This window comes from Gardnerella sp. DNF01157, from assembly GCF_049244225.1.
Lineage (GTDB): Bacteria > Actinomycetota > Actinomycetes > Actinomycetales > Bifidobacteriaceae > Bifidobacterium > Bifidobacterium leopoldii.
The window spans coordinates 461372-576714 of record NZ_CP058388.1; the positions used below are offsets into that span (position 1 = coordinate 461372).

A 115343-nucleotide genomic window follows, 5' to 3' on the forward strand; every position below is an offset into this window, starting at 1 on the left:
TTCCCTCGCGTCTGCCAAGCATTAGGGTCTACTAGCATGTCTGTTCCGACTTTAATAGAAGTAAATCCAAGTTTTTCTAGTTCTTGACGCGTTTTATCGTGCACAGCATAGAATGCTGGAGACCACGAATTTTGCTCGCATAATTTAATAAATCCTCGAATATCTTGCGAATACTCTTTTTCATCTCCAAAAGGCTCTGTAAGAGTGAGCGCAATACCGTAATTTAGTCTATAGGCGATTGCAGATTGCCCGCTTTGAGAGAACCAATAATGGTTATTTGCCCAAGTCGTCATAAAGCTCATTGTGTTTCCGCCAAGTTCTACTAATGAGCTTGCTTTTTTTCTATCGTTTTCGCTTGTAGAGATGCTGCTGCGGAACCACGTAAAGCAGACAATAAACAATATTGCCCAGAATATCACGCCCACGCTTTGTGCTAGTAAAGAAGATAGAGGTGTTTCAGTGCGAAGCATTGCGTTAGATCTGTTTCCAAATCCCATAGGCATCCAGCGCCCTGGTAAATCTCGCAATAAGTGGTAAACATCAGCAGATGGAGTAAATTCTTCAGGTATCATAAGACCAAAAGCAACATATCCAGCGCCAGTTATGTACAATGCTATAAAAATCGCTATTAGTCCCAAACGTGCCTGTAGTTTGCTCGTATGAACAGAAAAATGCTTTAAATTAATTATCAACAAAATAGTAAGCAATAATGGTGGGAGAGCTGTAAGCATAAAAGCAACAGCAACAGCATTATGTTGATGTTCCAAAATATTTTGTTTTGTGGCAATTAAAGGCAAAACAGTGAAATACATTCCTGCATATAGCACAGTTAGTGCGTTTATAAATATAGAAGTTAATGCAGCTAGTCTACGCCCTCGTAACATTCCCCACGCAATAATCATCAGTGTGATGCTTGGTAATAGAATGCGAATCCATAATCCGCCAATTGCAGCGTGATGTAGACCTGAATGAAGAAAACAATTATTTGTACTGTAATTTGTCATGCATCGCGTAAGCCATGTTTTAGAGCCTAGTTGCGGTGACATAAACAAACCAAGAGTAGTAAGAATTCCTGCGTGAGAGCGCGAAGATAATGCCAACACTGGACCTAATGCAATAATGCTCTGAGCTACTGCAAAAAGCCTGCGAATTTCGTAATCTGTACCTTCCCACCAGTTTACACTTCGTTTAACGCCTTTTGTTTTGCTCATAATATTGCCGATGATGTGCCCTGTAAGGGCTGCAATAATAGTGCAATAATCGCCAGGATTTCCACTATAAAGAAGCATTGCTGAAGTAGTAGCGTATCCAATTACTAAAGTTCTTCTGCGCCACAAAATAGATTCGTAAGATGCAGAAGCCATAAAAGCGCCAATAAACAGTGTGAATGGAGATAGTCGAATAGGAATCTTGGTAATCCAATGCATGTTTCGAATAATGATTGAAAGATTACCTATGATTGTTAATCCTACAATTATGCCAACAAGTGTGCTAAATATTGCAATATAAATAATATTAAGTCTACTTATACGAGTTTCTGCAACGCCAATAAGTACGGCAACAAGTAAACAATTAACCATAAGAGATGGCATATTATTTACGAAAATAAGCGAATGACATACTTTTGTCAGCAGCTCTGTGACGTTTCCGTGCCCGAAGAATAGGCTTGGACCTTTTGAGCGATGATGCCGCATAAACAATTGTGCAAGAGTAGCGCTTGTGCCATAAGTATAAAAATGCATAAGCGTTAATACAACCCAATGTATGCAATTTATAACAATAAAAATGCACGTAAGTGTTAATGCAAAAACTTTATGTTGCATCCAAGCTATGAAATCGTGCATCAATATTTTTGTATGCCGAATTGCTGAATGTTTAGAATCAGAATCATTTTTCTTACAACGTTTATGAAAGAAAGACAGCATCATATTAGTCTCGATTCACCTGCTGGTTGATAAGAATTTGTACATTTTGGTAGGTATTAAGTTTTGGTGCAGTGCTTGAAATACCTGTTTTTTTGCAGAATTGATCAATTGCTATTTTTAATCCAGCTTTTACTGTGTGCCAATCATGACCATTGCCTTGAGAAAGCATGGTTATAACGTTCATTCCAGCGCGATGTGCGCTTAGTGCGATGGTTGCCTGATTCGCTTGAGATTTAGTATCCCATGAGCCCGCAATAGCGTAATAATTTTGTTTCAAAGGAGCATTTTTACGCATTATCACACTAGGTACGTGTCGCTCATATTCTGATGTGTTTCCATTGAAATAATGATTAATTGTTTCTTGGCGATTCTTATACGTTGGTTCTAGTTCCCCTCCGGCAGAAAAAATGTTTCCAAATATATCAGGGTGAGATGGAACTAGTTGCGTTGAGCAAGTGCCTCCTTGTGAGAAGCCGCCCATAAGCCACATTTTAGGATCTTTGCTTACTGGCAAATGTTTGCGTATCCATTTAGGAACATCATTAATTAAATATGTTTCTGCTTTGCCGAACACATGTGTATCCGCACACAGAGAATTATGCGAAGATTCACCATTTTGGTCAGGAGCTACAACAATAGGTGCAAGACCGTAGTGATCTTTCGCGTAATTGTCTAAAGTATTTGCAATATCGCTTGCTGCAAAAAAGTGATTAGGGCTACCAGGTTGTCCTGCGAACATGACCATAACTGGCAGTTTTGGTGGTTTTTTAACAAGTGCAGCAGGTGGCAAGTATACGTTCGCTATTCTAGCATTGAAATGTGAAGCAGTGTTAGGGATATAAACTGAACGAACAATACCTTTTTTAGGAAGTTTTGGCAGTTTTTGTTGTGCTGCTAACTCTCTCCACTGCTTAATACTAGAGGATGCGGATTTTTGCTTATTAACTTCTAGTTTTGGAAAACCGCCCATTCCAAATATTGAACCTATTGTCGTGTATTCCCCATAAATCATGTCTACATGAAGAGCTGTGCTTGCTAACGTCAAGATAATAGCTATTACTGCAACTAGTTTCCTCCATTTGTGTAAGAAAACAAGTGCTGTTGCTGCAAAACCTATAAGCCCGAAGCCGCATGCAATAGAAAAAATAACGAGCCATCCAAGACTTACTCCGAATACAAGAAACACGTCAGAAATAAGCCAAGCAATTATTCCACCGACAAAAAATGTTATGACACCTATTGCAAGCTGTATTAGTAAGTGGAACATTTTCTTGCCGCGTTTTGTTTTCATAAAAAGCAACAAGACTAAAGAAATACCATTTACGCTAAAAAGGCTTATTGGTAGCCATCCTTGCAAAAGACTCACTTTTGCCAATTGCAGCATGTTTGACTCCTATACTTTCTAGTCTAATTTGCGTACCAGTTACCAATCTAAGCGACATATACGCACAGTAATTGCCCAACCTAGTAATGTAATGCTAGTATCTGAAATTTTCCTCAATATTTGTTTTATTTTTATTATTTATTCTATTTAAATAATAAATATCGAAACATATATTGTAATCAGTCCTAAGTATTAAAATCGCTATTTTTCTTGTTTCAATGCATTGTTAAAAAGTTATGACGATAGCAATAAGTAAACTTGCACATTATTAGTAATAATTAGTATGTGTGTAATTTATTGAGGATAGTATGAAGTCATTTTTGCGCTTGAAAGTTCCGTATTGGCTGTATGCATTTCTTTTCTTTGTTATTGACGGCATGTCGGTAATTATTGTGCAAATGGGTGTGCAGCGCGCTGGAAGAGTTGAGATGACTTCTGCAATGTCTGGTGGACGTTGGGGATTAATAACTAAAACTTGGAGAGAACTTAATTTTGTTATTGTTCTTAGTGCGCTCGTTGTTGCGATGATATACGGTTTAATTCTTTTGATTAGTAACCGATTTTGGATATCAAGTGCGATAATTCTAAGTGTTTCATTGCTTATTGCTGTTATTGAATATATGAAAGTAAATGTTCGTTATGAAACTATTCTTCCTGCGGACTTAAACTTTTTAAAAAGTAACACTGGTAATGTCGCTTCATTTTTGCCAGATAATGCTCCTATGGTCATTGGTGTTGCTTTAGGCGTTTTTATTTTGCTTTTAGTTACAACTGTTTGCTTACACATATTTGATACAAATCATGGAAAGATTGTGCAATTTAAAGATTGGCGCTATTCTGCTGGCATTCGTGTTGCAATTGCGTTGATTTTAATAGGGAATTTAAGCTGGTATATTGGCGGCGTTGGCACAGTTGACTCTTCGGCTAATGTTTTTTCTAAAATGCTTGGTGACAGTCCTGCTATGTGGGATTCTGTTTATGACGCTCAACGCAATGGTGCCATTGTGGCATTTTTGCGTAATGTAAATCCTAAAATTATGGATAGGCCGGCTGATTACAGTGAAGAAACTATGAAGGCTGTATACAAGCGTTATAACGATGAAGCTAAACGTATAAATCGTTCTCGTACAACAAATATGAACGATAATACTTTTATTCTTATTTTGTCTGAATCGTTCTCTGATCCTACTCGTGTTCCTGGTTTGAAGTTGAACAAGAATCCAATACCATTTATTAGCAATTTGAAGAAGCATACGGATAGTGGTTTGATGCTTTCTTCTGGTTACGGTGGCGGTACTGCAAACCTAGAGTACATGTCTTTAACTGGTTTGAGCATGGCTAATTTTGATCCTTCAATGACTAGTCCGTATCAGCAGTTGGTTCCTAATGCTCAATGGTCTCCAACTATTAATCAATATTGGGATGATTCTCGTAATTCTATTAAGTCTATAGCTTTCCACCCGTATGAGCCGAGCATGTATTTGCGCGCTACTAATTACAAAAAGTTTGGATTTAGTAAGTTCTACGCATTGCAAGGACCTGATGTTATTGCTCACCGTGATGTGCTAGATAAATCGCCATATGTTTCTGACGCATCAGCATATAAGAGTGCGTTAGAAAAGATTAAAGAACATAAGCAACCTAGGTTCGTACAAATTGTTACTATGCAAAACCACATGCCTTATAGGGATTGGTATGCGAATAATGAATTCGAAGCGTCTTCTAAAGATGGTGCCGCTGATCTTGGTGATGATGAAAAAACTTCTATTGAAACGTATGCTAAGGGTGTGCAGCACACTGATGAGGCGACGCAAGCGTTTTTGAAGAGTTTAGATAAACTGAATAAGCCTATTACTGTTATGTTTTATGGTGACCATTTGCCAGGAATTTACGGTACTGCAAGTTCGGATGAAAAGAATTCATTGTCTTTGCATTTGACTGATTATTTTATTTGGTCAAATAAAGTTGCTTTGGAGCGTAAAGAGCGTAGTGAGAAAAAATCTTCAAACAAAAATGTAGAGCATTCTAATACAAATAAAGATGTAGATCGTACTAATAAGTATTCTTCACCTAACTTCTTTATTTCTCAGGCTGCTTTACATATGAACGCTAAAGTTTCTCCGTATCTTGCTTTCTTAACTCGTCTGCATGAGCATGTGAGTGCTATGGAGCCTCCTGTTGTAAATACTATTCAAGGATGGGATAGAATTCCTGAAGGACAATCAATTTATTTGGATAATGATGGTAATCCGATGATTTTGTCTAAGATGGATAAGAAGTCACGTCAACTTCTTCACGACTATCGCTTAATACAATACGATATTACTGCTGGAAAGCATTATTTGCGTAATACTGATTTTATGAAATTACCGCGCCGCGCTAAAAGCTAGTTTGATCATTAAAATGCCCCTCGTTTGTATTTGATACATAGTATGTTTCAAATAGCGAGGGGCTTATTGATTTGCAGTTTGTTAATGAAAACTATATTTAATTAACAAACTATTTTAAAGCTTTTTCTGCGATATCATGCCTAAAGAACATGTGCGGAAGATTAAGCTTATCTAATATGCTGTAGACGTTGTTTTGAGCGTCTTTTACGTCGTCTCCATGCACTTGTACAAGAGCTACTCTGCCTGAAGAAGTAAGAAGTTTTCCGCTTTCTTCATCGCTTTTTACTCCTGCATAATACACGTGCTGACCTTGGTTTTCGTCAACAGGAATTTGAGGAAGTTGAGTTCCAGTAACTAAAGTGCCAGGGTAGCCTTCGCTAGCAATGATCACGCCGAGCGTAACACCGCCATTTTTCCAAGTAAAAGTCGGATTTTTATGCTGCAAAATATTCCATATAGCTGCACCAAAATCTGAAGTAAGGCGAGGAAGTACAACTTCTGTTTCTGGGTCTCCAAAACGAGCATTAAACTCAATAACTTTAGGACCTGTTGCTGTATCAATTAAGCCAGCATAAAGCACACCAGTAAAAGGCGTACCCTCTTTAGCTAGTCCTTCGACAGTTGGGCGCACAATTTCGTCGATAGCACGCTGAACTGTTTCGTCGCTAATTTGTGGCACAGGGCTATAAGCTCCCATGCCGCCAGTATTTGGTCCTTTGTCGCCGTCGTAAGCACGCTTATGATCTTGAGAAATAGGCATAACCCAAAAATCAGTTCCGCTTACAAAACTCATAAGCGAAAACTCTTGGCCTTGCAAAAATTCTTCAATAACAACTTTTGCTCCGGCTTGACCAAAACGATGATCGACGAAAATATCCTCCAAAGCATCAACTGCTGTTTGCTCATCCATAGCAACAGTAACGCCTTTTCCAGCAGCTAAACCATCCGCTTTAATAACAATTGGAGCACCATGCTCAATAACGTATGCGCGTGCCGGCTCCAAAGCGTCAAATGTTTTGTAGGAGGCAGTTGGAACACTGTGACGAGCCATAAGCTTTTTTGCGAAATCTTTAGAGCCTTCAATTTGAGCTGCGGCTTTGTTTGGACCAAAAGCGGCAATTCCATGCGCTTCAAAATCGTCAACAATGCCATTCATAAGCGGAACTTCAGGACCAATGAACGCAAAATCGTAGTTATTGTCTTTAACGAACTTAATAAGAGCGTCATGATCTGATTGACTTATGTTTGCAGTTTGAATGCCATCTGCTGCAATACCAGGATTTCCAGGAGCAACAGTTACTTCTTCAACGCTTTCTCCTTTAAGTAGCGCGTGTGCAATAGCGTGTTCGCGAGCGCCAGAACCAACTACTAAAACTTTCATTTTAATCCTTTATTGCTTTAAGATTTTGCTGTCTACTGTTTTGCAGCTTTATATTTTGCTGTTTTGTGGATTACAACAATTCGACTGCAGCGTTTTCGCGTTTAGCCATTTTGCCAATAATATAAGCTGTTTCGTCATGCTCGTTTAGTATTCGCATTGCCTCGTCTGCTTTGTTTTCGTCAACTGCCAAAACCATGCCAATACCCATATTAAAAACGTTGAACATTTCAGCGTGAGCAACTTTTCCAGCTTTTTCAATAACTCCAAAAATAGGTGGAACGCTCCAGCTAGTAGTATCAATTTTTGCAGCCAAATCATCTGCGTACATGCGTGGAACATTTTCAATAAATCCGCCGCCTGTAATATGAGCAACTCCCTTAATAAGATGTTCTGCAAAAAGTGGCTTTAAAGCTTTTACGTAGATTCGAGTAGGTTCAAGAAGAACTTCGCCAAGTGTTTTGCCATCAAGCTCATCTAGTTTGGTGTCAACGCTAAAACCTGCTTCTTCAAACAAAGCTTTGCGAACAAGAGAGAATCCGTTTGAATGAACTCCTGAAGAAGGAAGTCCTATAAGCACGTCGCCGGCAGTAATAGTGGAGCCGTCAACAATATTCGAACGTTCTGCAACGCCTACTGCAAAACCTGCAAGATCGTACTCGTCCTCGTCGTACATTCCAGGCATTTCAGCAGTTTCGCCGCCAATTAAACCTGCTTCTGATTGCACGCAACCGTCTGCAACGCCTGAAACTACCTGCTCAAGTATTTCAGGATTGTTTTTTCCGCACGCAATGTAATCGAGGAAGAAAAGCGGCTCGGCACCTTGAGCTGCAATATCGTTTACGCACATTGCAACGCAATCAATGCCAATAGTGTTATGCTTATTCATCATTTTTGCAATCACAAGCTTGGTTCCAACGCCATCTGTGCCAGAAATCAGCACTGGCTCTTTGTAACCAAGAGACGCCAAATCAAATAAGCCGCCAAATCCGCCAATGCCACCTACAACGCCTGGGCGCTTTGTGCGATTTACATGAGATTTAATACGACGTACTACTTCGTATCCTGCTTCTACGCTTACGCCAGCTTCTTCATATGCATGTGGCATATCGGTTCCTTTCGTAACACTGTTATAAGTATTTTCTTAAGTTTTATTTATAAATTGCAATAAACAATTAAATTATTAAGTTATATAAGATTTTCGTGCGAATATTTACTATGTTTCCTTACTTCTTGCAAATGTTCGCGTTCTTCAGGAGTAAGGGAAGCCAAGAATTCTTCGCCGTAATCGTCTAGTGCAGTAGGGTAGTCGCCATTAAAGTAAGCAACGCACAAACCGCCATAAGGAGCAGGCTTTTTTAATCCAATCGACTCGACTAATCCATCTAAAGACAAAAATGCTAAGGAATCAGCATCGATATATTCGCGAATTTCTTCAACTGAATGCTTTGCTGCAATAAGTTCCTTCGTAGTTTGAATATCGATACCGTAGAAGCAAGGATATTTAAGCGGAGGGGAAGAAATACGCATATGCACTTCTTTAGCGCCAGCTTCTCGAAGCAATTGCACAATGCGCTTAGAAGTAGTTCCGCGAACAATCGAATCGTCAATAACAATAACGCGTTTTCCTGCAACCACACCACGAACAGCAGAAAGTTTCATACGAACGCCTTGCTCGCGTAATTCTTGCGTCGGTTGAATAAAAGTGCGTGCAACATACTGGTTTTTAATCAATCCCATTTCGTTTGGAATTCCGCTTGTTTCAGCGTATCCTGCAGCAGCAGAAAGTGAAGAATTAGGTACTCCAATAACCATATCTGCTTCAACAGGAGATTCTTTAGCCAAACGCGCACCCATACGCTTTCGCACAGAATGAACATTAATACCGTAAATATTAGAATCTGGGCGAGCGAAATAAATAAATTCCATTGAGCATACTGCATGCTGTACGTGCTTCGTATATTGCTCAATAGTGTAGCCATCGTCATTAATAACAATGATTTCGCCAGGCTCAATATCGCGAATAAACTCTGCTCGCACAATATCAAGCGCACAAGTTTCAGAAGCGAGCACGTACGCGCCGTTCTTCATACGACCAAGCGAAAGAGGGCGGAAACCATTTGGATCAGTTGCTCCAATTAATGCATCTTGAGTAAGCAATAAGTAAGCAAAACCGCCATGAACAGTTTGTAAAGCTTCTTTTAGACGATCCATAAAAGTTGCTTTACTAGAGTGGCGAATCAAATGCATCAATATTTCAGTATCAGAATTTGAGTGGAATATTGAGCCTTTATCTTCCAAGGAATTACGTAGGCTAGTGCAATTTGTCAAATTTCCGTTATGAGCAAGAGCTACGTCTCCATCGTGGAAACGGAATAGGAAAGGCTGAATGTTATCAACGCTTCCAGAACCTGCAGTAGCATATCGCACGTGACCGATAGCCCGGTTTCCAGTAAGACGATCCATAACTTGTTCATTGCTAAATACTTGAGTTAGCAATCCCAATCCGCGATACCCATGCAGTTTGCCATTGTCGTTAGATACAATGCCGGCACCTTCTTGTCCTCGATGCTGTAGCGCATGAAGTCCAAAATATGTCAGCCTAGCTGCATCTTGATGACCCCACACACCAAATACGCCGCATTCTTCGTGAATATCTTCAAGTTCTGCAGACATTCATACCCCCTAATAATCGATGATTGTAATCGTCGAATTTGTAGTTATTTTGATACAAGTTTTGCAACTGTAAACTAAAGCTTATGCAGTGAAATATTCAACGCCAGCTTCAAACAATGGTTGCTCATGGAAATCAGGAATATTGACATACAAGTCACGACCTGCGCGCTCGCAATGTCCCATTTTTCCAAAAACTCGACCGTCTGGGCTTGTAATACCTTCTACTGACATCATTGAGCCATTAGGATTTACGTTTAAGCTCATACTTGGTACGCCATTGCTGTCAACATATTGTGTAGCTATTTGACCGTTTTTAATAAGCTTTTCCATAACTTCGTTAGTAGCAATAAAGCGACCTTCTCCATGAGAAATTGCAACAGTATGCATGTCTCCAACTTGCGTATTTGCTAACCATGGTGAAAGATTTGAAGCAACTCTAGTGCGAACAATCCTACTTTGGTGTCTGCCAATAGTGTTGTAGGTAAGAGTTGGGCAGTTAGAATCCATAGGAACAATATCTCCAAAAGGAACCAAGCCCAGCTTAATAAGCGCTTGGAAGCCATTGCAAATTCCAAGCATTAAACCGTCACGATTATTAAGCAAGTCACGAACTGCGTCTGTTACTGCTGGATTCCTAAAGAATGCTGTAATGAATTTCGCAGAACCGTCCGGCTCATCGCCTCCGGAGAAGCCTCCCGGAATCATTACAATTTGACTCTTTTTAATCTCTTCAACCAATTTCTCAGCTGATTGTGCAATATCTTTTGCGCTTAAATTATTAATAATAAGCGTATGAGCGTCTGCTCCAGCTTTTTCAAAAGCAGCTTGCGTATCGTATTCGCAATTATTTCCAGGGAAAACCGGGATAATAACGCGAGGATGCGAAAGCGGCTTTAGTTTTCCTATGTGCATGTGATTTGTAGTAGAAACATTAGTTTTGTTATTAATAGTTTCTACAATCTCGCCAGGCTTTTTGTACGGGAAGATTGAGGAAAGTTCGCTTTCCCAAACCTTTTGCAAATCACTTAAATCAATTTCTTCGCTATTTGATGAAGTAATTGCGTAATTTTCAGTTGTTTCGCCAACAATCTCAACGTCAACCAAGCTTGTATTAGCTAAAGATGGAACTTCAGCGTCTTCCTTGAGTTCAACGTAGAAGCTTCCATATGCTGGCTTAAATAAATCATCGTCGCTTAAATTGTTGAATAATTTAAGACCAATATGATTTCCAAGCGTCATTTTGAATAAGCTTTCTGCGCTAGCACCGTAGCCAGGAGTAGATATAGCAAGAGCTTGCTTGTTTTTCGTAATATTTTCTACAATTTCTAGTGCTTTCAGGAAGCTTTCTTTTTCTGGAGTGATTCCGTCGGATTTATACTTTGGAGCAATACGTATAACTTTATGATTTACACCCTTAAATTCAGGTGAAACAGTTAAACGTGCGTTTCCGGTAGAAACAGCAAACGAAATCAAAGTTGGTGGCACATCCAGATTCTCAAAACTGCCGCTCATAGAATCTTTGCCGCCAATAGCACCAACTCCAAAATCAAGCTGTGCACTTAAAGCACCAAGAACTGCTGCAGCTGGCTTTCCCCAACGCTCTGGAATATCGTGAGGCTTGCCAAAATATTCTTGCAAACTCAAGTAAGCACGTTCGCGCGTGAAACCGCTAGCTGCTAGCTTTGCCAATGATTCAACAACAGCAACATAGGCACCAGTGAATTGGTTTTTTTCCATTAAATACGGATTAAAGCCCCAAGCCATTGCGGAAGCTGTGTTTGTTTCGCCAAATACTGGGAATTTAGCAACCATAGCTTGAGCAGGAGTAAGCTGACGGCGACCGCCAAAAGGCATAAGCACAGTAGCAGCGCCAATAGTAGAATCAAATCGTTCAGATAAGCCTTTATTTGAAGCAATATTAATATCCGAAACTAAGTTATGCATGCGCTTTTCTAACGGCAAATTTGACTGATTCTGCCATGGAGTTTCGTAAGATTCTCCACTTTCAATATGCAGTATCTGCTGTTTTGGAGCGCCATTAGAAGCTAAGAATGCTCTGCTTAAGTCAACAATGGTTTTTCCACGCCAAGTCATTCGCATTCGCGCTTCTTCAGTAACAGTCGCTATTATTTCTGCTTCAAGATTTTCTTCACGAGCATACTTCAAAAATTCTTCAGCATCACTTGACGCAACGTCGACAGCCATGCGCTCTTGAGATTCAGAAATAGCAAGCTCAGTGCCATCGAGACCTTCATACTTTTTAGAAACTTTGTCGAGATTAATAGTTAAGCCGTCGGCAATTTCGCCAGTTGCGACAGAAACGCCGCCAGCGCCAAAATCGTTGCAACGCTTAATAAGTTGGCAAGCATCCTTGCGTCGGAAAAGTCGTTGGAGTTTTCGCTCAATAGGAGCATTACCTTTTTGAACTTCAGCTCCGCACTCTTCAATACTTTCAACATCTTGAGCTTTAGAAGCGCCGGTAGCACCACCAATGCCATCTCTGCCAGTGCGTCCACCAAGAAGAATAATCACATCGCCAGGAGCTGGAGTTTCTCTGCGCACATGGTCGGCTGGGGTAGCGGCAACAACCGCACCAACCTCCATACGTTTTGCAACATAACCCGGATGATAAAGTTCATGCACTTCGCCAGTAGCTAAACCAATTTGATTTCCGTAAGAAGAGTATCCTGCGGCGGCAGAAGTTACGATTTTTCGCTGTGGAAGCTTACCGTTTAAAGTCTCGCTAATAGGCGTGCGTGGATCTGCAGCACCAGTTACGCGCATTGCTTGATACACGTAAGAGCGTCCAGAAAGAGGATCGCGGATGCAGCCACCAATGCACGTTGCAGCTCCACCGAAAGGCTCAATCTCTGTAGGATGATTATGTGTTTCGTTTTTAAACAGGAATAGCCAATCTTCGTCGTGACCGTTTACGTCCACTTTAACTTTTACTGTGCAAGCGTTGATTTCTTCTGACTCGTCCAAATTTTTAAGCTCGCCAGTATGCTTTAAGTATTTTGCGCCAATAGTTGCCATATCCATAAGGCAAACAGGCTTATTTTCGCGATTTAGTTCTTTTCGCAAATCAAGATAACGGCTAAATGCTTCTTGAACAGTGTTATCGTCAATAGAAATATCTGTAAGCTCGGTGCCAAAAGTCGTGTGACGGCAGTGGTCGGACCAGTACGTATCAATAACGCGAATTTCTGTAATAGTAGGATTTCTATGTTCTTCACAGAAATACTTCTGGCAGAACTTTGCGTCAGCCAAATCCATTGCCAAACCGCGAGTATTAATAAAGTCTTGTAATCCAGCTTCGTCTAAATCGTTAAATGAGCTAATTACTTCTACATCAGATGGTACAACTGCTTCTCGCTGTAAACTTTTTACCTCATCAAGTGAAGCTTCTCGCGCTTCAACAGGATTAATAACGTAGTGTTTAATATCGTTTAGTGCTTTTTCGTCAAGATCACCTTTTAAAGCGATTACTCTAGCAGTGCGCACTGTTGGACGTTCGCCTTGACTAATAAGTTGAATGCATTCGCTAGCAGATTGCGCACGCTGATCGAATTGACCAGGCAAAAATTCTACAGCAAATACGTGCTCGTCGGTTTCAATAGGCAAGTAATCGTAAGTATTATCAACTGGAGGTTCGCTTAATACTGTTTGCACAGCATTGTCGAATAAATCTTTGCTGATACCTTCAACGTCATAACGGTTAATAATTCTTGCGGAAGTAATCGCGCTTATGCCAAGAATCTCCCTAAGCTCATGTAAAAGCTGTTGCGCTTGAACGTCAAAACCAGTGCGTTTTTCCACATATACGCGAAATACCACGAGAAACCTACCTTGTTGAATGTGCGGTATGAATGCAGTGTTTATTGTTGTATTGGTTTTAAATTATAAATATTAAATTATTCAAAATCACATTAAGAATGCATGTGGCTCGCACCCTTAAAGGTACGAGCCACAACAATCATTATCGTTCTACGCAATCGTCAGGTTTGCGCACAGAAACATCCAAACCTTCGCTTTGAGCTAAAGATGCAAGCCTATCGTGAATTTCTTCATAAGCAGGAATGATGTCGCCTAAATCGCGCCTGAACAAGTCCTTGTCCAAATGACTTACTCCGTTCGTACCAGCATTGCGCTTATCCCAAAGTCTGCAAGTATCAGGAGTTATTTCATCAGCGAGAAGAATATTTCCTTCGGCGTCCACGCCCTCTTCAATCTTGAAGTCGACAAGCTGAACATCAATCTTTGAGAAAATATCCAACAAAGCATTGTTAACAGCATGAGCTTGACGAGTGACTTCTGCTATTTCTTCATCTGTTGCTAATCCAAGAGCCACAACGCCTTCAGGATTAATAAATGGATCACCAAGCTCGTCGGACTTTACGCAGAACTCCAACAATGGCTTCTTTAAAGGTGTTCCTTCTTTAACGTTATAACGTTTTGCAAAAGAACCTGCAGCAGTATTTCGCATAATAATTTCCAGTGGGAACATGCGCATACGCTTTACAAGTTGTTCAGTATCGGAAATTCGTCCGAGGAAGTGGCTTTTTACGCCGCGCGCCTCAAGTAAATGGAATAGTAACGAAGTAATCCGGTTATTTAAACTGCCTTTACCTGCAATCTGAGCTTTCTTCAGACCGTTACCAGCTGTTGCCTGGTTCATGTATTCAACCCATAGCACATTGGTGTCATCGGTAGCATACAGTTTTTTGGCTTTGCCTTCGTACAACTTCTCAAGTTTTTCCATGATATGCCCTCTCTTATGTGCATTCACAGTTGTAGGCGCAAACCAACAATATTTGTAGGTTTACCTGACCTTTGCCAGCACGATTAGCGTAACAATTGTTACCTACAAAATTTCCCTTCGTGCATACTGTAAATTATTATCTTTTTTAACTCCTATGCCTTAATTTTCAATGTATCTAAGCATTTGTTTGTGTAGTTTTTAGCGAAATGGCGACGCGTGTCGCATTTTCTCTAGCTTCTTCTTGCGTTAATCCAGTAGCTAAAGAAACTGCCATGCGTCTGTGACCATGTACAGAAGGCTTAGCAAAAATACGCAAGTTGCATCGATAATTTTCGCCAGATTGCAAAGCTTGAGCAATATTCGTAAAACCAACAGATCCTTCCGCCTTAATAACAATGGCGTGACTTGCTGCAACTTCATTATTTTTCAAAGAAAGCTCAGTATAGTTAGCTGTAACTGGAACTCCCAAAATAGCCAATGCATGCAATGCAAATTCACTGTAATGCTGCGAAATCATAGTTACCATGCCAGTATCGTGTGGGCGAGGTGACAATTCATTAAAAAGCAAAGAGCCATCAGTAAGCACGAATAATTCGACTCCATAAACGCCCCAACCTGCTTCGCCAGCTTCTTGCGCAATATCAGTCAAACCTTCTACAGCGCGCTTTGCAATATCTTTCGCATTAGTGCGGATCGATTCAGGAATATTTGCAGGCTGCCAAGATTCTCTATAGTCTCCGTCTTGCTGACGCTGAGCGATCGGCTCACAAGTAGTAATTCCTGCGCAAGAGCTTATTGTAAGTACTGTAAGCTCATAATCAAGCGGAGCTAAAGCTTCAACAATAACGCGTGAACACTCATTCTCATGACCAGCTGCTGCACGCCTGCCATGCTGAGCTTCATTCCAAGCTGCAAGCAAATTTTCAGAACTACGAACTATTGACTGACCGTGACCAGAAGAGCTCATAACAGGCTTAACTACACAAGGATATCCAACTTTTTTAGCTCCATCCTCTAACTCTTCATAAGATGAAGCGAAACAATACGGTGTAGTAGACAGTCCTAAATCTTCGTGCGCAATTCTACGCAAGCGCTCGCGATCCATTGCAATCGCGGCAATATCTGAGCTAGGAACGACTTGAATATTCTTTTTAGCAGCATCTTTCAAAACTTCAGTAGCAATAGCTTCAACTTCTGGAATAATAATGTCAGGATTCACATTTGAAATAAGTGCTTGCAATTCTTGCGGATTCGACATATCTAGCACGTGGTATTCGTGAGCTATTTGCATTGCAGGAGCGTTTTTGTAGCTATCGGCAGCGCATACTCGCACGCCTAATCGCATAAGCTCAATCGCAATTTCCTTACCAAGCTCGCCAGATCCAAGAAGAAGCGCGGTTGTGTTGTTACTGTTTTCAGTTACGCCAAATATGCGCTGATTTTGGTCAGAAAAACTCATACATCCATTGTTGCATTTGCCATTGTCGAATAATTGATGTTGTTACTACGACGCGCCGAAGTGTGTTGCGCTAGCATAAATCGAGGAAATCGTGTATAGTATCCCTTTGTTGTGTGATTCAATTCGTTTCGCGCACATGGTGGCTATAGCTCAGTCGGTAGAGCATCTGATTGTGGTTCAGAAGGTCGCGCGTTCAAGCCGCGTTAGCCACCCCACTTGAACGGCAGGTAAATATCTGCCGTTTTTTGTTTTTGGATTGCAATATTTTTTGCCTATAACCCGCATATAACCCCGAATTTAGGAATTTTTACGAATATTAGGAAATTTGCAAATTTTACTTGAAATTTTTCATGGGGGGGGGGTATAACAACGTATGTGCTTAGCAGTAGTGCACTACATTATCTTGCGTTTAAGTTTTTGGCGTGAATTAGCCTGCTGATTTTGGGCATGATTATGCTTGCTTGCGTTCGTATCGACGTTTGCTTTGGTGGTTTGTGATATTTCGCGCTCATTTGCTGCTGATAATGCAGTGTGCTGCACCCCGGGCAATGCTTGTTGATTCATAAAACCAACAGGCATGAGTATTCGAGCAGCTTTTAGATTTTAAGAAATCGAGGCGTTAGAATGTTACGGCTTCACGGCTGTTTCTCTAACCTTATACGTATAACTTGTAGTTTTATGAATTGTCATCATGCGCTTGATGATGTTAACGGTTCTGTAACTTTACAAAAATCTAAAAGGTGCACTAAAGGGTGCTCTATTGCTAGCGCTTCTAAGTTGTATTACATTCGTCGCGCGGCTCTTGCGTTGATTGTTGCCGTGGCGACTATTCTTGCTGTTCTCGTTGTGCCAGCTAAGCCTGCAAGCGCTGCGCAGGTTATGTGGTCATATGCTGGCCATGGATATTTTACTGCTAATGGTAATAGTATTGGTAATGCTGTTGAAAATATGGATATTGAGCCAAGTATTACCAAAGACTCTAATGGTACTCATGTGAAGTATGAAATATATTTTAACTATGCTTTTAAGGAGAAGTTAAATCCTCAGCCTAGACAGCGTATTCCAGCGCGACCTACTTTTTATGTAGATCTTCCGAAACAGCTTATTGCGGACACTATTAGAGTGCAAAGAGATAGGCGAAATGTTTACGAGAAAAAGTGGAATGACTGGACAAGTCAGAATGATAAAGGCATCCCAGAAACAATGAAAAATTGGGATAAGTATTGGGGCTGGTCTAGAACAATTTCTCGTTGGCATTATACGTATGGTAATAGCGATTTTAATGATCAGTGGGAAGATACTGTTGGTAATGGTCATTTTGGCTGTGGGTATAATCAGGATACTGATCCTACAGCGCGTGATTTTACGAAGAAATATAGTTTATGCGAGATAAAGAAGTGGCATGACAATGGCGACTTTGGTATAATGCTGCGTTCGTTTGAGAGTGCTAATTCTACGACTTGCTACCGTTGGATTATTACTGCAGATGTGCCAGATGGTACTGATATTCGTTACATGCCTATTATTGCTGGATATCAGGCTACTAATGCTGAGTCTCATGAGCGTGATTATGCAACTTATGGTCCTTATGATCACGATGGTGATGGCGTACCAGATAACGTGGAGTGGGATAATAGTACCGATCCGAATAAGCCTGGTGGATTGCATTTTGAAGAGTCGGAGGATTCACAGCCTCGTGAATCTTCTTCTGTGAGAGCTTATACTGATGATGGTCACTGGCAAGAGAGTTATGATGATTACCACAATAATAAGGGTAGTTTTGTTCCTGATTATGGCAGTGACGGTAAAAGAGGTAAGCTGTACAATCATATTCCTAAGAATCTTACTTATTCTATTGATGGTAACGCTTATTTTGATAACAATAAGGGATCCAATGCTCAAGTTACTTTTGATGATCCTAATAGTCCGAAGCCAGAGCCTTTACAACAAGGTCATGCGTGGATTGACAAGTCTACAGGTAAAGTGTATTTTAACCCAGCAGACTCGCATAAGAATCATACAGTTTATATACCGATTAAGGTAACTTATCCTAATCCAAGTAACTACAACTGTAATCATCCTCAGCCTTTTTCAGAGACGGTTGTCGCTAAATTCAAAGTTTGGCCTATGTCTCATTTTTATAAGCCTGTGTATCCAGATTATGATAAAAAACAGGTGCAAGCTGGAAAATCAATTACGTCGGTTCCAGAAAATAAGGGGATTACTAAAGGCGATTTTCCGAAAGGTACTAGGTTTGAGCTTGGTAAGAGTAATAAATATTCTAAACCAGTGCTTTCTTGGTCAAAAATGACTAATACTAGTACTGGTGAAGTAACTTTTACTCCGAGCAAACCTCAAGATCCTAATAATTACGATACTCCTGTAATTGCTCACTATCCTGATGGCTCAAGTAGTACGGATAATGGGCAGGTTTATGCTCACGTTAAAGTAACGCCACTTACTGTAGGCAATAACGATTTAGGTTTTTCTATTGCTGAGGGTGCAGGTATGCACGATTTCGGTAGTAACTATTCCGACCGTATTACTTATGGTTCGTATCATACGGATCATTACACGAATCTTGATAAAGATAAGCAGATAGATGGTAGTAAGCTTCTTATACCTGACGCGTGGTCTGCTAACAATAAGTCTCCGATTACATTCCGTGCTATTTGCCACGAAGAAAATAAGGATAATTATACGCTTCTTAAATGGGATGAAGCGAAAAACAGGTCTGTCGGTGAGGTTAACGGATTAAAGTTTACAGCTTTTCATCAATGGAAAATCGCTACGGAAGACGAAGAAAACAAGTGCAGGAATAATAAAAACTGTAATCTTAATGATTTTAAGTACTCGTATTTAACTAAAGATGAGTACAACACGAATACTATGGCTCGTTCTCGCGCGATTATTACTGGAACGCCTAGGAAAAGCGGTAAGTACGAGTGTCGCGTGTTTGCTTTTAACAATGCTGTTAGTCTTAAGAATTTCGATGACATAATTGTCAATGATACTGGCGGAAGTGTTGTTTATAAGAAAATGCTCTTTGCTAATTATGGTACTAAGGGCGAGACTAAGGATTCAAAGGGTAAAGATTGGAATGATCAAACTTTAAAGTTTAGTGTTAAAGCTTCTTACGCGCATAGGAATAATCCTAGTTACGTGCCATTGAAAGTGAAGGCTGGTGAATATCATGCAAGCCTTACTAACGGTTATAAGAATGTTACTGATGTGCCTAAGAGTAAGAAAGGTGCTAATAATGCTACTCATCAGGATGATATAGAAGAAGGCGCGCTTCCAGACGGCACTTGGTTTGAGTTTGATGAAAACCAGTATAAGAAAGATAATTCTGGTTGGTATAAGAAGGATAAGGGTCATCCTTATGGAATGTCTTTCTACGATAATGGTCAAGATAATAAGCCTAGCGATGGTGGGAAGACTGGTAAAAACCATGGTACGGGTGATGGTTCTCACTATGGAGTGATGTCTTTTAAGCCGCTTAAGTGGCAGAAGCCTGGCGTGTATAAAATTCCTGTGATCGTACATTATCCGGACGGTTCAAAGTCTACGGATAAAGATGCTGGTAATGGGGATGGCATAAGTAAACCAAATCCAGTGTACGCGCAAGTGACAGTGGATCCTATGGAAGGCGATGATATAAAGCTTCGAGTGCTAAGGTCAGATTCTCCTGACGCGCCTGATATTAGTGATACTGATGGTCAGTTTGGAAGTGGTAGCGGTCTTACCATTATGAGTGGCATGAGTCTTATGTATAGACCGTTTATTGACGCTTGGTCTACAAAAGACGTGTGGAATAGTGGTAATAAAACTGAGAAGAAAATAGGCTTGGAAGTTTTATGCGAAAATGATGACCGTGATTTTGTTTCAAAACTTGCGGGTATGAAAGCAAGTAATCCAATTACATGGAGTCATATTGATACGTACTCCGAGCGTGAGAAATGTAAGAATAATTCTAATTGCAACGCGCAGCATAAATTGTATAGCTATAACGCTAAGGATAATCCGAATAATCCGTTCGATGCTGCTCAACGTACTACTGCTACGCTCGATGGTATTCCAGAAAAAACTGGTGACTATCAGTGCGTTGCTTGGGCTTTGAAACCAGAAGCTAAGAAATCTTTTGATGGTATGAGTAATCATCATGGTGCTAAATATGATTTGTTGAATGAAGTTTACGGTGATCAGTACACCAGGGGTAAAGATTACGAGTTTAAGACTTTCATGATTCACGTTGTGAAACCATTCGCGCTGCCAAAGACCGGCGGATGCGGCTGGAATGCGTCTTTGTGCGTTGTTTCTGCGATGTTGTCTAGTTTGATTGCTGCTGTGTTTGTAATGGATCAAACTAAGCGCGGTCACGAGTTGCTTGGAAGGTGGCGACTCGTATGAAGCTTTTCTACTGGGTGCATGTTTTTGATGCAAAATCTCATGGAATTTTGGAGCGTGATATTGCAACATAATATTCCTAAACTTAAAAAATTTACTCATTTATGAGCAAATTGCGTGAATAATTCGAAATTCGGTTAAAACCGATAAACAATTACATACTTACATCAAAATTTCAAAACTTTTAATTGCTGGAAACAGCATTTATGAAAGGAATGAATATGAACAAATTCACTAAACAATGCGTGGCGGCATTCGCCTCGCTCGCAATGGCTGGCACGCTGTGCGTTGCCGGTGCTGTGGTGGCAAACAACGTAGCATTTGCTACGGATTCGACTGCAGCAGCTGCTGATGCTGATGCACCTTGGAATGCTGCCAATAAAGATAGAAAGGGTTCCATCAAGATTACAAAGTACAAGGATGAAACCGATGAGAAAGGTAATCAGAAGAAAGCAACTCCTGTTAAGGGTGCAAAGTTTAAGGTAACTCCAGTTGTCAAACTAGATGGTACAGCTATTGATCTTAAGAAGTATGATGATTGGCTAAAAGTTGCTGCTAAGGTTACAACTCTTAATACAGATCCTGGCTCTTTGCCATCAACTGATTTAGGCACTGCAATATCAGACAACTCAAATACAGGCAATGATAAGACTCTGTTTACAACAGGCTCTGATGGTAAAGTAACTGTTAGCAATCTTCAAATCGGCTTATACAAGGTTGAAGAAATAAGTGTTCCAGATGGATACGAAAAGCTTCCGCAGCCATTCTTTATGACTATTCCACAAATCACCAGTGGTAAAAAAGGCACAGAATATGATTACAATCCAACTGTCGATCCTAAGAATGCATATACTAAGGATGCTATTAAGAAGACTGTTGATACTACAGGAATGGTTGGTACAAAGGATGATTTGCCATATACCATTTCAACTTCTGTAGTTACAACTAGTGGTACGCCTGTTAAAGATCGTAAGGCTGATGATTATCAGGGCTTTGCTGTGTGGGATGACGCGTTGAAGTCTGCTTATGATTCTAGTAAAGATGTAGTTAAAAGCGTTAAGATTGGCACTACGGAAATTAAGAATTCTACCGGTAAAGAGGATAAGTATAAGGTAGCGGTTGCTGCAACGCCTGATGATAATACTCGTCAGCGTATTACCGTATCGTTTACAGATGCAGGTCTTGGCGAAATTGCTACTGCTCTTAAGACTTCGCCAAATGCAAAGTTAACTGTTGCGCTTAAGTTCACTCTTAAGGCAGATGCTCCAGCTGGCGAACTTATAAACAAGTATGGTTATCAGCCAGGATATAAGAAAGGTACTCCTGACCAGGATAAGCCAAAGCCTGTTAATCCAACTCCAAATCCAGATTCTAAGGTAACTCTTGTCAAATTCCAGATCAAGAAGATAAGCAGTACTGACGGAAAAGCTATTAAGGGCGCTAAGTTTGCTGTGTTTGCAAAGCCAGATGATGCAAACGCATGCGCGGCTGACGCTTCTCGTACTGATGCTAAGTGCAAGAACAAGTCTTCTAAGGGCTTTGCTGATACTGAAACTGCTGATAAGACTGGTTTGACAGCAGCTGGATTTGAAGCAAAAGTTGGACAAAAGTTCTACGTTGTGGAAACTAAAGCTCCAGACAACTATGTTTTGGCTCCAAAGGTTGAAGAAGTTACTATTCCTACGACTTACTTAACAGACGCTAATTATAATAAAGATTCGAAGACGTTTGTTTACTCGTTCAAGGATGTTCCAACGAGCAATAATAGCATTGATCACTGGTTCAAGCTTCCAAAGACCGGTGCTTATGGCGTGTTTATTTTCGCTATCGCTGGCATTGTTTTGATTGCTGCAAGCGTGTTTATTTACACTCGTAACAATCGCAAAGAAGAAGATAAGCAGCGCGCTTAGTATTCTTCTAACGTAAATATATTATAAAAAACTCAGGGGGTTGGGCGGTATTTGCTTAGCCCCCTGTTTTACTTTTTGGAAGTGGATTTATGAGTTTTACTAAATTTGCAAAAGCTTGCCGCAGCAGCTTAGAGAGATTAGTGCGATTAGCAGGCTTACATATTCTTAAATCCACTCCCAATGAATCGTCTGCAAACGAATCTTCTGCAGACTCAGATTCTGCAAATCCCAAAAAATCTGTTTTTAAATGCGTTATTGAACCAATCATTCTGGCGCTAGCTGCAATTCTATGCTTCACCTACCCAGTGGCATCAACACTGTGGAATAATCACGTGTCTAAACAAATTTCCATAGATTACGACAAAGTAACTTATAATCAAGCCGCTAGCGTGCGACAATCTATTCTAAAAAGTGCGCGAAAATACAATGCGCGCAGAAAAAAAATTTTTACAGCCGATCCGTATGATGGTAGTGACAATTACAAAAAAACAGCAGACTATAAGTCATATATCAAACAACTAGACGAACCAATGGGAATTATGGGAATCATAAAAATCCCAAAAATAGGCGTAAAACTACCGATTTATCATGGTGCTTCGCGCGATGTTCTAGCTCGCGGAGCAGGGCACTTGTATGGCACAGATTTGCCAGTGGGCGGTAAAAACAGGCATACTGTTATCACAGCTCATACTGGTTTGCCTACAGCAACCATGTTTGACGGTTTAATCGATATGAAGCGTGGAGACTACTTCTACATTGATGTACAGGGCTATACAATGCGCTATAGGGTGTTTCGCATTAGTGTTGTAGACCCGCATGATATTAGTTTGTTGCAGCGTGAAAAGGGTCGCGATTTAGCGACGTTGCTTACGTGTACGCCGTATGGCGTGAATTCGCATAGATTGCTAGTGACGGGGTATCGTGTGCTGCCGGATCCAGCGCATGCTCCAGAAGATCATCTTCAGTGGCCATTCTGGATGACTATGTTCCTTATAGCATTGATAAGTTGCGCGGTGGTTCTTGCCACAATGATTATTGCTATAGTTCGAAAACGTCGTAATAATAATATTGCGCCGCAAGGAATGCATATTTGTGAAAAATAAATACATGATTGCTTATTGTGAAAGAAAGAAGTGATATATCAACGATTTATCAGTTGATGAAATACTTGAGGAATGTGCATCATATTAGCATTAGAGTAAGCGGCAATCGCTTCATTTAAATAACCTCAGTCTATGGAGTAGACTGGTATGGTTACGCATATGTATGTTGATGATGACATGGCGTACTAAATAGCACATGGTGCAGAAGGAGTATTTATGGCTGGTAAGGCTTCACCTAGTGAACCATTATGGGAGACAATTCTCCTGTTTGTGCCTAGAACTTTAGGAAAGTTAGTGCGCTCGCTTTTTGGTGTTGGAGAATACGATGAGGCATATCGCAGGGACGGTTTGTGCTTCGTTATGCTTGTTCTTGCGATTTTATTCTGCGCATCAGAATGGTTTAGAGTTAGTGGATTTATTGGAGTAGGTCTCCATTTTGTGTCTTCTAGTTTGCTTGGAATTATGAGCGTTGTTCTGCCTGTATGGTTAAGCGTTGTCGCTTTTAGGTTGATGCGTAACAGTGGAGCTGGCTCTGGTAATCCTCGTGTTATTAGCGGATTTATTATTCTATTGTTATCTGTTTGCTCAATTCTTGATATTTCTTCTGCGCCTCGCGGAAAAGCATTTAATTTAGACACTGTGCAGAAGTCAGGTGGGTTATTAGGTTTTGTGCTTGGATCTCCGCTATCGTGGGGTCTTTCTCGTATTTTTGCAATTATTATTTTTGTAGTAGCTGCTATTTTTTCGATATTAATGATTACTCGCCTTCATGTAACTGATATAGCTCAAGGTGTTGCTACTATTTTTGCTAAATATAACAGTAAAAAATCTTCTGAAGATTTAGGAAACTCTGAAGAAGATAATTCTGACAGCAAAACCAATTCTTTGGAATTTGCAGATGGCGTGCCAACTCACAATGAAGAGTCGTCGAAAAATAATAGCGGATCTTCTCAAATGTCTTCTGTGTTGAAACTGTTTAAATCATTCTTTAAGCGTAAAAACAGTAATAATAATGGGGAATTGCTTGACGAATACGCCGGCGATGATGCATTTTCGCATGCTGCTTCTCACGGTAATAGTGTAGATAATCTTGAAAGAGTTGAACCTCGTAAAGCAAGAACTGTGAGCAGCTCTTCCGATAATAATGCTGCAAATAATTCCCAATTTGAAAATGCTGATAATAATTCGAGTCAACTTACACCTAGAAGTGTTTCATCTTCATCAAAGCCTGTTCCTGAAGAAATATTGCCAAAAGCTCCTATGAGTGATTCCTCTTTATCTGCAAGCGATCCATGGTCAAGTATTCCAGCTGAACGTATGGATCAATATCGCAGGGATCAGGAAGATTCAGATAATGAAAATGCTACCGACAGTGAAAATGGTGCTGGCAATAATAATGAGCCTTCTTTTGATTCTTCCTCTGAACCTTACAAGCTCCCTGATTTGAATCTTTTAGCTCATGGCAAGCCTCATGCTGCGAGAACTCCAGCAAACGATAACGTTATTCGTGCGCTAACTTCTACTTTTGAGCAATTTGACGTCGACGCTCACGTTATTGGATTCCTTAGAGGACCATCTGTTACGCAGTACGAGGTTGAGCTTGGTCCTGGTGTAAAAGTTGAAAAAGTTACGAATTTGCAAAAGAATATTGCATACGCTGTAGCTAGCACGGATGTGCGTATTTTGTCGCCAATCCCAGGAAAGTCTGCTATTGGTATTGAAATTCCAAACGTCGACCGCGAAATTGTGCATTTGGGAGATGTTCTGCGCTCGCAAAAAGCTATGAATGACCCTAATCCTATGCTTACAGGCGTTGGAAAAGATGTTGAAGGTCATTTCGTAACTGCAGCTCTCGATAAAATGCCGCATTTGCTTGTTGCTGGTGCTACCGGCTCCGGTAAGTCGAGTTTTATTAATTCAATGCTTACTTCGATTATTATGAGGGCAACTCCTGAACAAGTTCGCATGATTATGGTCGATCCTAAGCGCGTGGAGCTTTCTGCTTATGCTGGTATTCCGCATTTGCTTACTCCGATTATTACGGATCCTAAGAAGGCTGCGCAGGCTCTTGAGTGGGTTGTTAAAGAAATGGATGCTCGCTACGACGACTTACAATTCTTCGGTTTTCGTCATGTTAAAGATTTCAACAAGGCTGTTCGTGAAGGAAAGGTTCACGCACCGGCTGGATCTGAGCGAAAAGTTGCTCCATACCCGTATTTGCTTGTGGTTGTGGACGAGATGGCTGATTTAATGATGGTTGCTAAGAACGATGTTGAAAGTTCTATTCAGCGTATTACTCAGCTTGCTCGAGCTGCAGGAGTGCATTTGGTTCTAGCTACTCAGCGCCCGTCTGTTGACGTTGTAACAGGCTTGATTAAAGCAAATATTCCTTCTCGTTTGGCTTTTGCTACTTCGTCTGCTACTGATTCAAGGGTTATTCTCGATACTGTTGGTGCAGAAACTTTGATTGGTCAAGGCGACGCTTTGTTCCTTCCAATGGGTGCTGCAAAACCTCAACGTGTGCAGGGTTCGTGGGTGAGTGAATCTGAAATCCGCAAGGCTGTGGAGTATGTTCGCACGCAGCGTAAACCAAAGTATCGTGAAGATATTGAACAGATGGCTCAAAAAGCGGATGCTCAAGCTCAAAGCAAGCTTAAAACTAGCGATATTGGCGACGATATGGATGAGTTGCTTCAGGCTGCTGAGCTTGTTGTCAGCTCGCAATTTGGCTCTACTTCAATGCTTCAGCGTAAGTTGCGCGTTGGTTTTGCAAAGGCAGGTCGATTGATGGATTTGCTTGAATCTCGAGGCGTCGTGGGACCTTCTGAAGGTTCTAAAGCTCGCGAAGTTTTGGTTCAACCGGAAGATTTGCCAAAAGTTTTGGCTTTTATTCGTGGCGAGTCAGATTCGTTATAAGATATTGTATTGTTGTGTACAACACCAAGTTGTGTGTGCTAGAAGTTTTTACTTTGCAGTAGAATGAAGGTTATGCGTATGAAGAAAAAAGCTAAGTCATCATTTTTTGCTGGCTGGAATTATGCTCCAAATATTGTGACTTATATCCGTATCGTGCTTTCGCTTGTTTTTATTGTTTTATATTTGAAAGCAGGTACGTGGGGTTTTGATTCAGTTTCGTTGCGTTGGGCTGCGTTTGTGCTGTTTGTCGTAGCTGCTTCTACGGATAAGCTCGACGGGTGGATGGCTCGTAAATATCATAAGGTTACAGAATTAGGTAAGTTACTTGATCCAATTGCGGATAAAATTCTTATTCTAGCTGCGCTTATTATTGCTTCTGTTTTCGGCGAAATTTATTGGTGGATAACCATCTTGTTCATGATTCGCGAAATTGCTATTACTCTTGTGCGAATTTATGTTGTTAATGTTCGTGGAAGAGTAATTGCTGCATCTTCTGCAGGAAAGTATAAGACTCTTACGCAATCGATTGGTATTGCAATGATTATTGCACCGCTTGTTGCAACTCTTCATGCTAATCCATTGCCTTCTTGGATGGTTTCTTACTATGCAGTGGCTTTTGGCTTGCTTGGTATTTCTTTGGGCTTTGCTTTCTATTCTGCAGTTTTGTATGTCTATAGTGCTTTCTTTGAAGGTTCTTCAGATAGCGAATCTCAAGTTGATGATGCAAAAAATGCAGTTCCTTTGCCTCCTGTGAAGTAAATAAAATCAATAAGTAAACTTCTTGTTTGTAGCTTACGGTTTTTCATAGATTATCCCTAAAGGGTTTATGTTGTGGAAAATCGTAAGCTACAATCATATCGAGCGTATTATGAATAATTCTTCAGATTTTAATACAGTTTCTTTAGCCGCGGATCTATTGGAAAAAAGTTTTATTAAAGGAATGCATATTGCTTCAGCAGAGTCGTTAACTGGCGGGCTTTTGGCTGATGCTTTTGTTTCTGTTCCTGGCGCGTCACGAGTTTTTTGTGGCTCTGCTGTCACTTATGATATTCATGCTAAATCCAAAATTCTTGGTGTAAATTCTAATCTTTTACAATCTGAAGGCGCGGTTTACCAGGATGTTGCTTTTCAGATGGCGCTTGGAGCTGCTCAAATATATCGTGGCAGTGGATGGGTGTATGGGGAAGATTATGAGTGTTGTGCAAATTTTCCTATTATTGGCTTGTCTACAACTGGTGTTGCAGGTCCTGGTCCCGATGGCAATAAACCAGCAGGTTTAGTTTATGTTGGAATATTTTTGCCTAAAGTTAATGATGTTATGGATTCTGTGAAAGATGCGGCTCATAAAGAACTTGAAGATGGATGCGTGAGTAACGTCTATGATTATGATTTTGCTCAAATCGAAAGTCAAAGCGTAACTAAAATTGCGCAATCAAGTGTTGCTTTTGTTTTTGAATTGAGATTATCTGGCAGTCGTCAAGAAGTTCGCGAATCTACTGTATTTCAGTTGTTGAGAATAGCTGATGAGTTGATTGCTTATGTCGAAGATTGTAAGTAGTTGGGTTGTAATCAAGACACGCGCTATCGAACAAATGTTCGCATATGTAGTATACTTGTGTTTGTCGAGATGGTTTAAGCTGAGTTAAGCGTTTAAGTGCTTGGATTAAATGTTTTATCCACATTGCACAAAAATGCTTGTACTTGAATCTAGTATGGAACTAAGGTCGTTCGATACATAACGGCATGCGAAAGGAGTAGCATACATGGCGCAAACGAAAAGTAAAGGCAGTATTAATCGCCTTATTGATGCGGATAAAACAGATCCACGTCGCCAAGCAGCGTTAGAAACTGCTTTAGCCAATGTTGAACGACAATATGGAAAAGGTTCTGCAATGCGCTTAGGTGATAGACCTATGCAAGATGTAGAAGTTATTCCTACTGGTTCATTAGCGTTGGACACTGCTTTGGGGATTGGCGGTGTTCCTAGAGGGCGAATAGTTGAAGTCTACGGTCCTGAGTCTTCTGGTAAAACAACTCTTGCTTTGCATATCGTTGCAAATGCTCAAAAAAATGGTGGGGTAGCGGCATTTATTGATGCTGAGCATGCGTTGGATCCTGTCTATGCGCGAAAGCTTGGAGTAGACACGGATGCTCTTATTGTTTCTCAGCCAGATAACGGTGAGCAGGCATTGGAAATTGCTGATATGCTTATTCGTTCTGGTGCGTTAGATGTTATTGTTGTTGATTCTGTAGCGGCATTAGTTCCTAAAGCTGAAATCGATGGCGATATGGGAGATAGTCATGTGGGCTTACAAGCTCGCTTAATGAGTCAGGCGTTGCGTAAGATGACTGGTGCTCTTTCACAAGCTGGCACTACTGCTATTTTTATTAATCAGCTTCGTGAAAAAATTGGCGTATTCTTTGGTAACCCTGAAACTACCACTGGTGGTAAAGCTTTGAAGTTCTATGCGTCTGTGCGTATGGATATTCGCAGAGTTTCTACTATTAAAGAGGGTGAAGAAGCTGTTGGCAACCGAACGAAAGTTAAGATTGTCAAGAATAAAATGGCTCCGCCTTTCAAAACTGCTGAGTTTGATGTTCTTTACGGAGAAGGTATCTCTACTGAAGGTTCTGTTATCGATATGGGGCTGCAAGCTGAAGTTATTAAGAAATCTGGTTCTTGGTTTACTTATGACGGTGAGCAGCTTGGACAAGGTCGTGAAAACGTCCGTAAGTTCTTGAAAGATAATCCAGCTATTACTGAAGAAATTAGCGAAAAAGTCAAAGCTTCGTTAGGTTTAATGCATCCTGAAGATCAATTCGCTGAAGATTCTGAACTAGATCAATTCGCTGATGATTCTGTAGCTAAAAATTCTGCACAAAAGTCATCCGAATCGAAGTAATAATAAGATTACAGTGTAAAGCGAATGCAATATGCCTATTAGTGTAGAGAGTTTTCTTCGCGATCATCCAGTAGAGCGGACTGAAGAAGATGACGAAAGTAATAGCGTAAAGCCACATACTCGCAAAAAAATATCGCATAAATCAGTACTTTTAAGCGCAAAAAATAATACAAAAAACATGCCGTATGTAAAAAACACTAAAGTAAGTGATTTAAGCGACGAACTTTGCAATAGTAGTGAAGATGATTGCAGGGAAGCTGCTTTAAGGCTTTTAGATTATGCTCCTCGCTCTGTGATGGACATGCGCAAAAGGCTTAAAGAAAAAGGCTACACGGAAGTTGCTGTTGACGCGGTTATTCATCGTTTGCTTGAATTGCATCTTCTTGATGACAATCAATACGCTCAAATGGTGATTCGCTCTTGCGCAGTGAGGCTTCTTGGTGCTAGAGCTACTCGAATGGAATTGCAGCGTAAAAATGTTGATCCTGCTGCTATTTCACAAAACGTAGCTTCTGCTCAAAACTCTGGAGTATTCACTGAAGCAGCGTGGGAACTCGGTCGCAAAACGGCTTCGCGCACGAGAAATCTTGAGCCTTTAGTTCGAAGACGAAGATTTTTCGCAGCAGCTGCAAGGAAAGGTCATGATTTAAACGTTATTAACGAAGTGTATGCAGCTTTATTCGAAAGCAATAACGAATGAATAGTAAAAGAGGCTGGCTTATACAAGTAAACCAGCCTCTTTCGCTTAAAACTTTATGATTATTTTGCGAAATTATGCGCTTGAGCTACAACATACTCAGGCATATCTTCAACATTAATAACATCATTAAAGCGTGGAGATTTTTGCTCAAGATTTCTAAGCATGCTTGGAGCTTTAGTTCCTGTAGCTTTACTAAGAGCGTCCATGCATTTGAAATCATCCATATCTTGCACATGCTCAATATTCAAAGCTTCAGCAACAACGCGAGGGAATTTGTATGGGCTTGCAGTGCTTAGCAATACTCTAGGTGTGCTTTCGTCATGTGGAATATTTTGCATAACGAAGAATCCGCAAGCAGTATGTGGATCGATCACATACTTGTACTTGTTCCAACAGTCATAAATAGCTTCGCGAATTTGATCCTCATTCGCCCAACCGCAGCCAAACAGTGAACGGATCTTTGCAAGCACATTTTCTGGAATCTCAAAAGCACCCCACTGAGTCAAATCGTTCATAAGCATTTGTATTAAACGCGTGTCTTTATCGCACATGTAATAAAGCATTCGCTCCAAATTAGAAGAAACCAAAATATCCATAGAAGGAGCAACAGTGTGATGGAATGTGCGCTGACGGTTGTAAGTGCCGCTTACCAAAAAATCAAAAAGCACATTGTTACTATTGCTAGCAACAATGAGATGCTTCACTGGAAGACCAAGCATTTTCGCATAATATCCTGCTAGAATATCGCCAAAATTGCCTGTAGGAACACAAAATTCTACTTCGTCTCCAAGTTTTATAACTTCGCGTTCAATAAGCTGCTTGTATGCTGCAAAATAGTAAACAACTTGTGGCACAAGACGACCAACGTTAATTGAGTTAGCTGAAGACAATACTGTATTCGCATCTTCTTCAATATTTTTGTTGAGCTCATTATTTGTGAAAATCTGTTTAACGCCTGTTTGAGCATCGTCAAAATTACCGCGGACTGCGCAAACTTTCACATTTTCGCCTACCTGAGTAGTCATTTGCAATTCTTGGACGCGGCTAACTTTTCCTTCTGGATAAAAAGTAATCATAGAAGTGCCTGGAACATCAGCAAAACCAGCCAAAGCAGCTTTACCTGTATCACCAGAAGTTGCAGTTAGAATCATAATGCTTTTTTCAATATCAGATTCGTTCTCGTGTTGAGTTTTAGTGCGAGACATTAATTGTGGCAACATTTGCAAAGCAACGTCTTTAAACGCACAAGTAGGACCATGGAAAAGTTCCATCACAAAATCGCTAGTGTTCCCAAGCTGCTGGAGTGGAGTAATAGCGTTATTAGCCCATTGATTGCCGTATGCCAGTTTAATGCAAGAAGAAAGCTCTTCTGAAGTATAATCAGGCAGCAACAGTTGCAAAATATCCTGCGCAATTTCTTGATACGATTTGCCTTGCAATTTAGAAATATCGTAACGCTCGCTACCAAGGCTATCAGCTACAAATAATCCGCCATCTTCAGCAATTCCTTTACGTATTGCCTCTTTTGATGTGCATGTTGGCTTAAGCGAACGAGTGCTATGGAAAATAGTTGTATCTGATGCCATAATAACTCCGTAACCGTCTGTTTATAGAGAATATTTTTTACTTACGTAGATTATTTATGTAAATTATTTACACAACTTATATCAAATTATGGTACCTGAAGCGCTGGGCGAATGGGCGTGTGCTAATCTCATATATATAAATGCTTTTGTTTTACTATTAATTAATTGGCGATTAGGCAAATAATCTATAGGGGGAACGTTGTCTGTTGATGATTTAGTGAATGCTCGTGCTGATTGTGCGCGCAAAGCGTGGCGTAATTTTGCTCATGCAGATACTCGCGCAAAAAATGCGCTTCTCGAAAAAATGGCAGATGCTTTAGAGTTTGCAGCTTCAAATATTGCTGAGGCTAACAAAAAAGATCTTAAAGAAGCTGAAGCTAAGGGAATGGATGCTGGAAAGCTCGATCGGCTTAAATTTGATGAAGAGCGAATCCAAGCTTCTGCAAAAAGCGTGCGAAAAATTGCGCAATTGCAAGATCCTGTAGGTCAAGTAGTTCGCGGATACACTCTTCCTAATGGAATTAAACTTTCGCAAATTAGAGTTCCAATGGGCGTTATGGGAATGATTTACGAAGCTCGTCCAAACGTAACTATTGATGTAGCTGCTTTGTGCATTAAATCTGGAAATGCTGCGATTTTGCGAGGAGGAAGCGCGGCTCTTCATACGAATCAGGCGAGTATTGAAGTTATACAATCGGTTCTTAAAAATTCTAACTTTAGTGCTGATTTGATTCAGGCTGTTGACGATTTAGGAAGAGACGGAGCTACGTCAATGATGCATGCTCACGGTCATATTGATGTGCTTGTGCCTAGAGGTAGTGCAAATCTTATTGCAGCAGTTGTTCAAGAATCTACGGTTCCTGTTATTGAGACTGGAGCTGGAAACGTACATATTTATGTAGATAAAAGCGCTGATATTAAAAAAGCTGTACCTATCATTATTAATGCAAAAACGCAACGAGTGGGCGTGTGCAACGCTGCTGAAAAATTATTAGTGCATAAAGCTGTTGCGCAAGAATTTTTGCCAAAAATCGCTGCTGCTTTAGCTGAGCATAATGTAATTTTGCATGCAGACGATAAATCTTACGATATTTTGCAATCCGCTAATATTCAAGGATTGCAGCTTGAGCGTGCCACTGAGGAAGATTGGAAGCGAGAATATTTGTCGCTGAATATGGGTGTAAAAGTTGTAGATGATTATACTGATGCAGCTTCTCATATTGCGAAATATTCTACTGGCCATACTGAAACCATTATTGCTGAAGATTACTCAACTATTCAAAGTTTTATTGCAAGTGTTGATTCCGCTGTAGTTATGGTAAATGCTTCAACGCGCTTTACAGATGGCGGCGAATTTGGTTTCGGCGCAGAACTTGGTATTTCTACGCAAAAATTACATGCAAGAGGCCCTATGGGTTTGCTTGAAATGACAACAACCAAATGGATCGGCTACGGAGATGGGCAAATACGTTTATAGTTTATTTTTTACATCTCAATGCGCACTACTATTCAGTCGTGTGAATATTCGTGTGGTAGAGATTTGAGATTTTTCGCACTGAACGAAGGCGGACGTCAGAGCCGAAGGCTGCTGACAAGCCGAGTGAAGAAGAAAAATCGAAAAATCTCTGCGATGAGCACGGTTATTAACGATTGACATGTAGAGTTTGGGGGATTTCTTTACGAGCAATAAAAGAGGACTGAGGAAGCAACATTATTTTAAGAACAAAGCAGACAGTAAAATCTTTAACAGCCAGAGCGACGAAGGACGGGAACTTGCGAGGAGAGAAATCTCCCAAAACTCGCGCCACAGTAAGCAAATTAAAAAATAGACGTACTGGTTTTAATAGTTACGTGGCGGTAAGGTAAGAGTATGCCTAATAATGACGTGAATTTGAGTACAGCTGAAGCGCTTGATATTGCTGCTGAACGTTTGTCCATTGTGCGATATGTTTTTTTGGTGCAAATTGAAGATGGTATTGCTTCTGCATCGCAACGTTCATCGCTTGAGTATGCTGACGCAGTGTTAATGGGCTGGCCAGATTCTGATTCGAATGATGTGACTATTCCTGATGAAGCTTCGTTTAATAATGTTCTTGAAAATGTTCGCAATATGGAAAAGAATATTATTAAGTTTAGCGAATTAGAACGTGATCATGATATTGATGGCATGACATCCATGCTTGCTAAAATTTCGGAATCTGTAGCGAAAATTCGTGGTGCATATCAACCAGATTTCCCTCTTCCAACTTTTGCCGAAATCCAGCGTGTCGTAAAAGATGAGTGGGATGAAGAAATGGGCAATATTAATCCGGATAGCGCAAATGTTGCATCTGGGTTAGTGAATGAAACTCAAGTGGAAGACAAGGAATCTGAAGCGAATGAGTCCTGAAATTCACGAAGATGCAGAACGTCGCATGTCTGACCTATTTCATGGCGCGTTTACTGGTAAAGAAGCGGCTCCTCCTGCGGTTGTGAATTCAGTTCATAAACGTACTTCTACTCGTGGCAATGTGCACGAGCGTCAGCGCATTGGAATTATGGGCGGCACATTCGATCCAATACACAATGGTCACTTGGTTGCTGCTTCAGAAGTTGCTTGGGTTTATGATCTTGACGAAGTTATTTTCGTTCCTACCGGTAGGCCTGTTTTTAAGCTTGATAAAAAAGTTACGAATGCAGAAGATCGTTATTTAATGACTGTTATTGCAACAGCCTCCAATCCAAAGTTCACTGTTTCTAGGGTTGATATTGATCGCCCTGGAGTTACTTATACTATCGATACTTTGCGAGATATACGTGCTCAACATCCTGATGCGGAACTTTTCTTTATTACTGGAGCTGACGCTATTGCTGAAATAATGCAATGGAAAAATGCGCGCGAAATGTGGAATTTGGCTCGATTCGTGGCTGTTACTCGTCCTGGCTATTCGAGGCCAGAAAAGTTAGCAGATTCTAATTCTCCGTTAATGCCTCGCCAAATGCATACGAATGATACTGGTATTGCAGCGAATCGTGACGATATGGTTCATTGTGATTCTACGCATTTGCCGGTTGATATTTTAGAGATTCCAGCGTTGTCTATTTCTTCTACTGATGTTCGTCGTCGAGCTGAGCATGGTGAGCCGGTGTGGTATTTAGTTCCAGATGGAGTAGTTCAGTACATAGTTAAGCATGGTTTGTATCGTGCGTAATTATTGATTTTGTAGGCTTGTCGTTTATCGTCTGTGCAAAAAGTTAGTATTGATTATGTTCATTTCGCGAATTAAAGCGAACTAATGTTTGGAGATATGGTGAGCATCGTCCTTGAAGGAAAGCCAGATAAAAACCTTGTTCTCGTTACCGGTCGCGCACATCCGAAGCTTGCTCGTGATGTAGCTGATCAGCTTGGAATTGATGTACTTGAAACTACGGCATACGATTTTGCTAATGGTGAAATGTATGTTCGCTATACGCAATCTGTGCGTGGTACAGATGTATTCGTTATTCAAAGCCACAGTGATCCTGTTAACAAGTCCATTATGGAACAGTTAATTATGATTGACGCTTTGAAGAGGGCTTCTGCTCGTTCAATTACTGCAGTATGCCCGTTGCTTGGTTATTCTCGACAAGATAAAAAGCATCGCGGTCGCGAACCTATTTCTTGCCGCTTGATGTTTGACTTGCTAAAGACTGCTGGTGCTGATCGCATTATGAGCGTCGATTTGCATGCAGCTCAGTCTCAAGGATTCTTCGACGGTCCTGTTGATCACTTGATTGCTATGCCAGTTTTGGTTGATTACGTACGTGATCGTTTCCGCGATGATCTTGCTAATGTGACTGTTGTGTCTCCTGATGCTGGTCGTATTCGCGTAGCAGAACAGTGGGCTCAGCGCTTAGGCGGCGGTCCTTTGGCTTTCGTGCACAAAACTCGCGATATCACTTGCCCTAATAAGACGGTTGCAAATCGCGTCGTTGGTGACGTTGCTGGACGCGATTGCGTTATGGTTGACGACTTGATCGATACTGCAGGAACTATTGCAGGAGCTTGCAATGTGTTGAAGGAAGCTGGAGCTAAGTCTGTTACAGTTGTTGCAACTCACGGCGTGCTTTCTGGTCCTGCAGTCGAACGTTTGAAGTCTTGTGGTGCTAGGGAAGTTGTTTTGACTGATACTGTGCCTATTCCAGAAGAGAAGCGTTGGGATGGTTTGACTGTTCTTTCAATTGCTCCGCTTCTTGCAAGCGCTATTAAAGCAGTGTTTGAGGATGGTTCGGTTGCTAAGCTTTTCGACACTTATCCTGAGCATCACGGACAAGGATTCTTATTTGCTTAAGTATTGATTTTGTGCGGTTTGCTTTTCGGCGCGCCAATTTGACGTTTTTCGATATTATGGCATAATAGTGAATTGGCGGTTTTTCCGCCGTTCCCTCATGGTGTAATGGCAGCACACGGGTCTTTGGAACCCTTTGTCTTGGTTCGAATCCAGGTGAGGGAGCTTACTTGAAGCGCTACTCGTTGAATCGGGTGGCGTTTTTTGTTTTGAACGCTGCTAATAAGTAATAGAATTACATACAGCGAAATTTATTGAAATAGTATAAGGAGCGTATGCGTGGAAAAGCATGATGTAACTGCGGCAATAATTTTGGCAGCAGGCGATGGGACGCGTATGCGTTCAGAAACTCCAAAAGTACTACATCCATTTGCTGGTAAAACATTTCTCAATCGTGTTATGGATGCCATGAATGGCGTAAATCCTAAAAAACTAGCTGTAGTTGTGCATGCTCAGGCTGAACGCGTAGCTGCTGCTGCTGTTAGCTATAACGAAAATGTGCATATTGTAAATCAGGACGAAACTCCTGGAACCGGCAGAGCAGTGCAATGTGCTATTAAAGATCTTAACGAAATTGCTAAAAACGAAACTGGTGAAGCATTAAAAGGAGCTGTGCTGATTGCCGCAAGCGATATGCCGCTACTTGATACGCAAACTTTGCAGTCTTTAGTTGATTTTCACAATAATAATAACAATGTGGCAACAGTTCTTACAGCAGTATTAGACGATGCAACTGGCTACGGCCGTATTGTGCGCGAAGCAAACGGTGACGTTTTGCGTATTGTTGAGCATAAAGATGCAAATGCTGGAGAGCTTGCTATTCATGAAGTGAACACTTCTGTATATGTATTCGATGCGACTGTATTATGTGACGCGATTGCAGATCTTAACTCTCAAAATGCTCAAGGTGAGTTCTATTTGACTGATGCTTTGGAACATGCTCGAAAGTTTGGTCATGTTGGTGCAATGTCTGCTCCAGATCCGCTTACTGTAGAGGGCGTAAATAATCGTGTGCAATTAGCTGCGCTCGCAAAAGCACATAATAAGCGCGTGTGTGAAAAATGGATGCTTGAAGGTGTAACTATTCTCGACCCTGATACTACTTGGATTGAAGATAGTGTTACGCTCGCACAAGATGTTACTGTGCTTCCTGGGTGCTTCCTTCAAGGTCGTACTACGGTTGCAAGTGGTGCTGTAGTTGGCCCTTACACGACTCTTATTGATGCGCAAATTGATGAGGATGCTGTGGTTGAACGTTCGCGTGTACAGGAATCGCATATTTGTAGAGCTGCAAACATCGGTCCTTGGACGTATTTGCGTGCAGGAAACGTACTTGGTGAGGAAAGTAAGGCAGGAGCTTTCGTAGAAATGAAGAAAGCTCATATTGGAAATGGCACTAAAGTACCTCATTTAAGCTATATTGGCGATGCTGATTTGGGTGAGCATACGAATATTGGCGGCGGTACGATTACTGCAAATTATGACGGAGTGCATAAGAATCATACTACGATTGGTTCTGGTGCTCACGTTGGCGCAGGAAACCTGTTTGTAGCACCGGTTACTGTGGGAGATGATGTTACTACCGGCGCTGGATCGGTGGTACGTCACGATGTTCCGGCTGATTCTATGGTGTACTCGGAAAATACTCAGCACGTTGTAGAGGGCTGGAAGCCAGCTTGGGAACGCTAAAAAGCGTTTGTTGGAGAATTAAGGAGTAGTAACATTATGACAGCTTTAGAAAGCTCAATTAGTGCAATTCGTATTGCTGCCGCTGCTGCAGACCGTTTGAAAGCAACGAACGAGCAGGCTTTTGATGTAAGCGATTTGCTTGGTATTACGGATGCTATGTTAGTTGTTTCTGCTTCAAATGAGCGTCAAGTATTAGCTGTTGCAGAAGAAATCGAAAAAGACTTGTACTTGAAAGACAACAAACGCAAGGCTTTATCTCGTGAAGGCTTGGAATTAGCACAGTGGATTTTGCTTGATTTTGGCGATTTTGTGGTTCATGTAATGCATGAGGAAGCACGAGCATTCTACCGCTTGGAACGCCTGTGGAATGATTGCCCGGCAATCGATTTGCAACTGCCAGAGCATGCTAGCGAAACTGAAGATTCTAGCAAAACTGAAGATTCTAGCGAAACTGAATAATAAGAAGAAAGTACGGTACAAACCATGGTTGATTTCGTAGAAAATGTTGCGAGTAACGTAAATAATTCCATTAATAGTGCGCATGAAGGAATTGCTCGTTCTGTTATGCTTATTCGCCACGGTCAAACTCCGTATAATGCACAGTTCCGTTTGCAAGGCATGATTGATATTGCTTTGGATGAGTCTGGAATGGATCAGGTGACTCGCTCTGGAAAAGCTTTGCGCGTGCTTTTTGGTGCTTCTGATTTAGAAGATCCAAAGGACCCGAACAGCACTGAACACGTGCGCATTACGCCAGAAGAAGCGGACGCGAGTTTTGTGGCGATTGTTTCTCCACTTATTCGCGCTCAACAGACTGCTCATGCTTTTGCAGATAAGATTGGGCTTCATGTGCATGTTGAAAATGGTGTGCGCGAGCGTTTCTTTGGCGAGTGGGAAGGTTTGAATCGTCAGCAGATTAGCGAGCAGTGGCCGGAAGATTTCAAAGCTTGGGTTGAAGGTAAAAGCGGAGAGCTTCGTCATGGTGCTGAAGCTAAGCAGGAAGTAGGAGAGCGCGCTGCTGCTGCAGTAGAAGATTGGGCTCGCAAAACTGGCGCAGACCGTGATTTGCTAGTATTTTCGCATGGTTCCTGTCTTTCGCAAACTGTTCATAAGCTGCTTGGATTAGATAAAGTAGATCCTTCTTACAAGACGATTGGCGGCATGGGAAACGGTCGTTGGGCGCGCTTAATTCCAAGTCTTAACGCTGATGGTTCGATTCATTGGCGTTTGGATGCTTATGATCAAGGTCCTGCAGCTGACCCTACAAGCCAGCGTCTTATTCGCATTTGGGGTGCTGCGTAATCTCTCCTTTACCGCTTAATTACCGAAAGCTACCGTTTAGCGATTTTGTAAAGACAGACTATTTACAGTGCCGTATAGTCAAAATTACAAAACAAAAAGCTAACAAACGCTAACAGTAGTGTACGGAAAGGAGGCTTGATGAAAGTAACTATTGCTATCGTTCCGCCTGAGGAAGAGCAGTCAGTTCAGTTGTCAATTCACAATATTGACGATGAGCTTAAGCACATTATCGCTCAGTTACAAAGCATTGACTCCAATGATGCAAATGTAAGAAGTGCTGAAAATAATACTGAAATTAATACTTCAGATAAGTTGAGCAACAATAATCCATTCATATACGGTTATATTAACGATTCGATTATTGTTATGCATGAGCCAGATGTGATTATGATTTGCGTTGAAAATTCGCGCGTAATCATTCACGGTGATAAAGGCGAGTGCGTGTCTTACAAGCGCCTAATGGATTTTGACAATCCGCAATTCGCGTCGTTTGTGCGCATATCTAAATCCGCAATCGTGAACTTGAATCGCATTGTTCGAGTTGATCCAGGATTTGGTGGAAGTATGAGCGTAAAAATGGACGATGGAAGCGTTGAGTGGATTAGTCGCAGATGCTTAGGTGGGTTCAAAAAGCGCTTAGGGATGTAGTTATAGTAATAACGAATGTAGCTAGAATGTAGTCAAATATAAAACTATCAAAAATTTTAATACTGATTTTTTTAATACTAGATTTTAATACTTAAAAGGAAGCGATTATTATGGAAAAGCAAGTTGCAACATTAGGTAAAACAATGGTAAAAAACATTGTTAAAGGCATTGGCATAGGGTGCACTATTTTTACAGTAATGTCTTTTATATCAAGTCTGTTAGCGCATAGTGAGGTTGGAAATAGAATTGCATCTTATGCTGTAGCATCGTTTGTTATAGGCATAGGATATGGAGTGTTCGCTATTTTTTGGTCGAATGAACGCATGTCAAATTTTGCAAAGTTCGTTTTTGCGCTAGTTCCGCCAATTGCTATTCAGTTTATTGTATCGGTGATTGTTGGATGGATTTCGTTCAAAGATGAGCCAGCGGTGATTTGCGGATGGATTGCGTTCACTGTTATTTTACCGATTCCTATTGCTGCAATAATTTATTACTTCGAGAAGAAGAAAGCGAAAGAAATGAACGCTAGACTGAAAGCATTGCGTAAAGAAAGCAAGTAAATTAGTGACAACTAAATAATCAAGTAAAGAATTGAGTGGTGTTCATCTTCGCCGTTGAGGACGAACGCCACTCGATATTGTATGACGCCTACTATAGACGTACTAATTCGGCGTTTTGCGCGACGACCTGCCTGAGCGTTTAAAGCGTAGCGCGCGAAGGCAACTCGGAGCGGAAACTCGCTTAAGTTGGAAGTCCAGTGGACTTCCAACGCGAGTTTCGTAGTGAGCGCGTTACCCGCGCGAGCGTCCGCGCTCAGTGCGAAAAATCTCAAATCTCTACCGCACTAATATCCACACGACTGAATGACGACGCATTAATCTTTTGCAATAGTTTTGCCGGCAGTAGCTCCAGAAGTCAAGTCCTGAATCTCAGTGATTTCCATAACTGGAACTGCAGCTGGCTTCTTCGTACCTTTTTCTTCGGCCACACGTACCTGTTCTTCGTAAATCGCGTCATCAGTGTGAAGAGTTACTGTTCCGCGGAAGCGATAGCCTTTCTTTTCTGCCAAATTAGCAACTGCTACAACCAGCTGGCTGCCGTCTTGCAAGTTCTTATAATGCTGACCTGCAGTGCGCTCGTGGTAGGCAAGGTGGTTGTCGTCGAGTACGAACATAGACATTTTTGGTCCCAAATCAAGCTCGCCATCTTTGCTTACTGTTGCAATCCAAGCCAAATTATTCGCAATAAATTCTTTCATATCTGCGCTAAGAGTTGCCATAATATTCCTTTCCTAACAAGATTGCGTACTTTCTTCGTACGCAATTTATAAGCCTACATTGCTACATTACGCTGATTTAAAAGTGTATACGAGCGTGTAGCGTAAAAAAATTGTAAGTTGTGATATAAATCACCCAATTCTTCAATAGTTTCGTGGGCGAAATTTATACAGCAAAATACTTGATTGCCACTGTTTTCTGGAGCGTATATCGGAAATTTTACGAAAGAACGCCAGAAAGTTGTACTTTTCACGATTTTACGGCTATTCTGTCTATTTTATAAGCTAAAACGCTTTATAAAAGAAAAATTTTAAAGAATCAACTTTTATAGTTGAAGGGGAACATTATGAAGGTGAAATATGAAACAGCTAAATCTATAGCTGAACCGCTTTCGGATAAATCGGGCATGCCTCAAGGCAAAAGTGTTCGTACTGCTCAGATTATGTTGTTGATTTGTGCTGCTATTTGGGGTGGCAGCTATGTTTCTTCAAAATATGCTCTTGAAGTGTTTCCTGTGCAATGGCTTATGGGCGTTCGTATGGTTGGAGCTTGCACAATTATGGCTGTTATTTTTTTCGGTACACTTCGTAAAACTTTTACAAAAAAGCTTATTGTTCCTTCTTTACTAACTGGAATTACGTATTATGCTACTTTAATTTTGCAAACTGAAGGGTTACGTTCAATTGATCCAGGCCGTAGCGCGTTTTTGACAGCAGCATATTGCGTAATTACGCCATTTTCTGCTTGGTTAATTGTCAAGAAAAAGCCAACTCTTTTAGGATTAGTAGCTGCAGTTATGTGCGTTGCTGGAGTAGGTTTTGTGGCATTAAAGCCTGGAATGCTTGTTCTCACATTGTCTTATGGAGATTTCCTTACTTTATTATGTGCTGTAGTTTTTGCTTTTAATCTTACGTTCCTTGCGTATTATTCTCGTAAATATAATCCAGTTACGTTAACTTTTGGGCAATTTGTTGTTTCAGGCGTACTTTTTGTAGCTGGTGCGCTTATTTGTGAGCCTTTGCCAAACTTTAACGCTGCTGATCATTTCTCTATTTTTGCTAATATGTTCTACCTTACAGTGGTAGTAACAGTAGTTGCGCAAATTATGCAAAACTATAGTTTGGTGAATCTTTCTACTGCAAACGCTTCTGTGATTATGTGCACTGAAAGTTTGTTCACGCTTTTATTCTCTACTATTCTTTTTCATGAGCATGTTTCTAACATGGCTTTTGTGGGATTTGCTTTAATATTTGCTGCAATTATTACTGCAAGCTTAGGTGAGCATTATTGTGATAAAAGAGCGAATTGTGAGCTTTCTTATAAAGATAGAGATTTTGAGGTTGCTAAGTCTTAGGCATTTCAGTTTTGTGTAGCTAAGTTTTATGTATATAAGACTTGTGATTTTGTTGTAAGAATGCTCTGGCAATGCTGTGCAATTTTTGCGTAGAGTGATACCATCATTGTTGTAATGGTGTTGGTAGTGGAATTTGCATATTTGCCATGCATTTTGGCATTATATTCGCATAAATAGTTAAGGTGCATAAGTGAAGAATTTCTTCAAAGGCATATCGTTTACGCAAGTATTAGCTGGATCGCTCGCTGCAGTGACTTCGTTTTTACTTGCTTCTAAAATTGGTATTGCTGGTTCAGTTATTGGCGTAGCTATTGGTTCTATTGTCTCAGCAGTAGCATCACAGTTGTATCAGAATGTTATTCACGCTTCATCGCGTAAACTTTCGGAAGTAAATCCGAATACTTCTACAGAACAGTCTAATTTTAGTAATGTGTCAGATTCTAGCGTGCGTTCAAATGGTTTAGAGAATGTTGATTCTAAAAGAATTGGAGATGATATTCATATGCAATATTCATCAAATTCGTTGCAATGTAATACTGATCCTTCAGATGACAAAAATATGACTGTTCAAGATGCAAGATCTGGACGCACTGTTAGTTCGCAAGTCCGTAATCCGGAATTAGAAAATACGCGTATTTTGGAATTGTCGAAATTACGTGAACAGCATGAAGAAGACATGGAACTGTCGGAGGGCACAATTCCAGAGCCGGTGCCGTTATCTAAGGTTGTTAGTGGAAACTACGGTTACTCTTCTAGATCTTACCAAAATAGAAACGATCATCGTACAACAATTGTTGTTGCTGTTATAAGTGCTCTTATAGCTGTTATTGTTACTGCAGGTGCTGTTCTTTTGTTTACACAAGGAAAAGGCACAGACAATATTGATAAGCCTGAAGAAAATAGTCATGAGCAGCAGCAAAATCAGCCGCAACCTAAGCAACGTCTTAACACGAATACTAATCAAGACCATAAGAAGTCTCATGATGATTCTGATAGTAAAGATGCTAATGAAGACGAAAATGATGAGCATAGCAATGAAAACGCAGCTGGCTCAACAGGTGGTCATTCTGATAATGATTTAGGTAGTGACACTAACAATGATTCAGGAACGAATTCAGGTGATGCTGCTAGTGGGAATAGTGGATCGGGTGCTGATAGTTCTGATGCAGGTGCTGGATCTGCTGGATCTTCGGGATCTACTGGTTCTTCAAACAATGTAACTTCTCCTGGTAATGGTGATCAATCTGGAAGTGCCAATGGTAACTAATTTTCGAATTGGTTCTTGAATTGGTTTGCCGAATTGGCGACTAAATTGTTAGTAGAATTCGCAGGATTTTTGGAATTTGTAAGTTGAATTCGACACGCCGCATTTGGATAGAGCGGCTATTTGTTGTATTCTATCAAAGGTTCGTTTGAACGGCATAAGTAAAAACGGGGCTATGGCGCAGCTGGTAGCGCATCTCCATGGCATGGAGGGGGTCGGGGGTTCGAATCCCCCTAGCTCCACAAATTTTAAACGTCACTTCTCATGAAGTGGCGTTTTTTGTTATTATTTTTCGATTTTTATGCGCCACGCCGTATTTTTTACTGTTTGTCTGCAAGTCGTACTAATAATGAACACCATCGACCAGAGGTCGCGCTCGACAAGAGTAATAAGCATGAGCTAGGGAAGCGTTAATTGCTTACAAAAGGGGAGAGCGCCGAAGTTTACTGCTTAATCCCAAAAGTAGTGAGCTGGGACTTGGCTTAATATACCAAGGACTGTCGCAGCGAGTCGGCATTCGCTGCGGAGAGCTATCGACACGCTTGCTTTTGCTTGCTTGTTTTGCCTCTGATTGTCATGAAAGGAGGAAAAATGAGTAGCTCATTATCATCTACTGCTGTACAGAATACTCAGCAGAATACTCAGCAAAATAACGATGTCCATAGAGGATTAAAAACCCGCCATATTTCCATGATTGCTTTAGGTGGCAGCATTGGCACCGGCTTATTCGTTGCTAGTGGTGCAACAATCCATATGGCTGGTCCTGGCGGCGCTTTGCTCGCTTATGGTGCGATTGGCATTATGGTCTACTTCCTTATGACTTCCCTTGGTGAAATGGCCACTTTTATGCCTATTAGTGGATCGTTTGCATCGTATTCTGGACGTTTTATTGATCCTGCACTCGGTTTCGCAATGGGCTGGAACTATTGGTTTAATTGGGCTATTACGGTTGCAGTGGACGTTAGTACTGCAGCAATAGTTCTGCAATACTGGTTCCCAACAGTGCCAATATGGATTTTCTCGCTGTCGGTTCTTATGCTTATTTTGGTTATCAATGTGCTTACAGTTAAGTGCTTTGGAGAAACCGAATACTGGCTTTCTATTATTAAAGTGTTGGCAGTAATCGTATTCCTTGTTATCGGTTCGCTTACGATTGTTGGCATTGTTGGCGGCAAAGCGCCATTCTTGCAAAACTTCACTCATAAGGACGCTCCATTTGCAGGCGGTGTTCCTGCAGTGTTGTGTGCTTTCGCTATTGCAGGCTTCTCTTTCCAAGGAACTGAGCTTATTGGTATTACTGCAGGTGAGTCTGCAACTCCAGAAAAGAGTATTCCAAAGGCTGTAAAGCAAGTGTTCTGGCGTATTCTTCTTTTCTACATTCTTGCAATTTTCGTTATTGCTTGCATTATTCCTTATACTGACAAGAACTTACTTGGTTCTGATGTAACTGATATTGCTATTAGCCCATTCACGCTCGTGTTCCAGCGTGCAGGTCTTGCAGCTGCTGCAGCAGTTATGAATGCTGTTATTTTGACTTCTGTTATTTCTGCAGCAAATTCCGGCATGTATGCTTCAACAAGAATGCTTTATTCACTCGCAAAAGAAGATAATGCTCCAAAAGTATTTGGCAAGGTAAGTCTTCGTGGTATTCCTGTTCCTGCGTTGATTGCTACATTTGTAGTTGCTTTATTTACTTTCTTTATGAGTATTTTTGGCGATCAAATATACATGTTCCTGGTTGCTGCAAGTGGTTTGACTGGTTTTATTGCTTGGGCTGGTATTGCTGCAGCTCATTATCGCTTCCGTAAGGCATACTTGGCTCAAGGTCATTCCTTAGATGAATTAGTTTACCGAGCAAAGTGGTATCCGTTTGGTCCTATTGTTGCGTTCTTCTTATGCATTCTTGTTATTGTTGGTCAGGATTTGCATTCATTTGCAACGCTTAACTGGCAGGCTATTGGAATCACGTACATGTCTGTGCCGCTATTTATCGTTCTATACATTGGTTACAAGATTAAAAACCATACTCGAGTAATTCCTCTTGAAGAAGTCGATTTAACTCATGTTCGAGTAGCAAAATGAACGAATAGTTTATAAAGTTCAACATCGTTTACGATGTAGAGTTAGATAATGTAAAAGCTCCCAGCGTATATCACTGGGAGCTTTTACATTGAGTCAGATAACAGAGCAATGTTTTATGGTTTTTGTGAACCTGCTATTATGTCCGGGGTTTGTTTTTTATCGGAATCTTGGTTGTCCTTTTTTGCTTTATCATTCGGATCTCCTTGACCACTATTTCCTTTAGGTTTTTCAGCACCAGCTCCGTCTCCGCTGCCTTTTTTGTTCTTATCTTTTTCTTGTTCTTTTTCTTTGTTTTCTTTGTTTTCTTTGTTTTCTTTGTTTTCCTTGTTTTCCTTCTTTTCTTTGTTTTCCTTGTTTTCCTTCTTTTCTTTGTTGTCTTTCTTTTCCTCAGTCTTCTGTTTCTTAGTGTCTTGAGTATTTGTCGTCGGCGCTGGTGTTGGCTTTGGCTTTGGTGGGACAACATTTGAACGCTGAATTACAATTCCAGTCGATTCATTTATCTCTTGCTTCTTTGTTTCTTCGTCTTGTTTGTCTTTGTCTTTGTCTTTATCTTTATCTTTTTTGTTATTTTCATCGATTAATGTAACAGCCAACTCGCGCACTTTTTTTGCTTTGACTGCATACCATTCAGAAGCAGCTAAAGCTTCTGCGCTTTGGGAACCAAGTTCTTCAGGAGAGTTTGCTGTGCAAGATACTGCATCAGGAACCTTTTCGCTCATGATTTTAGCAAGTTCTTTTGCGTTATCAGAGTCACCTTTTGTGAGATCTGTTATTACGCTGTTGTGTACTAAACTTTTCCATACGGCATTGGCTTTAGAAACTTGCGCAACTTTTATTTCGCACTGTCTGCGAGCTGCTTTAGTGCGTTCAGTTTGCTTCATATACCAAAGTGTGCCAACTGTGCCAAGAGCTAAAGCTAGCACAACAATTCCTGCTATGAGAATAATGAGCTTTTTCTTTTGGTTCGTTTCAACATTATCGGAGCTATGTTGATTCATATTTGTCCTCTGTTATCTATTGCTGCTCAACATTAGCGCATTTGAATACGCAACTTGTTTATATAATACGCCAAAATGTTTATGTTAGCCACGCTCATGAGCGCTAAACAATTAAGATTTTGCTTGTGGATGCAAGTCGTAATATTTAACGCAAAAAGCCACTGGTTTTCCAGTGGCTTTATGGCTCCTGCGGCTGGGCTTGAACCAGCGACCATTCGATTAACAGTCGAACGCTCTGCCAACTGAGCTACGCAGGAATATCTTGTGCTCAACTAAGCGCTGTGCACAAGACATTTATATTACACGGAATTTTCAAAGATGCAAATATGGCGTGTTTTGGCGTGTCGAAATAGTGATTATAAGCATATGTTTTATCCACAATGCTTTAAAAGCTTATGATTTTCGCAAATTAGCTGCAAAACTTTTATAAAAGTCGTTTTATAAAAATATGGATGGGGAATATATGTGTATTCGCAAAAATTATGGATTATATTACAAAATATCTGCCTGTTTGGGGATTTTTATAATCTCAGTTATTTTATTAGATGCGCTGTTTTTACAACCCGAAATTTCGCAAAATAATCATCATCTTAAATATTATGTTGTAGAATCTGCTGTGACATGTTGCCACAAGTGTGCTCTTTCTAAAGGTGATTATAGTGAAAAAACATGCAAGTCAGCTATGCAATGGCCTGTGAAACCTGCACAAATAGTAAAAGCTTTTAATCCTCCGCCTAAACCTTGGATGGCTGGGCATCGTGGCGTAGATTTAGCTGCAAGCACGAGGACTCCTTTATTTGCGCCTGCAGATGGCGTTATTAGTTTTGCTGGTAAAGTCGCTGGTAAATCAGTTGTGACTATTAGGCATGGTGAACTGACATCCACTTTTGAGCCTGCTGTAACAAAGTTTAGCGTTGGTGTTTTTGTGAAAAAAGGTCAGAATTTTGCACATGTCGAAGGAGGTTCGGACCATTGCGGCACAACTTGTGTGCAGTGGGGTTTAAAGCGTAAAAATCGCACATATGTTAATCCTGAAAGAATGACTGTTAAGCGTCGCATTGTGCTTAAGCCTGTGGAATAAGCACGATAATATATTTGTATCGTAGATATTTGTAGATAAATGAACAAAATTGATTACAATCTTGTAGATATTCGCATATGCGAAGGCTTGCAAATCGCGTATAGTAAAGATATACGTCAATTCAGCAGATAGAGGAGCTAATATGCAAGAATATTCTCGTCCACTTGATGAGTCTATTGATACAGATGTTAATGTTTTCTCACTGCTAGAAGAGCGAGCAGAGCGCAATCCTAATGGTTCTTTGGTTGAATACGTTGGAGCTGACGGCGTTTGGAAGTCATATACTGCTGAAGAATTTAGAGATAAGGTAATAGCTGTTGCTAAAGGCTTTATTGCTAGAGGAGTAATGCCTGGTGACGCTGTGTCAATTATTGCTCACACTTCATGGCAATGGACAGTTCTTGATATGGCTATTATGTCTATAGGCGCATTGACAGTGCCAATTTATGAAACAAGCTCTTCGCTGCAAATACAACATATTGTTCAAGATTCTCAAGTATGTTCAATATTTGTGGAGTCTCCTGAAATGTTGCCAAAAGTAGAGGCTGTTCAGGAAGAATGTCCTACTCTTCACGACGTATATGTAATGAATCGTGGTGCTATCGACGCGTGCATTGAATACGGTAAAGCAGTAACTGATGCTGAATTTTATGAGCGAGTGCACGCTGTTAATGGAAGTGACATAGCAACAATTGTATACACTTCAGGTTCAACTGGTGAGCCAAAAGGAATTGAGCTTACTCATAGCAATTTTGTTTTTATTGCTAAATCAGGTGTTATTTCTATGCCAGATATTGCGTTAAAAGACAGCCCGCGTCTTTTGCTGTTCTTGCCTCTTGCGCACGTTTTTGCTAGGTTTATGCAATTGTTCTGCTTTGCTGGAAATATAACTCTTGGTTTGACGAGTAATTTGAAAACTGTATTGTCTGATTTTCAAACTTTTAAACCAACATTTATTCTTGGTGTTCCACGCATTTTTGAGAAGATTTACAATGCTGCTTCTCAAAAAGCAGGCAGGGGAGTAAAAGGTTTTATTTTTGCTTATGCGTCTAAGGTTGCTCGCGAATGGTCTCGCGCTCAGCAGTCTAGTTCAATGGTTCCTCCAATGCTTGCTCTTAGCCATTCAATATGTAAAAAATTAGTGTATGCTCCACTACTACACGTATTTGGAGGCTCTGTTTCATACGCTATTTCGGGCGGCGCTCCTTTAGATTTGTCGATTGCGCATTTCTTTAATGGCATTGGTTTGCCTCTTCTAGAAGGCTATGGAATGACAGAAACTTGTGCACCTTCTATGGTGAATCCTACGACAGGTTATCGCATTGGTACCGTTGGTTTGCCTGTAAAGGGTGTATCTGTTGCTATTGCTGACGATGGTGAATTGTGCATTAAGAGTCCTGCAGTATGCAAAGGCTACCATAATAATCCTGAGCTTACCAAACAGCAGATTGTAAATGGCTGGTTGCATACGGGAGATTTTGGGTCTTTAGACGATGACGGTTTTGTGCGTATTACAGGCAGAAAGAAAGATCTTATTATTACTGCTGGCGGTAAGAACTTATCTCCAAATGCGTTAGAAGCTTCATTAATGTCTTCACCTATTATTTCTCAAGCTGTTGTTATTGGAGACAGGAAGCCGTTTGTTTCAGCAATTATTGCGCTCGATTTATCAGAAGTAAATACTTGGCTTTCTTCGCGTGGCGCATGCCCTGTACGGTCTTTAAAAGAGGCTTCACGTAACGGTATTGTGCGAGCAGAAGTTGAGCGTGCTGTTAGCAAAGCAAATGAGCTAGTTTCTAGAGCTGAGTCTATTCGCAAGTTCGAAATAGTTCCAGATGAGTTTACTCAGGCAAACGGTTTGATTACGCCAAGTTTAAAGGCGCGTCGTCAAGTTGTTGTAGAGCGTTATAACGACCTTATCGAACATGTTATTTATGCTCCACGCAAACGTTAGCTGCGTGTAAATTCGTGGAATATAACTTGAAGTTAGCCTGAAGCTACAGATTGCGTTCCACAAATTATATTTCACAACTTGCATCCAAAAATTGTATTTACAAGCCTGCGTCTGCTAATGATACGTAGCCTGGGTCAATTAAACGTGACTTTAGATTTGTTGCGCTTACTGCCACTAGTCGCTCGTTAACAGTAGGGACAGTTTCCCCGTGTTCAATTTTTGTTTGCACTGTAGCGATTTTTTTGTCAAGTTTACCGTTTCTGTTCAAAGAATAACAAGTAGCAGTAAGATCTTGAACAATCTGCTTATGATTTTCTATAGTTGTCATCCATTGCTTTCCGCTCACAATGTTTGGCATAATATTTTTGTACGCGCCATAACCAGTTATTACTGGCCATTTCTTTGCTTCTGATTCTTCTTCCTCATCTTTTTTCTGCTGTTGTTGTAACTCTTTTTCAGTTTTCTTCGCAGAATCTTTTGGAGCAGGAACTGGTCTTTTATTAAGATCTCGTTTCCCTATGAAGTTTCCGATAACGTCCGGCAAATTGAAAGATGGGTTTATATCTGCTGCGCTTCCTTCATAACCGAGATCGTTTAGTGCTTGTACGGCTTGTAAAGCAATTTGATCATCGAGTGCAATAATTCCATCAACGCGATGCCTTGAGTGTGAAAAAAGACTTGTACTTCTCGTAATTCGTTTTGTTAACTCATTTTTCACAGAGTCAGCTACATCTGCGTCGAAAGCAACATTGGTCCAGTCTTTTTCGCTACTATTCACATTCAGTCTTCCAGAAGTGCTTATTAATGTCCCCGAAGCAAAATATGGTCTCAAAACTTTCCAAATGCCAGCGAATGCTTCTTCAGCAAAATCATCATGGAATGCTGTTTCGCTATTTGCATGCGTATTGTTGTTAGAATCATCATCCTCGTTTGCTTCGTCGCTGTTATTTTGTTGATTATTATTGTTTGCATTAATATTTTTTTGATTGTGACATGGCAAAAGAACTTCAATGTAGCGTGGATTTTCTTTAGTTGCACGATCTAGAGCGATTTTTTGTACCAGAGTTGTTGCTTGAATTTCGCCAATGGTTCTTGCGTCAGATAAATGGAACATCACATCAGGTTTGAAACCGCTAACACGTCGTGAGAGCATAACAACGTGTATTCCTGCCTTTTTTGCTAGGCTAAGTGATGATGCCAATCGTTTTTCTGCATTAAGCTCATCTTTGGATGATTGAGAGTTATCGGCATTTTGTAAATTTAAGTCCTGAGTATTTGATTTTTGCGTATTTTCAGAATTAGACGCAGGTAATGTTGCATAATCTCCATAGTTATTATTGCCGTTTTTGTTAGTCCATGGAGCTATAACAATTGTCGTTTTGCTTAATTGTTTTTTGACTTTTGAATTTTCGGAAACAGAATTGTGCTTTTCTGAATTATTCTGTTTTGCATTGTTCAATGAGCTTAGCAAATTTACTACATAATCTTGCACATCGCGGCTTTGTTCTGAAAGGCTAGAAGAAGTTTTAGTAGTAATAGAATTATCGTCAAATCCCTTATCTTTTAACGATTTTATTAATTCTGGGACCAGTATATCCCACGTGCTTAGAGGCTTATTACGTGTTATTGCCAATCCATCTGATGGAGTAAAAACAATAACGTTACCGTGGTTCGCTTGTTCTTTATTTTCAGATTTTAAAGAAGTTTTTGTTGAACTTGCGCACGAGCTAACAACAAAAAGCATCGTAACTAATGCTGTCAGCATAACTAAAGAACGATGCATAGTTCTGTTGCACAAACGAATCATAGTAGTGACCTCTCGTTTCGTGGTCTATCTGTTGCTGTCTATATGTGTTCTACTTGTAACTATCTTCTAACATTGTATATAGCCGTGTGCTAAATACTTACATTGCTATTTTAGTGAGCAAAATTATCTTATAGAACTTTTTATAAGACTTTCGCACATATTACGGTATTCGCTCACGTAGCCTCCACCAAAGAACACGCAATGTCCTGCAATAGGGTAGAGCTGCCAAATAATCATGCGCTGCTCAAAACCTGCTTTAAGTGGATGAACAGACTGATAGCCGTCTAAAATCTGCTTAAAATAGCTGATTCCAAATAAATGAAGCATAGCTAAATCTTCTTCGCGGTGCCCACCATGTGCTGCAGGGTCGATTAGAACAGCTTCAGTGTGTTCGCCGTCTGAACTTTTAGTCCATAACACGTTTCCGCTCCACAAGTCTCCGTGAACTCGAGCAGGCTTATCTTCTGCAGCTTTTCCTAATAAATCAGGCAGCGCATCAATAACTTCGTTTGTAAGATCTAAGTCGCTTTTAGTAAGCTCTCCGCGAGCAATCCCAAGCTCAACCATAGGGCGCAATCGTCCGTCCGCAAGGTAGTCAATAACATTACTCCAAGTGCCAGTTGGCATTTCAACTGGATCACTTAAAGGTCCAAAATAGCATGTGCCATCGTAATCTGCTGGTGCTTCACCAAAATATTTTGCACCGTAATCGTGCATATGAGCGAGCGCTGCACCAAACTCAAATGCAGCAAGTGGTGTTGCTGAGTGAGTGTCAATGCGCTCAATATTAAGGTAACCGTTTCCCCAATCAAATACTTCAGCCACTCTAGGGCCGCCGTATTTGTGAGCTTCAGAAAGCCATTTTAAGCCTTTACCTTCGCATTCAAAGAAACGCTCAGGCGCGTATAATCTACTTTTCTTATATACAGCGTTGTTCATAGAAGCCTTCTTAACGTAGTAGCGCATACGAAACATGCGCTACATACTTAATAAAATATTTATTAATAAATTAAATTATTCCCAAGCTCACTATTTTACTGAAGTATTAGCACAATGAGCGATGCTGCGTTTAATTTGCAATAAGATGAGTACAATACTTACGCCAAGTAGGATGTGTCCGATTCCTGCTAAACCAGTTATGGCAAAATCTATAGATGGACTGAGATGTAGACGTAGTACTTGTGCAATTCCACGAGTAATCATCATTACTGCTGTTAGGTTGAGTCCAATATGATAAGTTATTAAGATTCTCGTAGTTTTTTCGTTACTAAAACTGAAGTTTTTCTCAACTAGTATGAGTAACAGGAAAACAACCATGCCAAGCATAAAGTAGTGTGTGTGAACTACAGCAAGCATACTTTTTGCATGGAAAGCATTAAATTTTGTAAATTCGCGATAAAAGACGCCGCCAATCATGGCGAGGACAGCATACAACAAAGACGTATTAATATAACGTTTCATAACATGATTCATAGTAACTTCCTTACGTAGAGTGATAGTCAAATATTCCTTAGTAATGTTGCTGGTGTTACAAGTGTTTGTAAGCACTATTGCATAGTATGAGTGTTTTTGTAATGCGGACATACAGTTTTAACAAATTGATATCCAAAAAGTAATCCTGCTAAGGCTAATGCGGAGCCTAATCCCGTATAAAACACGGCAATAAAGCGTTCTGGAGCGATATTTGTTGCACGAAGAACAATTCCAAAAGTCATCATAAAAGCCATGATTATAAAAGATTTAACGTCAAAGAATTTAAGGAAAAACTGCTTTTCTTCCACATAGCCGTTAATTCTTTGAGTATGTTTTTTAACGAGTTTTCCAAAAATAAGGAATTGGAATATTGCAAAAACTAATAACGATAAAGCGTAATTTAGTGGCTGCAAATAATTTGGGTATGCCAATAAGCCAATCTTAAGAATATTAAAACCAGCAGCTCCCCAAACTAAGCAAGCAATAAGAAGTAACGTATTTTTTTGTACTTTCAATTCACAACCTCTTTAATATTTATAGTTTTATTGAATTTTACCTAATTTTCTAATCTTTATTTGCTCAAAAAGTTTATTTACTATTGTAATGATTTATTTTGCGAAATAATCATAAAATCTTAATCTTGTGTGCATATTAGGAAAACTTACGTTAAAACTACATATTTTCTTAATAAAATATCAATAAAACTTGTAAAAAGTGTTGCGTAATGACGATATTAGACGCTATAGTCCTAGGGTATGAACGACAACGATCAACAGTATGCAACAGCTGACAACAAAGCTACTATTGCTGAGCCAGCTTTTCGTTACAACGCGCAGCTCGCACAAGATATTGAGCAGCGCTGGCAAAAAACCTGGGATGAACAAGGCACGTTCTGGGCTGCTAATGTTAAAGGCGATTTGAAGGATGGCGAAGGCAAGCTTGCTGACGGTCGTCCTTCTTTCTTTGCAATGGACATGTTCCCGTATCCTTCCGGCAAAGGCTTACACGTTGGACATCCTCTTGGATATTTGGCAACGGATGTTGTAAGCCGTTACCATCGCATGAAGGGTGAGAATGTTCTTCATGCAATGGGTTACGACGCTTTTGGTTTGCCAGCAGAACAGTATGCTGTTCAAACTGGTCAGCATCCGCGCATCACCACTGAGGCAAATATTGCTAATATGCGCAGGCAGTTGCATCGTATGGGCTTGAGTTTTGACGATCGTAGGTCTTTTGCAACGATTGACACAAATTATGTGCGTTGGACGCAATGGATTTTCTCGAAGCTTTATGACGCTTGGTATGACACTGATTTTGTGCGCAAAGACGGCGGAAAGGGTTCTGCTCGTCCGATTGCTGAACTCGTTGATGAGTTTAAGAGCGGCAAGCGCGAAATTCCTGGTTTTGCAGGCAAAAAGTGGGAAGAGCTTAATAAAGTAGAGCAAGCGGATGTATTAAACAATTTCCGCATTGCTTATATTTCTAAATCTCCTGTAAATTGGTGCCCAGGCTTGGGAACTGTGCTTGCAAACGAGGAAGTTACTGCAGAAGGTAAGTCTGAACGCGGAAACTTCCCAGTATTCCAGCGCAACCTTCGCCAGTGGTCCATGCGAATTACCGCTTATGGACACCGCTTGGTGGAAGATTTGAACACTATTGATTGGCCAGAAAAAGTTAAGCTTATGCAGCGAAACTGGATCGGCGAATCTCACGGTGCATCTGTGCACTTTGAGGTGCCATGTGCAGACGGCGAAGCGCGCGATTTGGAAGTGTACACTACTCGTCCAGACACGCTTTTTGGTACAACGTTTGCGGTTGTTTCCGTAGATCACCCAATTCTTGAGCATGTTCCAGAAGCTTGGGGTGCGGACGTTCCAGAAAGCTGGAAGGGCGGTTACGCAAGTCTTAAAGAAGGCTTGGCAGAGTATCAAGCTCAAGCTCGCGCGAAGACTGCTAAAGATCGCACGGAAGATGCAGGAGCAAAAACCGGCTTGTTTACTGGTCTTTACGCAATTAATCCTGTAACTGGAGCAAAACTTCCGCTGTTTGCTGCTGACTACGTGCTTATGGGTTACGGTACAGGCGCAATTATGGCGGTTCCTGGCGGCGACCAGCGCGATTATGATTTCGCAAAAGCATTCGGTTTGCCAGTAATTTACACTGTTGAGCCTTTGCCTGATTCCGAAGAAAAGTTGGCAGATTACGAAGGTAAAGCTCCGTTTGTTTCTCACGACGGAATTGTTATTAATTCAGCAGTAGAACATACGCACAAGCTTGGTGACGCTTTGTCTATTAACGGTTTGCGCGTAGACGAAGCTATTAAAAAGGTGACTACTTGGCTTGAAGCTGCAGGCGTAGGAAAAGGTAGGGTTTCTTACCGACTTCGCGACTGGCTGTTCTCTCGCCAGCGCTACTGGGGTGAGCCATTCCCAATCGTTTATGACGAAGATGGTGTTGCTCACTTAGTGCCAGATAGCGAGCTTCCAATTGCATTGCCGGACGTTCCTGATTATCAGCCAAAAACTTACGCTCCAGACGATGCAAATTCGGAGCCTGAAGCACCTTTGAGCCGAAACGAAGATTGGGTAAAAGTTCAGCTCGACCTTGGCGATGGCGTAAAAACCTACTATCGTGACACCAACACTATGCCGAACTGGGCTGGTTCTTGCTGGTATTACATGCGCTACTTGGATCCAAACGATGCTGAGCATATGGTTGACAGCGATGAATACGACTACTGGATGGGCACAAACCGTCCAGGCAAAGAGCATGTTTCTGGCGGCGTTGACCTTTATGTTGGTGGTGTAGAGCACGCAGTTTTGCACTTGCTTTACTCGCGCTTCTGGCATAAGGCGCTTTACGACTTGGGTTACGTGGATTCTGCTGAACCATTCCACCGCTTGTTTAACCAGGGTATGATTCAGGCTTACGCTTATACGGATGAGCGCGGACAGTACGTTCCTGCTGACGAGGTTGAAGAAGGTGCTTCAAACAGCGCTGGTGAGCCAACCTTTACATGGCATGGCGAGAGCGTGAACCGCGAGTTCGGCAAAATGGGCAAGAGCTTAAAGAATATTGTGACTCCAGACTACATGTACGAGAACTACGGTGCAGATACGTTCCGCTTGTACGAAATGAGCATGGGTCCGCTTTCTGAATCTCGCCCGTGGAATACGCGTAACGTTGTTGGTGGCATGCGATTCTTGCAGCGCTTGTGGCGTAACGTTGTGAACGAAGAAACCGGAGCTTGCGTGGTAACCGACGACGCACTCGACGAGAAGACGTTGAAGGTTCTTAACAACACAATTGCAGAAGTGACTGTGGAAATGGAAGCAATGCGTCCAAATACTGCAATTGCTAAGCTGATTGTGCTTAACAACCACTTGACTTCGCTTCCTCACGTGCCGCGAGCAGCTGTCGAGCCGCTGGTTCTTATGCTGGCTCCAATTGCGCCGCATATTTGCGAAGAAATGTGGAGCAAGCTTGGACACGCAAAGTCGATTGCTCACGCAGATTGGCCTGTTGCGGATTCTCGCTACGTTGGTGAGGATACTGTTACTGCCGTTGTGCAAATAAAGGGCAAGGTTCGAGCAAAGCTTGAAGTTGACCCAAATATTGACGCTTCTGAGCTTGAAAAGCTCGCGCTAGAAGCTGTAGCTGATCGCTTGGGCGGTAAGGCTCCGCGCAAGGTGATTGTGAAGGCTCCTAAGATTGTGTCTATTGTGCCTGACGAGAGCTGAGTCGAAGCTAAAGTCTGCTTAATTAATGCTGTATTGCGCGATTTTTCGTGCTTTACAGCATTTTTTGCTTTTAACCACAGGCGCATATTTTTGTTGCGAAGTGTTATAAGTTGCCCAATAGTTAAGTTAAGAACTTTAAGAGTTGGGGGATTTATGGAAGACTTTGAGCAGAATTTTGGGCAGAATCATGAGCATAATTTTAGGCTTAATAAGCCTGCGTCTGATTTGCCTAGGAGACGAATTGCAACGTCTTTAGAAGAATTTTCTAACAGCAATTTTGATAAAAATTTTAGTGACGACTATTGCGAAAAAGCTTGTAATTCTTTTGATGAAGAAATTATAAGTAGAAAAACTCATCCTAGATTTCACATGAAGCCTGTACATACGCTTGCTTTAATGCTGATACTAGTTGCGGCTCTTTGTGCAAGCTTGACAATGCTTATTTCTCAATCCTTAACATATCAACGAGTTCAGAACGAAAAAGCAGGCGCGTTTGCAATAGAAAACGACGATACTAGTCGCGAAAAGCATTCTTTTAGCGATTTAAAAGGTAACAATAAAAATGATGATGAAGAAAAAAGTGTAAGTAATGAAAGCGACGAAAACAGCGGAGGTGACGGAAGTAAAGGCAACAGAGGAAGTAAAGGTGACAGTAACGACAAAAGCGACAGTAATAACAAAAGCGACAAAAGCAACGAAAATACTGCTTCTAATCAAAGTAACACTGGCAGAATCAATATAAACACTGCAACGCTTGATCAACTAGAAACCTTAAAAGGAATCGGTCCCAAAACTGCTGCGCGCATTATCGCTCAGCGTAAAAGAGTTGGTTATTTTCGCAGTTTAGAAGATTTGATGAAAATTAAAGGAATTGGGCCTAAAACCTTGAATAAATTCCGTGGGAATGTTGACGTCAAATAGGTGAATTATGCGAGAAAACGTAGAAAAAGTAGAAAACGTTTCTAGAAGTCGTGACTTTCGTATGATTCCTGTTGCTGCAGCGTGCTGGGCTGGGTGCTTAATTGGAAAATTCTTATGCGATTTTACTATAATTTATTGCATTTCAATAGTTTTATTCAATGCAACTATAGTTTCGATTTTTATATTTTGCAAAAAATTTAAGTTTTTTATATGGCGTAGAACAGTTTTAGTGATAATAAACGCTTTTGTAGCTGCGTTCATGCTTTCGTACATAACTCAATATGTGATATCTGGTGACGTTATTATGCGAGAAATATGCGGCAATAATCCTACTAAAGCACTGTATTCTCGAGGAAATAATGCCGGGCGCGCACATTTTGCAGAATTTACAGTAGTTACTCCTGTGCGCTCGTCTAGAAGTTTTAAAGGAGATTGCCAAGCTAATGTTCAAGTGCATAAGTTTGATGCGCAAAAAAGTTACGTTCAAGCGCGACTGTATGCGTATTCGCCAATATGCAAGCAACTTAGCTACGGTTCTAGCCTAAGCGTTCCTGTTAGCGTGAAAGCTTCGAGATTTGATAGTAGTAAGCCTGAATTGCATGTAGAAAAAACTCAACGAAATTTGCATGTTGTACAAGACTCAGACTTTTGGCACAAAGCCGTTAATAATTTGTGGAAATCGTTTTATGACGTAACAAATAAGCTCGATATGCAAGGCAGAATGTTGGTTCCTGGAGTAACTGTTGGCATGCTTGGGCAAGAATATGTGCCAGTAGAGGATGCAAGTTCACTTGAGCCTGTCGACGAAACTTATGCGAATATGACACGTCAACATTTTCAACATGCTGGAATCATGCACGTTATGGCAGTTTCAGGCGGACACTTTTTGCTACTTAGTATGATTATTCGCAAGTTTTGCGCACGATTACTGTTGGCTCGTTGGGCTACATCTTTAATACAAATTACGTTGCAAATTGCTTTGGCTGCGATAGTTTACCCTTCTGCATCTGTGCTTCGAGCGTTAATTATGGGAATAATATCCGCTGTTGCGTGGTGTTGCAAACGTCCATACCAGTCAGTTAGTGCTTTAAGTTGGACTGTTATTGGAGTGTTACTAGTAAACCCTTCGTATGCTTGGGATTATGCTTTTGCTCTTTCTTCTGCAGCAACTTTGGGAATTGTTGTTATGGGAGTGCCGATTTCTAAAACGCTTGCAAAATATATGCCATCTTGTGTTGCTTCTGCGCTAGCTATAACGCTTTCTGCACAATTTTGGACTATGCCAGTGCAAATTCTTATGCAACCGGAAGTGTCATTTATGTCTGTGCCAGCTAATCTAATAGTTGCGCCTCTTATGGATTGGGCAACAGTGTGCGGCTTAATTTCACTAGTTTGTGCGAGCTTTAACGGTGGATTATCGCTTATTTTTGCGAGAGCTTCATCAATTGGAACAAGCTTTATGCAAAAGTGCGCGTGTTGGTGCGATGAAGTATCTTTTGGCGTGTTTCCATGGATAAAAGGTGCTGCAGGAGCGTGGGCAATGTTGTGTGCAGAATTTGTGATATTGGCTTTGTTTATGCTAGCTTTGCGCGCTTTTCGCAATAAGTATTATGCTCAAAGAGCTAGCATAATTGGTCAACTGTGGTCTGCTTCGGCAAAGCGAACATTACGAGAAGCAGAGAAAATTTTCGAAGAGTAGCAAACACGCACGCATATTCGAATGCAATATTATGATGGTTAAGAGTTGGTTGGTTTAAGGAGCATTATGGCAGCAAATAATAAGCGCGCGCAACGCGTTATGCCAGTTACGCTGGTAGTTGGAGGTGACGCTTACTTAAACGAGCTAAATGCTCGAAATGTGCGTGAAAAAGTTCAAAAAAGTGCTCCGGATGCTGAAATTATTGAACTTGATGCGTCAACTGCGGATCAGTACGCATTTGACGAAGCTGTAGGTCCTTCGCTTTTCGGTGACGGAACGATTGTAATAATAAATAATTTGCAACAAGCAGACGAGTCTTTAGTGGACGCAATCGAAAATTTCTGCAAACAAGCGCAAAATAGTGAAAATAGCGAAAATAATTTTGTAGACTCTTCTGCAACTTGGGTTATTGCACGTCACGAAGGTGGGCTTAAAGGAAAGTCTATTATTACGCGCCTTACGAAAGCTGGCGCAAACACAATTACAGTGCCGGATCTTAAAAAAGACGATGCCAAGCTCAACTTCGTTATGAGCATATTTGAGCGTCACAATCGAAGCGTTGAGCCTCAAGCAGCACAACGTCTTGTGTCAGTTTTGGGAAGTAAAACAGGGGAGCTTGCAGCATTATGCTCGCAATTATGCTTCGACTATGACGATAATCCAATAACGCTTGATATTGTCGACCGATACTTGATTGCAGATCCGCAAGTTACCGGCTTTTTTGTTGCGGATAAAGCTGTTGCAGGTCATGCAGGTTCTGCTGTGCTTGCAGCAAGAACTGCAATTGCTCAAGGAGTTGACGCCATAGCCTTAATAGGTGCTTTGGCTGCAAAAGTACGCGTAATTGCGCTCGCAATGGCAATTCGCAACGGCACGATTTCTAGTGCTGAAGCGAAAGTAAACCCGTGGGCTCTTAAAATGGCAATGCGTCAGCTTGCTGGATGGAATAGTGCAGGTGTTTCTAAATGTTTGCAATCTTTAGCTTGGGCGGATGAGCAGTGCAAAGGCGGATCTAGTGATGCGAATTATGCGCTTGAAGAGTGTATTATGCTCATTGCGTCTCGAGGAAATTAGAAAGCGTAAATTAAGAATCGTAAATAAGAAACGTAAATTAAGAACTGCAAATTAGAAAGATTGTGTTAAGTATGAAAGAAGAAACGGTGTCAGAACAGCAAAAAGTGTGTACTGTGCCTACGGATACTGATATGCGCGAGCTTGGTAAAGCTGTGGCAAAACTAGTTAAAGAAGGCGACGTTTTGCTGCTTTCTGGTCCTCTTGGAGCTGGTAAAACAACGTTCGCTCAAGGTTTTGGTGCAGGGCTTTCAATTAGTGAGCCGATTGTGTCTCCAACTTTTACGATTGCGCGCGAATTGCATGGCACTTTTGCGGATGGTAAGCCGGCGACGCTAATTCACGTTGATGCTTATCGTTTGGGTGGCGAAGATTTTGCTCCGGGGCAAGATACTGTTTCGCGTTTGCTTGACGAGCTTGAATCTTTGGGGCTTGACGAAGCTTTGGAAGAGCCAGGAGACGGCACTGTTGTGCTTATGGAGTGGGGTGAGCAAATGGCAGGAGTGCTTGCTGCTGAGCGCTTAGAAGTTCATATTGCAAGACCTATTGACTCTTCGCAAGTAGACGATTTTACTAGCGATGGTGAGCGAATCTTAACTTTGAAAGCTGTTGGCAAGGATTGGCTTAATCGACTTGCAAAATTGTAATTAGAAATACGCGAGTAAATATCGCAACAAATAAATCAAGTTGTGCTAAGCGAGTAAGCTAGTCTGGTACGTGACTTCGAGGAATGAACATGAGTAATACGCTGATTATTGACACATCATTTGGCTCTACTGTTGGAATTGTGGGCCATGAGCCGATTGTTGAAACCGACTCTCGCACTCACGTGGAGCGTTTACAAGTAAATATTGCAAAAGTTGTGGAGGACGCTGGGCTTAAGCCTTCCGATATTAAACGCGTGGTTGTGGGAGTAGGTCCTGCTCCTTTTACAGGACTTCGCGCAGGATTAGTTGCAGCAAAAGCGATTGCATTTGCAAATAATGCTGAAATTTTGGGGTGTGATAGTCTTCTTCCTCAAAGTTTGATGATGCGTTCCGGCGCGTTCGAAGAAGCTCGCAAAAATGGCGTTATTTGCAAGGATTTGCTACTAAATATTCCGAATTCTGTGGATTCTTGCGACTCTAATATTCGTCACTACGTGCTTTCACTAAATGATGCGCGTCGTCGCCAAGTGTACATGTCCTTATACGACAACGAAGGAAATGCGCTAATAGATATGGATATTGACTATCCGCAAAATGTTGTTGCTCGTGTGAATGAGTATTTAGCAAGCAAAACTAACGAAAATTATTGCGTGGATGTGCTCGGACACGGTGCTAAAAAATACGTTGAAGATTGGCGAAATATTGCCAATATTGGCGTTATTGCTGAAGTTTCTGCGCTTGACTTGGGTGTGCAAGGCTTGCAAATTTTCGAGCAGTGCGCTGAGAATTGCGTCGATAAAGATGAGCGCGTAAAAGCTGTTGAACCGCTTTATTTGCGCCGTCCGGACGTGTCTGTGCCAAATCCGCTTAAGCATGTGCTTGGCTCTGGCGAAGCGAATAAGGCAAAAGAAAAATAGAAGCGTTTTAACGATTTGAGTAATTATGATTGTTGATATAACGCGTTCTAAATTTCCAGCAGTAGTCGAGAATTGCAATATAGTTCCAAAGTGCGATTTTACTTGCAATGAGTTAGCGCAAAAAATAGCTCCTATTGAAGCCGACTTGTTTGGCAAAGGCTCATGGAATGAGAGCATGATTTCGCAAGAATTGCAAGCTCCTATGCGCGCGTATTACGCTCAAATCGACGAAAATACGCATACGTTATGCGGGTATGCCGGCTACTGGTTTGACGGCGATGACGCGCAAATAATGACAATTGGCATTGCAAAACAATATCAAAGAAAAGGCCTAGCGTCGGAACTTTTATCAACTATGATCAAAACCGCAGAAAAAATTGGTGCTAAGCGCATGTTGCTAGAAGTGCGAGTTGACAATGTTCCTGCGCTCGTGTTGTATGAACGTTTTGGTTTTAAGAAAATGGGTTTGCGGAAACGTTACTATCAGCCGGAAGGCGTGGATGCGTACACAATGTGCGCTGATCTAACCGCAAAAAATAACGGAACTGAGGAATAACGAGGAATAAAGAGGAATAAAATGAGCGAAGCAATCGTATTGGGGATTGAATCAACTTGTGACGAAACTGCCGCAGCTATTGTGCGCGGACGTACTCTGGTGTCGAATGTGGTGGCATCTTCAATGCAGGAGCATGCGCGCTACGGTGGCGTAATTCCAGAAATTGCTTCTCGTGCGCACGCTGAAGCTTTCGTGCCGGTTGTTTCTAAAGCATTGGCAGACGCAAACATGGATTTAAGCGATGTTGACGCGATTGCAGTAAGCGCAGGTCCTGGTCTTGCTGGCTGCTTAGCTGTGGGAGTTTCGGGAGCTAAAGCACTAGCTTGGGCTGCAAATAAGCCGATTTATGGTATTAATCACGTAATTGGGCATATTGCAGTAACACAATTGCAATTCGGCGACGTGCCGGAAGATGTGCTGGCTTTAATTGTTTCCGGCGGTCACACTTCGCTTCTTCACGTGAACGATATTGCTAGAAGTATTGACGTTGTTGGCACAACTTTGGACGATGCTGCAGGCGAGTGCTTTGACAAAGTTGCGCGTTTGCTTGGGTTCCCATACCCGGGTGGCCCTCATATTGATAGGCATGGAAGGCTTGGAAATCCGGATACTTTGAAAGTTCCGCAAGGCTTGACGCAAGGTCGTTCCGGCAAAGAGCATCCGTACGATTTCAGCTTCTCGGGCGTAAAAACTGCTGTTGCGCGCTGGGTTGAAGCGCGTGAGGCTCAAGGGCTTGAAATTCCAGTTGACGACGTGTGTGCTTCTTTGGCTAATTCTGTGGCGGAAGTGCTTTCACGCAAAGCTATGATGGGCTGCGAGCAGTACGGTTCTAAAACGTTGATGATTGGCGGCGGATTCTCTGCTAATTCGCAGCTTCGTGAGCATTTGCTGGCTTGCGGCAAGGAGCATGGAATTGAAGTGCGTTTGCCAGAGCTTAAGCTTTGCACGGATAACGGTGCGATGGTTGCAATGCTTGGCGTAAATTTGGTAGAAGCAGGGGTTCGTCCTTCTGCTCCCGATTTTGCAATCGATTCTGCAATGCCTCTTACCACTGTGAGCTTATAATAAGTAGCAATAATAAAAGTCGCTTTAAAGTTGCGAGGTGTTTTGTGCAGTCAGTTAATTCGCGTAGTGGTGTGTTACGAGTAGGTGAGAAGATTCAATTCACCGATCGTAAAGGTAAGCGAATTACTGCACAGCTTGTTGTGGGTGGGGTTACACAAACTGAGCACGGTCTTATTTGTCACGACGACGTGATTGGCCAAAGCGAAGGCGTTGTAATTACTACTGTTAGTGCAAAGCGCGAATCTCAGCAAAATAGCGAAAATCAAGAATCTAAAGACCTTTCAAAATCTGGCAATAAGCCTTGGAAAGCAGCTCGCGCTATTGGCGGCTGGGATTATGTAGTTATGCGACCGCGCATGGTTGACTACGTGCTTTCTATGCCTAGAGGCGCGCAAATTATGTATCCGAAAGATATTACGCAAGTAATCGCTTTAGGAGATATTCGTTCTGGAATGCGCGTTTTGGAGTCGGGCGCTGGCTCTGGTGCTATGAGTTTAAGTCTTTTGGACGCAGTTGGGGAATGTGGAAAGCTTACTACGATTGAGCTTCGCCCGGATTTTGCGCGCATTGCCGAGTCTAACGCAACTTTGTACTACGGAAAGCGCCCAGAATGGTGGAATTTGCTTACTGGCGATTTTGATTCTGTTGCAAAAACCTTAGATGCGCACAGCGTGGATCGCATTATGCTAGACATGCTTGACCCTTGGAATCGCCTCGAGCAAGCTCATCGAGTTATTGTGCCTGGAGGCGTGCTTGTTGCGTACGTTACGACTACTACGCAAATGTCTCGCATGGCTGAAGCTTTGCGAGAAAGTGGCATGTGGACTGAGCCGGAGATTCAGGAAACATTGGAACGCACTTGGAAAGCTCAAGGTTTGGCGGTTCGTCCGGATCATGCGATGATTGGCCACACTGGATTTTTGATTGTTTCGCGCGCAATGGCTGAAGGTTTTAGCGCTTTGAAAAAGCGTGAGCACGGTACTAAAGATACTGTGAGCGATATTGACGATATGACAGCAGAAGAGCGCGCTGAACAGTTGGAAGACTTGTCTTTGCGTGATATTTCGGATCGTAAATTGCGTAAAGTTTTACGTGATTTAGACGTGCAGCTTGCGCAATTGCCGGAAGATTCGCAGTCGCAAGATTTGCAAGATTCGCAGTCTGCACAACAATCAGCGCTTAATCAAGCTAAGTAGGAGAGCATTATGGCATCACCAATGAAAAAGCTTATGAAGAAAGCACATCATAGTAAGTACGTTTTGTTGCTGATGCGTCATGCTAAAGCTGAGGCTCCTCAAATGGGTGACGACTGGGGTCGTGGTCTTACAGATAAGGGCTTGAAGCAGGCGAAAATTATGGCAAAAGGCTTGGAATCTTTGAAGCTTGTGCCGGATTATATTGTGTGTTCTAGTGCGAATCGCACTGAGCAAACTTTGAAACGCATGTTGAAGCGTTTTGGCGACTCTCCTGTGGTTGAGTCGCGCAAGAGTCTTTACGATGGCGGTATGCAATCTGTTATGGACGAGTTGCAAGCGATTCGAGGCGATGTTCATACGACGATGATTGTTGGGCATGAGCCGACGATGTCTATGGCTGCGCAGTGGCTTTCTTCGCCTGATTCGGATCCGGATGTGCTTGGGGCGATGCGTTTGGGGCTTGCTAATGCGTCTGTTGTGGTGCTTGTGTCTGATCGTCCATTCGCAACTTGCGGCTTGCGCGGTGCCACAGCTCTCGCAATCCTCACCCCCAAATCCTTTGCATAACCACACGAAATTAAGCATATAAATTAAGCTTATAACGACACCCCAAGTTCTTGAATGACCGCATTCAAGCATTTCTTTGCTAGGCTAAAGCGAGTCAAAGAAATTTTTTGGAGGATGTATGTCTGCGGTTTTTACTTCTGTTTCCGGTTTCCCACGTATTGGCGCTAATCGTGAGTTGAAGAAGATTATTGAACGTTACTGGAAGCAGGATGCTTCTTTGGATGAAGTGCGTGAAGTTGCTCAGTCTTTGCGAGCTAAGCATTGGCGTTTGCAAGCTGAAGCTGGGATTGATTTAATTCCAAGTAACGATTTTAGCTACTATGATCAAATGCTCGATACTGCTATTTTGCTGGGTGCTGTGCCTGAGCGTTATCGTAAATTGAATTTTGAGCATGCTGAGGATACGCTTTTTGCTATTGCGCGCGGCTATCAGGGTGAGCGCGGCGATGTGACGGCGTTGCCAATGAAGAAGTGGTTTACTACGAACTACCACTATATTGTTCCGGAAGTTGAGAATCCGGAAGGCTTGCATTTGGCTGGAACTAAGCCTTTTGACGAGTTTTTGGAGGCTCGCGCGCAGGGTTTGGAAACGAAGCCTGTGCTGATTGGCCCGTACACTTTTTTGAAGTTGGCTCGTACTCCTGAAGCGCAGGAGTTGAAAGTAACTGAGTCTGTGATTTCAGCTCTGGCTTTTGCTTATGCGAGTATTGTTAAGCGTTTTGGCGAACTTCACGCAACTTGGCTGCAATTTGATGAGCCTTATTTGGCGCTTGATAAAGAGGAAGGCGATTTGGAGCTTTTTGAAGCTTTGTATAAGCCTTTGCTTGAGGCTAGGGGCGCGGAAGTTAAGCTTCTTCTTAACACGTATTTTGGCAATATTGCTGACGCTTACGAAACTGTGAATAATCTTGGTTTTGACGGTGTTGGCGTTGATTTGGTGGAAGGCAAGGAAGAAAATCTTGCAGCCATTGAGCGTTATGGTGTGAACGAAAAAACTACGCTTTTTGCTGGCGTTGTGAATGGCCGTAATATTTGGCGTAACGATTATGCTGTGAGCCTTGGTTTGGTTGACGCTTTGCGTGAGAATGTTACGGATCGCGTGGCTGTTTCTACTGCTTGCTCGCTTCTTCACGGTGCCTTTTAGCACTGCTGGTGAGGATGCTTTGGGTGCGGATGTTTTGCAATATTTTGCTTTTGCTGTTGAAAAGTTGCAAGAGATTCGCGATATTGCAAATCTTGCTGCAGAAAGTGACGAAAGCCGCAAGTCAAGTAACGTTTTGGCTAAAAATCAGGCTTTGTTCGACGGTTCGCGCGTGAAAGCAGATTCTGCTGTTGCTAATCGTCTTGCTAATCTTAAAGATTCTGATTTTGTGCGATTGCCGGAAAGGGCAGAACGTCAGCGTTTGCAAAAGGAAGCTCTTGGCTTACCGGATTTGCCAACGACTACTATTGGATCTTTCCCGCAAACTAAGGATATTCGTAACGCTAGAGCTGCTCTTCGTAAGGGCGAGATTTCGCGCGAAGCTTACGACGAGTTTATGCGCAATCGCATTGCCAAGTGCATTGAGCATCAGGAGCAAATTGGCTTGGATGTACTTGTTCACGGCGAGTTTGAGCGCAACGACATGGTTGAATATTTTGGCCAGCATTTGCGCGGCTTTAAATTTACGAAAAACGCTTGGGTGCAGTCTTATGGTACTCGCTGCGTGAAGCCTCCAATCGTGTGGTCGGATGTTTCTCGCGAGTCTGCGATTACTGTGGCTTGGAGCGCTTATGCCCAAAGCTGCGCGAAGCATATTGTTAAGGGCATGCTTACAGGACCTGTGACGATTCTTAACTGGTCTTGGCCTCGCGAGGATATTACTCACGAGCAGCAGACTCAGCAGTTGGCTCTTGCTATTCGCGATGAAGTGTTGGATTTGGAGCGTGCGGGTATTCGTGTGATTCAGATTGATGAGGCTGCTTTGCGCGAAAAGTTGCCACTTCGCCGCTCTGATTGGCATAAGAAGTATTTGGATTGGGCGATTGCTGCTTTCCGCCTTGTTCATTCTGCAGTTGCTGCGACTACGCAAATTCACACGCATATGTGCTATTCGGAGTTTAATGACATTATTCGCGACATTGATGCTATGGATGCGGATGTGATTTCTTTCGAGGCTTCTCGTGGCGACTTGGTTGTGCTTGACGCTATTCACGACGCGCATTTTGAGACTGAGGCTGGTCCTGGCGTTTACGATATTCATTCTCCGCGCGTTCCTGGTAAGGCGGAGCTTGTGGAGCGTATTCACGAGATTTTGCGTAAGATGCCTGCTCAAAAGCTTTGGATTAACCCGGATTGTGGTCTTAAAACTCGAGGCGACGCTGAAACTTGGCCAAGCTTGGAGAATCTTGTCGCTGCTGCTAAAGAGGTCCGTGCGGAGCTTTCTAATAATCAGCAAAGCAACAAGCAAAGCGGAAATCTAAGCGGCAATGTAAGCAACAATCTAAATAGGGGGTGAGCTATGCCGTATAAACCAAAGTTTTCGCTGGAAGTTTTTCCACCTAAGCGCACATCTCCTATTGGTACGATTTACGATACTTTGGATGGTTTGAAGGGTCTTGACCCGGATTTTATTTCGGTTACTTACGGCACTGGAAAGCTGCAGGATCGTACTGCTACTGCGCGTATTGCTCATACGATTCGCTCCGAATATGGCATTGACGCAGTTGCTCATTTAACAGCTCGCTACCTTGATTATGATGCTGTTGATGAAGCTTTGGAAATGTTTGATAATGCTGGCGTTTCCGGCGTTTTGGCTTTGCGCGGAGACGTGATTGCTGGCCAGGAGGCGGCAGGCGTTTTTGAGCACGCTAGTGACTTGGTTTCCTACATTCGTTCAAAGCGTCCGGATTTGCCTATTTTGGGCGCTTGCTACCCGGAGAAGCATCCGGAGGCGGAAAGTTTGCAAGCGGATATTGATAATTTGAAGCGCAAGGTTGATGCGGGTGTTACGCATTTAATTTCGCAACTTTTTTACGATAATGAGGATTTTTTGCGCTTCCGTGATTTAGCTCGTGCTGCCGGCGTTAACGTGCCGATTGAAGCTGGCGTGATGCCTGTTGCGAACGCTTCGCAAGTTAAGCGCATGACGAGCTTGTGTGCGTCTCGAATTACTTCGCAAGTTTCCGCAATGATGGATCGTTGGGGGAGTAATGCTGATTGCTTGCGTGATGCTGGCAGTATTTTTACTTCCCAGCAGATTAACGATTTAATTGCAGAAGGCGTGGATGGCATTCACTTGTATACGATGAATCATCCGGGTATTGCTCGAAGGATTTGGGCGAATGTGAAGCCGCTTTTTACGAAAATTGGGTAGTTGGAAGTAAGAATCGCTGATTTTTCTGCAGTAACTTTTTGAGCATTATCTCGTGAGCGTGCATGTTAAGTGCGCTTACGAGATAACTTTTATTTGCGTGACTGCGTGCGACTGAATATAAATGTATATCTATGTATAAATGCATAAAATAATTGCGTTTTATACTAAACATGTGTTTAGAATCACCATTAAAACTGTAATCTAGCTTACATTTGTTATGAAAGTTTTCGCCCCAAAAATCTGCTAAAAATGTTGGAATAAAGCCTCTGGGGGGGGGCTTCATAGGCTATACATTATAACAAATACGTTGCAAAATATTCGTATATTCGGTATTATTGAATGTAAATCTCAATAAAAGAGATTGCGCTTTTGAGAGCTGAGCAGAAGTTTCATATGTATTTGACCGTAGTTCGATCAGCGTTTGATTACTGCACAAAGCTCTTCACTAATAAATTCATAAAGACTTGTTCAGAGAGAATCTGGTATTCAAGGAGATACACAATGGCTAATTCAAATTCCGGAAGGCATGCACGCAAGGTTACATTGGATGCTGCAGTAAGTAATGCGATTGCTAAGGCTGTGGATGCACGCAAGGTGGCAGCATTTACGGTTGGAGCCGCTGGCGTGTTGGCTGGTGCGGCGTTCGCTTTTGGAGCAACTCCGGCAATGGCGGCGGAGAATGGTGCTGCGGCTGGTGCGGCTTCGGTTCCTGTTGAGGCTGGTAAGAAGCCTGGTGTTGATAAGAAGGCTGAAGCTGGTAAAAATGCTGATGCTAAGCCTGAAGCTAAGGAAGCTGATAATAAGGATCAGACTGAAGAGAAGTCTGCTACATACGAGAAGACCGACAATAATACTTTAAAGAAGGTTCACAAGGATAATAATAACAAGTCTAAGCTCGAACAGAATTTAACTAAGGAAAAGAAAGTTTCTACGCAGTCTGTAGCAAAGACTGATGGCACTGAGACTGAGCAGAAGACTGTGAACACTGAGTCTGTAGATAATAAGGTTACAGATATCACTTCTGCGGAATCTGGTGCAAAGAAGCTCGCAAAGCGTTCGTTAGAAAATAATCAACCTGATGTCACTGCGCCTGAAAATCAGGATCGCGCTTCTGATGGTGCAGCAAACCAAGATCCTAATAAAATTAATCCTGATACAACGGATACTGCTAATACCAAGATTGAAATTAATGAGAATAACGCTGGCACTATGCCGAACGTGTATGGCTGGGGAAGCTCAGACAATACATACAGCGTAAATGGCGAAAAGCACACTGTTACTTTCCACTTTGCAGCTCCAAAAGATGGTAGCAAGATTACCAGTATTGCTATTTTCCCTTCTAAGACAAATGGTTTCAATAATGCAAAAAGTGAGAGAGGTATTGATTTTTACTCGAAAAATCCAGACAAACACCAAGATTATTCTGGTGAATATATATTTACTGCTAATTCCGACGGATCTGCAACTCTTACGATGAGCACTCTTTTTAGGGATGGTAACCTTAATGGCGGTGCTGAGAAGTATACAGCCAGTCGTTCTATTTTCGTGTATGTAACTAAAGATGGTAGTAGTACAGAAACTATTGCATATAAAACGAATGTATTCCGCGCTGTAACGCTTGTTCCGCCAAAAACTTCTGGATCAGTGGTGCTGAAATATAATCAGCCTCTTACGGCAGAAAAGGTTCAAGCAGCAATTACTGAAGCTGGCAATATTGAGACGGCGCGTAGTGATAAGAAGTCTGTAAATGATCAGCTTTCTGGAACGTTTACGCAAAATATTAACGTAAAGTCTGAAGATGCTTACGACAAGACTACGTTTGAGGCTATTAATAAGGAAACCTCAGCTCAAGGCGCAACAAATAAAACTTATGTAACTGGAGCGAAGACGCTTAACACTTATATGGTTACGGATTTGGGCTTTAAGTCGCAAGCTATTCCGCTTACCGTTGCGCGCTACGATGATCGCATTGACAAGCCGATTGTGGAAGATCCGACTAATCTTTCGGCTGAAGTTAAGGAAGAAATTAAGACGAAGCTTGCCAAGATTAATGGCGTTACAGCAGATAAGATTTCGTTTGATGGAGATAATGCTGTAATCCATTTTGACGGCGTGGATGAAAAAGATGCTCCTAAGATTGCTCTGCGTGACCTTGTGTTGAAGAAGTTTACCGAAGATCAGATTAAGGTTCCTGCAGAAAGTACCGCAACTGTTATCTACAATCCACTCGCTTACTCTGATGCTGAGATTAAGAGCATTAAGAAGGCTATTTACGAAGCTAATAAAGACAACACAGAGCTTGGATTAAGCGCTACCGACTACGAGAAGCAGATTACGCTTTCGTATCTTACTGGCAATCTTACTGCGGCTGGTCATGCAAATCAGGGCATCTCGAATGGTCAGGCAGAAAATACTATTACCGTTAAGATTAAGACCGATAAAGCGGTTGCTGAGTTTAAGTCTGATGTAAAGGCTGGCAAGCTCACGCGTTTGGCGGATATTCGCAAAGATTACGACGTTTCGTGGAAGAATAATAAAATTGCCGGCCGCGACACCGACGAAGGCCTTTCGTGGAGCGAAGACCACAAGACCATCATTTACCGCTACGACCCAACTAAAGCAGAAGGGTTTGATACAAATAAGATTCTTAATTTGTTGAAAGCTACGCCGAAGGATGGCAACGCTGGTTTGCGCGAGCTTACTGGTGGCGAAGCTCTTGCTCATGAAGGCGATAAAGAAAACGCGCAGAAGTCGCATGTGGGCTACGTGATCGACAAGAACGGCCAACCTACAACTGAGTTGTCGCTCGGCAATATGAGCGGTGCTTATTGGCAATATAGTCAGAATGTTTCTAATTCTGGTGAAAATCTTGGCGATTCTGAATCGAATGCAGGATCGTATTCCTGGGATGAAGAAGCTAAGCCGGTAGTAGTTGCTGCTAAAGGAAACAAGGTATATAAAGCGCGCCTGTTTGTTTTGCCGTATGGATTGACGATGTATAGAAACATTTACATCGAAAATGGCAAAAACCCTGGGAATACGCCTAAGGCGATTAACGTTATCTTTGTGCCGCAGACGAATCATAAGACAAGTGATTTGAAGAAGTCGGTTGATGAACATAAGACTGTTGCTGTTGAAGGTAAGGATGTTTCAACGCAGCCAGCATATTACAACGCGTCGGATAAGGTAAAGAGCGAATACGATGATGCGCTCAAAGTTGCTAAAGCTTTGTACGAGCAAGTTAAAGATAAAAAAGAGTCTGACCTTACTGAGAAGCAAAAAGCCGATATTGACAATGCGACTATTAAGTTAGATAAGGCTCGTGAGGCTCTTGATGGTGATCCAACTAATAAAGACAGCTTGAACCAGTCGATTGAAGCCAACGGTAAGGCTAAGGAAGGCGGAACTGCTGCAGTAGCCGGTACTGTGACTACTGATAAGTATAAAAATGTTACTGAGCCTGACTTCAAAACTGCAGATGGCAAGGACGATACTGCCAAGAATACTGCTGCCAAGGCCGCTAAGGAAGCTTACGACAAGGCTCTCGAAGAAGCCAATACTGTAGCAGCGGACGATAACGCTCCTCAAAAGGATGTTGATGCTGCTAAGGCCAAGCTCGATGCTGCACGTAAGGAACTTGATAAGTACAGCACCAACAAGGATGAGTTGAATAATGCAATCGCTCAGCATGGTAAGGTAAAGACTGGTGATACGTCTAAGCAAGGCGAGGAGAAGCTCAAGACCGCTGACCCAGCATATCAAAACGCAACTGATCTTGAGCGCAAAGCATACGATGAGGCTGTAAAGAAAGCAAATGATCTTTCAGCTGATCCAACTGCTTCTCAAAAGGAAGTAAACGCTGCAATTACAGCTCTTGAGGCCGCTAAGAAGGCGCTTGATGCTAAGGCAACGAATAAGGCTAAGCTTGCAGCTGCTGTTCAGCAAACCTTCGACAACCCTGATCCTGATAATGCTAATGGTAAAAAGAGTACCTTCTATAAGAATGCTAAAGCTAAGTCAGAAAGCACTGACACGGGTGTAACGGAAGCACAGAAGACAGCTGCTAAGAAGGCATATGAAGATTATGACAAAGCTTTAGCAAAAGCTAAACAAGTACTTGCTAGTAAGGATGCCACTCAGAAGCAGGTAGAAGAAGCTGAACAAGCATTAACTTCTGCTGAAGATGCGCTTCATAAAGATTATGCAACTGATGCTAATGATTTGACGAAGGCTTTGGCGGACAATATTGATGGATATTTGAAGCCAGCATACTTTAATGCTTTTGATAAGGCACAAGCAGGCGATCAGAAAGCTAAGCAAGCGTTTAAGGAATATAACGAAGCGTATCAAAAGGCTAAGGAACTGAAGCGAAAGTTTGCTGAAACCGAAACGTCTAAACAGCCAACTGCGGAAGAAATTACAGCAGCGAAAGAAGCTCTTGAAAAGGCTCGTCAAGTTATTGACACGTATGCGACTGATACGTCTAAGCTGTCGGCGGCATTCTGGAATGATCTAGCTATTCAAAATAGTCCTGCTTATAAGAATGCAAAAGCACTTGCTGAGAAGCAGAATCCTACCGAGGAAGAAAAAACTCAGGTAGAAGCTGCTAAAAAGATAAAGCAAGCGTATGATGATGCGGTTGCTAAGCTGCACAAAGCATTTGAGAATAAGCTTGATAAGGATAAAGGGACGGATGGAACTGATATTCCTGTCACCAATATTCCTGATGCAAAGGGTGACCTGAACGATAAGGATTATCTCAAGAACATTCAGGCACACGAAAATGGCGAGCCGCTTGATAGAGATGTCACAAAAATTCTGAAGGCAATGAACGACGCATCTGCTCAATTAAACCAGTTTGCGACTAAGACGGATAAGCTGCAGGAATCTATTAACAAAGATTCGGATACTCGCCAAACTCCTGGATATAAGAATGCTTCAGTTCATAATTATTTGAGTGCTGATGGTAATGCTGATTCTGCTAAGAATACTGCTGCTCGTAAAGCTGCAAATGAGTATGGTGAAGCTCTTAACAAGGCTAAGGATTTGCTCAAGAAGTCTAGCGCAACGCAGGAAGAAGTGGACGCGGCGCTTAAGACCTTGGATGAGAAGCGCAATGCTCTTGACATGTACAACACCGACACTGCTAAGCTTGAAACTAGTGTCAAAGCTCACGGCTCTACAGATGGCGCTGCACCTACAGAAGGCACGCAAACTTCTGATGCGTATCGCAACGCTTCTGATCCTCATTTCTTAACAGCTGAAGGCAAGCCTGATACCAAGAAGAATGATGAAGCTAAGAAAGCTAAGAAGGCATACGACAAGGCATTAGTTGAGGCGCAGGAGCTTTTGAAGAAGCATGACGATAAAGATACGCCGCAAGACGCAAAGCCAACGCAAAAAGACATCAACGCCGCGCTTAAGGCTCTCGACGATGCTCGTACTGAGATTGAGAAGTATAAGACTGTTACTACTGATCTTGAGACAGAAACTAAGAAGTCTACTCCAGAGCATGCTGCTGTTACTGAAGGCGACTTCGAGAATACGCCTGAGTTCCAGAATGCTGATGCTAAGAAGAAGGATGGCGCTGACGGTAAGAAGGTAGACAATGATGATGTGAAAGCGTACAAGGATGCTTTGGCAAAGGCACGCAAGTTGGCGCAAGATAACACATCCAATACGCTCAGCGATCATCCAACTCAGAAACAGATTGATGATGCTCTTGAGGCCTTGAAGCAAGCTAAGCAAGCTATTACCGACGGCTATAAGACAAACGTTGATAAGCTTAAGCAAGCTAAGGAATACGCAGAAGATGTATTCAAGAAGACTCCTGAATACAAGAATGCTGAAGCAATCAAGGCTGACGCTAACAACGCAAAGCATGATCAGGCTGGAAAGGACTTGGGCGATGCTACTAAGCAAACTGGTTTTGAAGGTCAGATTGCTAAGATTGCTGAAAAGCTTAAGGATACTAGCAAGCTTACTCAGCGTGAGGTTGATGCGTTAGTAAAGCAGCTCAATATTGCTCAGAAGAAGATTGCTGACAGCTACAAGACCAACGTTGACAAGCTTAATAACGAGGTCGGTGATAAGGATCAAGACGGCAAGCCTGTAACTCCTAAGTTTGAAGAGTCGATTCCGTACAAGAACGCTCTTGAAAAGAAGAACGCTGGCGACGCTGATGCGACTGCAAAGCTGGAAGCTTACAACGAAAAGCTCAAGGCTGCGCAGGAACTCATCAACAAGGTGAATAATCCTGATCCAAATGTTGAAGCTGATAAACAGCCAACTCAAAAAGAAGTTGATGATGCTCTTAAGGCTTTGCAAGATGCTAAAAAGGCAATCGACGACAGCTTCGGTACTAAGATTGACGATTTGAAGACTGAAGCTGCGAAGTCTACTGCCGATACGACAGATCCTACTGCTAAGCCAACTGCTGGGTCATTTGAGAGTACTACTGAGTATCAGAATGCGCTTGCTAAGAAGACTGATGACGGCAAGGATAATGCTGACGTTACTGCTTATAAAGAAGCGTTGAAGAAAGCTAGGACTTTGCTTGAAAAGTTTGGTGATGACGGTAAACCAAAGCCTGGTGCTAAGGATGTTCCAACTCAGCAAGAAGTTGACGAGGCTCTTAATAATCTGAAGGAAATTAAGGATAAGATTACTAAGAACTACGTCACTAGCCCGCACGACTTGCAAGAAGAAGTTGATAAGTCTAAGGACGGCAAGGACGACACCAGCACCGACGTGTTCGAGAACACTCCAGAGTTCAAGAACGCGACTGCGAAGGGTGATGAAGCTGCCAAGAAGGCACTAGATGCCTACACCGAAAAGCTCAAGGCTGCCAGGAAGCTTCTTGATGCCTTTGATCGCACTACTGGCAAGCCAAAGGGTAAGCTTCCAGACGGCATGGATAAGGCTCCAACCCAGCAGGAACTTGACGCTGCTTTGAAGGATCTTCAGGATGCCAAGAAGAAGATTACTGACGGCTACAAGACTAATAAGTCTGATTTGAACACTGAGGCTGGTAAGGATTCTGATTTCACTAAGACTCCTGAGTATCTAAACGCTCAGGCTAAGGGTGATGATGCGTCTAAGCAGGCTCTTGACGACTACAAGAAGGCTCTTGAGGATGCGAATAAGGTTCTTGGTGATAAGAATGCTACGCAGAAGCAGGTTGATGATGCTTTGAAGAAGCTTCAGGATGCTAAGTCTAAGCTTTCGGATGGTTATAAGACTGATAAGTCTGATTTGACTGCTGAAGCTGGTAAGGATTCTGATTTCACTAAGACTCCTGAGTATCAGAATGCTCAGGCTAAGGGTGATGATGCGTCTAACCAGGCTCTTGACGACTACAAGAAGGCTCTTGAGGATGCGAATAAGGTTCTTGGTGATAAGAATGCTACGCAGAAGCAGGTAGATGATGCTTTGAAGAAGCTTCAGGATGCTAAGTCTAAGCTTTCGGACGGTTATAAGACTGATAAGTCTGGATTGCAGTCTGAAGCGGATGCTGATGCTAAGTTCCGTGATTCTGTATTATTTATGATTGGAATGACTGAGGATATTGACGCTTATAACACTGCTTTGTCTGAGGCTAAGCGTGTGCTTGCAGATCCGAATGCTACTCAGGCTGAGGTTGACGCGGCTTTGAGGAAGCTTCAGGCTGCTAAGGATAAGATTAATCACCCGTTTGGTATTGATAGTGGTGTTGGAAGCGGCTCTGGTTCTGGTGTTGGTTCTGGTTCTGCTGCTGGTTTCGAGACTACTGATTCTCAGAGTGCTTCGGTTGATAAGACTGCTTTGAGAGTTGAGGTTAATAATTCTGAAGCAGATTCTTCTACTGCATCTAAGGCAAATACTGCTGCTGCTAGAGCTTACGTGAATGCTTTGGCTGAAGCTAAGCGTGTGCTTGCAGATACTAATGCTACTCAGGCTCAGGTTGATGCGGCTTTGAGGAATCTTAAGAACGCTAAGGCTGCGTGGCGTAATGCTTCCGGTAATGCTAGTGGTCTTGCTAAGACGGGTGCTGCAACTGGCTTGTTTGCAAGTCTTGCCGCAGTCTTCTCCGGACTTGGTGTTGCAGGCGTAGCTTCTCGCCGTCGCAAGCACTCCAACGAGTAGTCTTGCGCCGTAATTAAGCAAATTCCCTCGCAGGTTATCTTCCGATAATCCGCGAGGGATTTTTGTACACCACCACAATGTAAAGTTGCGGTATGGAAAGTGCGAACATAACAGATAGTGCAACTACTGAAACCAACTGCAACGAAAGCAGCACGAACTCTTCCGCACTCACCTCAAGAAGCCTTATTAAAGCGGGCTTTGCTCGCCCGGATGCCGCACGTTGCGCAATGATGGCAATACGCAAAAACTGCAATAAAATATCGTTTGAAACACTACTAAGAAGCGCGCTTACAGTTGAAGATCCAGATTCTGCATTGCTTTCATTGCAAGATTTAAGTGAAGCATACCCCGAAATAATAAATAATATTTCAACTTCAAATTCGCAAATATCTGACTCATTAACAAGCCTAATGCAAGTATTAGGTGCGTCTAACGCGCTTGCAATGCTTATGCGCACAAGGCCTAATCTTATAAAAGCCGCAGCAAACGACCCGAATCATCTTTTTGCAATGACTAGGGAAGAGCGCGTAAAGGACTTACTCGAAGCAATACAAGCTTATACTGCAACAGTTGTTTCTTCTGAAAGCAGCGATTCCAACACAATTTACTTAACATCTCTCGGCTTTGCGCAAGCAGTTTCTGCGCTTCGTGCGCGCTATCGTGAGCATGTTGCTGCAATTATGGCAGCTGATTTAGCGAGCGCAGACCCTGTTGAAGTGCAGCCAGATATTAGTCGCAAACTTTCCGACGCGGCGGATGCTGTTCTAGAGGCAGCGTTGTCTATTTCGCGAGGACAGGTTACTGGTTCTTCCGCTTGCAGATTTGCGATTATCGCTATGGGTAAGCTTGGCGCGCAAGAAATTAACTACGTTTCCGATATCGATTTGATTTATGTTGTGGAGCCTGCGGATTTAAGCAACAAGCAGAATCAGGATGCTGCTTTGCGCGTTGGTGCTTCTATGGCAATGGTTTTGCAAAAAGTATGCCAGTCTGTGGTTATGGGCTCTGCGGAGCCTCCACTTTGGCAGATTGATACTGCGCTTCGCCCGGAAGGTAAGGATGGCCCTCTTGTTCGTAGGCTTGATTCTCATAGGGAATATTACGAAAAGTGGGCGAGCAGCTGGGAGTTTCAAGCGCTTTTGAAGTCGCGCCCTGCAGCAGGGGATGCGGATCTTGGAAAAGCTTATCGCGATATGGTCGAGCCGTTTATTTGGAAGGCTTCTGGTCGTGAGCATTTTGTAGCTGACTGTCAGCATATGCGTCAGCGTGTGGAGTCGCTTATTCCGGCTTCTCAACGCGATTTGGATATGAAGCTTGGTCGCGGTGGCTTGCGTGACGTGGAGTTTACTGTGCAAATGCTGCAGCTTGTGCACGGAAGTGAGGATGAGTCGCTTCGCGTAAGGGATACTATTTCTGCTTTGCAAGCGTTGGCTCAAGGTGGCTACGTTTCTAGGTCTCAGGCGGCACTTTTGGCGGAACATTACCGTTTTGAGCGCGTTCTTGAGCATCGTCAGCAAATGTGGAGTATGCATCGCACGCATTTGTTCCCAGATTTGGGTGCTCAAGGAAACGGCGGTTTGGATCGTGCGCGCACAATTTCTACAGAGCAGCTTAATAATAATGAGCAGATTTGCCGTCTTGCTCGTGCTGTGCGGCTTCGTCCGGAAGAGTTGGTTGCGCGTTTTGATAAAGCTCGTCGTGAAATTCGGCACTTGCATAAGGATATTTACTATCGTCCGATGCTTCCTATTAACGCTCAAACGGATGCGGATCCTATTGTGCTTTCGCCGGAGGCTGCTCGCGCGCGCTTTGCTTCTATTGGTTTTGCGGATGCTCGCGCAGCACAGTTGCATGTTGAAGCGCTTACAGAGGGGCTTTCTAGGGCTGCTAAAATTCATAGAATTTTGCTTCCGGCAGTGTTGAAGTGGCTTGGCGACGGGCAGAATCCGGATATGGGTTTGCTTGCGTGGCGGCGTCTTGCGGAGCGTTTTGGCGGAAAAAATACGTATCTTGGTTTTTTGCGTGATTCTCCTTCCGCAGCTCAGCGTCTTTGCCACGTTTTGGCGGATTCGCGCTATCTTGGCGACGCTATGATGCAGTCTATGCAGTCTATTACTTGGCTTGGAGACGACGAAGCGTTATCTGCGCGCGATAGGGCAAGTCTTGACATGCAAACTAGTGCAATGGTTGCGCGTTATGCAAGTAATATTGCGGATTTTGCGCAGTCTTTGCGCGCTCTTCGCCGGCAGGAAATTGAGCGAGTAGCTTTAGCTTGGATGTGTGGTCTTATTGATGACGATACTTCTATGCTTGCAATGAGTGATGTGTTTGATGCTATTTTAGATGCGACTTTGCAATGGTCTATGCGTGAAGCTGTGTCAGTCATGAATTTGAATGCTCCTCAAGCTGAAATTGCTATTATTGCTTTAGGTCGCTACGGTGGTAAAGAAGTAAACTTCTGTTCTGATGCAGATATTATGGTAATTTACAAGCCGGTTGGTGAAGATTGCGATTTAAACGCAGCTCACCGCTTTGCGCAAAAAACTGTAGATATTTTGCGTAATATTTTGCAAGGTCCTCTTACACTTGAACCAAAAATCATGGTCGATTTGGATTTGCGTCCGGAAGGAAAAGACGGTCCGCTTGTTCGTTCGCTAGAATCTTGCGAAAAGTATTATCGTCAATGGGCTAGCACTTGGGAGCATCAAGCGTTGTTGCGAGCGCGTTTTGCTGCAGGTTCTAAGGAGTTGGCGGATGCTTTGCTTAACGGAGTTGTAAACGAATTGCGTTACGCTGCAAATCCTCTTAGTGAATCTCAGCTTGCTGAAATTCGTAAGCTTAAAGCTCGCATGGAAGCGGAGCGTTTACCTCGAGGAGTTAGTAGGGACAGGCATTTGAAGCTTGGTCGCGGCGGTTTAAGCGATGTTGAGTGGACTGTGCAATTGATGCAATTGCAATATGCTTCAAAGCATGAATCTTTACGAGTAGTTGGAACTATGCAAGCGTTGAAAGCATTGCAATCTGAGCATTTTATAAGCGACGAGGATGCTGAAGTTTTAAGCCGCTGCTGGCATATGTGTTCTGCAGTGCGCAACGCAAACTTCTTGTGGTCTGGATCAATGGCTCGCGCAGATATTATTCCAACTGACTCGTATTCTTTGGGCGGAATAGCAACTTACCTTGGCTATGAGCCGAATCAGGGCCGCGTTTTTGAAAACGATCTTTTAGCAACCATGCGTCAGTGCCGCGAAATCATGTCTCGTCTTTTCTACGGTCGCTAATCATTTCATCTTTAGTCACTTTACATTTATTGTTGCATTATTTGTTTTAAGTTATAATTACAAGACGGGAGGTGATTTTTAATGAAAAATGCAGTAATAAGTAATGATGTAAAAGAAAGAGCTAACTCTTCAGTTTTTTATGCTGATGCTTCTGCACTTATAAAACAAGCAGTCAGTAGTGAAAATTTAGAAGAAAATGACGAATTATTATCTACTGATTTTGCTGCAAAACTTATGCATAGTTATAAGCAGTCAGTTTCTGGTTTAGCACGCCCATATGCGGATGTTTTTGCTGAGTTAGAAAAGGGCTTGTAATGAGTTCTTTTAATATTCTTGTTACTCAAGATGCAGAAAATGATTTAAAAAATATAAGAGACTATATTGCATCTAATATCTCTAAGAAAACTTCCGTAAGAATTATTAATCTTATTAAATCTAGTATTGAAAGACTGTCTCTTTTTCCTCAGTTTGCGCCTGCAGTCAAGTATGAGCCTTGGAATTCACTTGGCGTGCGTCGTATAGTTGTAAAGAATTTTCTTGTTTATTACAGAGTTGTTTTAGAAGAAAATACAGTTTATATTTTGAAGGTTACTTATGGTAGGCGTAATCAACAAACTGTATTGGAACAAATAGATTTATTGGATTGAATGCTTATTAAATGTTGCATAATAAGTTATAGTTGTTCGCCACTCCGTATATAAATTCGTCAACGCTAATCAGTAAAATTACGTAGGTCGCGTGTGGTTGCGACCGTCTTGCCAATTGACGGAAGGTGAGCGGTACTTATTATGACGAACGCAATTTCTAGTTCTTTGCATCAAACTTTTTCTCGCAGCACAATTGCAAATTCTCTAGCTGGCAAAAGTGTTGTTACATTAGACGATATTTCAACTGCGCAAATACGAATGCTCTTAGACAAAGCGCGATACATTGATTCGCACCGTAAAGAAGTGGCTCACACTTGCGATGGCAGAGTGTTGGCCACTCTTTTTTATGAGCCGAGCACGCGCACTCGCTTAAGCTTCGAAACAGCAATGCTGCGTTTAGGTGGAAAGGTAATCGGTTTTGCAGGTGCGCAACTTTCTAGTGCAAGCAAGGGTGAAACTGTAAACGATACTTTGAAAGTCGTGTCTAACTATGTTGATGTTGTTGCAATGCGTCACCCAAAGGAGGGTGCTGCTTTTGTTGCAACGCAAGCTGTGAGCACGCCTATTATTAACGCAGGTGACGGCGGCCACATGCACCCAACTCAAACTCTTGCAGACTTGGCAACTATTCTCGCGCGTTTTGGTCGCCTTAATAATCTCACTGTCGGTTTGTGCGGCGACTTAACTTATGGACGCACAGTTCACTCGCTTATTGAAACTTTGTGTCGCTTTGGAAACGTTCATTTTGTGCTGATTAGCCCGGATGAGCTTAAAACTCCGCAGTACGTAATCGACCGCATTAATGACACTCCTTCGTGCACTTACGAAGAAACTCGCGACTTGATGGAAGTTATTGGCAAGCTTGACGTGCTTTACATGACTCGCGTGCAAGAAGAGCGTTTTACGGATCGCGAGCAATACTTGCGACTTCGTGACACGTACATTTTGACTGAAGAAAAATTGCAAAAAGCAAAGTCGCATATGCCTGTGCTGCATCCGCTTCCTCGAATTAACGAGATTTCTGTTGACGTTGATGACGATCCTCGCGCAGCATATTTTGAGCAGGTTAAAAACGGTATGCTTATGCGTATGGCTTTGGAAAGTTCCGTTCTTGGAGACGAGCTTTGCGGCTACGAACCAACTGATTTTGTAAACGTGCCAGAAGACGAATTGCAAGCAGTTGACGCACACGGAATTTCATTAACGGATCCTCGCGTGCACGTAACAGACGTGAATGCGCCTGAAGATCTTACTTGCCCGAATCCTCGTTGCATAACAAACAGCGAACTAACTCTTAAACGTAAGTTCTACAAAGCTGATTCCGTAAGGCAAGAGTATCGTTGCATGTATTGCGACGAAGAAGCAGAAACTAAATAAAAAATTTAATAATATTATTATATAACTGTAAAAATTACGCAAAACCAGGAGTGAAATGAACGAATCAGGCACCTTAACTTTGCGCAATATCTCTGTGTGGGATACTGGCGAACGTATTGATCTTATTGTTGATGGCGTTCGTCAGGATGCCCTTATAGAGCAGAATGCGCGCGTTACTGGCGATATTGACGCAAGTGATTGGGTTGTTGCTCCTGGTTTTGCAGATCCGCATGTGCATTTTAGAGATCCAGGTCAAACAGCAAAAGAAACAATGATGACCGGCAGTGAGGCTGCGGCGGCTGGCGGTTATACGCAAGTTTTGATTATGCCAAATACTGTTCCAGCTCTTGACGGCGAGCCTTGGGAAGATGCTCCATTTGATGTAGATAATGTAGTTGACTATTTGCAGCGCTATGGTTGCATTTACGGCGTAAAATTGCCAGTTCGCTACGATTTGAGCGTGTGCGCATCATTGGGGCGTAAAGGCTTAAAACCAAGCAATATTGAGCTTTGGAAAAAGTATGTTGCTGGAATCGACGATGACGAAAAAACTTCTCCTATGAAAAAGCACCCGATTACTGCTATAAGCGACGACGGTGCTGCAGTGCCTGAACCGATTTTGCGAGATGTGTTAGCTATGGCAAAACAAACTGGTTTGCCATTCGTGGAGCATTGTGAGCATCATGATACGGGAGCTGTGAACGAGGGTCCGGTCGCAAAAATGCTTGGTGTTGGTGGAATTCCAGCTTCTACTGAGCTTGCAATTGTTCAGCGAGATATTGATGCTTCCCGCGAAACTGGCGTACATGTGCATTTCCAGCATGTGAGCACTGCTGCTGCGTTTGAAGCTATTCGTAAGGCAAAGAAAGAGGGTTTGCCGATTACGTGCGAAACTGCGCCTCACTATCTAGCTTTGTGTGATGAGGATGTTTTGCGATATGGTGCTATGGCTAAGATGAATCCTCCTCTTCGTTCAAAAGCGGATCGTCAAGCAACGCTCGCTGCTATTGCGGATGGCACAATTGACATGATTGCAACAGATCACGCGCCTCACACTGCGGAAGAAAAGTCAGGAGATTTTGCAAGCACTCCTAACGGAATTATTGGGCTTGAGTGCGCGTATGGCGTGTGCCGCAAAGTTTTGGTTGATGCAGGATATACGGACGATAAGCATTTAATCGAATTAATGGCAGTAAATCCAATGCAATTGATGAGCAGAAGACCTACTGATATTGCGGCTTTGCTTAACGTTTCTTCGCGATGCGCAAACAAGCGAACGCTGCGTTTAAGTATTACTGAGCACCCTGAAAACGTTGATTTAGTGCTGATTAATATGCGCGAAAATTGGGCGGTTGATGCAAATTCGTTCCATTCAAAAGCTCGAAATACTCCTTTTGATGGATGGCAACTTACAGGAAGGCCTGTTGCGACGATTATTGGTTCAGAAATTGCTTTCTCGAGAATGTGATTGATTAAATATAAATTTGGAATGGTAGTAAATTATGGACGAACTTATTGAAGCGATTGCAGCCAAGCAAAATCCTAGCGTAGTGGGCTTGGATCCTAAGCCTGGAATTGTTCCTGCCGAAATTATTAGCTCTCTTGCGGACGAAGTTTTGCAAGAAGTAGAAGGCGAGGATGCGCTGCCAACGCTTTTAGCTACAGCTTATTTTGAGTTTAATCGTGCGATTATTGACGCAGTTGCAGATTTTGTGCCGGCTGTAAAGCCGCAAATCGCTATGTACGAGGCGCTTGGTCCTGCAGGTATCGATACTTACGCAATGACCTGCGAATACGCAAAATCGCAAGGATTAGTTGTAATAGGTGACGCAAAGCGCGGAGATATTGGCTCTACAGCTGGTCAGTATGCGGCTCATTTAAGCGGCTTCGCTAATCTTTCTGCATATTTTGAAGACGAAAATGCGACTGATAACGCACTGCCACAATCTCTTAAAAATCTTCTAAAAAGCTCTAAAAATCTTGACGTTTGGCATGAAGATTCGCTTACAGTAAACCCTTATATGGGTTCGGATGGAGTGAAGCCTTTTATCGATGAAGCATTAGCGCACGATAAAAGCATTTTTGTGCTGCTTCGCACTTCGAATCCTTCTAGCAAGGAGCTACAGGAGCTTATTTTGCAAGATGGCAAGCCAGTGTATGAGCATATGGCGGATTTGATTGAGAACTGGGGTGCTTCAAGCATTGGCAAGCACGGTTATTCAAGAGTTGGCGCAGTTGTAGGTGCCACGCATCCGCAGGAGGGCAAGCATTTGCGCGAGATTATGCCGCACACTTTCTTCCTTGTTCCAGGCTATGGCGCTCAAGGCGGTACAGCTCAAGATGTTGCTGGAATGTTTGATGCAAATTCTGAAGGCGCTATTGTAAATTCTTCGCGCGGTATTATTGGTGCTTGGAAAAAGTCTGAAGATTACGCTAAAAATCAAGGTCATATGTCTCTCGATGACATTCTTGATATTGTGCGTGATTCTGCAGCTGTTGCTGCGAAAAATATGCGTGACGACTTGCGAAATGCAGTGTATCGCTAGAATGTATAACTAAAATAAATATAACTAAAAATATAATTAAAATTAAAAATAAAACGCAACGGTACAAAACACATACAAGGGTAGGGGAAACCACATGAGTGATGGCATGTTTATTCCAACGCGAAAAGCCTCTGGAAACGCCATAATTACGTTACGTGAAGACGCTTTTGATTCTTCCGGCTCAAGTTCTGCAGACGAAAGCAATAATGCAAAATATTCGCGCCTTTGGGGGCGCAGAGCTGTAGAAGTACTCAATAATGAGAAGCTAGACGAAGGCGTGTACCGTTTAACTTTGCGAGATTCTGAGATTGCTAAAAAAGCTGCTCCTGCGCAATTTGTGAACTTGTATTCCCCTGACCCAACTGCTATGCTTCCGCGTCCTTTTGGAGTTGCAAGCGTAGAAGGTGATACTTTTACTTTGATTTTTGCTGTGATTGGCAAAGGCACTGCTAAGTTTGCTGAGCTTAAGCCAGGAGATAGCATTGACGCTCTTGGTCCTTTAGGGCTTGGCTTTAATATTTCCAAACCTGCACATTATGTGTTGGTTAGTGGCGGCTTGGGCGTGCCACCTATTTTGTGTGCTGCTCAAGCGCTTTCAAAGCGTGAAGATTCTAGCGTAACGGCAGTGCTTGGCTACCGTAACAAACGTTTTGCAGATGATTTAACGAAAGAATATATTTCAGACGTACACAGTATTACAAATGCTGAAGGAACTGTTATTACACTTCTTGACGAACTTGAAAAAGTTAAGCATTTTGATTTCGAAGACGATTTGCCAACGGTTATTTTGTCTTGTGGTCCTTTGCCTATGATGAAAGTTGTGGCTCACTGGGCACATGAAAGAAATATTGAGTGCCAGCTCAGTTTAGAAGCGCGTATGGGTTGCGGATACGGAACTTGCGTTGCTTGCGTTGTTGACACTTTGGAAGGCAGGCTGAAAGTTTGCAACGACGGTCCTGTTTTTGATGCGAATCGTTTGGGTTGGGAGTAAAAAATATGAGTGCTGTAAATAATGCCGAAAATAATTCTGTAAATAACGCAAATTCCGTAACAAATTCCGCTGAAACTTTTGGTTTTGACACTAGCCACGTTTGGAAGCACCCAACTCAAGTCGCAGGCGTTAAGTGGAAAAACATGGTTGGAACTGCTTCTGGAACTTTCCAGCTTGCAGCTTGCCGACGCTTTTACGACGTAAGCCAACTCGGCGCAATTTGTACAAAAGGTGTTTCTCCTGTTCCGTGGGAAGGAAATCCTTCTCCGCGCACTGCAGAATCTCCTTCTGGAATGGTAAACGCAGTTGGATTGCAAAATCCTGGTGTCGACCATTATTTAGTAGACGAGTTGCCGAAACTAAAATCCATGGGAGCACTTGTTATTACTAATGTTGCAGGTCACAGTGACGACGATTATGCGCAAGTTGTTGAAAAGCTTGCAGATTCTGCGGCCGACATGCTTGAAATTAATGTAAGCTGCCCAAACGTGACTCACGGCGGAATGAGCGTTGGCACTGATCCGGTTGCATTGCACCGCTTAATTAAGCGTCTTCGCGCAATGACAAGCAAGCCAATGATTGTAAAAATGACGCCAAATGTGACGGATATCGTTTCGATTTGCAAAGCTGCAGTTGATGCTGGAGCGGATGCTTTAAGCATGATTAACACGCTAGTTGGTTTGCGAATTGATATTCGAACAGGCGAGCCTATTATTGCGAATCGCACGGGCGGTGTTTCCGGCCCTGCAATCTTCCCAATTGGGCTTGGGTTTGTGTGGCGAGTGCGTCAAGCTATGCCAGATATTCCAATTATTGGCATTGGCGGCATTGATTCTGGCGAAAAAGCTTTGGAATACTTGTATGCTGGCGCGAATGCTGTAGAAGTTGGTGCTGCTGCTTTGGTGGATCCTACTGCTCCTATTCGCATTGCTCGCGAGCTTGACGATTTGCTTGATTCTCGTCCAAAGCTTGCGTCTTTACTCGCTGAAGGCAAAACTTGGCGCTGAAATTAAGTATTTAAAAAGTATTTAGAAAGTATTTAAAATCATTTTAAGAAAGAGAGCTAATTATGGCAGAATTAGACGAACGTTTTACAAAGTTTTTGCTTGATTCAGGTGCGCTTAAATTTGGTGACTTTACGCTGAAATCTGGTCGTCAATCACCTTATTTTATTAACGCTGGTGCTTTTGACGACGGCATGAAAATCGCAAATCTAGGCGCATACTACGCTGAGCGCGTTGTTGCAGCAATCGAAGATGGCAAACTTCCGCAAGATATCGACACTGTTTTCGGCCCTGCTTATAAGGGTATTCCACTGGCAGTTTCTACGGCAATGGCTTTGACGAATAATCATAATATGCCTGTTGGTTTTACTTTCGATCGCAAAGAGCGAAAGGATCATGGCGACGGCGGAATTATGGTTGGAAAACCGTTAAAAGACGGCATGAAAGTTCTGTTAGTTGACGACGTGATGACTGCTGGAACTGCAGTTCGCGAAACTTTGCCAAAGCTTAAAGCGGAAGCAAATGTGCAAGTTGTTGGCTTGATTTTGGCAGTAGACAGAATGGAACGCACGAAAGACAGTAAGCTTTCTGCAGTAAAAGCAGTAGAGCAGGAGTTTGGATTCCCAGTTTTGCCAATTGCAAATGTGCGCGAAATTTTCGCTGCAGCAAAGCGTTTAGTTAATGCTGACGGTAAGCCAGTTATGGATGAGGAATTAGCTTCGCGTGCTGCAGATTACTTGCGTACGTATGGTGCGTAATTATCCTCTACAATTTCGGAACCAAACGGCCACAACGCAAGTTTTGCCATTTTGAAAGATTGTATGCCAAATGGAATGCCAACAATTGTGCAGCAGCAAATGAATCCTGAAACGATATAGCCTAATGCAAGCATTGGCCCAATGAAAAATACAATCCATAGTATGTTCCAAATTGTGCTAGTGCCGCCTTGGTAAATAACATGTTTTCCAAATGGCGTGAGCGTGAGCTTTGCCATTTTGAATGCTTGAATACCGAATGGTATGCCAATAACGGTTATGCAAAGGAGGAAACTTATAAATAACCAGCTTGCAGCAATGAAAAGACCGCCGAATATCAGCCACACAATATTGCCAAGAAGTTTCATAAAAGTAGTATATAAGTTTTTTAAGTTTTAATGAAGTATGATTTTTGATAAGTGATTTATTGTAAGCGGGTGTAAAATAATGCGTTGCAATAGATGCATTTGTTTAAAGGAAGAATATGTTCTGCACGCAATGTGGTAATAAAAATGATGATAATAGCAAGTTTTGCAATACTTGCGGAGCGCTTTTAGAAGTTACGTCAACAGTCGAGCCGTCAATCCAAAGTCAACAATACGAATTGCCTACTAACGAAGCGCCTACTACTGTATTTCCTGCGCAGGAAGCTTTATCGGATAATCTAAACGTTTTAGGTTCTCCTATTATGGGTTCTTCGAGTGAACAGCCTTCTATGAATAATTCACCTTACGTACAAGGCGAAGCTCCGGCTAATTATTCTCATTCAGAGGATGATAAGCGCAAGAAGAAAGTAATTATTACTTTAATAACCGCTATTATTGCTTGTGTTTTGGTTATAGGTGCTGGTGCATGGTGGTATGTAAATAGTGCGCGAACAGCTCAATCAAATAATAAAACTGAATTACAATCATCAAAATCAAAGAATAATAAATCTAAGCAGCATGTTCTAACCAATGATGATTTAGATTCAGACGATGAAGATAGTGATACTAGCAGCGATAAGGATAACGCTATTGGCGCGAGTGAAAAGCTCAATACCAAAAAAATCAATAAATTAGTAAACAATTTTGCTTCAAATAATAGCGTATCTGTAGCGATTTCTGGCAAGAAGGGCATATTGTATGAGTCTTCTAATTCTCGTAAAACATTCCCTGCTGTAGGTTTTTATTTCCCTGTTGTTCTTTATACTAAGGATAATCCACAGCATGATTATGAAGATAAGTGTGAAGATGTTATTAAGGCAATGAGTAATGACTCCGCTAATGAGCTTTTAGATGATCAAGGTGGCATAGACGGATTAGATCAATGGCTGTCAGATAATGGCTATGCAAATACATCTTTTACTCGCAAATATGGTGATGTTGATGCATCGAACGATGGTCACGAAAATCTTACTTCTTCTCATGATGCTGCGATGATGCTTTCAAAAGCTATGCAAAATTCGACTATTGCCAATGCGACGGGTTACGATATTTCTGCTGATGGCGTGAACGTTCCAGACGGCATAGAGGTTATGGCTCATCGTGGTCAAGGAATTAAGAATGTTTATAACTATTTCTTGATTCTTAAGAAGGGCAAGAATAGGATCGGAGTGTCTGTTTTAACAAAAAGTGCAGATAAAGATGACGTTGCTGAATTTGTTTCAAAACTGTTGAATTTGTTGAAAAATAATCTCTAAATATATTAAGTTGACGCTTTGTGGCATAATAAGCAAGGTTTATTTCTTAGCTGCTTAATTTGCAGCCTATTAGCGAAAGAAACGGGTAACTCGTGGCACAGACTACCAATGATATTAAGAATGGATCGGTTTTGAACCTTGATGGTCAGCTTTGGACCGTCGTTAAGTTCCAGCACGTGAAGCCAGGCAAGGGTCCTGCTTTTGTGCGTACCACCATTAAGAACGTGCTCTCGGGCAAGATTGTCGACAAGACTTTTAATGCCGGCATGAAGATGGAGTTCGAGACCGTTGATAACCGCACGTTGCAATATTCATACGAAGATGGCGACAACTTCGTCTTTATGGATATGACCACTTACGACCAGGTTTATATTCCTAAGGTTTTGGTTGGCGAGCAGAGCAAGTATTTGCTTGAAGGCACCGACTGCATCGTAAGCTTCCATGATGGCACTCCTTTGAGCGTTGAGCTTCCAGCTTCCGTGATTTTGACTATTACTCACACTGAGCCAGGCTTGCAAGGCAATCGTTCTAACGCTGGTACTAAGCCTGCAACTGTGGAAACCGGTGCTGAAATCCAGGTTCCACTCTTCGTGGGTGAAGGCGAAAAGGTGAAGGTCGACACTCGTGACGGCTCTTACCTTGGTCGTGAAAACTAAAGAATTAATTATCTAATTAAAATAATTAGTTATCTAATTAAATTAGCTATTTATTTCTCAATAATTTTTATAGAGTGGCCCGGTGGCGATTATTCGTTGCTGGGTCGCGTAATTTTTGATACAACTTTATTAAGTAATTTTTATACGTTACACAGAAGGGCGTTACGATGGCACGTTCTACCGCTCGTAAAAGGGCTTTGAATACGCTGTATGAGGCGGATGAGAAGAATCAGCATATTCTTTCTTTGCTTGAGGAGCGAGTTAAGGAGCCTGGCGCTCAAACTCCGCTCCCAGAGTACGCTATTGAGATTGTTCGAGGCGTAGGAGAGCGACGTAACAGAATTGACAAGACGCTAAACCGCTATTCGACTGGCTGGAAAGTTGGCAGAATGGCTGTTATCGATCGCAATATTTTGCGCATTGCAGTTTGGGAAATGCTTCTTAACGATGAGATTCCAGATAAAGTTGCTATTGACGAGGCGATTGCGCTCGCAAAAATGTATAGCGACGACGAAGCTATTGCGTTTATTCACGGCTTACTAAGCGCGATTATGGCAGATAAAGACGCTTGCTTGGCAAAGTTTAATGGCGAATCTTCTCCTGAAGACGCTGCTACGGAAGAGTCTACGGAAGAAGCTGCTGCTGAGTAATGTCTCATTTTGCATGTTTTGAGACCCTCGCGCAGAATGCTTACTGCGTTAGTGTCTCTAGTTGATAGTTTTGGGACACGCGTGCAGTAGTCGCTCGCGCGGATTACGCGCTCGCTTACGAAACTCGCGTTGGAAGTCCACCGGACTTCCAACCTGAGCGAGTTTCCGCTCCGAGTTGCTTTCGCGCGCGCGATGCTGCGCTCAAGCAGGTCGTCGCGCCGGCGCGTCGCCCGTCCGCCAACCTGAGTAGACTTACCACGAATATCCTAAAGCCATAAGGGGGTTAAGGTGGATTACAGCGACACCTTTGCCGGATTCGGCAGTGATGATGCAGTATTGGTGTTGGAGGATGGTCAGGTTTACGTTGGTAAGCCTTTTGGTGCGCAAGGTTCTACGCGCGCTGAGATTGTGTTCTCCACGGGCATGACTGGTTATCAAGAAACATTAACTGATCCAAGTTATGATCAACAAATCGTAGTTCAAACATTCCCACACATAGGTAATACGGGAATAAATCACGAAGATCCAGAATCTGCCCACATTTGGGTTGCTGGTTACGTAGTTAAGAAGCCAAGCCCAGTAGTTAGCAATTGGCGAGCTGAAGGTTCCTTGGAAGACGATTTACAAAAGCAAGGTATCGTTGGCATTAGTGGTATTGATACTCGAAAGCTGGTACGTCATTTACGCTCGGTAGGCGTTATGCGTGCCGGCATTTTTTCTAATAAGGCCCTGGTTGATCCGTCAACCGGGGCTTTTCGCACCGTCGCTTCTTTCGTTGATGAAATTAAGCAAACTCCTCAAATGCAGGGCTTGCGTTTAACGGATGAAGTCAGTACTAAAGAAACGTACACGATTGAGCCTTGCGGTGATTTTGAAGGAAAAGATCCACTTTACACTGTTGTAGCAGTCGACTTTGGTATTAAATCTATGACTCCTCACCGTTTGGCTGAGCGCGGCTGCCGCGTGCACGTTGTAAGCTCCTCAATAAGCTTCGAATCGTTGCAAGCGCTTAACGCAGACGGCGTATTCTTCTCGAATGGTCCTGGAGACCCTAGCCAAGCAAATCGCGAAGTTGAGCTTTTGCGCAAAGTTTTGGATGCAGATTACCCGTTCTTTGGTATCTGCTTTGGAAACCAGTTACTTGGTCGCGCGCTCGGCTTTGGAACTTACAAGTTGAAGTTTGGTCACCGCGGTATTAATCAGCCTGTAAAAGACGTTACAACCGGAAAAGTGGAAGTTACGGCTCACAATCACGGCTTTGCTGTGGACGCACCTCTTGACGGTCCTGTGCAATCTCCTTACGAAAACGGACACTTTGGTCGCGTGCTAGTTTCGCATATTGACTTGAACGACAACGTTGTAGAAGGCTTGCAATGCCTTGATATTCCAGCGTTCTCGGTGCAATATCATCCGGAAGCTGCAGCAGGACCGCACGACGCTTCCTATCTATTTGACCGTTTTGTGCAATTGATGCGCGAAAACGCTCGAAAAAGCAAGTAATACTCGAAAAAGCAAGTAAGATTTTAAGATTTACGGAAAGAGAAGTTTACTATGCCAAAACGTACTGATATTAAGTCGGTTATGGTAATTGGTTCCGGTCCGATTGTTATTGGTCAGGCTGCAGAATTTGATTATTCCGGAACGCAGGCTTGCCGAGTTCTTCGCGAAGAAGGTATTCGCGTAATTTTGGTCAACTCTAACCCGGCTACGATTATGACAGATCCGGAGCTTGCGGACGCAACATATATTGAGCCAATTGACACTTCGATTTTGGAGCGAATTATTGCGAAGGAGCGTCCGGATGCGCTTCTTCCAACGCTTGGTGGTCAAACTGCGCTTAATGCTGCAATGGATTTGGGTCGTGCAGGAATCCTAGAAAAATATAACGTTGAGCTTATTGGTGCTTCTTTGGAAGCAATCGACCGCGGAGAAGACCGAGAGCTTTTCAAAAAAGTCGTTGAAAAAGCCGGAGCTGAGTCAGCAAAATCCTTTATTGCTCACTCAATCGAAGAAGTAGACAAAATTGTTGAAACTTTAGGATACCCGGTAGTAGTACGTCCAAGCTTCACAATGGGCGGCTTGGGCTCTGGTATTGCTCATAACGAAGAAGAGCTTCACCGCATTGCAGGAGCTGGCATTCACTATTCTCCAACAAACGAAGTGCTTATTGAAGAAGGCATTGAAGGCTGGAAAGAGTTTGAGCTTGAACTTATGCGCGACGCAAAAGATAACGTCGTAGTTGTTTGCCCAATCGAAAACGTCGATCCTGTAGGCGTGCACACTGGCGACTCGATTACAGTTGCTCCTTGCTTTACGCTTACAGACCGCGAGTATCAGAAGATGCGCGATATCGGTATTGCTATTATTCGAGGCGTTGGCGTCGATACCGGCGGTTGCAATATTCAGTTTGCAATCAACCCTCAAACTGGTCGCATTATCGTCATCGAAATGAACCCGCGCGTGTCCCGTTCTTCCGCGCTCGCATCTAAAGCAACCGGCTTCCCAATCGCAAAAATCGCAACGAAACTTGCTCTTGGCTACACTTTGGACGAAATTCAAAACGATATTACGCGTTCAACTCCTGCAAGCTTCGAGCCAACAATCGACTACGTTGTAACAAAGATTCCGCGCTTTGCTTTCGAAAAGTTCCCAGGAGCGGATACCACGCTTACAACTTCCATGAAGTCTGTTGGTGAAGCAATGGCTTTGGCTGGAAACTTCCAGGAATCCCTTGGAAAAGCAATGCGCTCAATCGACAAGCGTCACTCATGCTTTAGCTGGGATGGTGAGCGCCCGAGCAAGGAAGAAGTTAATAAGCTTCTTGAAGAAATGCATACTCCAACCGAGCATCGCTACTTGCAAATTCAGCGCGCGCTTTGGGGTGGGGCAACGCCGGAGCAGATTTTTGCAGCAACAAAAATCGACCCTTGGTTTGTAGAGCAGCTGGCTCAAATTAACGAGACTGCGCTCGCAGTTCGTGAAGCTGAAACCTTAACTCCTAAAGTTTTGAAGCGCGCTAAGCTCGCTGGTCTTTCTGACGTGCAGATTGCGCATTTGCGTAATCTTGGCGACGAAGGCGAAAACATGGTTCGTGAGCTTCGTTGGGCTTACGGTTTGCGCCCTGTTTACAAGACTGTTGACACTTGCGCAGCTGAGTTCGACGCAGCAACTCCGTACTACTATTCTTGCTACGCTGACGAAAGCGAGTTGAAGAAGCGCGATCGCGAAGCTGTGATTATCCTTGGCTCTGGTCCAAACAGAATCGGCCAGGGTATTGAGTTTGATTACACTTGTGTTCACGCTGTTCAGGAATTGGGCAAGGATTACGACACCATTATGGTCAATTGCAATCCTGAAACAGTTTCTACAGATTACGACATGTCTGATCGCCTTTACTTTGAGCCTCTTACTTTCGAAGATGTGCTTGAAATTTACGAAGCAGAAAAGAAGCTTGGACCTGTTAAGGGCGTGATTGTGCAGCTTGGTGGTCAAACGCCACTTTCGCTTGCCGCTCGTCTTAAGGCTGCAGGAGTTCCAATTTTGGGAACGACTCCTGAGGCTATTGATTTGGCTGAAAACCGTGAGCTTTTCGGCGAAGTTCTTCGTCAAGAAGGCATGAACGCTCCTCGATACGGCACAGCGTTAAGTCTTGAGGAAGCAAAAGATGCAGCTCACGCAATTGGCTACCCAGTTCTTGTGCGCCCAAGCTACGTGCTCGGCGGTCGTGGCATGGAAATTGTATACGACGACGCTCAACTTGCAAAGTATGTTGATCGCGCATTGGATGAGGCTCGAGCAGACACGGTTGTTTCTGGCCGCTTGCCTTCGCCGCTTTTGATCGATAAGTTCCTTCAGGACGCTATTGAAATCGACGTTGACGCACTTTACGACGGCAACGAGCTTTATATTGGCGGTATTATGGAGCATGTTGAGGAAGCTGGCGTGCACTCTGGTGACGCTGCTTGTACTCTTCCTCCAAGCACGCTTTCGGACGATCAAATTCGACGCCTTCGCGAGGGTACGCTTTCGATTGCTCGCGGCTGCTCAGTTCGCGGTCTTATCAACGTACAGTACGCTTTTATGGCAAACACTTTGTATGTAATTGAAGCAAATCCTCGAGCGTCTCGTACTGTTCCGTTTGCTTCTAAAGCTACTGGCGTTGCTCTTGCTAAAGCTGCTGCTCGAATTATGGCTGGTGAAACCATTGCACAGCAGCGCAAGCGTGGACTTCTTCTCCCGCAAGGCGATGGCGGAGATATTCACCCAGGTCAGCAGGTTGCTATTAAAGCTTCTGTGCTGCCGTTCAAGCGTTTCCGCACTCCTGTTGGTCGCACGGTTGATATTTTGCTTGGACCAGAAATGCGCTCTACTGGCGAAGTTATGGGTTTTGATCGCGACTTCCCTCACGCTTTTGCTAAGAGCCAGCTTGCAGCATACAAGGGCGGTTTGCCTACCAGCGGAAACGTTTTTGTGTCCGTAAGCGATGCAGATAAGCGACAACTTCCACTTCTTGCAGTGCGATTAGTGGAGCTTGGTTTTACGATTTGGGCTACTGAAGGTACAGCTTCTGTGCTTCGTCGTTATGGCATTGATTCTGTTATTGTCGATAAGCTTTCTAGTCAGGGCGACACGGCGAAGGATATGCCAAATAGTGAGAAAGCGAACGAAAGAATCGGTAAGAATGTTGTAGAGCTTATCGAAAATGGTAAGATTGACATGGTATTAAATACGCCGAATTCAAGGGGATCGCGCACTGATGGTTATGCCATTCGTGCGGCAGCTGTAGCAGCTGATCTTCCACAATTCACTACTATTACCGAATTTGCACCAGTATTAATGGCTATTGAAGCTGTTAAGAACAATGATTATCAGGTGATGAGTATACAAGAACATGCTCAACAGCTGTTTGCAATTGAACAGGCAGAAAGTCAAGAAAGTCGGGCTTAATACATGACCGAGAGCATTCGTGATCAAGAAGTGCAGGCGCAACGATCCGATTTTGGTTTGCGTTTGAAGAACGCTATGGCAAAATATGGACCATTGTGTGTTGGAATCGATCCTCATCGCAAAATGCTGCTTAATTGGGGATACAACATGGATGCTCTTGGAGCTGAACTTTTTTCTATGCGAATGCTGCAAGCTATGAATGGTAGGGCAGCGGCAGTTAAATTCCAATCCAGCATGTTTGAGCGCTACGGTTCTAAGGGTTTCGCAGCGCTTGAGCGTGTGCTGTATGCCGCTCGTCAAATGGATATTATTACTATCGTTGACTGCGGTCATGGAGGATTGTCTACTACTATTTCTGCGCTTGCAGACGCATATTTTAAGCCTGGAGCTCCGCTTCTTGCTGATGCTATTACTTTGCTTCCCTATTATGGCGCACGTTCTATGGGCGGCTTAATTAACGAAGCTCTTAATAACGGTCGCGGTGTTTTTATTGCGTCTCTAACTTCTAATCGCGAAGGCGCAAGTTTGCAAACTGCTATTAGGCAGAGCGGAACTTACCGCGGAACTACTGTAGCTCACGGAATTGCTCAAACAGCTCAAAGTTTTAACAATAAGACTAAAGGAATGGGTTCTGTTGGTTTAATTGTTGGAGCTACTATTGGCGACTGGATGAACGGTGGTGGAATTGACGTAACCAGTTTTACTGGTCCAATTCTTTCTCCTGGTTACGGGTGGCAAGGTGCAGAAGCTGACGATTTAAAGCGTGTTTTTGCTGGTACACATGGTAATGTATTGGTAACTGTTTCGCGTTCGATTGCGTCGCATGGTCCAAATATTGGTGAACTTTCGGCTGCAACTGAACGCATAGCATTGGATATTCGTCAGGCTCTTGTTGATTCAGGCGAATGTGTGTAAACGAGGGGTAAGCAAATGGGTGCCACGGATGAGGCTGCAGTTTCGCAGTCTAGACGTCGATTAATCGTATTAACGGGTCCTACTGCGGCTGGTAAAGGCACAGTAGAAGGCATACTTCGTGAGAAGCATCCTCATATTTGGCTATCTGTTTCTGCTACCACTCGTGCGCCTAGACCTGGTGAATTTAATGGTATTCACTATTGGTTCTTAGATGAAGAAGAATTTGAGCGTCGTAAGCGTAATGGTGAATTCTTGGAAACCGCGCTAGTTCATGGCATGGCTCATTATGGTACCCTTCTTCAGCCTGTTTTGGATCATCTTACGCAAGATATTCCTACTTTGCTGGAAATAGATTTGCAAGGAGCTAGGCGCGTAAAACAAGAGGCTGCTCGTCTTGGATTAGAAGTTGTGTACGTGTTCATTGCGCCTCCGAGCTTTGAAGAGCTTAAGCGTCGTCTTATTGGTCGTGGTACTGAAACTCCTGAGCAGCAAGCAAAACGTTTGGAAACTGCTAAAGTTGAGATTGCTGCAGCTAAAGAGTTCGATGTTGTTATTGTGAATGATAATGCTGAGCGTGCTGCAGATGAACTGTGGAATGTTATTGCAAGCGAATACGACTTATAGTTAAAACTTACGCAATATCCAATCGGTAGCATATAATAAACCTTTTGGAACTATTGTAGCACCATAGAATTTGGAGAATATTATGGCATTAGGCACTCAGCCAACACCTACTGGTCTTGCGAATCCACCGATTGATGATTTAATGCAACATGCGGATTCCCAGTATGCGCTTGCCTTATTTGCTGCAAAACGAGCACGTCAAATTAATGCTTATTTTACTCAGCTTAATGAAGGTTTGCTTCAAAATGTTGGCCCACTAGTTGAGTATCAAAATCAAGAAAAGCCTTTAGCTATTGCTTTCCGCGAAATTAATGCTGGATTGCTTGAAGAGACTCTTGGTGAGGACGACTTAAGCGAAGGTAATTAATAAGCCTTGCTAATAAACGTCTTTATGGGTATTCGCAGTCGCGTATCATCCGTGCTCAATAAAGCGGATGCACGGCTGCGTTTTTCGCTTTATTTAGCCTATATTTAGCCTTTATCGACTATGAACTTAAGGGGGAAATGTGGAAGAACGTAAATTAATTTCTGCAGAATCTGTAACTGAAGGTCATCCTGACAAGTTATGCGATCAAATTGCTGACGCTATATTGGACGATATGCTTCGTCAGGATTCTCATGCGCATGTTGCTGTAGAGGTTTGTGCTTCCGTTGGTCAGTTCGTGGTTTTTGGTGAAGTGCGTGGTGAAGTTTATAGCGATATTCCGGGAATTGTACGTCAAGTTGTTCGTAATGTTGGCTACACGAGCTCCACAATTGGTCTTGATGCTGATTCTTGTGGTGTTATGGTTTCTTTAACTGAGCAAAGTGCGGAAATCAATCAAGGTGTTGCTAGGTTGGATGCTTCTTGTGAGAGTGCATCTTCTCGTGAGGAGCGCTACGCTGCTCAAGGTGCAGGCGATCAAGGTGTTATGTTTGGTTACGCTAGCGACGAAACAGATACTTTAATGCCTTTGCCGATTTATCTTGCTCATCGTTTAGCTCAAAAGCTTGCTAAAGTTCGTAAAGATGGCACTGTTGCGCATTTGCGTCCGGATGGGAAAACTCAAGTAACGATTGAGTACGATTCCAAAGGCACGCCTAAACGTTTGGATACTGTGCTTATTTCTACTCAGCATGATCCAGAAGTTTCTAGAGACTGGTTACAAGATCAGCTTGTTGAGCATGTTGTTAAGCCTGTGTTGGACGAAGTTCTTGCTCAAAAAGTTGCGCACGATTCGTACCGTATGCTTGTAAACCCTACTGGTTCTTTTGTTTTGGGAGGCCCTGCTGCTGATTCGGGCTTAACTGGTCGAAAAATTATTGTTGACACTTATGGTGGTGCTGCTCATCATGGTGGTGGAGCTTTTTCCGGTAAGGATCCTAGTAAAGTTGACCGTTCTGCAGCTTATGCAGCTCGCTGGGTTGCAAAAAATATTGTGGCAGCTGGTTTAGCTCATAAGGCAGAAGTTCAAGTTGCTTATGCTATTGGTATTGCTGATCCTGTAAGCGTAAACGTAGAAACTTTCGGAACTGAAGCTGACGGTATTACGCGCGCAGATATTGCGCGTGCTGTGCGCGAAGTATTTGATTTGCGTCCGGCTGCGATTATTGACGAGCTTAACTTGCTTCAGCCAATTTATGCTCCAACTGCAGCTTATGGTCATTTTGGTCGTATGGATGTCAAATTCCCTTGGGAAGAAACGAATCGTATTGAGCAATTGAAAGATGCGCTAAAAAAGTAGTTTTATTGATAAATTTTGCTGTAAAATAACAGTAATTATGTGATGTAATTCAAGTAAAACTAAGGGTTATTTATGGCAGAGCAACCTTCGCTAGACGGCTTAGCGCGTAAAACAAGACGTAAGCGCAATGCTGTTTCTCTAGTGCCTGCTAATGAATGCCCTATTGCGCATGTGATGCTTGATGTTCAAGCTTCACATTTAGGTCGTACTTTTGATTACTTGATATCGCAAGATCAAGATGAATCTGCTCAGCCTGGGGCGTTTGTACGCGTTCGTTTTGGAGCACAAAAGCTCACTGGAGTTATTTGGTCTCGTTCTTCGCATACTGACACCCCTCATGTTGCTTTAAGATTTTTAGAGCGCGTATTTCCTTCAGATGTTTTGCTTTCTAAATCTTTGCGAGACGATATTGACGCCATAGCTAAAGCTTATGGTGGAACTAGCTCAAATATTTTGCGTCTTGCTGTGCCTCAACGCGTAGCTCGTGTTGAGCATGAGGAAGTTTTTGACAACATACGCTTGCAACGCAGAAAACAGTGGCGTGAAAATCTTAAGAAGCGTTTGCAAAACGATAACAATACAAACCCAGGTTACGCTACAACTTCTCGCATGATTTATGATTACGAAAATGCAAATATTTTATACAATGCATTAATCAAAAAATCTATTGACACAAGTTTTAGTGAAAATAAAGCAGAAAATCAATTAGTCAAGCAAGCAGAAAATAATTCTTCTCAATCTTTTATTGTAGACGCTTTACCAGGTTCTTGCCGGCTTGCACAAGATTTAGCGTGGATGATTGTCACTACTTTAAGCGCGTGTAAGCAAGCTGTTGTAGTTTTGCCGACGCTAAGAGAAGTCAATGATGTAATGCGCGCGCTAATGGTTTACGGCTTAAAGCCATATAAGCATGTCAGTGAGAATCATCGTGGTTTTTCTGCTGGAAGTTTTGATGGCGATGTTGCTCGACTTTGTGCTGCGGATTCTCCAGCTGATAGGTATAGAGCTTGGCGCGCAATCGCGTCCGGAATAGTTCCTTGCGTTCTTGGCACTAGAGCTGCAATGTATGCTCCAGTTGAGGGAGATGCTTTATTTGCGATTGTTGAAGATTGCGCGTACCAATATGCTGATGGCATGATGCCGTATGCTCAAGCGCGTGGCGTTATGCGACTTCGTGCAAAAAGGCATGGCGGCGTATTTGTGTCAATGTCATATTCCAGAAGCGCGCTTAGTCAAAGTGAAGTAGACTGCTATATGTCGAATGCGCAAGATGCGCAAACTACTCAATCTGCGCAAAGTGTGCAAGGTGAGCAAGGTGAGCAAGCTGTTCAAATTGCTGAAATTGCTGAAACTGCTGAAACAATAAGCGGATCTAGTATCCCTGTAAGCGCGAGTAAACTTGCTCGCGAAAAGTTAGTTCCTTGGGTTCGTTGGCTTAATCGTGAAGCTTTACTAAAATTAGCTGACCCAAGCATTGGCGCTCGCATACCGCATAGCGCAGTAAGAGCTATTAACGATGCTCTTTCGGATGGTAAGCCTGTGTTGCTTTCTATTGCGCAAGATGGCGTGACGCAATCGGCTATATGTTCTTCGTGCAAACGTCAAGCGCGTTGTAGACGATGCACCGGGCCTCTTGATGTTGCAAATAGTCAGCAGACAGCACGTTGCTCATGGTGTGGTGCTAGTGCAATAAATTGGTCTTGTTCTAATTGTGGCAGTAGTAATATGCGAGTTATACGAGTTGGCGCTGTTGGCGTTGCAGAAGAATTATCTAAACTATTTCGTAACGTGCCTATTATTATTTCGTCACAACACCAACCGAACGGAATTATCCAGTGCATTGATGAAAAACCTGTAATTGTTGTTGCAACTCCTGGATGTGAGCCTCGCGTACAAACGCAAGACGCAAATTGTAATGGAGAATACGGTGTTGTAGCAATACTTGATACGTGGGTAAGTTTGTACGCTTCAGGGCTTGATTCGCGAATAGATACGCTTAATTCGTGGATGAAAGCTTCTGCTTTATGTGCTCCTAGAGCGCGTGGAGGAAGTGTACTTCTTATTGGTGAAACGTATCCTGTTCTTGCGCGCGCGCTTACATTGTGGGATACGACTCAACTTTCTTGCAATGAGCTTTCAGAAAGAGCTCAAGCAATATTGCCGCCTTGCGTAACTGCAGCATGCGTATGGGGTGCTCGTGATGCGGTTATGCGTGCGCTTGAAAATATTGGTGCAATGCAAGAAAATCTTGGGTGCGAAAGTAGTCAAGATGCTGATTTTTCAGCAATTTCTCCATTATTAGGAATTGTTCCAATGCATCCGCCTGTTACAGACAAATACCAGCATTTTGACGATATTTACGACCGTGTAAAAGCTGTAGTAAGAGTTCCGCTTTATTTAAGACAAGAATTAGTGAACCGATTGCACAAGGAAGTAGCTCGTCACGTAGCAACACGTGCTGCAGGAGAGTTGCGTTTTTGTGTTGATCCAAAAGATTTATTAGCGTACTAACTTACTAATAGGGGAGAGAAAAATGGTAAAAATATATCATTGCGCAGTTTTGGGAGATCCTATTTTGCATTCGCTGTCGCCTGTGCTTCACAACACGGCTTATAAGGCTTTGGGGCTTACGAATTGGCAATATAGTAAGGAAAAAGTAAGCGAAACGGATCTTCACGATTTTATTACGCATCTTGATGATTCTTGGAAAGGCTTAAGCCTTACTATGCCGCTTAAAAAAACCGTAATGAAACTCGGTACACCTTGCGACTACTGGTCGCGCACACTTAACGTGGCAAATACTGCAGTTTTTACTAGCAACCCAGCAGTCGCTTCGCAATCGCAAATAAAGCTATACAACACTGACGTAAGTGGCATATTAATAACATTTATGCAAGCATTACATGAGCGCATATGCGAAGTAAAAAAGGCTGTTATTATTGGCAGCGGCAACACTGCATCCTCTGCACTGGCAGCTTTAATTGAAATTGCGCAAGTGGCAAAGCTTGAGCAAGTGCAAGTTGTTGCTAGAACTGAAGATGACGGTAGTGTAAAAGGCGTTGAACGTTTTAATAATCTTATACAAAAGTATTGCGCTGATTTTCCAAATAAAATAAGCATAGGTCAAAATAATAAAAGCGAAGAAAATGACGCTATGTATGAGCCTGTGCAAGGTATTGAGTTCCCAACAATAAGCGAAGAAGTATTTTCAAAATTTGCAGACTATAGCGCAGAAAAATTGAGCGCAGAAAAATTGTCAGAATGTGATAAATCTCTCATTTTGAGATCTTTAAATTCACTAGAAGCTGTTCGTGCAATCGCAGAAGCAGACATAGTAGTAAGCACAGTTCCAGCGCATGTAGCAGATCCAATTGCGCTTGCGTTGAAAGCATACTGTCAAGATAGTGCGCATAATCAAACGAAATTAGGAACATTGCTTGACGTAGTTTACGATCCTCGCCCAAGCATGCTACTTAGTGTATGGCAACAATATGGTTGCGCTATTGGCGGAGAAGAAATGCTTTTGCAACAAGCTTTAGCACAAGTAAGTCTTATGACGATTGACTACAGGCAATCTAAAGAAAATTTTGAGGATTGTGCTGAGACTGGCGCTGAGGATTGTGCTGAGACTGGTTCTGAGCTTGGTTATAAACCTAGTGCTGACAAGGCTAGATATTACGATGACTTAAGTAGTCTCATGCGAAAAGCCTTACAGGAGGCATTATGAGCGATAATACGCAACATACTACGCAAAGTGATACGCAAAGTGATGTGCAACATACTACGCAACGTTCCGCGTCGACTAGCGTGCAACTAGCTGACGGATTTGAAGTTATGCTAATTACCGGCATGAGCGGAGCTGGGCGATCGCACGCTGCTAACGCGTTGGAAGATATGGGATGGTATGTTATCGATAATCTTCCGCCAAAACTGCTCATACCGCTAGTAGATATGATGACTTCATCCGGTTCTAAAGTGCATAAGCTTGCTGCTGTTATTGACGTGCGTTCTAGAGGATATTTCGACGACCTGTTTGCAGTTCTTGCGCATATTGATGACCTTGGTGTAAAAACGCGAATTCTGTTTCTAGATGCTTCAGATGCTGTGCTTATTAAGCGTTATGAGTCTGTGCGCAGACCGCATCCTTTGCAGCGCGGCGGCAGACTTATTGACGGTATTCTAGAAGAGCGAGAGCTTCTCAGTCATTTGAAAGATTGCGCAAATATTATTATCGATACTTCTGCACTTAGTATTCACCAACTTTCTACAAAGCTTTACGAAGGATTGCTTGGAAAAGGCTCTTCTACGGTTTCTGTGCATATTTTCAGTTTTGGATTTAAATACGGCATGCCAATGGACGCTGATTTTGTTGCCGATATGCGATTTTTGCCGAATCCTTTCTGGGTTCCTGGATTAAGGGAGCTTACAGGTAAGGATCAAGCTGTGCAAGATTACGTTTTATCGAATCCTGCGGCAATTGCATTCTTAGATTCTTATGAAAATGCGCTTCTTACAGCTATCGACGGATTCGCTAAAGAAGACAAGCATTACGTGACTATTGCTGTAGGATGTACTGGTGGTCAGCATCGTTCTGTTGCCGTAAGTATTGAGCTTGCTAGACGTTTGAGATTGCACGGTTTGCAAGTTACAGTATCTGCAAGAGAGCTGCAGAGAAGATCGTAGTAAGTGAAGAAGTAAAGTAGTGAAGAAGTAAAGTAGCGAAATGCGATTATGAAACTAATCAATTAAAATTAATTAAAAAATTAAATAAAATTGCGTAAATTATATAAAATATAAAAATCTTGTACTAAAAGCATGTAAAGCATGTGCAAAAACCGGTAAAATGTCCAACGTATTCTGTATCACAGAAAGCCGGGCATGTCGTGTGCCACAGCATCATGCAAGTACCCAACAGCACTCATATTTTAAGAAGAACAAAAGTAGGAGGTTGTCCCTTGGCTCTTCTTGACGACGTCAAAAATGAACTCGTTTCAAACAACAATGAGCTCCCGACTGTCATTATGGCTCAAGCTGCAGCAATGATGCGCTTTGCTGGCGGCTTAAGGCCAGTAAATAATCAGGCTGTTATTCGCGCTCAGTTAGATTCTCAGCGTGCAGCTCAGTGGCTTGTTGAGGTATTGAAAACTCATTTCCAGAGGGAAGCAACAATTGCTCAAGTTTCTCGTCAAACTCCTACGGGCACTGTAGTTCGCTATGACGTGGTAGTTGAGCGTGGTGCTGCAGCATTGGCTTTGCAATCTGGTCTTCTTGATCGACGTATGAGAATTGTTGCGGGTCTTGCACCTGAGATTGTTGGTGGAAGTATCGCCCAAATCAAAGCAGCTTGGCGTGGTGCTTTCTTGGCTCACGGTGCTATTTCGGATCCTGGCAAAGCTAGTTATTTGGAAGTTGTTTGCCCAACTCATGAGGCTGCAAATGCTTTGCAAACTATGGCAGCGCGACTTGGCATTAGCGCCAAGGCTCGTCAGGTTCGTAGTTCTGAGCGAGTGACGTTGCGTGATTCTGACGCAATTGAGCGAATGTTGATTTTGATTGGTGCTCCTCGTTCTGCTCGCGAATGGACCGGTAAGCGTTCGGACGGTGAAGCTCGCGGAAAAGCAAACCGTTTGGCTAATTTTGACGATGCGAATATGCGTCGTAGCGCTAAGGCTGCTGCTGAGGCATGCGAAAAGGTTCGTCACGCATTCGATATTTTGGGCGACGATATTCCGGATAATTTGTTAATGGCTGGAAAGCTTCGTCTTGAGCATAGCGACGCAAGTTTGGAAGAGCTTGGTCACTTGGCTGATCCTCCTATTACAAAGGATGCGATTGCAGGGCGAATTCGTAGACTTTTGCAGCTTTCGGCGAAAGTTGAGAAGTCGCGTATGCAGCAGCTTTAATGCTGGTTTTGCGTGGTTTGTGTGCGTAACTGTAAAGTTTCTGCCGTTTTTTGGCGTGCAACCGACTTTTTCTTTACATGCGCGTAAAGTTTCTGCCGTTTTTTGTTTTTGGCTGGTGTTTGGCTGGCGGGTTTCTGGAGTGGTTGTGTGAGATAGGAATTACTAGCGCGACGACCTGCTTTCGCGCTCAGAGCGTAGCGCGCGAAAGCAACTCGGAGCGTGAGCTTGTTCAGACGGAAAGTCCAGTGGACTTTCCGTGCAAGCTCAGCCGAATGGCGATTAGCCATGAGGACAGCGCTCCGCTCTTATACCTTATTTGGACTTAGCGGTTGTGTAGTTAAGTTTAGTTTTTTTTTACTTACTTTTTCGGCAAAAATAGTATTCATCAACAAGATTATTACTATCGTTCCGCTTTTATATTGCTCGACCAAGCAATTCCTATCTCCCACTCGTAAATTCACCCACCGTTGTTTTTGGCGTGGTAGTAGGGGTGCCTGGTGTAGTGTGTGCAGCAGCAATGACGCTAGTGTTCTTTGGACAGTAAGAAATCAACGTCCGCAGAGCAATACTGTTAAAGTTCACTAAGCAACAAATAATCGCTGTTAGCAAAGCATTACTGCAAAGCTTCATAAGCAACGTTTGCAAAGCATTATTGCAAAGCTTCAGACGCAACGTTAGCAGAGTACTGGTGCAAAGCTGCGTTGTTCATAGGGATTGTTGAAGATGTGCGGTATAATTGCACCCGGCAATGTGTTGATGTTTGAGGCTGATTTTGCGTTTTGTTGAACGAAGTAAGCCGGCACGGTAAGCCAGTATGTAAGTCAAATATGGTAAGCCAATATGGTTTGGAAAGGATACCAATGAAGACACTGAAAGATTTGGGAGATTTGAGTGGTAAGCGCGTATTGGTTCGCGCTGATTTTAACGTTCCTCTCAAGGGTACGACGATTACTGATGATGGTCGTATTCGTGCTGCTTTACCAACCATTAAGGCTTTGCGTGAGCAGGGTGCTAAGGTGATTTTGATGGCTCACCTTGGTCGTCCAAAGGGTCAGGTTGTTCCAGAGCTTTCCTTGGCTCCAGTTGCGCAGCGTTTAGGTGAATTGCTCGGCACAAATGTTGTTTTGGCTGCAGACACTTACGGCGAAGATGCTCAAGCTAAGGTAGCTGCCATGAATAATGGCGACGTTGTTTTGCTCGAAAACGTGCGTTTCAACGCTGAAGAAACCAGCAAGGATGCTTCCGAGCGCGCAGCCTACGCTAAGAAGATTGCTTCTCTTGGCGAAGTATTTGTTTCCGACGGCTTTGGTGTTGTGCACCGCGCTCAGGGTTCAAATTACGATGTTGCTGCCGATCTTCCATCAGCTGCAGGCTTGCTTGTTGAGAAGGAAGTTAAGGCACTTTCTCGCGCAACTGAAAACCCAGAGCGTCCTTTGACTGTTGTACTTGGTGGCTCTAAGGTTTCCGATAAGCTCGGCGTTATTGAGAATTTGCTTTCTAAGGCTGATCGTCTTGTTATTGGCGGCGGTATGGTGTTCACATTCCTCAAGGCTTTGGGTCACGAAGTTGGTACTTCTTTGCTTGAAGAGGATCAACTCGAGAAGGTTAAGGGCTACATTGAAACCGCTAAGAAGAACGGCGTTGAGCTTGTACTTCCAACCGATATTGTTGTGAATGCTGGCTTCCCAGCAGGGGATACTCCAGTTGCTCCAGAAGTAGTTCCAGCAGACGCTATTCCTGCAGACAAGATGGGCTTGGATATTGGTCCTGACTCTCAGAAGCTTTTCCACGACAAGATTGTTGACTCCAAGACTGTTGTTTGGAACGGTCCTATGGGTGTGTTCGAGGTTCCAGAGTTTGCAGCTGGTACTCGCGCTGTAGCCCAGGGCTTGGTCGATGCAACTAAGAACGGCACTTTCACCATCGTCGGTGGTGGCGATTCTGCTTCTGCAGTGCGCAACCTTGGATTCCCTGAAGATGGCTTCTCGCACATTTCTACTGGCGGTGGCGCTTCTCTCGAGTTCTTGGAAGGCAAGACTCTTCCAGGTTTGAGCGTGCTTGAGTAAGTAATATTGCTTGAGTAAGTAATATTTACGCGAGCAAGTATAAACTAAATATTTCCGCTTATGCCGACTTTCGATTTTATGAATCCGCTTTATAAATCGAGGTCGGCATAACACTAATTTGCGCAATACTATTAATCTCAATCGTAAACTTTTTAAGGGTGATTATGGTTTCCAAAAGAAAGCCGTTAGTCGCTGGTAATTGGAAAATGAATTTCAATCACCGCGAAGCTACGCATTTTATACAAAAATTTGCGTGGCTACTGCGTGACGCGCATTACGACTATCACGATTGTGAAATTGCACTTATGCCTTCTTTTACTTCAATAAGAAGCGTGCAAGTTCTTGTTGAGTCTGACCATTTGCCAATATTGTACGGAGCTCAAGCTGTTTCTGTTACTGCTCAAGGAGCTTTTACTGGTGATGTTTCTGCAGATATGCTTGCAAGTCTTGGATGCTCAATGGTTATTGTTGGTCATTCTGAAAGACGCAAGTATCATCCTGAAGATGATGCAAATATAGTTGATCAAGTTCGAGCTGTGCTTGCCGCAGGAATGCAGCCAATTCTTTGCATTGGTGAAAGTCTTAAAGAACGTCAACAGGGTGTTGCGCTCGATTTTGCTGTAGGGCAAGTGCATGATGTAACGCGCGATTTGGATGCGAAGCAAGCTAAGCGTTTAATTATTGCGTACGAACCAGTTTGGGCAATTGGTACGGGTATGGTTGCCACTGCTAATTCAGCTCAGGAAGCTGCATTGGCTATTCGTGAAGACTTGCGTGTTACGTTCGGTGACGATGTTGCAGATACTGTCCGTATTCTTTACGGCGGATCTGTAACGTCTTCTAATGCTTCAAGTCTTATCGCGGAGCCAGATGTCGATGGATTCTTAATTGGTGGCGCTTCTCTTGATGCACAAGAACTTGCTAATATTGTGCAACTAACGGCTGCACAAACACGTTTAGAAACTAAATAAGCTTAAGTGGTCAAAGGTTATTATTAGACTTAACCAGGTACTGTAAAACAGGAGGTTGGTTGTGTCCACTGTGAAGATTATTTTGCAGGTGTTGCTTGTGCTCACTAGCATTTTGCTCACATTGTTAATTTTGATGCACAAGGGCAAGGGCGGCGGCCTTTCCGACATGTTCGGCGGCGGTTTAACGAAGAACGCTGGTAGCTCTGGTGTTGCAGAAAAGAACTTAAATCGTTGGACGGTTATTATTGCATTAATTTGGGTTGCTGTGATTGTGGCTTTAAACTTAATGACTAAGTTCTCGCTCATCTGAGTATTCTTTTTGAAAAGCGCATGGTTGTCAGATTGTGCGCTTTTTTGTTTATATGTTTTGTTTGTAAGCTTTGACTGAAAGCTTGCTTCACTGTTTATTTGCCCGTTGTATTCGCCCATTTTATTTATAATAAGTGTTTCCTATGATGCGTTTTTCTCCTTCTTTAGTAATTGCGGATCTTGATGGCACCATGCTTCACGATGCCGATACTTTTGAAGGGCGCTTTTTAAGCAACGAAACTGTGAAAGCAGCTAAGTGTTTGCGCGAAAACGGAATTCCTCTTGCGATTATTACGGCTCGTCCTGTCGGAAGTGCTTTTGATTTTATTCACGATTTAAATGCTCAAGTTTGTGCGTATCTCAATGGTGCGCTCATCGATTTTGATTGCGCTAATAGCACGATTTCGGAGCTTACTTCTCAGCGCGAAATAAGCACGTTATTACGTTTTGGTTTTGATTCTAAGCATGCTTGCGATGTGTGTTTGCGTTTGCTTGATAAAATCCCTACATTACGTCTTGGCGTTGTGATGAATGATGTTCGTTACACTAATTTTGACGTTCGTATGCTTTGGAGCAAACAGGATTTTGTTATTACCGACTTTTCAAATGTGCCGCGCGGAACTGCAGACAAAATAATTATTGTTCCGCGAGATAGCGAGAAAGAGCAGCTTCAGCGCATTCTTCCGGACGATTTTTCTTTGCATATTAGCGAAGACGTTTTGTGGATGCTTACGAATCCTCTTGCAAATAAGGGGCATGCGCTGAACGTTATTTGCAATCGTTTAGGCGTGAAGCCTAGCCGCACAGTTGTTTTTGGCGACGATATTATTGACATCGACATGTTCCGTGCCGGTGGTTATGGGGTAGCGGTGGCGAATAGTAATCCGCGTTTGCTTGCGATTGCGGATGAGATTTGCGCTTCCAACAATGACGACGGTGTTGCCAACTGGCTTCAAAGCGAATTGCTCTAGCGGTTTATTGCAATCATCATAATCGGACGCAAATAGCAGTAAATCGGACGCGTTCTACAAAATACGGACGCGTTTGCAAAATTTACGGACGTTTTCTTGTTTTTTGGACGCAAAACAAGTAGAATCGGACGAAAAGGATGTAAAATCGGACGCAAAAAATATTTTTAAGTTTTAAAATGTCCGATTTTAAATGCAAATATAAATACAAACTTAACTAAAAAACGATATTGCAACAAACCTAACTTACGAAGCGAGACTGCAATGTTCAATATAAATTCACTATCTTCACTAAGAGAGAGTAATCAATTAGAAGCGAAAGCGGCTTCAAATGGTACGCCGAGAAGTATGTGGGAAACGTATTGTGCTTTTGCTAATACGAATGGTGGAACTATCTTGCTGGGTGTAGGCGAAGATGCGCAGCATAATTTACAGCTTGTTGGCGTAAATAACCCTGAACATATGGTAAAAGATATTTGGGATACGCTAAATAATAAGAATAAAATTAGTTCGAATATTCTTATTGAAGAAAATATTTCTATTGAACAGATGGATGATAACAAATCTATTATCCGCATAACTGTTCCAAGAGCAAATCGTTCTGATAAGCCGGTTTATATTAATAGAAATCCTATAGGCGGTACGTATCGTCGTAATTTTGAAGGCGACTACAAATGTTCGCAAGAAGAGTATCAAGCGATGGTCAGAGACAATGGTTCGAGCGTAAATTCTATGGATCAATCTCCACTGTTGCAACACAGTGTTGACGATTTTGATATGGAGACTGTGCGCTCTTACCGCAATATGCTAAGTGCAGTGCGTCCTCAACATCCTTGGCTTACGCTTGATACAGATGAATTTCTTATGAGAATCGGAGCGTTAGCAAAAGACGAGTCGAATAAATTGCATCCTACTCGATCGGGTCTTTTAATGTTTGGTCAGGAGTGGTGCATTATTACGGAATTTCCGTACTATTTTCTCGACTACAGAGAAATTACCAATGCTGATAGTAGGTGGAGTCATAGGATTGTCAGCTCGGATGGTTCGTGGAGTGGAAATCTTTATGATTTTTGGAGTATTGTATGGCAGCGTCTTTCTCGTAAAATTGATGTACCATTTTTGCTTAATTCGCAGTCATTACGAGTTGATGATACTCCGTTGCATATGGCAGTTAGAGAAGCCCTTGCAAACACGTTGATTCATGCTGATTATTATATGCGAGGTAACACTGTTATTACATATGATGATGCTGTGAGTACTGATGTTGATGGTTCTTCACAATCTTCTATAGAAACAAATAGCGCAAATGATGGTTTTAAGCTTTCTTTTGCAAACCCGGGTTGCTTACGTATGCCTGTAGAAGTGGCTTTAGCTGGAGGTTTTTCTGATTCTCGGAATCCAGCACTGCTTAAAATGTTCGCGCTGATTTCTGTTGTTGAACGTGCTGGAAGCGGATTTGATGCTATGAGAGCTGGTTGTGATTGGGCTGGAATACGCTATCCAATGTTAAGTGAGTCCTTTAATCCAGACCGTACTACTCTTGAATTTTTTGTAAGCGATAAGAATAACTTTGTATCTGGTTCTTCAAAAAACAAAACTGAACTTAATGCTAATTCATTGAATTTAGTGAACGGTACTTATAATTCAGAACTTACTACAAATTCACTTTCGCAAGATTCTAATAACTCGCATAAACGTATGAGCGTTGACGATTGCTATAAAAAGATTATTGAAGCAGTACATAATCATGGAACAATAAAGCGTGAGCAAGTGCAAAATATTCTTAACGTGGGTAGTACCAAGGCTAAGCAATTGTTATCTGATTTAGTTAGTAGAGGAGATATTTCAGTTTGTGGAAAAGGTCGAGCTACTACCTACGTTTTTAACCGCAGTTAAACAAAAACCGCACATGTGTGAATTAATCGCTTATGCACGAAACTCGCGTGCGCCATCGTAACGTTTTAACCAAATCTCGCTGGCAAACTCTTTCTGGCAAGTAATCGCCGTTACTTTCTCAGTTGGTTAGTCTGCTTGAGCGCTCCAATTGTGGGGAGTTTTCCTCGTGTTTGGAGTGCTGCACAAACAAAAAAACCGCACATGTGTGAATTAATCCACGAACATGTGCGGTTTATGTTTATTTATTACTGATTAATCAAATCAGGCGTTTACACGATCGATGCCGGACTGCACGTCAGCAATCACGGAATCCCAAGACTTGATGAAGGCGGCAACACCGTCGGCCTCAAGCTTGTCGGTAACGTCCTTGATGTTGATGCCAAGCTCAGCAAGCTTGTTCATAACAGCGTGGCTCTCTTCGTAAGTACCCTTGACGGAAGGAGCGCCGTTGCCGTGATCAGCAAGAGCGTTCAAAGTCTTTTCTGGCATGGTGTTAACAACATGCTCAGCAACCAACTCGTCAACATACTTGCAATCGGAGTAAGCTGCGTTCTTTGTGCCAGTAGAAGCCCAAAGTGGACGCTGCTTCTTAGCACCCTTGGCCTCAAGCTCAGCCCAACGTGGGTCAGCTGCGAACTTCTTCTCGAAGAGTTCGTAAGCCAAGCGAGCGTTAGCAACAGCAGCCTTGCCTTCAAGAGCCTTAGCTTCAGCAGAGCCGTTAGCTTCGAGGAGCTTGTCAACAGCGGTATCAACGCGGGAGACGAAGAAGGAAGCTACGGAACCAATGTGCTTCAAGTCGTGGCCGTTAGCGGCAGCCTGAGCGATACCTTCGATGAAGGCATCGATAACCTGCTCGTAGCGCTCGAGGGAGAAGATCAAGGTTACATTCACAGAAATACCCTTAGCAAGGGTAGCGGTGATAGCTGGAAGACCTTCCAAAGTTGCTGGAATCTTGATCATAACGTTTGGACGATCAACCTTTGCCCAAAGCTCTTCAGCCTGCTTCTCAGTGTTAGCAGTATCGTGAGCCAAGCGTGGATCAACTTCGATGGAGACGCGACCGTCAACGAAGTCGGTCTTTTCAGCGATCTCGCGGAAGATATCGGTTGCGTTACGAACGTCGGTGGTGGTCAACTCGCGGATAGCGGTTTCAACGTCGACCTTGCCGAGTTCCTTAAGCTGTGCATCGTATGGGCCAACCTGGCTCAAAGCCTTCTGGAAGATGGATGGGTTGGTAGTAACGCCAACAACATTCTTATTAGCAATCAAATCCTGCAAAGAGCCGGACTCAATGCGGGTACGGGACAAATCGTCCAACCAAATAGAAACGCCGGAATCGCTGGTGCGCTGCGTTGCTTCAGTCATGTTATCTCCTTAACACTGTGCTCCACCAATTGGGGCACGTCGGTAGTTTGGCGTTTTTACAAGAAACAGCGGTTGATGTCGAACCAACGGTAGCTCGGCATCAACACGCCGTCGCTGTTTCTTGCGAAGTGTTTCGTCAGCACTTCTAGTTTTGTGACATATCAATTTTATTTTGATACATCAAGCTTTATTTCGCTTATTTACTTAAGCGCGAGCTTCTTCGATAGAAGCCTTAGCAGCTTCTACTACGTGCTCAGCAGTAATGCCCAAGTCGATCATGTTCTGACCGCCGTCACCCTGCAAGCCGTACTGTTCGATAGAAACAGCCTTGCCGCAATCGCCAAGATACTTGTACCAAGGCAATGCCAAGCCAGCTTCGATAGAAACGCGAGCCTTGACGGACTTTGGCAAGATTTCTTCCTTGTACTCTTCGTCCTGCTCTTCGAACCATTCGAGAGATGGCATGGAAAGAACGCGAGCCTTAATGCCTTCAGCTGCCAAAGTCTTGGCGCCAGCAACAGCCCACTGAACTTCGGAACCGGTTGCCATGATGATTACGTCTGGAGTGCCTTCGCAATCAACCAAAACGTAAGCGCCGTGCTTGACGCCTTCGCGAGCCTTTTCAGCAGTCTCAGCGAGGGTTGGAACGCCCTGGCGGGTCAAAATCATGGCAGTTGGGTAGCTGTTCTTCTTCTCGAAGAAGTAACGGTAAGCTTCAGCAGTTTCGTACTCATCTGCAGGGCGTACAACCTCAAGCTGAGGAATAGCGCGGAAAGCAGTCAAGTGTTCGATTGGCTGGTGAGTTGGACCATCTTCGCCCAAAGCTACGGAATCGTGGGTCCAAACGTAGAGGTTTGGAATCTCCATCAAAGCAGCCAAGCGAACTGCTGGGCGCTCGTAGTCAGAGAACTGGAAGAAGGTGCCATTGAATGGGCGAGTGTCAGAACCAAGCAAAATACCGTTGGTAATAGCACCCATTGCGAACTCACGCACACCGAAGTGAAGCTGACGGCCATGCTCGGAAACGTTTGGCCAAGTGCGAGTTGCATCCTCGGATGGACCGAAGGAGTCAGCACCCTTAATGTTGGTGTTGTTGGAGCCGCCCAAATCAGCGGAACCACCCCAAAGTTCTGGCATAACGGCAGCAATTGCGTTAAGAACTGCGCCGGAAGCCTTACGGGTAGCGACCTTAGAACCAACTTCGAAGCCAGCAACCAAGTCGTCAATAGCCTTGTCGAAGCCTTCAGGAAGCTTGCCAGCCTTAATGCGCTCGTAGAGAGCAGCCTTATCTGGGTTGGCGGCAGCCCACTTTGCAAGAGCTTCGTCCCAAGCCTTGTGAGCAGCCAAGCCGCGCTCTGCAACCTTGCGAGCGTGAGCCAAAGCTTCTTCGTCGATTGGGAATTGAACTTCTGGGTCGAAACCGCAAAGTTCCTTCAAGCCCTTCACAGCTTCTTCGCCAAGCTTAGAGCCGTGGGAAGCTTCGTTGTTGGTCTTGCCTGGGGTTGGCCAAGCAATCAAAGTATTAACCTTAATGAAGTGAGGCTTATCGGTAACTTCCTGAGCCTTTTCAATAGCTGCAGCCAAAGCCTGAACGTCTTCCTTGTAGGAGCCGTCTGGCTGGATGAAGCTAACTTCATCGGTGTACCAACCGTAGGCGCGGTAACGAGCAAGAATATCCTCAGAGAAGGTGAGCTTAGTGTCGCCTTCAATCTGAATATGGTTTGCATCGAAGATTACAGTCAAATTGCCAAGCTTCTGGTTTCCAGCCAAGGAAGCAGCTTCAGAAGAAACGCCTTCCTCAACGTCGCCTTCGCCGCAGATAACCCAAACCTTGTGATCGAATGGGGAAGTGCCGGCTGGAGCTTCTGGATCAAGAAGACCGCGCTCAAAGCGCTGACCATAGGCAAAACCAACAGCAGAGGCAAGACCCTGACCGAGTGGGCCAGTAGTCATTTCGATGCCTGGAGTCAAGCCGTATTCTGGGTGGCCTGGAGTACGCGTGTCTGCACCGCCACGGAAATACTTGAGATCGTCAAGAGTCAAGCCGTATCCAGAGAAGAACAACTGCACGTATTGCGTAAGCGAAGCGTGACCGCCAGAAAGAATAAAACGATCACGGCCAGCCCACTTTGGGTCAGCTGGATCGTGCTTAATGAAATGCTGGTACAATGTGTACGCAATCGGTGCTAATGAAACAGGGGAGCCAGGATGTCCGTGTCCTGCTCGCTCAACAGCATCAGCCGAGAGAACCTTCGCCATCTTTACGGCGCGCTCGTCTAATGCAGACCAGTTGAAATCGGTCATGTGATCTACTTTCCTTCCAATAATCCGGGTTTTTAAGCACAGCTTACGCTGGCTTTTTACCCTCTCATTGCCCTTCAATCCTATCTTTCGCGCGCGACGAATATGTTACAAAGTGTGTCAAAAGTTTGCTTTTATGTTCTGTTGCGTGCTAAGAAATAGACTACTATAGGAATATAGTATTTAGACGTGTTTGTAAGGAGTGGTAATGCAGTCACGACGCATGATGATTTTGCGCGCAGTTGTTGAGGATTATATTCGTTCTCAAGAGCCTGTTGGTTCTGCGGCTCTTGCAAAGCATCATCAGCTTGGTGTGAGTTCAGCTACTATTCGTAACGATATGTCGGCTTTGGAAGAGGAGGGATACCTTGTTCAACCGCACACTTCTGCAGGTCGTATTCCTACTGAAAAAGGCTATCGCTACTTTGTTGACGGTTTGGCTTCTGTTATTCCGCTTTCTGAACCGCAGCGTCGCGCTATACGTAACTTTTTGAGCGGATCTGTCAGTTTACAAGATACTTTGCAACGTTCCGCACGTCTTCTTGCAAGTATTACGGGTCAAGTCGCTCTCGTAGCATCTCCAGCATTGTCTAAGTCAAAAGTAAAAAGAATTGAGATTGTTCAAGTATCGTCTTCTACGCTTTTGGTTGTTGTGATTACAGATGCTGGAGGCGTAGCTCAGCACATGATTCAAGCAACTAATATAAATTCAGATGACTTATTGCATCTAACTAATATGGTTAATGAGTGCTGCATTGGGCTATCCCTTTCATCTGCTTCACAACGCGTTTATGCGCTCGCAAATCACAAAGATTTAGCATCAGCTTTGCAAATTATTAGTCAACTTGCTAACGCTTTAGAAGATATGCATGACGGTGAGCATGCTCACGACTTATACATGGCTGGAGCTTCTCAACTTGCGCATAGACAAAGTATTGTTGATTTTGCTTCACTTTTTGACGCACTCGAAGAACAGGCTGTTATTATGCGACTTATGACTTCTTTAAGTGAGGAAGCAAGCGATTGTGCAAGTGGTGTTAGTGTTGCAATCGGCTCGGAAACGCATACTCCTGGTTTGCTTAACGCTTCTGTTGTAACAAGCGCTTACGGCTACAATGCTGATTCTGACTCTGCTTTTATTGGATCAATTGGTCCTACGCATATGGATTATG

General features: G+C 42.8%; 83 protein-coding genes, 4 tRNA genes, 1 pseudogene and 1 riboswitch (2 of these 89 running past the window's edge). Of the genes and pseudogenes, 67 read left to right on the top strand and 21 right to left on the bottom strand.

Annotation, left to right across the window (positions count from 1 at the left end; all coding sequences use genetic code 11):
- Together HXT38_RS01645 and HXT38_RS01650 are read right to left on the bottom strand one after the other, a co-directional pair.
- Positions 1 to 1928, bottom strand: the 5' portion of a protein-coding gene (locus tag HXT38_RS01645) for a bifunctional lysylphosphatidylglycerol flippase/synthetase MprF (protein ID WP_421791943.1). Its footprint begins 736 nt before the window's first position; 1928 of the gene's 2664 nt are visible here — the first part of the coding sequence; its start codon is at positions 1926 to 1928; its stop codon lies beyond the left edge, outside the window.
- Position 1929: 1 nt separating this feature from the next.
- Positions 1930 to 3309, bottom strand: coding sequence for an alpha/beta hydrolase (locus HXT38_RS01650; RefSeq protein ID WP_064340224.1), 1380 nt, complete (start codon positions 3307 to 3309; stop codon positions 1930 to 1932).
- Between the two features lie 308 nt (positions 3310 to 3617).
- On the opposite strand from HXT38_RS01650, the gene HXT38_RS01655 reads away from it, so the two are divergent.
- Positions 3618 to 5699 (top strand): LTA synthase family protein, encoded by a 2082-nt coding sequence (locus tag HXT38_RS01655; protein ID WP_421791945.1) that lies wholly within the window; start codon positions 3618 to 3620, stop codon positions 5697 to 5699.
- Between the two features lie 109 nt (positions 5700 to 5808).
- Here the strand turns inward: HXT38_RS01655 and purD are convergent, their stop codons facing one another.
- The 6 genes from purD to purT form a co-directional block, all read right to left on the bottom strand.
- A complete protein-coding gene (purD, locus tag HXT38_RS01660; protein WP_421791947.1) occupies positions 5809 to 7080 on the bottom strand; it encodes a phosphoribosylamine--glycine ligase in 1272 nt (423 codons plus the stop codon).
- 70 nt (positions 7081 to 7150) lie between these two features.
- Positions 7151 to 8185, bottom strand: a complete 1035-nt coding sequence (purM, locus tag HXT38_RS01665; protein WP_410297023.1) for a phosphoribosylformylglycinamidine cyclo-ligase — start codon at positions 8183 to 8185, stop codon at positions 7151 to 7153.
- Positions 8186 to 8265: 80 nt separating this feature from the next.
- Entirely contained in the window at positions 8266 to 9753 is a 1488-nt protein-coding gene (gene purF, locus HXT38_RS01670) for an amidophosphoribosyltransferase (protein WP_004105975.1), read from the bottom strand.
- 81 nt (positions 9754 to 9834) lie between these two features.
- The gene (locus HXT38_RS01675) at positions 9835 to 13590 is read right to left on the bottom strand and encodes a phosphoribosylformylglycinamidine synthase (protein ID WP_421791949.1); all 3756 of its coding nucleotides are present in this window, start codon (positions 13588 to 13590) and stop codon (positions 9835 to 9837) included.
- A 142-nt stretch (positions 13591 to 13732) separates the two neighbouring features.
- Positions 13733 to 14515 (bottom strand): phosphoribosylaminoimidazolesuccinocarboxamide synthase, encoded by a 783-nt coding sequence (gene purC, locus HXT38_RS01680; protein ID WP_004105967.1) that lies wholly within the window; start codon positions 14513 to 14515, stop codon positions 13733 to 13735.
- A 175-nt stretch (positions 14516 to 14690) separates the two neighbouring features.
- On the bottom strand, positions 14691 to 15974 hold the full coding sequence (gene purT / locus HXT38_RS01685; RefSeq protein WP_415696152.1) for a formate-dependent phosphoribosylglycinamide formyltransferase: 1284 nt from the start codon (positions 15972 to 15974) through the stop codon (positions 14691 to 14693).
- Between the two features lie 139 nt (positions 15975 to 16113).
- On the opposite strand from purT, the gene HXT38_RS01690 reads away from it, so the two are divergent.
- Positions 16114 to 16189 (top strand) — tRNA-His (locus HXT38_RS01690).
- Positions 16190 to 16367: 178 nt separating this feature from the next.
- On the opposite strand, the gene HXT38_RS01695 is transcribed toward HXT38_RS01690, so the two are convergent.
- Positions 16368 to 16538: a hypothetical protein gene (locus HXT38_RS01695; RefSeq protein WP_421791951.1), complete on the bottom strand. Its 171-nt coding sequence runs from the start codon at positions 16536 to 16538 to the stop codon at positions 16368 to 16370.
- A 114-nt stretch (positions 16539 to 16652) separates the two neighbouring features.
- On the opposite strand from HXT38_RS01695, the gene HXT38_RS01700 reads away from it, so the two are divergent.
- The 8 genes from HXT38_RS01700 to HXT38_RS01735 all read left to right on the top strand — a co-directional run bounded on the left by HXT38_RS01700 (position 16653) and on the right by HXT38_RS01735 (position 29913).
- The gene (locus HXT38_RS01700) at positions 16653 to 20384 is read left to right on the top strand and encodes a Rib/alpha-like domain-containing protein (RefSeq protein WP_421791953.1); all 3732 of its coding nucleotides are present in this window, start codon (positions 16653 to 16655) and stop codon (positions 20382 to 20384) included.
- Positions 20385 to 20602: 218 nt separating this feature from the next.
- Complete coding sequence (locus tag HXT38_RS01705; RefSeq protein ID WP_421791955.1) at positions 20603 to 22291, top strand: SpaH/EbpB family LPXTG-anchored major pilin; 1689 nt, start codon at positions 20603 to 20605, stop codon at positions 22289 to 22291.
- Positions 22292 to 22380: 89 nt separating this feature from the next.
- On the top strand, positions 22381 to 23394 hold the full coding sequence (locus HXT38_RS01710; protein WP_421791957.1) for a class C sortase: 1014 nt from the start codon (positions 22381 to 22383) through the stop codon (positions 23392 to 23394).
- A 216-nt stretch (positions 23395 to 23610) separates the two neighbouring features.
- Positions 23611 to 26310, top strand: a complete 2700-nt coding sequence (locus tag HXT38_RS01715) for a DNA translocase FtsK 4TM domain-containing protein (protein ID WP_421776995.1) — start codon at positions 23611 to 23613, stop codon at positions 26308 to 26310.
- Between the two features lie 78 nt (positions 26311 to 26388).
- Positions 26389 to 27069, top strand: a complete 681-nt coding sequence (gene pgsA / locus HXT38_RS01720) for a CDP-diacylglycerol--glycerol-3-phosphate 3-phosphatidyltransferase (protein ID WP_032835516.1) — start codon at positions 26389 to 26391, stop codon at positions 27067 to 27069.
- A 109-nt stretch (positions 27070 to 27178) separates the two neighbouring features.
- Entirely contained in the window at positions 27179 to 27868 is a 690-nt protein-coding gene (locus tag HXT38_RS01725) for a CinA family protein (RefSeq protein ID WP_032835514.1), read from the top strand.
- Positions 27869 to 28073: 205 nt separating this feature from the next.
- Positions 28074 to 29213 (top strand): recombinase RecA, encoded by a 1140-nt coding sequence (gene recA / locus HXT38_RS01730; RefSeq protein WP_004118965.1) that lies wholly within the window; start codon positions 28074 to 28076, stop codon positions 29211 to 29213.
- A 31-nt stretch (positions 29214 to 29244) separates the two neighbouring features.
- Positions 29245 to 29913: a regulatory protein RecX gene (locus HXT38_RS01735; RefSeq protein WP_421791959.1), complete on the top strand. Its 669-nt coding sequence runs from the start codon at positions 29245 to 29247 to the stop codon at positions 29911 to 29913.
- A 59-nt stretch (positions 29914 to 29972) separates the two neighbouring features.
- Here HXT38_RS01735 and thrC read toward each other — a convergent pair whose 3' ends face one another.
- Complete coding sequence (gene thrC / locus HXT38_RS01740; RefSeq protein ID WP_421791961.1) at positions 29973 to 31499, bottom strand: threonine synthase; 1527 nt, start codon at positions 31497 to 31499, stop codon at positions 29973 to 29975.
- 199 nt (positions 31500 to 31698) lie between these two features.
- Here thrC and HXT38_RS01745 point away from each other — a divergent pair, with 199 nt between their 5' ends.
- The 10 genes from HXT38_RS01745 to HXT38_RS01790 all read left to right on the top strand — a co-directional run bounded on the left by HXT38_RS01745 (position 31699) and on the right by HXT38_RS01790 (position 40005).
- A complete protein-coding gene (locus tag HXT38_RS01745) occupies positions 31699 to 32976 on the top strand; it encodes a glutamate-5-semialdehyde dehydrogenase (RefSeq protein WP_410299587.1) in 1278 nt (425 codons plus the stop codon).
- Between the two features lie 393 nt (positions 32977 to 33369).
- Positions 33370 to 33888 carry a phosphoribosylglycinamide synthetase gene (locus tag HXT38_RS01750; protein WP_410294615.1) on the top strand — a complete coding sequence of 173 codons (519 nt, stop codon included), beginning with the start codon at positions 33370 to 33372 and terminating at the stop codon, positions 33886 to 33888.
- Entirely contained in the window at positions 33878 to 34690 is an 813-nt protein-coding gene (gene nadD / locus HXT38_RS01755) for a nicotinate-nucleotide adenylyltransferase (RefSeq protein WP_004106489.1), read from the top strand. The genes HXT38_RS01750 and nadD overlap by 11 nt, the downstream gene beginning before the upstream one ends.
- A 96-nt stretch (positions 34691 to 34786) precedes the next feature.
- Positions 34787 to 35809, top strand: a complete 1023-nt coding sequence (locus HXT38_RS01760; protein ID WP_032835511.1) for a ribose-phosphate diphosphokinase — start codon at positions 34787 to 34789, stop codon at positions 35807 to 35809.
- A 91-nt stretch (positions 35810 to 35900) separates the two neighbouring features.
- Positions 35901 to 35971: transfer RNA gene (locus HXT38_RS01765), tRNA-Gln, on the top strand.
- Positions 35972 to 36085: 114 nt separating this feature from the next.
- A complete protein-coding gene (gene glmU / locus HXT38_RS01770) occupies positions 36086 to 37495 on the top strand; it encodes a bifunctional UDP-N-acetylglucosamine diphosphorylase/glucosamine-1-phosphate N-acetyltransferase GlmU (RefSeq protein ID WP_004118983.1) in 1410 nt (469 codons plus the stop codon).
- 36 nt (positions 37496 to 37531) lie between these two features.
- Entirely contained in the window at positions 37532 to 37954 is a 423-nt protein-coding gene (gene rsfS, locus HXT38_RS01775; RefSeq protein ID WP_004118984.1) for a ribosome silencing factor, read from the top strand.
- A gap of 24 nt (positions 37955 to 37978) precedes the next feature.
- Positions 37979 to 38797 carry a histidine phosphatase family protein gene (locus HXT38_RS01780; RefSeq protein ID WP_004118985.1) on the top strand — a complete coding sequence of 273 codons (819 nt, stop codon included), beginning with the start codon at positions 37979 to 37981 and terminating at the stop codon, positions 38795 to 38797.
- A 138-nt stretch (positions 38798 to 38935) separates the two neighbouring features.
- The gene (locus HXT38_RS01785) at positions 38936 to 39445 is read left to right on the top strand and encodes a LytTR family DNA-binding domain-containing protein (RefSeq protein ID WP_004106477.1); all 510 of its coding nucleotides are present in this window, start codon (positions 38936 to 38938) and stop codon (positions 39443 to 39445) included.
- A 110-nt stretch (positions 39446 to 39555) separates the two neighbouring features.
- Positions 39556 to 40005: a DUF3021 family protein gene (locus HXT38_RS01790; protein WP_004106474.1), complete on the top strand. Its 450-nt coding sequence runs from the start codon at positions 39556 to 39558 to the stop codon at positions 40003 to 40005.
- A gap of 314 nt (positions 40006 to 40319) precedes the next feature.
- Here the strand turns inward: HXT38_RS01790 and HXT38_RS01795 are convergent, their stop codons facing one another.
- Positions 40320 to 40724, bottom strand: a complete 405-nt coding sequence (locus tag HXT38_RS01795; RefSeq protein WP_004106472.1) for a pyridoxamine 5'-phosphate oxidase family protein — start codon at positions 40722 to 40724, stop codon at positions 40320 to 40322.
- Between the two features lie 344 nt (positions 40725 to 41068).
- Between HXT38_RS01795 and HXT38_RS01800 the strand changes: the two genes are divergently transcribed.
- From HXT38_RS01800 to HXT38_RS01815, 4 genes are all read left to right on the top strand, one after another.
- Positions 41069 to 42076, top strand: coding sequence for a DMT family transporter (locus HXT38_RS01800; protein WP_101886078.1), 1008 nt, complete (start codon positions 41069 to 41071; stop codon positions 42074 to 42076).
- Between the two features lie 190 nt (positions 42077 to 42266).
- Positions 42267 to 43343, top strand: a complete 1077-nt coding sequence (locus tag HXT38_RS01805) for an ATPase (protein ID WP_421791964.1) — start codon at positions 42267 to 42269, stop codon at positions 43341 to 43343.
- A 166-nt stretch (positions 43344 to 43509) separates the two neighbouring features.
- A tRNA-Ala gene (locus HXT38_RS01810) sits at positions 43510 to 43582 on the top strand.
- A gap of 113 nt (positions 43583 to 43695) precedes the next feature.
- Positions 43696 to 43881: riboswitch (Lysine riboswitch) on the top strand.
- Positions 43882 to 44030: 149 nt separating this feature from the next.
- Positions 44031 to 45422, top strand: a complete 1392-nt coding sequence (locus HXT38_RS01815; RefSeq protein WP_004106466.1) for an amino acid permease — start codon at positions 44031 to 44033, stop codon at positions 45420 to 45422.
- Positions 45423 to 45535: 113 nt separating this feature from the next.
- On the opposite strand, the gene HXT38_RS01820 is transcribed toward HXT38_RS01815, so the two are convergent.
- Together HXT38_RS01820 and HXT38_RS01825 are read right to left on the bottom strand one after the other, a co-directional pair.
- On the bottom strand, positions 45536 to 46420 hold the full coding sequence (locus HXT38_RS01820; protein WP_421791966.1) for an ATPase: 885 nt from the start codon (positions 46418 to 46420) through the stop codon (positions 45536 to 45538).
- A 181-nt stretch (positions 46421 to 46601) separates the two neighbouring features.
- A tRNA-Asn gene (locus HXT38_RS01825) sits at positions 46602 to 46677 on the bottom strand.
- A gap of 206 nt (positions 46678 to 46883) precedes the next feature.
- On the opposite strand from HXT38_RS01825, the gene HXT38_RS01830 reads away from it, so the two are divergent.
- Positions 46884 to 47501: a M23 family metallopeptidase gene (locus tag HXT38_RS01830; protein WP_421791968.1), complete on the top strand. Its 618-nt coding sequence runs from the start codon at positions 46884 to 46886 to the stop codon at positions 47499 to 47501.
- A gap of 142 nt (positions 47502 to 47643) precedes the next feature.
- The gene (locus HXT38_RS01835) at positions 47644 to 49455 is read left to right on the top strand and encodes an AMP-dependent synthetase/ligase (RefSeq protein WP_032842478.1); all 1812 of its coding nucleotides are present in this window, start codon (positions 47644 to 47646) and stop codon (positions 49453 to 49455) included.
- Between the two features lie 97 nt (positions 49456 to 49552).
- On the opposite strand, the gene HXT38_RS01840 is transcribed toward HXT38_RS01835, so the two are convergent.
- From HXT38_RS01840 to HXT38_RS01855, 4 genes are all read right to left on the bottom strand, one after another.
- Entirely contained in the window at positions 49553 to 51262 is a 1710-nt protein-coding gene (locus tag HXT38_RS01840; protein ID WP_117008712.1) for a hypothetical protein, read from the bottom strand.
- 123 nt (positions 51263 to 51385) lie between these two features.
- Complete coding sequence (locus HXT38_RS01845) at positions 51386 to 52201, bottom strand: fructosamine kinase family protein (protein ID WP_064340255.1); 816 nt, start codon at positions 52199 to 52201, stop codon at positions 51386 to 51388.
- Between the two features lie 90 nt (positions 52202 to 52291).
- Positions 52292 to 52735 carry a DUF2871 domain-containing protein gene (locus HXT38_RS01850; protein ID WP_004106454.1) on the bottom strand — a complete coding sequence of 148 codons (444 nt, stop codon included), beginning with the start codon at positions 52733 to 52735 and terminating at the stop codon, positions 52292 to 52294.
- Positions 52736 to 52809: 74 nt separating this feature from the next.
- Entirely contained in the window at positions 52810 to 53250 is a 441-nt protein-coding gene (locus HXT38_RS01855; RefSeq protein WP_012914287.1) for a hypothetical protein, read from the bottom strand.
- Between the two features lie 240 nt (positions 53251 to 53490).
- Here HXT38_RS01855 and leuS point away from each other — a divergent pair, with 240 nt between their 5' ends.
- From leuS to pyrE, 22 genes and pseudogenes are all read left to right on the top strand, one after another.
- Positions 53491 to 56475 carry a leucine--tRNA ligase gene (gene leuS / locus HXT38_RS01860; RefSeq protein WP_421791970.1) on the top strand — a complete coding sequence of 995 codons (2985 nt, stop codon included), beginning with the start codon at positions 53491 to 53493 and terminating at the stop codon, positions 56473 to 56475.
- A 153-nt stretch (positions 56476 to 56628) separates the two neighbouring features.
- Positions 56629 to 57396: a helix-hairpin-helix domain-containing protein gene (locus HXT38_RS01865; protein WP_174163796.1), complete on the top strand. Its 768-nt coding sequence runs from the start codon at positions 56629 to 56631 to the stop codon at positions 57394 to 57396.
- 7 nt (positions 57397 to 57403) lie between these two features.
- Entirely contained in the window at positions 57404 to 59095 is a 1692-nt protein-coding gene (locus tag HXT38_RS01870) for a ComEC/Rec2 family competence protein (RefSeq protein WP_421791973.1), read from the top strand.
- 66 nt (positions 59096 to 59161) lie between these two features.
- Positions 59162 to 60169, top strand: a complete 1008-nt coding sequence (gene holA, locus HXT38_RS01875; RefSeq protein ID WP_174163806.1) for a DNA polymerase III subunit delta — start codon at positions 59162 to 59164, stop codon at positions 60167 to 60169.
- 71 nt (positions 60170 to 60240) lie between these two features.
- Positions 60241 to 60813 (top strand): tRNA (adenosine(37)-N6)-threonylcarbamoyltransferase complex ATPase subunit type 1 TsaE, encoded by a 573-nt coding sequence (gene tsaE, locus HXT38_RS01880; RefSeq protein WP_004119012.1) that lies wholly within the window; start codon positions 60241 to 60243, stop codon positions 60811 to 60813.
- A gap of 89 nt (positions 60814 to 60902) precedes the next feature.
- A complete protein-coding gene (gene tsaB / locus HXT38_RS01885; RefSeq protein WP_004119014.1) occupies positions 60903 to 61730 on the top strand; it encodes a tRNA (adenosine(37)-N6)-threonylcarbamoyltransferase complex dimerization subunit type 1 TsaB in 828 nt (275 codons plus the stop codon).
- A gap of 25 nt (positions 61731 to 61755) precedes the next feature.
- Positions 61756 to 62286, top strand: a complete 531-nt coding sequence (gene rimI / locus HXT38_RS01890; RefSeq protein ID WP_004119018.1) for a ribosomal protein S18-alanine N-acetyltransferase — start codon at positions 61756 to 61758, stop codon at positions 62284 to 62286.
- Between the two features lie 21 nt (positions 62287 to 62307).
- A complete protein-coding gene (tsaD, locus tag HXT38_RS01895; RefSeq protein ID WP_004106430.1) occupies positions 62308 to 63351 on the top strand; it encodes a tRNA (adenosine(37)-N6)-threonylcarbamoyltransferase complex transferase subunit TsaD in 1044 nt (347 codons plus the stop codon).
- A 44-nt stretch (positions 63352 to 63395) separates the two neighbouring features.
- Positions 63396 to 64547 carry a tRNA (adenine-N1)-methyltransferase gene (locus HXT38_RS01900; RefSeq protein ID WP_410295823.1) on the top strand — a complete coding sequence of 384 codons (1152 nt, stop codon included), beginning with the start codon at positions 63396 to 63398 and terminating at the stop codon, positions 64545 to 64547.
- A gap of 9 nt (positions 64548 to 64556) precedes the next feature.
- A complete protein-coding gene (locus HXT38_RS01905) occupies positions 64557 to 65114 on the top strand; it encodes a SixA phosphatase family protein (protein ID WP_004119025.1) in 558 nt (185 codons plus the stop codon).
- Between the two features lie 118 nt (positions 65115 to 65232).
- Positions 65233 to 67612, top strand: a pseudogene (metE, locus tag HXT38_RS01910) (5-methyltetrahydropteroyltriglutamate--homocysteine S-methyltransferase).
- A gap of 3 nt (positions 67613 to 67615) precedes the next feature.
- Positions 67616 to 68470: a methylenetetrahydrofolate reductase [NAD(P)H] gene (gene metF, locus HXT38_RS01915; protein WP_410295825.1), complete on the top strand. Its 855-nt coding sequence runs from the start codon at positions 67616 to 67618 to the stop codon at positions 68468 to 68470.
- Positions 68471 to 68971: 501 nt separating this feature from the next.
- Positions 68972 to 76594, top strand: coding sequence for a peptidase (locus tag HXT38_RS01920; RefSeq protein ID WP_421791977.1), 7623 nt, complete (start codon positions 68972 to 68974; stop codon positions 76592 to 76594).
- A gap of 92 nt (positions 76595 to 76686) precedes the next feature.
- Entirely contained in the window at positions 76687 to 79875 is a 3189-nt protein-coding gene (locus HXT38_RS01925; protein ID WP_410297037.1) for a bifunctional [glutamine synthetase] adenylyltransferase/[glutamine synthetase]-adenylyl-L-tyrosine phosphorylase, read from the top strand.
- An 81-nt stretch (positions 79876 to 79956) separates the two neighbouring features.
- Positions 79957 to 80190, top strand: coding sequence for a hypothetical protein (locus HXT38_RS01930; protein ID WP_004119032.1), 234 nt, complete (start codon positions 79957 to 79959; stop codon positions 80188 to 80190).
- The gene (locus HXT38_RS01935; protein WP_004119033.1) at positions 80190 to 80522 is read left to right on the top strand and encodes a type II toxin-antitoxin system RelE/ParE family toxin; all 333 of its coding nucleotides are present in this window, start codon (positions 80190 to 80192) and stop codon (positions 80520 to 80522) included. Before HXT38_RS01930 ends, HXT38_RS01935 begins: the two co-directional genes overlap by 1 nt.
- A gap of 141 nt (positions 80523 to 80663) precedes the next feature.
- Positions 80664 to 81899 (top strand): aspartate carbamoyltransferase, encoded by a 1236-nt coding sequence (gene pyrB, locus HXT38_RS01940; protein WP_004119034.1) that lies wholly within the window; start codon positions 80664 to 80666, stop codon positions 81897 to 81899.
- A gap of 55 nt (positions 81900 to 81954) precedes the next feature.
- On the top strand, positions 81955 to 83367 hold the full coding sequence (locus tag HXT38_RS01945; RefSeq protein WP_004119035.1) for a dihydroorotase: 1413 nt from the start codon (positions 81955 to 81957) through the stop codon (positions 83365 to 83367).
- A gap of 34 nt (positions 83368 to 83401) precedes the next feature.
- Positions 83402 to 84445 carry an orotidine-5'-phosphate decarboxylase gene (pyrF, locus tag HXT38_RS01950; RefSeq protein ID WP_421791980.1) on the top strand — a complete coding sequence of 348 codons (1044 nt, stop codon included), beginning with the start codon at positions 83402 to 83404 and terminating at the stop codon, positions 84443 to 84445.
- 94 nt (positions 84446 to 84539) lie between these two features.
- Positions 84540 to 85436 (top strand): dihydroorotate dehydrogenase electron transfer subunit, encoded by an 897-nt coding sequence (locus tag HXT38_RS01955; protein WP_174163824.1) that lies wholly within the window; start codon positions 84540 to 84542, stop codon positions 85434 to 85436.
- Positions 85437 to 85441: 5 nt separating this feature from the next.
- On the top strand, positions 85442 to 86443 hold the full coding sequence (locus tag HXT38_RS01960; RefSeq protein WP_004119039.1) for a dihydroorotate dehydrogenase: 1002 nt from the start codon (positions 85442 to 85444) through the stop codon (positions 86441 to 86443).
- Between the two features lie 62 nt (positions 86444 to 86505).
- Positions 86506 to 87198: an orotate phosphoribosyltransferase gene (gene pyrE / locus HXT38_RS01965; protein ID WP_064340338.1), complete on the top strand. Its 693-nt coding sequence runs from the start codon at positions 86506 to 86508 to the stop codon at positions 87196 to 87198.
- On the opposite strand, the gene HXT38_RS01970 is transcribed toward pyrE, so the two are convergent.
- The gene (locus HXT38_RS01970) at positions 87174 to 87563 is read right to left on the bottom strand and encodes a YccF domain-containing protein (RefSeq protein WP_004106402.1); all 390 of its coding nucleotides are present in this window, start codon (positions 87561 to 87563) and stop codon (positions 87174 to 87176) included. The two genes, pyrE and HXT38_RS01970, sit on opposite strands and share 25 nt — an antisense overlap.
- 116 nt (positions 87564 to 87679) lie before the next feature.
- Here HXT38_RS01970 and HXT38_RS01975 point away from each other — a divergent pair, with 116 nt between their 5' ends.
- From HXT38_RS01975 to whiA, 13 genes are all read left to right on the top strand, one after another.
- Positions 87680 to 88876 carry a zinc-ribbon domain-containing protein gene (locus HXT38_RS01975; protein WP_421791981.1) on the top strand — a complete coding sequence of 399 codons (1197 nt, stop codon included), beginning with the start codon at positions 87680 to 87682 and terminating at the stop codon, positions 88874 to 88876.
- Between the two features lie 92 nt (positions 88877 to 88968).
- Positions 88969 to 89532: an elongation factor P gene (efp, locus tag HXT38_RS01980; protein ID WP_004111770.1), complete on the top strand. Its 564-nt coding sequence runs from the start codon at positions 88969 to 88971 to the stop codon at positions 89530 to 89532.
- A gap of 167 nt (positions 89533 to 89699) precedes the next feature.
- Complete coding sequence (gene nusB / locus HXT38_RS01985; protein ID WP_004106395.1) at positions 89700 to 90182, top strand: transcription antitermination factor NusB; 483 nt, start codon at positions 89700 to 89702, stop codon at positions 90180 to 90182.
- Positions 90183 to 90470: 288 nt separating this feature from the next.
- Entirely contained in the window at positions 90471 to 91682 is a 1212-nt protein-coding gene (gene carA, locus HXT38_RS01990; RefSeq protein ID WP_421791982.1) for a glutamine-hydrolyzing carbamoyl-phosphate synthase small subunit, read from the top strand.
- 51 nt (positions 91683 to 91733) lie between these two features.
- The gene (gene carB / locus HXT38_RS01995) at positions 91734 to 95129 is read left to right on the top strand and encodes a carbamoyl-phosphate synthase large subunit (RefSeq protein WP_004119051.1); all 3396 of its coding nucleotides are present in this window, start codon (positions 91734 to 91736) and stop codon (positions 95127 to 95129) included.
- A 3-nt stretch (positions 95130 to 95132) separates the two neighbouring features.
- On the top strand, positions 95133 to 96044 hold the full coding sequence (gene pyrF / locus HXT38_RS02000) for an orotidine-5'-phosphate decarboxylase (protein WP_004106386.1): 912 nt from the start codon (positions 95133 to 95135) through the stop codon (positions 96042 to 96044).
- A gap of 15 nt (positions 96045 to 96059) precedes the next feature.
- Complete coding sequence (gene gmk / locus HXT38_RS02005; RefSeq protein ID WP_004106385.1) at positions 96060 to 96668, top strand: guanylate kinase; 609 nt, start codon at positions 96060 to 96062, stop codon at positions 96666 to 96668.
- Between the two features lie 82 nt (positions 96669 to 96750).
- Complete coding sequence (gene rpoZ, locus HXT38_RS02010; protein ID WP_004106383.1) at positions 96751 to 97035, top strand: DNA-directed RNA polymerase subunit omega; 285 nt, start codon at positions 96751 to 96753, stop codon at positions 97033 to 97035.
- 139 nt (positions 97036 to 97174) lie between these two features.
- Entirely contained in the window at positions 97175 to 98392 is a 1218-nt protein-coding gene (gene metK, locus HXT38_RS02015) for a methionine adenosyltransferase (protein WP_004106381.1), read from the top strand.
- A 72-nt stretch (positions 98393 to 98464) separates the two neighbouring features.
- Positions 98465 to 100903, top strand: a complete 2439-nt coding sequence (locus tag HXT38_RS02020) for a primosomal protein N' (RefSeq protein WP_421791983.1) — start codon at positions 98465 to 98467, stop codon at positions 100901 to 100903.
- A gap of 22 nt (positions 100904 to 100925) precedes the next feature.
- Complete coding sequence (locus tag HXT38_RS02025) at positions 100926 to 102119, top strand: shikimate dehydrogenase family protein (RefSeq protein ID WP_004106377.1); 1194 nt, start codon at positions 100926 to 100928, stop codon at positions 102117 to 102119.
- 107 nt (positions 102120 to 102226) lie between these two features.
- The gene (rapZ, locus tag HXT38_RS02030; RefSeq protein ID WP_116442868.1) at positions 102227 to 103075 is read left to right on the top strand and encodes an RNase adapter RapZ; all 849 of its coding nucleotides are present in this window, start codon (positions 102227 to 102229) and stop codon (positions 103073 to 103075) included.
- A gap of 272 nt (positions 103076 to 103347) precedes the next feature.
- A complete protein-coding gene (gene whiA / locus HXT38_RS02035) occupies positions 103348 to 104295 on the top strand; it encodes a DNA-binding protein WhiA (RefSeq protein ID WP_004119060.1) in 948 nt (315 codons plus the stop codon).
- Here whiA and HXT38_RS02040 read toward each other — a convergent pair.
- Positions 104292 to 104582, bottom strand: a complete 291-nt coding sequence (locus tag HXT38_RS02040; RefSeq protein WP_410297574.1) for a hypothetical protein — start codon at positions 104580 to 104582, stop codon at positions 104292 to 104294. The genes whiA and HXT38_RS02040 overlap by 4 nt on opposite strands.
- A 573-nt stretch (positions 104583 to 105155) precedes the next feature.
- Here HXT38_RS02040 and HXT38_RS02045 point away from each other — a divergent pair.
- The 5 genes from HXT38_RS02045 (at position 105156) to HXT38_RS02065 (ending at position 110505) form a co-directional block, all read left to right on the top strand.
- Positions 105156 to 106361 (top strand): phosphoglycerate kinase, encoded by a 1206-nt coding sequence (locus tag HXT38_RS02045; RefSeq protein ID WP_004119063.1) that lies wholly within the window; start codon positions 105156 to 105158, stop codon positions 106359 to 106361.
- A 164-nt stretch (positions 106362 to 106525) separates the two neighbouring features.
- Positions 106526 to 107332 (top strand): triose-phosphate isomerase, encoded by an 807-nt coding sequence (gene tpiA, locus HXT38_RS02050; protein WP_032842481.1) that lies wholly within the window; start codon positions 106526 to 106528, stop codon positions 107330 to 107332.
- A gap of 61 nt (positions 107333 to 107393) precedes the next feature.
- Positions 107394 to 107642, top strand: coding sequence for a preprotein translocase subunit SecG (gene secG / locus HXT38_RS02055; protein WP_004119067.1), 249 nt, complete (start codon positions 107394 to 107396; stop codon positions 107640 to 107642).
- Between the two features lie 142 nt (positions 107643 to 107784).
- Entirely contained in the window at positions 107785 to 108612 is an 828-nt protein-coding gene (locus tag HXT38_RS02060) for an HAD family hydrolase (protein WP_004106363.1), read from the top strand.
- Positions 108613 to 108873: 261 nt separating this feature from the next.
- On the top strand, positions 108874 to 110505 hold the full coding sequence (locus HXT38_RS02065; protein WP_174143330.1) for an RNA-binding domain-containing protein: 1632 nt from the start codon (positions 108874 to 108876) through the stop codon (positions 110503 to 110505).
- Between the two features lie 261 nt (positions 110506 to 110766).
- Here the strand turns inward: HXT38_RS02065 and tal are convergent, their stop codons facing one another.
- Positions 110767 to 111870: a transaldolase gene (gene tal / locus HXT38_RS02070; RefSeq protein ID WP_032842482.1), complete on the bottom strand. Its 1104-nt coding sequence runs from the start codon at positions 111868 to 111870 to the stop codon at positions 110767 to 110769.
- 204 nt (positions 111871 to 112074) lie between these two features.
- Positions 112075 to 114174 (bottom strand): transketolase, encoded by a 2100-nt coding sequence (tkt, locus tag HXT38_RS02075; protein WP_004106357.1) that lies wholly within the window; start codon positions 114172 to 114174, stop codon positions 112075 to 112077.
- Between the two features lie 220 nt (positions 114175 to 114394).
- Between tkt and hrcA the strand changes: the two genes are divergently transcribed.
- Positions 114395 to 115343, top strand: the 5' portion of a protein-coding gene (gene hrcA / locus HXT38_RS02080; RefSeq protein ID WP_004106356.1) for a heat-inducible transcriptional repressor HrcA. The gene runs 68 nt beyond the window's last position; the window shows 949 of its 1017 coding nt (coding positions 1–949); the start codon lies at positions 114395 to 114397; the stop codon falls past the right edge of the window.

What these genes read in the sequence shown, in the direction of transcription:
- recA (WP_004118965.1), top strand. Translation starts at nt 28,074, where the DNA reads ATGGCGCAAACGAAAAGTAAAGGCAGTATTAATCGCCTTATTGATGCG.
- HXT38_RS01785 (WP_004106477.1), top strand. Translation starts at nt 38,936, where the DNA reads ATGAAAGTAACTATTGCTATCGTTCCGCCTGAGGAAGAGCAGTCAGTT.
- HXT38_RS01700 (WP_421791953.1), top strand. Translation starts at nt 16,653, where the DNA reads ATGAATTGTCATCATGCGCTTGATGATGTTAACGGTTCTGTAACTTTA.
- pyrE (WP_064340338.1), top strand. Translation starts at nt 86,506, where the DNA reads ATGGCAGAATTAGACGAACGTTTTACAAAGTTTTTGCTTGATTCAGGT.
- tkt (WP_004106357.1), bottom strand. Translation starts at nt 114,174, where the DNA reads ATGACCGATTTCAACTGGTCTGCATTAGACGAGCGCGCCGTAAAGATG.
- HXT38_RS01840 (WP_117008712.1), bottom strand. Translation starts at nt 51,262, where the DNA reads ATGATTCGTTTGTGCAACAGAACTATGCATCGTTCTTTAGTTATGCTG.
- tsaE (WP_004119012.1), top strand. Translation starts at nt 60,241, where the DNA reads ATGAAAGAAGAAACGGTGTCAGAACAGCAAAAAGTGTGTACTGTGCCT.
- rapZ (WP_116442868.1), top strand. Translation starts at nt 102,227, where the DNA reads ATGCTAATTACCGGCATGAGCGGAGCTGGGCGATCGCACGCTGCTAAC.
- purF (WP_004105975.1), bottom strand. Translation starts at nt 9,753, where the DNA reads ATGTCTGCAGAACTTGAAGATATTCACGAAGAATGCGGCGTATTTGGT.
- HXT38_RS01960 (WP_004119039.1), top strand. Translation starts at nt 85,442, where the DNA reads ATGAGTGCTGTAAATAATGCCGAAAATAATTCTGTAAATAACGCAAAT.
- HXT38_RS01835 (WP_032842478.1), top strand. Translation starts at nt 47,644, where the DNA reads ATGCAAGAATATTCTCGTCCACTTGATGAGTCTATTGATACAGATGTT.
- rpoZ (WP_004106383.1), top strand. Translation starts at nt 96,751, where the DNA reads ATGGCATTAGGCACTCAGCCAACACCTACTGGTCTTGCGAATCCACCG.
- HXT38_RS01715 (WP_421776995.1), top strand. Translation starts at nt 23,611, where the DNA reads ATGGCTGGTAAGGCTTCACCTAGTGAACCATTATGGGAGACAATTCTC.
- HXT38_RS02045 (WP_004119063.1), top strand. Translation starts at nt 105,156, where the DNA reads ATGAAGACACTGAAAGATTTGGGAGATTTGAGTGGTAAGCGCGTATTG.
- thrC (WP_421791961.1), bottom strand. Translation starts at nt 31,499, where the DNA reads ATGGCATCAGATACAACTATTTTCCATAGCACTCGTTCGCTTAAGCCA.
- purT (WP_415696152.1), bottom strand. Translation starts at nt 15,974, where the DNA reads ATGAGTTTTTCTGACCAAAATCAGCGCATATTTGGCGTAACTGAAAAC.
- nadD (WP_004106489.1), top strand. Translation starts at nt 33,878, where the DNA reads ATGAGTCCTGAAATTCACGAAGATGCAGAACGTCGCATGTCTGACCTA.
- HXT38_RS01905 (WP_004119025.1), top strand. Translation starts at nt 64,557, where the DNA reads ATGGCATCACCAATGAAAAAGCTTATGAAGAAAGCACATCATAGTAAG.
- HXT38_RS01790 (WP_004106474.1), top strand. Translation starts at nt 39,556, where the DNA reads ATGGAAAAGCAAGTTGCAACATTAGGTAAAACAATGGTAAAAAACATT.
- HXT38_RS01795 (WP_004106472.1), bottom strand. Translation starts at nt 40,724, where the DNA reads ATGGCAACTCTTAGCGCAGATATGAAAGAATTTATTGCGAATAATTTG.
- HXT38_RS01955 (WP_174163824.1), top strand. Translation starts at nt 84,540, where the DNA reads ATGAGTGATGGCATGTTTATTCCAACGCGAAAAGCCTCTGGAAACGCC.
- purC (WP_004105967.1), bottom strand. Translation starts at nt 14,515, where the DNA reads ATGGAAAAACTTGAGAAGTTGTACGAAGGCAAAGCCAAAAAACTGTAT.
- HXT38_RS01780 (WP_004118985.1), top strand. Translation starts at nt 37,979, where the DNA reads ATGGTTGATTTCGTAGAAAATGTTGCGAGTAACGTAAATAATTCCATT.
- pyrF (WP_004106386.1), top strand. Translation starts at nt 95,133, where the DNA reads ATGACCGAGAGCATTCGTGATCAAGAAGTGCAGGCGCAACGATCCGAT.
- HXT38_RS01725 (WP_032835514.1), top strand. Translation starts at nt 27,179, where the DNA reads ATGAATAATTCTTCAGATTTTAATACAGTTTCTTTAGCCGCGGATCTA.
- HXT38_RS01865 (WP_174163796.1), top strand. Translation starts at nt 56,629, where the DNA reads ATGGAAGACTTTGAGCAGAATTTTGGGCAGAATCATGAGCATAATTTT.
- HXT38_RS01710 (WP_421791957.1), top strand. Translation starts at nt 22,381, where the DNA reads ATGAGTTTTACTAAATTTGCAAAAGCTTGCCGCAGCAGCTTAGAGAGA.
- carB (WP_004119051.1), top strand. Translation starts at nt 91,734, where the DNA reads ATGCCAAAACGTACTGATATTAAGTCGGTTATGGTAATTGGTTCCGGT.
- HXT38_RS01935 (WP_004119033.1), top strand. Translation starts at nt 80,190, where the DNA reads ATGAGTTCTTTTAATATTCTTGTTACTCAAGATGCAGAAAATGATTTA.
- pyrF (WP_421791980.1), top strand. Translation starts at nt 83,402, where the DNA reads ATGGACGAACTTATTGAAGCGATTGCAGCCAAGCAAAATCCTAGCGTA.
- nusB (WP_004106395.1), top strand. Translation starts at nt 89,700, where the DNA reads ATGGCACGTTCTACCGCTCGTAAAAGGGCTTTGAATACGCTGTATGAG.
- HXT38_RS01830 (WP_421791968.1), top strand. Translation starts at nt 46,884, where the DNA reads ATGTGTATTCGCAAAAATTATGGATTATATTACAAAATATCTGCCTGT.
- pyrB (WP_004119034.1), top strand. Translation starts at nt 80,664, where the DNA reads ATGACGAACGCAATTTCTAGTTCTTTGCATCAAACTTTTTCTCGCAGC.
- HXT38_RS01870 (WP_421791973.1), top strand. Translation starts at nt 57,404, where the DNA reads ATGCGAGAAAACGTAGAAAAAGTAGAAAACGTTTCTAGAAGTCGTGAC.
- purM (WP_410297023.1), bottom strand. Translation starts at nt 8,185, where the DNA reads ATGCCACATGCATATGAAGAAGCTGGCGTAAGCGTAGAAGCAGGATAC.
- holA (WP_174163806.1), top strand. Translation starts at nt 59,162, where the DNA reads ATGGCAGCAAATAATAAGCGCGCGCAACGCGTTATGCCAGTTACGCTG.
- gmk (WP_004106385.1), top strand. Translation starts at nt 96,060, where the DNA reads ATGGGTGCCACGGATGAGGCTGCAGTTTCGCAGTCTAGACGTCGATTA.
- HXT38_RS02060 (WP_004106363.1), top strand. Translation starts at nt 107,785, where the DNA reads ATGATGCGTTTTTCTCCTTCTTTAGTAATTGCGGATCTTGATGGCACC.
- tsaB (WP_004119014.1), top strand. Translation starts at nt 60,903, where the DNA reads ATGAGTAATACGCTGATTATTGACACATCATTTGGCTCTACTGTTGGA.
- HXT38_RS01650 (WP_064340224.1), bottom strand. Translation starts at nt 3,309, where the DNA reads ATGCTGCAATTGGCAAAAGTGAGTCTTTTGCAAGGATGGCTACCAATA.
- HXT38_RS01845 (WP_064340255.1), bottom strand. Translation starts at nt 52,201, where the DNA reads ATGAACAACGCTGTATATAAGAAAAGTAGATTATACGCGCCTGAGCGT.
- HXT38_RS01975 (WP_421791981.1), top strand. Translation starts at nt 87,680, where the DNA reads ATGTTCTGCACGCAATGTGGTAATAAAAATGATGATAATAGCAAGTTT.
- HXT38_RS01750 (WP_410294615.1), top strand. Translation starts at nt 33,370, where the DNA reads ATGCCTAATAATGACGTGAATTTGAGTACAGCTGAAGCGCTTGATATT.
- HXT38_RS01800 (WP_101886078.1), top strand. Translation starts at nt 41,069, where the DNA reads ATGAAGGTGAAATATGAAACAGCTAAATCTATAGCTGAACCGCTTTCG.
- rsfS (WP_004118984.1), top strand. Translation starts at nt 37,532, where the DNA reads ATGACAGCTTTAGAAAGCTCAATTAGTGCAATTCGTATTGCTGCCGCT.
- rimI (WP_004119018.1), top strand. Translation starts at nt 61,756, where the DNA reads ATGATTGTTGATATAACGCGTTCTAAATTTCCAGCAGTAGTCGAGAAT.
- HXT38_RS01850 (WP_004106454.1), bottom strand. Translation starts at nt 52,735, where the DNA reads ATGAATCATGTTATGAAACGTTATATTAATACGTCTTTGTTGTATGCT.
- leuS (WP_421791970.1), top strand. Translation starts at nt 53,491, where the DNA reads ATGAACGACAACGATCAACAGTATGCAACAGCTGACAACAAAGCTACT.
- HXT38_RS01945 (WP_004119035.1), top strand. Translation starts at nt 81,955, where the DNA reads ATGAACGAATCAGGCACCTTAACTTTGCGCAATATCTCTGTGTGGGAT.
- HXT38_RS01930 (WP_004119032.1), top strand. Translation starts at nt 79,957, where the DNA reads ATGAAAAATGCAGTAATAAGTAATGATGTAAAAGAAAGAGCTAACTCT.
- HXT38_RS01735 (WP_421791959.1), top strand. Translation starts at nt 29,245, where the DNA reads ATGCCTATTAGTGTAGAGAGTTTTCTTCGCGATCATCCAGTAGAGCGG.
- pgsA (WP_032835516.1), top strand. Translation starts at nt 26,389, where the DNA reads ATGAAGAAAAAAGCTAAGTCATCATTTTTTGCTGGCTGGAATTATGCT.
- HXT38_RS02020 (WP_421791983.1), top strand. Translation starts at nt 98,465, where the DNA reads ATGGCAGAGCAACCTTCGCTAGACGGCTTAGCGCGTAAAACAAGACGT.
- HXT38_RS01815 (WP_004106466.1), top strand. Translation starts at nt 44,031, where the DNA reads ATGATTGCTTTAGGTGGCAGCATTGGCACCGGCTTATTCGTTGCTAGT.
- HXT38_RS01695 (WP_421791951.1), bottom strand. Translation starts at nt 16,538, where the DNA reads ATGAATCAACAAGCATTGCCCGGGGTGCAGCACACTGCATTATCAGCA.
- HXT38_RS01655 (WP_421791945.1), top strand. Translation starts at nt 3,618, where the DNA reads ATGAAGTCATTTTTGCGCTTGAAAGTTCCGTATTGGCTGTATGCATTT.
- HXT38_RS02040 (WP_410297574.1), bottom strand. Translation starts at nt 104,582, where the DNA reads ATGGCTAATCGCCATTCGGCTGAGCTTGCACGGAAAGTCCACTGGACT.
- HXT38_RS02025 (WP_004106377.1), top strand. Translation starts at nt 100,926, where the DNA reads ATGGTAAAAATATATCATTGCGCAGTTTTGGGAGATCCTATTTTGCAT.
- HXT38_RS01760 (WP_032835511.1), top strand. Translation starts at nt 34,787, where the DNA reads ATGGTGAGCATCGTCCTTGAAGGAAAGCCAGATAAAAACCTTGTTCTC.
- HXT38_RS01920 (WP_421791977.1), top strand. Translation starts at nt 68,972, where the DNA reads ATGGCTAATTCAAATTCCGGAAGGCATGCACGCAAGGTTACATTGGAT.
- HXT38_RS01925 (WP_410297037.1), top strand. Translation starts at nt 76,687, where the DNA reads ATGGAAAGTGCGAACATAACAGATAGTGCAACTACTGAAACCAACTGC.
- tsaD (WP_004106430.1), top strand. Translation starts at nt 62,308, where the DNA reads ATGAGCGAAGCAATCGTATTGGGGATTGAATCAACTTGTGACGAAACT.
- HXT38_RS02065 (WP_174143330.1), top strand. Translation starts at nt 108,874, where the DNA reads ATGTTCAATATAAATTCACTATCTTCACTAAGAGAGAGTAATCAATTA.
- HXT38_RS01820 (WP_421791966.1), bottom strand. Translation starts at nt 46,420, where the DNA reads ATGAATCAACATAGCTCCGATAATGTTGAAACGAACCAAAAGAAAAAG.
- HXT38_RS01705 (WP_421791955.1), top strand. Translation starts at nt 20,603, where the DNA reads ATGAACAAATTCACTAAACAATGCGTGGCGGCATTCGCCTCGCTCGCA.
- tpiA (WP_032842481.1), top strand. Translation starts at nt 106,526, where the DNA reads ATGGTTTCCAAAAGAAAGCCGTTAGTCGCTGGTAATTGGAAAATGAAT.
- HXT38_RS01970 (WP_004106402.1), bottom strand. Translation starts at nt 87,563, where the DNA reads ATGAAACTTCTTGGCAATATTGTGTGGCTGATATTCGGCGGTCTTTTC.
- purD (WP_421791947.1), bottom strand. Translation starts at nt 7,080, where the DNA reads ATGAAAGTTTTAGTAGTTGGTTCTGGCGCTCGCGAACACGCTATTGCA.
- metF (WP_410295825.1), top strand. Translation starts at nt 67,616, where the DNA reads ATGCCGTATAAACCAAAGTTTTCGCTGGAAGTTTTTCCACCTAAGCGC.
- tal (WP_032842482.1), bottom strand. Translation starts at nt 111,870, where the DNA reads ATGACTGAAGCAACGCAGCGCACCAGCGATTCCGGCGTTTCTATTTGG.